Consider the following 115,343-nt stretch of genomic DNA (forward strand, 5'->3'; position numbering starts at 1 on the left):
CAATGACGACCGTCAACATCTCATGGAGTGGAATTGATGTCTCACCGATGCTCGCACACATCCACCATCCGGTCGGTCAAGCCGATGACGCTCGGCTGCGAGGAATGCCTCAAGACCGGCCAGGTTTGGCTTCACCTGCGGCTCTGCCGCGAATGCGGCCATGTCGGCTGCTGCGATCAGTCTCCAGGCAGACACGCCACCGCGCACTATCACTCGACCCGTCATCCCATCATTGAGGGCTATGATCCGCCGGAAGGCTGGGGCTGGTGCTATGTCGATGAGATCATGGTGGAATTGCCGGACCAGACGCCGCAGCGCGGGCCAATCCCGCGTTATTACTGACCGCGGACTCTGCGGCAGGGCATATCCAACAATTCGAGCTCGAGGATAAATGATGGCGGATCTCAGCGCACGACAGCACCAGATGTTTCCGGAGCTCAGCCCCCGGCAGGTCGAGACAGCCAAACGCTTTGCCTTAGGCGAGCCGAAGCATTTCGAACCCGGTACCTTCATTTATAAGATTGGCGATCACGCAGTACCTGCCTGGCTCGTGCTGGAAGGCACGATGGACGTGTTTCGTCACGAGGGCCTTTCCCACGAGGCGCCGATCACGACGCATGGCGTCGGCCATCTGTCGGGTGAGGTCAACCAACTCTCGGGTCGCCCGACACTGGCGGGTGCTCGGGCCGGAGCGGAAGGCTGTACGGCAATTGCCTTCGATGCGGTGCATTTACGGGCGCTGGTGATCGGCTCTGCGGATGTTGGCGAGATCATCATGCGCGCCTTCATCCTACGCCGCGTTGCTCTGATCGACGCCGGCGCTGGCTCCGTACTGATCGGTGTGGCAGGTCACGCCGCGCTCTCGCGCCTGCAGAGCTTTCTTGCCCGCAATGCCTTTCCCTACATCATACTCGATGCAACAGCGGAGGGCGAAGGCCGGGCGCTGATCGAGCGCCTGGGCATTCTGGCTTCCGAACTCCCTCTGATGGTCTGTCCCAACGGCACAGTGCTGAAAAACCCGACGGAGGCGCAGGCGGCAACCTGCATGGGGATGACCCCGGAGCTTACGCCCGGCAAGGTCTATGATGTCGCTGTGGTCGGGGCTGGACCAGCGGGTCTTGCAACCGCGGTCTATGCCGCCTCCGAGGGCCTAGACGTGATCGTCATCGATGAACGCTCCGTCGGAGGACAGGCCGGCGCCTCTTCGCGTATCGAGAACTATCTCGGCTTCCCAACCGGCATTTCCGGCCAGGCTCTGGCGGGTCGCGCCTATAATCAGGCTCTGAAGTTTGGGGCGGAAATGGTGCTACCGGTTGAAGTCGATAGTTTGGTCCCACCCGAACACCCGGGCGGCGCGATCAAGCTTGAACTTTCCGGTGGCAAGGCGGTACAGGCGCGCAGCGTCGTGATCGCATCGGGTGCTCGCTACCGACGGCCTGATGTAGCCGGCATAGAGACGTTCGAGGGAAACGGCGTATCCTACTGGGCTTCGCCCATCGAGGCAAAGCTTTGTGCCGGCGAGGAGGTTGCGCTGGTCGGTGGCGGCAATTCTGCGGGCCAGGCTATCGTGTTTCTCGCACCGCAGGTCGCGAAGCTGCATCTCGTCGTCCGTCGCGCGCTGGAGGAGACGATGTCGCAATACCTGATCGACCGCATCAAATCTCTGCCCAATGTCGAACTTCATATGAACTGCGAAGTGAACGCGGTCGCTGGCGATCCCGCGACTGGCCTCACCTCTGCGACTATTCACAATCGGTTGGATAGCAGCGAACACATGCTGCCGCTCCACCATCTTTTTCTGTTCATTGGCGCCGATCCCAATGCCGGCTGGATCAGCGACCGCGTCCATACAGATGCCAAAGGCTTCATCATCACCGGTCAGGCCTTCGACAAACTCTGCAGCACAACCCGCAATCCCCTGCCCCTCGAAACCAGCCTGCCGAACGTCTTTGCCATTGGCGATGTCCGGGCCGGATCAACCAAGCGGGTTGCCGCAGCCGTCGGCGAGGGGGCCGCTGTCGTCTCGCAGATCCACGCTGCACTGAGCGTTGTGAGCGCGTCGCCGTGACACTTGCCTATCTCCCGGGGCGCTAACGACCTGCCGTCAGACGCCGACGGATTGCTTCTTTCGTTTCATGGCGGGCTCTCGCTAAGCGCTCAGAGTTCCGAGGCACACAGCTGTCGGTAATAGACCTCGATGTCCCGGCCAACGGCGCCCTTCTTTCCTAGGAGCAGATAGCCGAGCACTTGAACAGCCGGGCGGCCATGAAAAACCAAAGCGATTGAGAAGTGGAGTGCCGCCTGTGGGAGGGTCTGTCTCGGGGATCAACCCGCGCTACGCGATATAGCCAAAATAGCGCTTCTGATGATTCGTCGAGTGACCGTACCGCGCACCGCGGAGCCAAGCCACTCTGCGGCAATCACCAGATCGGCGATCTCACGAGTGCCGTGACTGAAGATCAATTCCTGCCCGCTGTCACCGTGCAGCACATGAATGACATCCCGCGAGATCTGCGTCTGCGGCATATCGACGGTCTGATCAATGCTCGCGCGCGCCAACATTTAATCAAGCCTTTTTTCGCGGAACAGGTTGCGAAACTGACGAGGTTGGCAACGAAGATACTGGCCGGGCGCCGGAACCTGATCTCCAAAATGCGCAGCCGCATGCCAGGGCCACCGGGGATCGTACAACGCCGCTCTTGCAATCGCGATCATATCCGCGTCCCCTGTTGTCAGGATCCCTTCAGCCTGTTCGAATTCCGTGATCAGGCCGACCGCAATGACCGGAATCCCAACCTCCTGCTTCACGACCCGGGCGAACGGAACCTGATAGTTGGGCCCGACCGGTATTTCCTGATTGCTGGCCAGCCCGCCCGTCGACACATGAATAGCGTCACAGCCAAGGGCTTTCAGTGCTTTGCCAAAGCTGACGGTTTGGTGGATTTCCCAGCCGCCTTCTACCCAATCGGTTGCCGAGATCCTCATCGTGACCGGCCGCTCGGCGGGAAACACGGCGCGAACGGCCTCAAACACCTCAAGCGGAAAACGCATGCGGTTTTCAAGCGATCCGCCATATTGATCGGTGCGGTGATTGGACAGCGGAGACAGGAATTGATGCAGCAGATAGCCATGAGCCCCATGAAGCTCGATACCGTCGAGCCCCAGGGAACCTGCACGTTTGGCAGCATCGGCAAAGGCTGAGCGCAAACGAGCGAGATCGGAAACGTCAAGGGCGGCCGGAGGATCGTATTCCGCGCGAAATGGAACCGAACTGGGGCCGACCGTCTTCCAGCCGCCACGATCCGCCGGGCCGATCTGATGTCCGCCCTTCCACGGGATCTCCGTTGACGCCTTCCGGCCGGCATGGCCGAGCTGGATGATGAATGGCGTGTCGGACCAACGGCGAATTCCGCTCAAAACGCGGTCCATCGCCGTCTGGCATGCGTCCGAATACAGTCCGACGTCACCATAGGAGATGCGGCCTTCCGGCGAAACCGCCGTTGCTTCTATTGTCACCGCCCCCGCGCCAGACAGGGCAAGATTGCCAAGATGCATAAGATGCCAGTCGGTCATTTCACCATTTTTGGCCGAATACTGGCACATCGGCGCAATGATGATGCGGTTTTCCAGTTGCAGGGAATTGATCGTGATGGGCCTAAAAAGTCTGCTGCCGCTCATGTGTGTCTCCAGTACGATTGTGAATGCCGCTGACACCTTGGAACGGTGTCGGCGGCAGGTTCAGCATGTAACAGCTACCACCAAACCTACAGTTTCCCGGTGGTGCTGCTGAGAACGTTCCTGCGAATTTCGACTTCTCCAGCGGTTGTGTTGACGCCCATTGCATGCAAGCCGTGAGCGCCGCCATTGAACCTGAGATTCAGTGAAGCCGCCGATATGCCGAGATAGTCGTTCATCTCTTCCTCTGTTCCGCCAAGCTCGAGCCAGCTCAGTCCCAAGGGCGTTTTAGTGCCATGCTGTGTGGACACCCGGGACGGGTGCATGGTGATATCGGCTACGTAAAAGAAATTGGGCAAGCCAACCTTCCAGCATGGGATCGTCTCAGGCGTTCTGACAGCAATGCCGAGGGTACCGTCAGCGCGCTGGCGAAGTCCGGTCTCGAACACGTCGGAGCCGAGGCGTTTGGCCAGGTGTTCAAGCTCCTCCCGGCTGTCCACCCGGGCGCACCAGCCAATGAAGACTTCGCCATCGCGGCACTTGTCGCGAAAAAACCGGGCAGCCGGATTGCCGTTCTCGTATTCATGAACGTCCACGACACTTTCCACCTCGATATAGGTATCGCCGCCGGTGGGGAAGATCTTGTTGGCGAGGCCCAGCTTGGGAAACCAGCCCCCCTCGTAAAAACCGAGACCCGTTTCAGCTCTCAGGCGCTCTGTGCCTTCCCAGAGATTGCGTGTGCCGAGGCAGACGTGATCGACGTGTATCATTGTAAAACTCCGTGTATGTAGGGGAACGTCTCCAGCGCATCGACTCCCCGATGCACTGGATATCCTTGGGCATGCCGATCAGAAGCCGGCGCAGGCCCTTGCCTGAGCAACGACGGCCTGATGGTCGAATGTGTTGATTCTTTCAAAGAAGCCCGGCTCCTCCGGAACCAGCTTGGCCGTATCCACCGTCTGCGTGATCAGCTTGTTGTCCAGAAGGAATGCCTGCAGTTTGCCGAGACCATCCTTGGACACATTGGCATAGAGCTTTCCGCCGGCCCGTTCGAAAGCGATTTTCGCCTCTGCGAGATTGGATTTTGCGATCTCGGTATCCTGCTCCAGCGTCAGCGTCCTATTCGCGCCGTAGTTCTTGCGGAAGATCTTTGCCACACATTCGGGGTTTGCCTCCGCAAAGACCTGCGCCTTTGCGATGCCGCGCGCCAGAGCCTCCACCATTTTCGGATTGTCGGCCATCGCCTGCCGGGTCGCAACCAGACCATAATCCGGGAAATCGAGCCAGCTTTCGTCGTAGAAGAACGCCGCTTCATTGCCAAGAGCCTTGAAGTTGGCGATCTCCGACATGAAGGTCAGGCTTGCATCGACACGCCCCATCTTCAGCGCTTCATAGGACTGGGCGCCGAGACCGATCACCGCCTGACGAACATCGCGTTGCGGGTCGATGCCTTCCTTGTTCAGGACGCCATTGAGATACATCATTCCGCCCGAGCCTGCGACGGCGATGCCGATGGTCTTGCCCTTCAACTCGCTGGCCGCCTTGATCGGCTTGTCCGCCATCGTGAGAATACGCCAGGATGTGTTGCGCATGGTCGCAACCATCCTGATGTCGGCGAGCCCCTTGCTGTCGGCTGCCAGCCATGGCGTGCTGTTCATCATGCCGACGACGCCGCTGCCGCCGATCATGCTTTGTACGGCGGCAGCTGAGCCCTGCGAAAAGACAACTTCGACGTTGTAGCCTTCGTCTTTCCACCAGCCCATTGCCAGCGGCACATAAAGTTCGAATACGGCATTGATCATCAGCGGGTTGCCATTGATGATGCGTACATTCTCCTCCGCCTCAACCCGGGTCGAAACGGCAGACACAGCTAAGGTCGTTGCGGCACATACGGCTGCCGCTTTCAGTATCGATTTCATGTCATCAGTTCCCTTATTTTTGCTTGAGACGTTTATCGGTTGGGGTGGTTCATCCAGAAGACGAGGTGGCGTCCCAGTGCCTGCACGCCTGCACTAGCGCCCGCCGCGATCAGCGTGAGAAGTGTGATGGCCGCGAAGACACCGGCGGTATCCAGCGCGAAACCGGCACGCATGATGGCCGCGCCAATGCCTTCTTGTGCGCCGACGAATTCCGCGACGATCGCACCGATCACGCTGAGCGTGACGCCGACATTGAGGCCACCGAAGAGATAGGGCGCGGCATTTGGAACCTTGAGATAGCGGAACCGCCTCCAGGCACTGGCGCCATAAACGTCGAAAAGCTCCAGTTGTTCAGGCGGGGTCGCGCGCAGGCCGATGACGGCATTGACGAAAACCGGAAAGAACGTGATGAGCGCGACAATGATGATCTTGGAGCTCATTCCGAAGCCAAACCAGACGACAAAGAGCGGCGCGATCGCAACTTTTGGAATGGCCTGCAAGGCGACGATATAGGGATAGAATATCCGTTCCGCTGTGCGTGATCCGGCAATCGGTATGGCCAGCAGGAAGCCTATCAATGATCCAACGACATAGCCGGCGGCGACTTCCTGCAGGGTTATCCATGTATCCGACAGCAGGTACCCGGTGGTCAGCCCGCTCCACAACGCCACGATGATAGCACTGGGCTTAGGCAGCAATGCCGGACTGATCTGAAGGGTCGGAATAAGGATCCATTCCCAGGTTGCCAGAAAAGCGATGAGGATGCCAAGAGAGATCAATGAGACATTGTCGAACTGAGGCAATACAATTTTCCTGATGGTGCGGGGGCGCGGCGCGCCAGACACTGTGACAGACCGCGTCATTGAACTATTTCCTCTGCTTCAAAATGCCGGCGAACCGCACCGGCGTATTTCCCGAATTCCGGGGAATTGATCAGGTCGAGCGTGCGCGGTCGCGGCAGGTCGATGGTGATGTCGTCGACAACCCTTCCCGGCCGCGGCGCGAGGACGATGACCCGGTCGGCGAGGAAAACTGCCTCCTGGATACTGTGCGTGACGAAGACGACTGTCTTCTGGCTCGCCATCCACAAGGCCTGCAACTCCACTTGAAGGCGGTCGCGGGTCATCGCGTCGAGGGCGGAGAACGGCTCGTCCATCAAAAGAACCTTGGGATCGTGAACCAGCGCACGGGTAATGCCGACACGCTGCTGCATGCCGCCGGAAAGCTCGGACGGGTATTTGTTTTCGAAACCTGCCAGCCCGACGATGTTCAGATAGCGTGTCGCACGGTCATTGATCGTCTTGCGGTCGAAATTGCCGATGTCGGCCGCGACCGTCACATTCTCCATGACGGTCCGCCAGGGCAGAAGCACGGGGGACTGGAAGACCATTCCGATACCGGAGGTCGGGCCGTTGACCTCTTCACCTGATATGGCAACGCTTCCGCTGGACTTTTTGATGAGACCGCCGATCATACGCAGCAGCGTGCTCTTGCCGCAGCCGCTCGGTCCCACCAGTGTGACAAACTTTCCTTTATCTATCGATAAATCGATTTCGCTCAGTGCCACGATGCTTTCGCCGGAGCGCGTGATGAATGATTTGGACGCCTTGTCAATGCGAATGTATGAGTGTGATGATTGCATTTCATTCCCCTTTCTTTATCTTTAGTTGCAGTTCTTCACTTCGCTTCACTCAAAGTTGGAGCATCAATCTTTGCGAAATAAATGCACTGCACTGTGCAGTGCATTTCGAGACACCAAAAAGGCGAAAAAAGATGAACCGATTTGATAACGCACGCCCAGCCGACAGCCGTGAATTGATACTTGATGCCGCAGTCCGTCTGCTGCTGGCAAAAAGCTCCAACGCGGTAAGCATGGCCATGATCGCCGCCGAAGCCCGGGTATCGCGTAGAACGATCTTCAACCAGTTCGGCAACAAGGAAGCGCTGTTTTCCGCGGCTATGCAAAGGGTATGGACGCGTATTCCCATGATGGAAATCACTAACTCTACCAATGCCTTGCGTGATCCAATCAGGACTTTGGAGCAGGTTGGCCTTGCAGTCATGACTTTCTGGCTTCCGCAGGAACCGATTGACACAGCACGTATGGTCATTAGGGAAAGCGCTCGTTACCCGACACTGTCGGAGACTTACATCAACAGGGGCAAGCGCCCCACATTGGAAGCCCTTGTTGCTTATATGAAACATCTCCAAGCCGCAGACCTTGTCGCTATTGACGACCCTGACCTCGCCGCTAGGCAGTTTGTTGGCCTTATCAACGAGCCTCTGGTCTTCTACCGGGTGCTGGGCCTCGCAGAGATCCCGCATCCCGAGCAAGCCCGCCACGTTGTGGACGAAGCCGTCAAGATGTTCTTTGCCCGCTACCCGCTCAAAAGCCTTACTCATCATCATAAAAGTCCGACACGAACGTAAACCAATGGCAGGATGGTCACTCACACTGGTCCGTTGATTATCAACTGATAAACAATATAACGACATCTTGAGTGACCTTGTCAACGAGCACGGTCTAGAAAAATCGTCGTGGTATACCTGCCTGTCGCAACTCTCACAGGTCTGGCTCGAAGCGACCGAACGCCGAAGTGGTTTTTCGCCCGAGAGTACCCCACAACAGCAAGTGGGGGATCCGTGTGTTACGACGTCGACTTCAGTCCGGTATGGGCGGTGACATACTGATCGTTGAAGGCCTTGCGGGCCAGATCGGCACTCTTGCTGCGGTCGGTGAGCGACACCACGAACGTGACTATGAAGGCCAGCGGAACGGAAAACAGTGCCGGATTGTCATAGGGAAACAGTGCCGGTCCGAGCTTGAGCACCGTAGTCCACACGGCCGGCCCCAGCATGACCAGCAGAAGTGCGCAGACGAGCCCGGCGATCGAGCCGCAGACCGCACCACGCGTGGTCAAATCTCGCCACAGGACGGACAGCAGTATGACCGGGAAATTGGCGCTGGCAGCAATCGCAAAAACAAGGCCCACCATGAAAGCGATGTTCTGATTTTCAAACAGGATGCCAAGCACAATCGCCACTATGCTGATGGCAACGGCGGAGAGCTTCGAAACGAGGATCTCGGCGCGCTCCGTCACCCTTCCGCCATGGATTGCCCTTGCGAACAGATCGTGCCCCGCAGCTGAAGCTCCAGCCATTGTCAGCCCGGAAACAACGGCTAGGATGGTGGCAAAGGCGACTGCCGAGATAAAGCCAAGCAGGACCGAGCCACCGAGCTTATCAGCAAGATGGATCGCCACCATGTTACTGCCACCGACTATGGCGCCCGCGGCGTCTTTGTAGACGGGGTCCGTCGTAAGCAGCGCTATCGCTCCGAACCCAAGCACGAACAGCAGGGTATAAAAGATCGTGATGAAGCCAGTGGCAACCAGGACAGACACTCGGGCCTGGCGGGCGTCACTCACCGTAAAGAAACGCATCAAGATGTGCGGAAGGCCCGCCGTACCGAAAATTAGCGCCACACCAAGGGAAATCGCCGATATCGGGTCTTTGACGAGGCCGCCGGGTCCGATGATCGCTGCACCTTTGGGGTGAACTGCAACTGCACTCTTGAATAAGGCACCGACGCTGAACCCGAATTGGGATAGGATCAAATAGGACATTAGCAGTGTGCCAGACAGCAGGAGAACCGCCTTGGTAATCTGCACCCAGGTTGTCGCAAGCATCCCGCCAAAGGTCACATAGAGCATCATCAAGGTGCCGACGAGTACAACCGCTACCCAGTATGGCAGGCCGAACAAGAGTTCGATGAGCTTTCCCGCCCCAACCATCTGGGCGATTAGATAGAAGAGAACTATAACGAGTGTGTTGACGCCGGCGACGGTCCGCACTGGCCCTTCTGAAAGTCGGTAAGCCGCAAGGTCCGCAAACGTGAAGCGGCCGAGATTGCGCAGCGGTTCGGCAACCAGGAACAGAATCATTGGAAAGCCGACAAGGAAACCAATCGCGTATATCATTCCGTCGTAGCCGGCACCGTAGACCAGTGCCGTCACGCCAAGAAAGGTCGCAGCCGACGTGTAATCGCCGGCAATTGCCAGCCCGTTCTGCAAGCCGCTTAATCCGCCACCGGCTGCGTAATAATCGCTGGCCGTTCGCGTGCCGCGTCGTGCCGCCCAGAAAGTCAAGACAAGGCTTGCGGCCACGAACAACAGAAACATTCCGATCGCGAGTGGATTAACCCGTTGCCGCGTCACCTCTCCGGTGAGCGCATCTGCCCAGGCCAACGACGGGAAAAGTGATGCGGTAACACCCGCCATTCCGATTTGGCGGATGCTCACTGCAGTTTCTCCTTTAAAGCAGCCACCATCGGGTCGATCCGCGATGAGGCATAGACCACGTAGATTGCGGTCAGAATAAAACCGGATCCCATGATCGCGATTCCAGTAAGGATGCCTATGCTCACGGCCGAGCCGGGCAAGATAGGATGCGCCAAGGTTGCTGGCGAAAACGCAACGATACTTATGAACGTGAAATAGATCACAGCCATTGCCAAAGCCAAACTGAAGCCGAGGAAATTTCGCTGCGAACTTAGTGTTCGAAAGTCGCTTCGTTCGGATATCTTGTCGAGGTCAATCTTTCGATGCGTGTTCATCACAAGGGTCCTATTTCTGACAAGCCTCCGTTACCGATCAGACGGCAAGTGGCGCATTGGCACTATCTTTGAATTCCACCGTCGTGAAGACGAGATCAGTCGTGCCTGTGTTTTCAAGGTCATGGGTCATAAATTCGCCGGGACCATAAGTGTGATGCTGGGTATCCCCCGGCTTGTAGCTTCTCTCGGCAACCCGGCCATCTCCGTAGTGCGATCTCGCACTTCCACCCGTTACGGCCGTCCAGAAGTAGTCGAGGACGTGCGTGTGAAATCCGATACGTTCGGAGGGCTTCAAGGTCAGAGACCATACACGAACCCGGTCCGTCTCCGACACGAGTGTGCTCCCGACCCGGCCATTTCCGGCATTCTCGACAAACTCCCGTGCAAGAGCGGGATCAAGACCCTCGGGGACTTCAGGCCAGCGTTCGATTACGACATTTCCCATGTTTCAACTCCTTTTATGGTTACGCTGCGATACCGGTCGCGACGGCGGTCTCGCTCATGATTGCTTCCGGATGGCGGTGGCGTTCGGCCATCGCCCTTTCTTCTTCCGTAAGAATCTGGGCCTGCATGTATGCACCGAGGTGACGGGCACGCCTGATCACCGCAGCGCCGTAGGCAAGGCGCGCCTTTTCGAATCTTGCCAGTGCTTCGGCCACGGTCTTTGCTTTGCCGAGCTCTTGCGCGAGCACGAAGGCATCAGCCGCAGCCTTGGTCACCCCCATTCCAACATGCGGGCGGGCGACAAATGCGGCATCGCCGATCAGAGCAATGTTTTTGCCGATCATCATGCGACGCGTCTCAAGGTCCTGGATCGCTTGAATGAACGGCTGCTGCGTCTTCTCGACAACCTCGGCGAACTGAGGCGACAGCGTGCGTCGCGCTGCGTCGCGCATGTCCTGAATAACTTCGGGCCGGATCTTGTTGGGCGGAATGGACAGGGCATGGGTTGTGCCATCCACATCCGTGAGGATGTTTTGCAATCCGCCATCCTGCGCCGCGGGGCGATACCAGACGAAATTGAAGCGGCGGCTGCCGACTTCGATCGACTCATCCGCGCCAGCAACCGGATAGCCAAGCATCTGCTCTCCCAACGGCAGGGAAAAGGCAAAATGGTTACAGATCGCCTGCTGTGTCTCCTCGGAAAGGTCGGCCTCATCCACCATGCCTCGCCATGCAATATAACCAACGTAATTTGGCATCGCGTCCGGCATGAATTGCAGGCGCACGGCCGAAAATATGCCGTCCGCGCCCACAAGGAGATCACCGGTCGCAGAGCTACCGTCGCCAAATTCAGCGGTCACACGGGCTTCGCCTTCGCTAATCCGCACGAGGTTATGACCGTAGTGGTAGCAGTTGTCCGGCAGGGCTTCCTTGAGGATGCTGTAGAGCTTTCCCCAGGACGTCAGCACCTGAGGAAGAGACAGTTCCCCGGCAATGCTTCCGTTAAGGTCGAACACGCGGCGACCTTCGACACTGACGCCGAGCTTAGCCGCTGAGCTGTCGATGCCGCACGCCTCCAGTACGTCGAACAACTCCTGGTGGGTGACGATCCCCGCCCCTCTTCCGGCGAGTTCCGAAGAGATCCGCTCGTATATGGCTACGGTCCAGCCCTGACGCAGGAGAAGATGGGCTGCGAACAGGCCGCTCATTGAGCCGCCGATAATAATAGCATGCTTGGCGATGGTCATTTGCATTCTCCGTAATAAGCTGGGCACCGCTCAATGCACGCCCAAGAGGCTTTCCAAGAGTTGATCGTTTCCGGCGAGGGTCGCTGCTTTCTCGCGTAGCGCAATCTCGCCGGTCGCGAGGATGACGACCTCATCGGCGAGCTTGAGCGCGAAATTCGTGTGCTGCTCAACGAGCACGATCGTCAGTCCGAGTGATTTAAGCTTGGCGATGATGGAACTGACCTCTGCCACGATCTGCGGGGCGAGGCCTTCAGTCGGCTCGTCCATCAAAAGCACTGCGGGGTTGGTCATCAGGGCCCGGCCGATTGCCAGCATCTGCTGCTCGCCGCCGGACAGAAGGCCGGCGGGATGGTTCTTCCGTTCCTGAAGGCGCGGGAACAGGCCGAAGATGGCGGCGACATCCCAGCGAACGCGTTCGGCGGAGACGGTTTTGTTGCGCGCCACCGTGAGATTCTCGGTAACTGTTAGGCTTCGAAATATCCGCCGTCCCTGCGGCACGAGCGCCACGCCAGCGCGGCAGATCGCTTCCGGCGAAGCGCCTTCGACCTGTCGGCCCTCGACTGAGATCTGTCCGCCACGGGGTTTGAGCAGGCCCGCCACCGTATTCATGCAGGTCGTCTTACCTGCACCGTTACGCCCGAGCAGCGCCAGGATATGCCCCCGCGCCACGCTGAAGGATACGTCCTGCAGGATATGGCTGTCGCCGTAGTAGCTGTTGATGCCCTGGAGAGCGAGGGCTGGTCGTTCATTTAGCAAGATAAGCCTCCTTCGTTCGCCGATCGGCGATAACCTCATCCCGGGTTCCATCTACCAGTAGTTTGCCGTTGTGCAGCAGGGCTATCCGCTGCGCGAAGGCGAGCGCCACATCCATGTCGTGTTCGATCATCAAAATGGTGAGGTCCGCCGGCAGTTCCTCGAGCAGCACTTCGACCGACTTTCTTTCCTCGCGGGAAAGCCCGGCAAGCGGCTCATCGAGAAGAACCAGAATCGGCTTCTGCGCCAGCGCCATCGCAATTTCCAGCCGTCGTCTCTCCCCATAGGAGGTCTCGGAAACCTGTTTCTTTGCCAGATGATCCAGGTGCACCCGTTTGAGGATCTCCATAGAGAACTCCCGCAGCTCGCGGTCAGCGTCCATGGCGCGGAAGGGATTCCACCGCCTCGGCGATCGGCCAAGCGCTGCCAGCATGACGTTGCGGACAAGCGTCTCACCGGCAAAGAGGGTGAGTATCTGGAATGTGCGTCCGATGCCGCAGGCGGCTCTGCTATGGGTGGGCAGCGCGGAGACGTCCTGACCGTTGAGAAAGATGCGGCCGGTGCTCGGCTTCAGATCACCGGCAATCAGGTTGAACAGCGTCGTCTTGCCGGCTCCGTTTGGTCCGAGGATCAACCGGCGCTCGCCCGGCTCAACCGAGAAGGAAATGCCCTGGATGACGTGCAGGCCGCCGAAGCTTTTGGCAAGATCGGTCACTTCAAGCGCGTACATCAGCGTGCCTCCTGGGATTGGGTGACATAGGGAGCGGGTGCTGTTCGACGGCTCGCGAGGCGGCTGAAGAGCTTGGACGCAATCCGCTTCGTTCCCGGCAGCAGACCTTCCGGCACGACGAGAATGATGAAGAGGAATATGATTCCGAGAAGCGTGGGCCAGCGATCAGTATAGGCGCTTGCGACATTCTTGAGCAGCACGACGATGCCAGCCCCAACCACCGGTCCGAGAAGCGTGCCGATACCTCCGGAAATCACCATCAGCACACCTTCGGAAGAGGCTGTGAGCGACAGGGCATGCGGGCTGATGAAGCGGAAAATCTGGATATAGAGAATGCCAGCCAGCGCCGCGGTGGTGCCAGAAAGAATGTAGGCGATGTAGCGGATCGCCCAGATGTTGTAACCCAGCGTGCTCATGCGCCGGGGTTGGTCGCGCACCCCATTCAGCGCAGCGCCACACGGCGAGCGGACGAAAATGGCAAGCGCCAGAAGCACGAGGACGAGCACCGCAAGGCACAGATAGTAGCGGCCATACGGCGATGTCGCGAGCAGTGCTTCGATCGGCAGACTGATGCCGTTGTCGCCATTGGTTAGGCTCGTGTAGCGGAAGGCAACGCCCCAGATGATCTGGCCGAGGGCAAGCGTGATCATCAGAAAGCTGAGGCCCTTGGTCCTGAGCGCGATCAGCCCGAATGCCGCCGCCACGAGCGCACCGATCAGAAGGGTGGCGATGGCGGCCATGATCGGTGGCAGGCCGTGATTGTTCACGAGGATCGCGTAGGAATAGGCAGCCACGCCGAGAAAGCCGGCATGGCCCAGCGACACCATGCCACCGAAGCCAGCCAGGATGTTCACACTGACGGCAAACAGTCCGAAAACCAGTATCTGCGTCGCGATGCTGAGGTAGAATTCCCCGGGAACAAGCAGGGGCAATGCAAGGCCGATCACAAGCGCCAGTACTCCAGCAAGATGTTTCATACCGAAGCCCTCCCGAGCAGTCCTTCGGGGCGCACCGCAAGCACGAGCACCATGGGAAGAAACAGAATGACGTATGAGAGATCGGGCAACAGCATCTGCCCGAAGGTGTAGATGATGCCGATAAGCCCGCTTCCGATCAGCGATCCGGCAAGGCTGCCGATCCCGCCGATGATGACCACCAGAAGTGCCAGCGGCAGCATTTCGATGTCGAGGCCCGGATAGACCGACATGATCGGTGCCGCCAGGGCGCCGCCAGCGCCCGCAAGTGCAGAGCCCAGGCAGAAGACGGCCGTGAACAGCCGCGTGACGGGCACCCCGACAGCGCGAGCCATTTCCCGGTCGTCGACAGCGGCACGGATGCGGGCGCCGAGCGTCGTGCGCTCCACCAGCAGCCACAGGCCGATGGCAATTGCCGCCGCAGCAGCGATCAGGAACAGGCGGTAGATCGGAAAGGCGAAGAAATCGAGCCGCGCGGCTCCCTGAAGATAGGTTGGTGCCGAGACCGAAATCGGGTCTCCACCCCAGATAAGCAGGCATTGGTCCGCAATGATGAAGGAAAGGCCAAGCGTCGCCAGCACCTGGGCCAGTTCCTTGCCAGCCAGCCGTTGCACCAGCAGATGCTGCACGGCGCCACCAAGCAGGGCGCATCCGAGGGCCGCGGCCAGCACCGCTGGGAAGAACCCAAGGCCGATCGCGGACGTCGCGAGATAGCCGCCCAGCATGAAGAACGCTCCATGCGTGAGGTTGGCCACGCGCAACAGTCCAAAGATCAAAGAGAACCCGGCCGCCAGAACGAAAAGTATCGCTGCAAAAGCCAGGCTGTTGAATAGTCCGGTGATCCAATACATCTAGTCCTCCTCCCAGAGTTCGATGCCAGTGTTAATTGAGCCTGACATCTCCGGCGGCCATGTCGTACCAATCGAATGGACGATCCCCGATGTTCACCATCACGGCTTTGACGTCGAAATAGGCATCGAACGCTTCCTTGCCGAATTCCCGACCCGTGCCCGAGAGCTTGAAACCGCCCCAGGGCGATGCCGCATCGACGCGGTGGTGATCGTTGATCCAGACGATGCCTGCCTCGATATTGTCCGCCATTCGATGCGCACGGGCGACGTCACGGGTGCGCACCGCCGCCGCAAGCCCGTAGGGGCTGTCATTGGCGATCCGCACGGCGTCGGCCTCGTCATCGAACGGAATGACCACTGTGAAAGGCCCGAAAACCTCTTCCTGCGCGATCCGCATGTCTGGCCGGACATCGGCAAAGACGGTCGGCTCCACGAAGAAGCCGCTGCTATTGTCGAGGGTGGGCGGAATGCGTCCGCCTGCGACCAGACGCGCGCCTTCCTGCTCGCCGATTGCCACATAGTCGAGGACGCGGGCGCGCTGGCGCTCGGAAATGACCGGTCCCATCTGCGTATCGGGGCTAAATGGGTCGCCGACACGGATGGCCTTGGCCTTTGCCGCAAGCTTTTCGACGAAAGCATCGTAAATGGAGCGCTGGACGATATGGCGGGCAGCGCAGACGCAGGTCTGTCCCGCGCCGACAAAGGCGCCGAAAGCGGCGTAGTTGACGGCCTGTTCGAGATCATAATCCTCGAACACGACGACCGGCGTCTTGCCTCCGAGTTCGAGCGTCTGGCGTGCGAAATTCGAGGCCGCCGCCGCGCCGGCGAGGCGGCCGGCCTCCGTGCCGCCTGTGAGCACCAACTTGCGAATGCCGGGATGGCTGGTCAGGGCCTTGCCGGTCACCGCGCCATTGCCGGTGACGATGTTGAAGACCCCCGGCGGAAGGCCGGCTTCCGAAAAGATCTCCGCCAGCCGCATCGTGGTGAGCGGCGTGTATTCCGACGGCTTGACGACGGTCGTGCAGCCGGATGCAAAGGTCGGGGCAAGGTTGCGGCAGGCGATCAGCAACGGATGATTGAAGGGTGTGATATTGGCAACAACACCGACGGGAAGCCGCTTGGTATAGGTGAGGTAGTCCCCCTCGACCGGAATGACGTCGTCGCGTTTAGCCAGCGCCAGCCCCGCATTGTACCGGAAAAGATCGGGGACGCGGGCAAGCTGCGCCCGCGTCTCGCGGATCGGCCGGCCATTGTTCAGTGTCTCGAGTTGATAGAGTTCCTCGAGATGGTCCTCCATGACATCGGCAAGTTTGTTAATCAGGCGGGCGCGGGTGCGCACCGACATCTTGGCCCAGTCCGGAGAGCGGAAGGCCCTTGCCGCGCTCTGCACCGCTGCATCGACGTCAGCCTCGCTGGCCAGAGCCACTTTTTCGATGATGTCGCCATCGGCCGGCGAACGGATATCCATCAACTGCCTGTCTGACGATGGGCGGAACGCACCGTCGATGTAGATCCCGCGGACGATGGCCGTTGTCGCGCTGGCGCGTCTGGTGTGGGTATCAGCGGACATTTTCAAGGCTCCTCGCGTTGAGGGTCGCGCAAAGATCAAGGGCGTTACCGGCGATGATGCGTGTGCGATCCTCCAGGCTGACGTCGGCAAGCGCCAGCGTCCCCAAGGGGTCTAGATCGGCCATATCGAAGGGAATGTCGGTTCCCAGCAGCACATGGTCGGCGCCCGCAAAGTCGATCAGGTAACGAAGCGCTTGCGGATCATGCGTGATCGTGTCGAAGTAGAAGCGCTTCAACAGATCTTTTGGCGATGTGTTGACGGTCTTGGCTTCTTTTCGGACGTTCCAGCCGTGAATCAGCCGCCCCACCTGATACGGCGCGAAACCGCCGCCGTGGGAGAGGCAGATCTTGAGGTTCGGGATCTCTTCCATCACGCTTCCGAAGATCAGATGCGCTGTCATGACAGTCGTATCCAGCGGATTGCCGATCAGGTTTGTCAGGTAATAGGGTTCGAGGCCGGGCTTCGAGCCGAAGTAATAGGGATGCGTCAGGATGAACACGCCGCGGTCCGCGGCGTGTTTGAGGACCGGCCGCAGCGAGGGATCGGCCAGTTGAACGCCATCGATATGCGTGCCGATCATCACCGAGCGAAAGCCAAGATGATCGACGAGGTAATCGATTTCGGCGATCGTAGCCTCCGGCGACTGCATCGGCAGGGTTCCCATGCCGATGAGCCGGTCAGGAGCGGAGCGCACAAAACGTGCGATTTCCTCGTTCAGCAAGCGCACGAACTCGGCATTCCGCTCGGCCTGTACCCGGTAGAAGAAAAGCGTCGGCGAAGGCGAGATCACCGCCTTGTCGAAACCGCGCTCATCGAGCTTGCGGATCTTCTCCATAGGATCGAGGAACTCACTGAACATCGGATAAGCAAAACCTTCCCGATGGACGAGACGCTGGACACCGTCCAGAGTGTCGGTTTTGACCCCGAAGGTTGCCGCATCCTTTTCGAGGAACGCGATCGTGCTTTCGGGAATAACATGGTTATGCGCGTCGACAATCATGCGACGTCCTTTCTTCTAACTTCGTTGCAGACGATCAGATCCGGGTCGGATCGTTTCGCGAGTAAACCGGTTCCGCGAGGAATTTGTCCGGTGGGTAGGTCCAGAACTGGGTGACCTGGTCATAGGTCTTGATCACCGAATTCACGAGGCGACCGTCCTTGCGTTCGACCTTGCGGATATAGATGTTCTGGACAGGGTTGCCGTAGTCATCGAGCTGCCAGGGACCACGGGGATCGTCGGCAACCACGGCCTTCTTCAGTGCGGCCATTAGCGCATTCTTGTCTTCCGCCTTGCCACCGACAGCGGTCAGCGCTCGTTCGAGCGCAAGCCCGGCTGAATAGGAGCATGCCGAATAAAAGCCCGGATCGACACCGGTGACGCCGCGCAACGCTGCGACGAACTTCTGGTTCTGCGGCGTATCCAGCGCGGCTGAATACCAGCCGGCCGAGATGATGCCGAGCGCCTCGTCACCCATGCTATGCAGAACGCCTTCATCCACGGTCGTCATGGCGGCGATTATCGGAATCTGGTCCTTCATGCCGTATTCATTGTATTGCCGCAGAAAGCGCAGACCATTAGCGCCGGCAAAGGCCGCGAACACCGCATCGACCCCGGAAAGCTGCGAAATATACGAGCCGTAATCGGCAGCGTTCAGCGGAGCCCAAAGTTTGGTAGTGACCTCACCGCCGCTTGCCTCGAACGCGCGCTGGAACCCTGCCGTCTGTTCCTGGCCGAATGCAAAGTCATCGGCAATCGTGGCGATGCGCTTGTATCCAAGCTTCTTGGCCGCATAGTCACCAAGCGGGTGGCAAGGCTGCGCTGAGGTGGATGAAGTGCGAATGAACCAGGGATTGAGCTTGCGCTGCGTCAGGTCCTCGGCCGCCGCTGAGCAGCAGATAAACGGTACCTGGGCCTCCTGGAAATAGTCGTTGATGGCCAGCGCTTCGAAAGCGGCCACCGGACCGACGACCATATGAACGCCGGATCGCTGAACAAGCTCCTGCGCCTTGGTCTTGGCCTGGGCGGGCTGCCCGGCGGTGTCGGCCACGATCAGTTCGACGGAACGACCAGCAATCATATTGCCCCTCTCCTTGAGGAACAGGCTGAAACCGTCTTCCATCTGCCGGCCACCGGCAGCAAGCGCGCCGGACTTGACGCTCAGCATGCCGATCTTGATCGGCGGTACCTGCGCCAGGGCCGAACCTGCCATTTGGGATGCGGCAAGCGCAGCAGCACCCGCCATGAATTCTCGTCTCCTCACGATAGAAATCCTCCAATCTCTATTTATCACTTGATAAACATACAAATTTGAAATGCTCCGTCAACCTATTTTTGACGGAGCGCAATACGCGTTTTGGAAAGCCAATTTGTGGTGCTTGCAAGGCTTTGATATTTGAGTGATAAATTATCGTAGCATCAATAGAGGGAGGAAGACTGCGGATGAATGAAGCACCGCCAAAGCGTCGAATGTCTCCGGACATGCGGGAGCAGGAGATCGTGCGCGGCGCCATTGGCTTCTTCGCCGAATTCGGCTTCGAAGGTCAGACCCGCGAGCTGGCGAAACGACTGGGGATTACACAGCCCTTGCTCTACCGGTATTTCCCGAACAAGGAGGCGCTGGTCGAACGAGTTTATCAGGAGGGGTTCGTCCGGCGCTGGAACCCGTTCTGGGAAGAATTGATCACCAACCGCAACAGGCCGCTGGAGGATCGCCTCAGGGAGTTTTATCGCGACTACGCCGATGCGATCCTGACCTATGAGTGGGTGCGCCTCTTCATGTTTTCGGGTCTCAAGGGCCTGGATTTCAACGCGCGCTATCTCAATCTCTTGCGACAGCGGATTTTCAATCTGATCATCCAGGAACTGAGATTTGAGCATGGCAGACAATCGATCGAGGAAAAACCGGTCACCAACATGGAAATCGAGGCCATCTGGGGCCTGCACGCCGCGATCTTCTATCTCGGAGTTCGAAAGTTCATCTACAATCTTCCCGTAGACGACACCAAAGGCGTTGTAGAGATGGAGCTTCGGATTTTCTTAAAGGGTGTGGTCACCATCCTCGGATAAGTGGTGTGGGTGGTCCGGAAACGCATATGAACGCCTTGAACCATATCGAACCCAAGCATCCCTGCAGACTATTCCAGTTCCAATTGATTTCCTTTATCGAATTGGATGTTGGCGTACTGATCAAGCGTTGTTTTCCCGTAATAGGGATCGGCATTGCTCGACCCAGCTTGAGATCGCGTAATCTTGTACCAGGTCCGCGTCACCTGTCAGGATCGTGGCGATCGGCAGCCGGATACCGAGATAGGCTGCATAACATCGGAACGCGACTGTGCCGACGAGGACACCACGGAGCCGGAATCAACGGGCCGATGCCCCGCCTCAACAACTGTGGCTGTGAAGCGATCCAGAGCAATTGATGTGAAGTGCCGACTTTTGTTGCTCCGCTGGAATCTTTGGAGATGACAAACTTCGGGTGCCGAGTCCAAAGGCGACCCTCGAATGCCTTTCGATAGCCGATGCGATAGACTGTGCGCATATAGGCACCGTCTAGTGGATCGGTAATGGAATAGGGTATTTGCTGATCAATCGACGCGATATCCACGTCAATGTTCGATCTTTGTCCGAAATTATAGAGCGCGATCAACCCCTGCCTGGTTTGTGATTTCAGGAGTATAGCATACGCTCGCGCCATAATGGGCAACGCCTTACTGGGAGTCATCGAAAACTCCGGTATCAGCGCGTTGTTGATAATGACGTAGATGTGCAATTTTCCTTCGCTAGTAGGGCCTGGTGCGACGATCAGGTGTTCAGGCAACGTGAAAAACTGCGCCGAGCTGCCTCCGTCGGAATGCAGCTCCTCAATGAGCCTGCCGTCAACTACCGTGTTGATGGAAACAGGCGGGAAGTGAACTGCCCCCCATTTCGACCGGACAGTCGGCATAAGCAGAAAGGCTCAAGCACAGGCTTGAGGACAGGCTTATGTCTAACGACTATCGACACGTTGAATTACTGACGGGTGATGTTCGCCGCAGGCGGTGGACAACCGAGCAAAAGCTGACAATCATTGAGCAGAGTTTCGAACCCGGCGAGACGGTATCTTCGACCGCTCGCCGTCATGGCGTCGCGCCCAATTTGCTTTATCGGTGGCGCAGACTCTTGAGCGAGGGAGGTGCTGCAGCCGTGGATTCTGACGAGCCGGTTGTCGGGAATTCGGAAGTGAAGAAACTGGAGGATCGCGTCCGGGAGTTGGAGCGCATGCTCGGTCGCAAGACGATGGAGGTCGAAATCCTCCGCGAAGCCCTTTCCAAAGCGGACTCAAAAAAACGGATATCGCGGCCGATCTTGTTGCCGAAGGACGGTTCGCGATGAAGGCCGTCGCAGACACGCTAGGCGTTTCCCGTTCCAACCTCATCGAGCGGCTGAAAGGCAAAACAAAGCCGCGTGGGCCATACCACAAGGTCGAGGATGCAGAGCTTCTGCCCGCCATTCGCAGGCTGGTTGATCAAAGGCCGACTTATGGCTATCGGCGGATCGCCGCGCTCCTCAATCGCGAAAGGCGAGCCGCCGATAAGCCTGTCGTCAACGCCAAACGGGTTCATCGCATCATGGGTAACCACGCAATGCTGCTGGAGAAGCATACCGCCGTTCGCAAGGGCCGCATCCATGACGGCAAGGTCATGGTCATGCGCTCAAACCTGCGCTGGTGCTCGGATGGTCTGGAGTTCACCTGCTGGAATGGAGAGGTCATTCGTCTCGCCTTCATCATCGACGCCTTCGACCGCGAGATCATCGCCTGGACGGCGGTTGCCAATGCAGGCATTTCCGGCTCAGACGTGCGCGACATGATGTTGGAGGCGGTCGAGAAACGCTTCCATGCAACCCGAGCCCCGCATGCTATCGAGCATCTCTCTGACAATGGCTCGGCTTATACCGCGCGGGACACGAGGCTGTTTGCGCAAGCACTCAATCTGACGCCCTGCTTCACGCCGGTCGCCAGCCCGCAGTCGAACGGCATGTCGGAAGCCTTCGTCAAAACCCTGAAGCGAGATTACGTCCGCATCTCGGCACTACCGGACGCCGAAACGGCGCTCCGTCTCATCGACGGATGGATCGAGGACTACAATGAAATCCATCCCCATTCCGCTCTCAAGATGGCTTCCCCTCGGCAGTTCATCAGGGCTAAATCAATCTAGCCGACTTGTCCGGTGAAACGGGGGGCACTCCAGGAAGATACCCGGAACGCTTGCTGAAGCGATCAATAACTGGCGAACCAGCGGAAGAGCGTCCACCCTTTCGCTACTGGCGATAGCTCCTATGTTCCAGACGACCGCGCGTTGGGTATCGAGGTTTGTCGTCATCACGAGAAGGCGACGACCTGCACGATGTTCGCGCGCAATCTGGCCGAGGATTTCCGGTGTGATATTGTCTTCGACCATCTCACGGAGTGCGTTTCCTTGAAGAAGACTTGCGGAAAAAACGCCAAGCCCTTTCCAGTTCAGGTCAACGAGATTGCGGGGTTGATCGGAAAGATAGAGGCTCCTTAGCCGCTTATCATACTGGGTGCCCAGGAACGCGAATGGCGCGATGAGTGCTCCTGTGCTGACGCCGGTGACGACCTGAAAACGTGGCCGGGTACCAAGTTCGCTCCAGGCGGAAAGAACACCGACCGCGAAAGCTCCGCCTGCGCCACCGCCCGATATGGCGAGCATGGCGGATTTATCCTTTCCTGTGATCGGCCGCCATGGATCGTACACGGATTTCGGAGGTCGGGGGTCATCTGCATGGGTCCTGATGTTTTCGAAACCTGGTATCTGCGCTCGGCTAGCTTCCGATGCAGTGTAGGTGGGGCGAGTGGGTGCCGCGCACCCGCTCAACGTCAGTAAGATGACGGCACACAGTCGCCACAGACCCGGGCCTCCGACGAATGCCGGCATGAGGCACATTGTCATGCCTCGACGGTGCCGTGCCGCGGGAGCCGGGCAGCTGCAATGACGGCTCCGACAATCGCCACAGCGACGGCGATGCCGATCCAGACGCTGTAGAGCGCATATCCGAGTAGAAACCCGCCCAGCACCGGCGTAATAATGTCCGTCACCGCGACCAGGGACTGTGCGGCACCCAAGACTACGCCCTGCCGTTCGGAAGGGACATGGATAGACAACGCCGCGAGATAAGTCGGCTTTGCAAGTGCATCGCCGATGCTGACACACACAACGGCGATGACAAGCACGAGTATGCTGCTGGCAAGACCAGCCGTGAGGAAGCCCGCGGAAATCAGGAGGAATATCAGGAGAATCAAATTGCGCTCGGTGAGATATTTGCCAAGCCAGCCCAGCAGGAACAGTTGGGCAAACACGTTGACCGCCCCATCCGTCATAATGAGATAGCTCAATTCCTTCGCGCCAAATGCATGACCGCTCCATGTGAATGTATCACCAAGAAACACAGGCATCTGCGAAATATAGGTGCCGTAGGCGAAAAAGTGGCAAAGCATAATGACGACGAGCGCGCGCAGGACCGGCGACGCAAGGATCGTCCGAAACGAGATGTCTTCGCCAGGAGGCCGTCTTTTTATAGACCCTGTCGGTTGCCCGTCATCCAAGCGGAGAGACGTGACAACGATTGAGGCAACCACAAGACCAAATGCAGCTACGATGGGTATCGTCAAGGATATGTCGGACAAAACGCCCGAAAGCCCCGCCCCGACAATACCGCCAAGACCCGCACCTCCCATTAGAATGCCGATGGCCCGCCTGCGGTTTCCGATGTCGGTATGGTCCGCAATATAGGCTGCAGTGACAGATATGTTTCCCGCCGTCAGCCCAAATAGCGCACGGGCCATAAGGATGAATGCAACGCTGGGTGCAATCGCGAGCAGCAAAAGGCTGCCGGCGGCAATCAGTTGGCTGATCAGCAGGACGCGCTTCCGGCCCAAACGATCCGACAGCTGGCCGAGGGCGGGAGCCGAGGCAAACTGGCCGACAGCCTCTGCCGCAATAACAATGCCGAGAACAAGAGGAGAACCACCCATGCCGCGGATATGGAATGGCAGCACGGGCAAGACCGCGGCGGTGCCCGCAGCGTGGGCGCAGACGATTGCGAAGACCGGAAGGATAATCCGCCAATGGAGCGGTTTTGCCGAAGCGACTTCAGACAGCGCGCTGGTCGTCATGGTCCCGCCTCCCGCATCGAGTTCTACACACTCCCAGGCCCACCCGCTCCAGATAGGTTTCGAGCTGCGGCGTCCCGTCGGCATCCAGTGTCAGGATCGCGCCGACATATCCGTCGGGCCGGATCAGTACGCACTCGTCCGGCGCCAATCCGTACGCATCGCGAACATGCCCGAACGAATCGAGCACGTCGCCGCGCTGGCCGAGACGGTGGATATGCAATCCGGATCGGGGTGCCACGCTGCGTTGCCCGTTCACAAGCAGCGTCCAATGTGTGCCAGCGAACAATCGGAAGAGCCGTGAAGGCTGGCCCGCCGCTCCTTCGATCGGTGCGTCCGGGGCGCGATCGCCCACGCGCAGGCCATGGCTGCGGCTGGCCGGGCCAAGGACGAGTGGCGATTGCCGATAGTCGATATCGAGCTGGTGCACCTCGCGGCCACGACGAATCTCACCCTGCTTTCCGGCATCGAGCAGTCGGCTCGACAGGCCGAGAACCTCCGCAGCTACCGGGCGGCGTTCCGCCTCGTAACTGTCGAGAAGCCCATCCTCGGCTCCGCAAAGTACGGATGCAAGTTTCCAGCCGAGATTGTAAGCATCCTGGACGCTGGTGTTGAAACCCTGGCCGCCCGTCGGCGGGTGGATATGGGCGGCATCTCCCGTCAGGAAGATGCGATCCGCCCGATAGCGGGCGGCGAGCCGGGCGTTCATGGTATAGGCCGATGCCCAGGTGACCGTCTGCACCTTCACGTTGTTGCGACCTGTCCGGTCGGCAATCAGCTTTTCCAATCCCTCGGCAGAGAGGTCAACCTCCCCCTCCGGTGGAATCGGCGCTTGAATCTGGAACAGATCGGTTCCACCAAGCGGGCAAATGGCGACCATCCGCTGCGTGTCGCCGCTGTTGAACTGCCACCATACATCCCGTCCAAGTCCGTTGAGCAAGACATCGGCAACGATCGCGCGCACACCCAGCGTTTTGCCGGGAAATGCGATGCCAAGTGCGTGGCGGACGAAACTGCGACCTCCATCCGCGCCGACCAGATAGCGTACGCGAACGGCCTCTGCCCCGGTTGAACGCGACAGATGGGCAATAACCCCATTACCATCCTGCTCGAACGCGGTCAGTTCGCATCCGAATTCAACCCGGCTCCCCAGTTCGGCCAGCCTATTGCGCATGATCTTTTCCGTCAGGAATTGCGGAATCATCAAGGGAATGTGATATGGCTCCGCTGGTGTCGCATGAGACCGTTCCCCGAAGTTTTTTTCTGTGAAGCTACCGTCGCCGTGATCATCGCGCATCGGCGGATAGACGCCGCCGGCAGAAACGATCTTGTCAAGGATGCCGAGATCCTCAAAAACCTCCTGCGTCCGCGGCTGGATACCCTTGCCTCGCGAACCCGGGAACGGTTCGCTGGTCTTTTCGACCAAGCGGAAAGAAACACCCCGCCGTGCAAATTCGATCGCTAACGTGAGGCCAGCCGCTCCCGCACCGCAGATGAGTACATCTGCGTCAAAATGGTTTGTCATGTCCGTCTCCATGCGTGTATTATGCACATAATAGGAGACACCTCATGCCGTCAACAATAAATGTGCAAAATACACATATGAGCGAAAAAATTCGTGAACTGCACGGTTCGCTGATTGATATCGTTAGCCTCATGAACCAACCACAACGCGACGAGATGCTTGTTCACGAAGCCGGAATTGCGCTCGATCGCGCCCTCTTCCCGCTGCTTGTCGGGATCGAGCGGCGCGGGCCGATCGGCATCGTGGATTTGGCGGCAGGTGTGGGGCGGGATTACACCACGGTTAGCCGTCAGGTCGCTAAGCTGGAGAGTCTTGGGCTTGCCGAACGCCGGCAAAACCCGGTTGACCGACGAGTGAACGAGGCCGTCGTCACACCAAAGGGCAAGGCGATGACCGACAAAATCGATGCCGCACGGCAGAAAATTGCCCTCGCCGTCTTTGCGAGCTGGGAAACGGCTGAAGTCAACGACCTCGTGCGGTTAATGCGAAAGTTCGCAGACGCCCTGGGAGGGGCAACAGCGAGCCCGGAGGCCGGATAGACAGACTTACGGGGTTCAAGTCAGGGAAGGCTTGAACGCTCACACGAATTTGGACCTCGGAGTGTGCTTTGGCTTGGTGGTGTTGAACGAGATCCGGAGCAGAAGGCCCTGGAGATGGTGACAGCCAATACTCGTTAGATGCTTCCACGACGTTGCGTCGTTCAACACGATTTCGCAGCGGTATGCGCTACTGCGCGTCCCGCCCCGGCCGATACCTTCCGGGTCCTGTTACAAAATACAAAAACAGGCCCCCTACGATGGCCAGATTCTTGAAGAACTGCCCCTGTTGGGCAGGACGCGCCTCTTCGGGAAACAACCAGAACGAATGACTGAGCAAGGTCGCGACACAGGTGAAAGCCAGCAATATCATACTTGTTTCTCTGGCCCTTACTCCGAATATCAAGGCGGCGGCGCCGAGGATTTCGACCAAAATCACAAGGTATACGACAAGCCCGGCAAAAGGCACGCCCTTTGCGGCCAAGGACGCCGCAAAGCCGGAAATTTCAAAGAGTTTGCCGATACCGGCCTGCAGGAAGAGGGCGCTCATGGAAAGGCGCGCCAGGAGTATTATCACATCATTTATCTTGGCAGTCATGGGAGGTTCCTGGTGAATATTATTTCATCGTATCAGCGGATTTTAGCATCGCCCCGCACCTTTGAAATTGACGATTGAGAGAGCGGCTGTAACGACCTGAGCAACTTGTTGTGTGCATACCCTCAGAATGATCCATATCGCCCAAGTCTGACCGGCATAGTGCAGCGTCGATCGGGATCGAAACAGGGGCGGCGCAAGCTGCGCCGCCCTTTGCCTCTTGCGATCAGCCGCGCTGTGAATCGAGCTGTTCGTGGTTCTTCTCGACCGCCTGCGCCTTCATGTAGCTTTCGATCAGAAGCTGGTAGGGAGGGAAGATCTTGGTGTAGACTGCCGCCCATTCCTGGGCATCGTCGCGATGCCACGTCTTCTGCAGTTCCGAGGCAACCGCAGCCGTGTCCATCGGCACCACGCCGGCCTGAACCACCCGTGCAAGGGTGATTTCCTGCGCCATCTTGGAATAGGTGCCGGAAGCATCCACCACCGCAAACACCCGGTAGCCATCCTGAACTGCTGCAATCGCCGGGAAGGCCATGCAGACGCTGGTGATGGTGCCGGCAATGATCAGCGTCTTGCGGCCGGTCGCCTTGACGGCGGCGACGAACTCCGGATTGTCCCAGGCATTGATCTCGCCACGACGCGCCACATATTGCGCATGCGGTGCATTTTCATGAATTTCCGGGATCAGCGGACCATTGGGGCCCTGCGGTACCGATGCCGTGGTGATAACGGGCATCTTCGTCAGCGTTGCCATTCTGGCAAGCGCTGTGGCGTGGTTGCGCAGAACAGGCATCGGCATGTCCGCCACCGTCTGGAACAGACCGCTCTGGTGGTCGATCAAAAGCATCACCGCATCATCGGGGTCAATGACAGGCCGCTGGCCGTTAAAATTGGCAGGCGTACTCATTGTAAGTCTCCTTGGTTGGCAGGCATGGACTTGTGGGCAAAAATCACTTCCGCCCGGTGAGGCCCGTGGCCCCTTGCAAAACCACGGGAATGGCTCAGGCAGGAATGCCGCCGAATTTTCCGGCCCGGAAATCCATGAAGGCTTCCTGCAATTCTTCAGGCGTGTTCATGACGAACGGCCCCTGCATGGCAACCGGCTCGCCAAGCGGCGCACCGCTCAGCAGAAGCACCGTTGCGTCGCTGTCGGCGGTGATCTCGAAACTGCCTCCCTCGCGATCAAGCATCACGAACTGGACGTCCCGTGCCGATCGCGTGCCGTTGACCGTGATGGTTCCGCGAAGAACGGCAAGACCGGCGCTATGCCCTTCCGGCAGGTCGAATATCGCGCGCCCTCCCTGCGTCAGACGTAAATCCCACACATTGATCGGCGTGAAGGTGCGCGCCGGCCCCTTTTGTCCCGCATAGTCGCCGGCGATGACACGCACGGTTCCCGCATTGTCCGGCAGCGCCACGGCGGGAATATCCCCGTCGAGCACCGTCTGATAGGCGGGCGGTGCGGATTTGTCCCTGGCCGGCAGGTTAACCCAGAGCTGCACCATTTCCAGCGTACCGCCCTGTTTCGTAAAGGCCTGCGAATGGCGCTCCTCATGCAGGATGCCCGCAGCCGCGGTCATCCATTGAACATCGCCCGGGCCGATCAGCCCACCGCTGCCGGTCGAGTCGCGATGCTCCACTTCGCCCTGATAGACGATGGTCACCGTTTCGAACCCGCGATGCGGATGAGCGCCGACGCCACGCGGCGTCTTGCCCGGCGCAAACCGTTCCGGCCCGGCATAGTCAAGATGCAGGAAGGGATTGATATGTTCGCCCTGGGTCATGTGCGAAAGCATGGAGCGAACTGGAAATCCATCCCCCACCCAATGCGGCGATGTGCTGCTGTAAACGCCAAGAACCTGTCTCATCATAGTCTCCTGGATGCCCTTCTTTCTTGTGAAGGGTCGCTGGTGATCGTGTGAGAGCAAAATAATTCTGGAACAAACTGGCCGGTAGATCGAAGATCAGGATATACCGTCCTGAAAACAGGACAATGAAAGGCCGCCACCATGCCCGATCTGAACGATCTGCGCCTCTTCGTCGACGTTGTGGAACAAGGCGGCTTCTCGGCCGCCGCCAGAAAACTGGACGTACCCCGCTCACGGCTGAGCCGCCGCATCGGCCTGCTGGAGGAGGATCTTGGCGTGAGGCTGGTGCAGCGCACGACCCGGCAGTTTGCCATTACCGAGATCGGCCAGGAATTTTACCGCCATTGTCTGGCGATGGTGGTGGAGGCGGACGCCGCGCTGGAAGTGATCGATCGCATGCGGGCGGAACCGCAGGGCACGGTGCGGGTCAGTTGTCCCGCATCGGTGATCTATTTTCAGGTCGGAGAAATGATCGCCCGCTTCATGGCCAGATATCCCAAGGTGAAAGTCCATCTGGAAAGTACCAACCGCCGGGTGGATGTCATTCGCGAAGGTTTCGACCTTGCCATCCGGGTGCGGTTTCCTCCGCTCGAAGACAGCGATCTCGTCATCCGCAAGCTGGCGGAAAGTGAGCAGTGCTTGGTCGCAAGCCCCAGCATTGTCAAATCTCGCATCACCATTCCAGCCGATCTCGTCAACATGCCCGGCCTCGCCTGGGGTTCATCCCACAGCAGTTTCGAATGGAACCTGCTTGGTCCTAACGGTGCCTCGGCGGCCATTCCCTATCAGCCGCTGCTGATTACCGACGACATGGTAGCCCTGCGGCTTGCCACGCTCCAGGGCATCGGCGTCTGCCAGTTTCCCACCATGGTCGTCGGGGAGGATGTGGCGGCGGGGCGGCTGATCGACCTCCTGCCGGACTGGGCGCCGCGAAGCGGCATCATCCATGCCGCCTTCCCGTCACGCCGTGGTCTGCTGCCATCCGTGCGAGCGCTGCTGGATTTTCTGGCAGATGAATATGCGGTGGTTTAGGGCCAAAAGCTTGCCCTAACAACGCGGCGAAAACGTATTACGGCTAAACATTGGCAGGCTGCCGATGGTTCGTCTTGAACGGATATGAACCGGCGACCCGCCATTCTGGAACATCAACTGCTTTAAACTATTCAAGAGTTTTGTTACGAGCTATCTCGAAAGCGCATTGGAAACATGTCCTCTCCGCGGTGGTGTAGACGGGTATGATGTAATCTGCACAGCCAGCGTACTTTTAGGGGCTGATCATATCTGTCATGATGAGCGTCTACCACGTGACTTCCACAAACCTCACACGTTTGTTTCTCCAAGTCGCCAGCCTTCACCGCCTTCTGTACGGCAAGGTGGGCATCATACTTGGCCGGGTTGGCTCGACGCCAGTTGGCCTGACGGGTATCGGTTTTGAGCATTGACGTATTCCTATAGCGCTAGGTAGCAACAAGTTCGGCGAGTTTGTCTGCCACCACTGCCATCGTATCTTCCCCTGTGCTCAACCCGCTACGCGAAGCCAAAAGCGGGCTGACGTTGCGGAGGGCTTCATAGGTCGTTTTATGGACAATAGGTACGAGCTGTTCGGTCGCCAAAAGCGCTGAAAGCTCTTTGTCAGCAACACCTGCTGCTGGAAGTCGGCGGAGCAATGCCGGCGTTACCAACACGATCCCGACCCGTGACTTCACCAATCCCTTGTCGATCTCGCGAAGTAACGACGTGCCAAGAGCGACGTCCTTCTCGCTGAACCACACTGACACGCCACGTGCTTCCAGTAGATCATGCAAGTCCTTGGCATCTCCCTGACGATCGTCCCAGGCATGACACAAGAAAACATCACGCAGATCAGGTAATAGCGCTCGGTTCTCCGCGGTTTCTCGGATTGGCGTAAGCGCCCGTACCTCTGTAGGTGTATATAAAATTGTCGAGCCAACCTTCGACCATTTTGCTCTTACCCGACCTGATCCTCCGCTACCGCCTCCCAATGAAAAACTAGTTGGAGGAGAATAGGAGGAATTCGATCCGTAACCGCTATTGTAGCTGCTGTAGCTGCGATAGCCACCATAGCGGCTGCTGCCACGGCATGCTGGGCAATTGGCAGCCGCATTCGCTGAGCGGTGCCCTTCACTAGGTGCTGTACATCTAGCCATTGAAAAATCCTCTTAGACGTTGTGATCAGCTATCTTTGATGGTCGTGCGCGGATACAACTTGCCGTATTTTGTGGTCACACACCTGCCAGAAATAGCACTCCTGTAGGTGCCTCCGGTGCTCCCGCCATTTTTCGCTTCTCGCACGGTCGTTCTCGGATTTGAACGTCCCTGCTTGGGTGTGACGAACTTTCCAGTCACTGTGCTGCGGAAATTGCTTCCGCTTCCTTTTCCTTTTGCCATCTGTCGTCTCCTTTACGAAATACCCTTTGAATCGGGCATTTGGATACTAAAGGAGCGTGGGTGTCAAAAGCTGTCACCCAATGAAGTCACGAGATAACATCCGCACCGAAACGGGCGTCCGCAAGGCTTATGGCAATGAATCAAAGTCGGTTCTGCGGTGGTTTTCGATGAAGCTACGCAGCCCTTCGGGCGCCACTACTTCGACTGCATCGCCCCACGAATACAGGTGCCATGCCATTTCAAGCCAGCCTGCCGCATGAAAGCGTACAATTAGGCTTCCATCTTCTTGCGGCTCGACGGTCTGCTTTGGGTGAAAGGAGAACTCGGCCGCCCGCGCTGCGGCATGTGGAGCGAAACGCCAGATGACTTCGTCGTATTGCTTCGGATTCTGGTAAACACCGAACGATCTGGCGGTGTAGTCTTCGAGCGAAAAACCTGGCGCGATATTGAAACTTTCGTCCAAACTCTGAGCACTCAGTATTCTATCCATGCGGAAGTTCCGCATCTCGTCTCCGCGTTTTGGCTGGCGTGCTACGAGATAGCTCCGATGCCCAAGTAAGAAACCATGAGGCTCGACGACACGTTCCGGCGCATCCATGGTTCCGTACCGCATCCGTAGTCTGAATGGTCCCCGCAAGGCTTCAATAACAGCGTCGACAACAGCCGGGACTAAATTGACCCGCGGTCCGGGGCGTGTGACCGATCCCATCCCTAGCAGGACCGCTTCGACATCTGCCTCTGTGCGAAGCGCATCTTTCGGGGTGAGGCGCGCAAGCAGTCCGCCGCGAAGATCATCGAGTGCAGCCGCGTGACACAAACGACCCTCGCCGCGCGCTGTTTTGCTCGCGATTTCCAGCGCCTCAATCGCTGTTTCTTGTTTTAGTTGCAGTTTTTCCAGGACCGGATCAAGAACGCGCCACCGTCGTCGACGGTCCGGGCAGGTAACCGCCTCCACGTTACCGAACACGGCCTCAAGCGCCTCAGTCATACGCTGTGCTGTTCGATGCGAGATGCCGAACTCGTCACGAATTTCATCGAGACTGATTCCGGTTCGTCGAACAGCAGCCAGCCGAGCAAGTCTGATGAGGTCTTGAGACTTGGAGAACGGCAAGACTAATTTCCTTTGAACAAGTATGTCAGATATTGACACCCATACACGTTATGGATGAATTTCGGATCTGTCGATATGCAATTGCTTTCATCGCGGATTATCACTGCGCCTACTGTTTCGAACGATTTCGCTTCATACAAATAGCTATTCATCGGAGGCTCCTATGCATTATCCCTTTCTCGTCGCCGATGCACGCTCTGGCCTCCAATACCGATTGTCCGACACCGCTTTGGCCGAACTGGGTCTAGCGCCAAAGGTGACCGAATGGGCACCCGGTCGCGCCATCGCAAACTCCTCTGATCCAGTTTGGGCGGATAGTCTCTCGAACGCGCCCATTGAAACGATTTCTGCGGTGACTGCAGCCTTGGAGGACCTGATACTTGCTACAACGGATTTGCAGATACCGACGGTCGGTTCCCTGCCCGGCAGCAGGGCGGGACGGCATCTGACGGCGTTGGTCGGACTGTGGCAGGAACTGGGGGATGCGCTGCCCGAAGGTCTGCCGCCAATACGCCATGTCCTGAATTTGTCCCATGGAAGCTTTCTCACTCCGATCTCAGTTGTCGAGGGCTCTCTCGATCCGCTCGCGCCCGCCGCAATGCAGATGCTTTACGCCCGATTAAAGGACGAGTTCGGCTCAGTCCCCGCCTCGCCACGCGATCGCACAGCGGCGATCGGTAGCCGGCTGCACGCCCTCCAGGGCGGGTTGACGGCCCCTCAAATCGAGACGGGGCCCATCGATTTTAGCCTTTCTTTCTACGGCTTAAGAGATCCTGCGGCCTGTGCAGATTTCGCCGCTGCCCGTGCTCGAGCACTGATTGACGAAGGGACGCCGGCTCGCGAGATTGCTGTTCTGACCGCCGGAAGCCCGCAACAGATCGCCCGAGCTTTCTCTGCCCAAGGTATCCCGCTGTCTGGTCTGCCTGCAGACTTACCAAAACGCGATGTCATTGGCGAAACTGCATTGCATCTGGCGCTTGCCAAACGTCCGCCAACTCCAGCGATGGCACTGGCAAGCCTCGTGCTGTCTCCACTTATGCCTTGGTCCCCTGTAACGGGCCGAAATCTCGCTGAGAGCCTGATGAGCGGGGACTTCCGCGGTGAAATCCTAACGGCATTTCCGTCGCACAAGGCGCTTTGGGATGATATTCGCGCCTCTGCAAACAGCTTGGCGCAGTTACGTTTCCTTCTCGACCGCATCTGCGATCAGATTACCGACGGTGACAAAGTTAGAGCCCGCCTATCTGTCCCTCCAGGCGAGGGGTCGCCGGATTGGGAAGGGATTCTGCGCGGCATTCAGGTGATGGCGCCTGGAAGCGCAGATCCAGTGCACAATTTGGAAGGCATTAGCCTTTGGCTCGCGCATGAGAGCCCTTGGCGTCCCTGTCAGCATTTGATCATCTCCGACTTTACTGACGGGCTGTATCCAATACGCCCGCGCGCCAATCCGATGTTCCTGGACAGCGAAGTCACTTCGATCCATGCCGCCACAGGTCTCGCATTGCGGGGGCGCGCCGCGAGCCTGGCACAGGGGCTTGCGCACTTTGATCATCAACTGCAGGCGACCTCCAGAAGTGTCACTTTTCTGATCCCTTGGCGCGATTTGTCGGGCACGAAACTACAGCCGTCTGCAGGGCTGTCACTTATTGCGCGCTCGATCCATAACCTCGACGACGCGAGCGATCTCATCACTGATTTGTCGCGGCTCTCGCCTTCAGACTGGCCAATCATGCATCACCATCTCCCGCCATTACCCATGCAGCCAGACCTCCCCGAGGCTCTGGATTTTCCTGGGCAAGATCTCCTCTCTCTTCGTCGCACGGATGACGGAACGGCAAAGCCGCAATCGCCTTCGCGGCTGGAGACGCTGCTCGTCAGCCCACTTGCCTGGCTCCTTGCTGAGGTCGGAGCCGAGGATATGTCGTGGTCGGCCGACGAGCTTGATGTTATGGCGAAGGGCAACATCGCCCATGATGTCTTCGAACATATCTTCTTGAAGGATCAGCCGGTCCCGGATCCCGAAACACTGACCGCTGCGGTCCCCGAGGCTTATGATCGTGCGTTGATGCGCCATGCTGGCTATCTGCGAAGCCCGTCGTGGGAGATGGAACGCAAGGGACTGGAACGCGAAATCCTGGCTGCCGCGCTACGCTGGCGCGATCATCTGTTGGCGCTGAATGCAAAGATTATTGGCAACGAGATCTGGTTGGCGGGGGAAGCACACGGCATCCAGCTGCATGGCAAAGCAGATGCAATCCTCGAGTTGCCCGATGGTACTTTGTTAGTCGTCGATCACAAGAAGAGCGGAACGTCGGGTCGACGTAAGCGAATGGAGGCGGCTTGGGATCTGCAGGCTGGGCTCTATCGCGACATGATTTCCCGACCAAACCGACGCGAGAACGACGGGATGGATCCGTTGATTGGACGCAAGGTTGCCGTTGCATATCACCTTATGAACGACGGAGGCTTCCTGACCTCTGGGCTGACGCTTTCCGACGGTTCTACGGCGCGCGATATGGGACATACCGTGAGTGATAGCGCCGTGGAAAAGCTAACGGCGCGACTGGAGGAACTGGGCGCAGGTAGGGTGGTCCTCAACACGTCCGATGATGAAAAATTCTTTAGGAAAGAGGCAGGCTTTGCGCCCTATGCGCTGACCGACGGCTCTCCCCTCGTCAAAGCCTTCATTCGTCAGGTCGAGGAGGGATGACCATGGATCAAGGATTGGTAATCGTTCCAGCGGGCGCTGGCGCCGGGAAGACGCACCGAATTAAGACCCAGCTTTCTGACTGGGTCAAACGCGGTGTGGTTAGGCCCGAGCGCATTCTGGCCGTGACTTTCACTGAGACCGCTGCGGCTGAACTTCGTGAACGCATCCGTGCCGGGCTTCTGGCAGATGGTCTCGTTTCGGAGGCTATGGCGGTCGAGCGCGCATATGTATCGACGATCCATGGGCTGGGCCTCAGGCTTTTGACCGAACATGCGCTAGCGGCAGGTGCTTCGCCGCAACCGCGGCATCTGGGTGATGCGGAGCGAGACCTGTTGATCCGTCAGTCACTGGCGCATGCGAAATCGCTTGATACCATCAAGGCCGAGCCAGAACGTTTTGGCTATGAAGCAAACTGGCAGACAGGCAACACGGTCGAAGATTCTCTACGCGGCCGGGTATTGTCGATGATTGATCTCTTGCGCGGTCTTGGTGACAAAGGGCGTGATCGCGGCCTGCTCGCACCGGCGCTGTCGCGTCTTGATACGATCTATGGTAACGTCCTGTCTGATCCGACAGCTGCCCGTGCCGCGTTGGGAGCGGCCATTCAGACAATGGTTGCGAGCTTCCCCGAAGGCGGCAAGGCTCACATCACTGCCAAAGGCAATGTCGAAAAACTTGAGAAGGATCTGGCGCTATTCAAACGGGTTCATCGCTCGCCCGATCTTCTCGACCGGGACTGGAAGCTTTGGAACGACTTACGCGGTTTGTTTGTCTCGAACCGAAGCAGCAAGACGCCGGAAGGATACGACGATCTTGCCACCGCTATTATGGCAGCGGCTGACGTTCTTCCCGCCCACCCCGGCCCTCTTGCTGATGCAAAGTTGCACCTCTCCTGCCTGATCTCGTGTGCCCAAGAGGTTATGGAAGCCTATGAGACTCGTAAAAAGGCATTGGGCCTAATCGACTTTGCCGACATGATTACCGGGGCGGAACGACTTTTGCGCACCGACCCTGCCGTGCTCCAAGCTGTGCTCGGCGAGATAGATTGCGTCATCATCGACGAGTTCCAGGATACCAATCCCGTGCAGTTCGCCCTCCTTTGGCAGCTTGGCGCAAATGCGACGCGCACACTGCTGGTCGGCGACGTTAAACAGTCGATCATGGGGTTTCAGGGCGCCGACCCGCGCTTGTCACAGGCTCTCGCGACGGCGAATCCCGATGCAACACAGCCGCTAGATCGCAACTGGCGATCGACACCGGCTGTGATGAAGTTCGTCAATGCAATGGGTGTGGGCCTGTTCGGCGCGCTCTACAACTCTCTGACACCGACGCGCGATCATATCTCATGCCCGGCGCTCGAGGTTTTGATTGCAACCAAATCGCGTGGCGTCCGCAACGCATCAAAGCCACAGGAACATATTGCTGAACGCATCGCCCGCATCCTGACGGATGGAGACACAATAACAGACCGGATTTCGAAGGCATCGCGCCCTGCACGGCCATCGGATATTGCGCTGCTAGTTTGCCGGCACACGACTGCTGCCCGCTATGCCGAGGAGCTACGCGCCCGCAGTGTCCCAGTCCGCATCAGCGAGGACGGCTGGGCTACGAGCCCTGTTGTCGCCGCTGCTCGTGCCGCACTTGCGTTTGCCGCGAACCCGGCTGATGTCCACTCTGGGCTACTATTGCGCACGCTGGGCCCCGATCCACTACCTCTGCAAACTGCAACTTCCGCCCAGACTGAAGGACGGCTTGGCGATGACCCTGTCCTGATCCGCCTTTCAGCCTTGTCCGATAAAATGGCAAGTCTGCCGATCGGTGCGGCCTTGGATTTGGTGCTGTCGGTCGCAGGCCTACGCCTTTGGGCAGATTGCCAACCTAACGCAGCAGCATCCCGCGCCGATCTCCTTCGACTGGAGGCTGAGGCAAACGAGTTTGAGCGCGCGCACCGCGATCTCAAAGCTGCTTCCGGATTCCATGGCGAAACAGCAAAGGTGTTTCTCGGCTGGCTCGATGCCCGAGCGAATGAACGCGATTTTGATCGCCGGCCCGATCCCGCTGCCAACAACGCCGAGGCGGTCGAGATCGTAACCTGGCATGCCTCGAAGGGCCGCGAATGGCCAATCACTGTCGTGGCCGAGCTCGATAACGGTATTGAGGATTGGCCCGGTTCCACGACAACACGTTTCGATGCATTGGACCGGATCGACGATATGGCGGTGGTGCTTGGCTCGGCCGCGCTTGTTCATACACCTGGGTTTGCGGCGCCAGAGGCTACGCGCCGCTTTATCGAAGATCGACGGGAAGATTTCGAGGCCAATGCGAAGAACTTGCTCTACGTCGCTCTCACACGCGCGCGCGACCGGATTGTGCTGGAATGGCCCGGGTTCCTGAAAGACCGAGAGAAAGATGCACCAGAGGCAACAAACCTGTTCCATGTTTTTACGGACAATTGTGCACCGCAGATCGGGACCAACTGCTTGAAGATCGGCGGCGTTAATTGCGCCGCGGTCATTAAACAATTGCCAGAGATGGCGGGTTTTACCGAGTTTGCAAGTAGCGTCTCCAGCGTGCCGCCCCGGTTCGGGCCCGCGACGCCTTTGGCCGAAATACCACTCTCGCCCTGGCGGCTACAGCCTTCGCAAAGTCGCAGTGCGGGCGAGGTGCCCGGAACCCGTAGCATCATTCTTGGCGCCCCGTGGCCGACAACGCTCAATGACGCGGCCCGTGGTACTGCCCTACATCTCGCGTTGCGCACTTATCTGACCCGACCCGACCTGGCGCACGGGTTGCCGTCTGCGACGGGGCTGGAAGAAGCCACACTCGGTATGATTTCTGAGCGTGCCACCGCACTGAAAGACTGGCTCGCAGCGGAGGGCTATACAGATCTTGCCACTGAGATCCCTGTGCTAGGTTACACTCGAGATGGGGCCGAGATCCCAGGTATTATCGACCTTCTCGCCATGGGATCAAACGGGTGCCTGCTCATCGATCATAAATCTGGGGGTAGTGGTGAGGGCCTCGGTCCCTACTGGCCCCAGCTATCAAGCTATGCTGGGTTGGTCCCAGAGCTGTTCCCGCAGCATCCATTAAAAGGGGTGGCAGTATTGTGGGTCGATCACGGACGGCTGGAATTGACTGACACCATCGTGCAGTCCGCAGATCCTGCGAATATTGGGGTCGGAACAAGATCTGTTCCTGGCGACGCTAAGATCGAACGGACCGTGAACCCTCGTCGCGAACCCGCATAACCGTCTGTCGACTGGTCGTATATTTTCGCGCTATAGCCGAAACGCTCATTCCCTTTGCGAGATCATCGCGTACATCCTTCTTCTGCTCATCATTGAGCGTGGATGGCCGACCAAGGGTCTTGCCTTCAGACTTTGCACGCTTGAGCCCGGATTGGGTTCGTTCGATCAGCAAGTCTCGCTCAAACTGCGCGACAGCATTGAGCACCTGCATGGTCATCGTGCCGGACGAACTGGTCAGGTCCGCGCCACCGAGGGCAAGGCAGTAAACGCGCACGCCCATCTCGGCGAGAGCCCTCACAGTGGTGCTGACATCGATCGCGTCACGGCCGAGGCGGTCGAGTTTGGTCACTATGAGAATATCGCCGGATTCCAGCTTGTCCATTAGTCGTGAAAAGCCGCGGCGCTGTGCGATGGCGGTGCTGCCGGAGATCGTCTCTGTGACGATCCTGCGGGGTTCGACCTGGAAGCCGGCTGCTTCAATTTCGTGAACTTGGTTTTCGGTGGTCTGGCCGGTTGTCGAGACGCGGACATAGGCGAAGGTGCGTGGCATGGGTTCAATTTCGTCCGAATATGCTGTCCGAAATATTCCCTGTGTTCGAAATTATGTCAAGATAATTTGTGGACAGGGCGTTTTACCCCTGTACGCAATCGCTCGTTTTCGGACAGGAGACGTGACTGGTTGTCATGAGTGAGCAAGCGTGCGGGAGTGGGAATATGGGCCGAAGGAAACTGATCAGCGCGGCAGAAGCGCGCAACCTTCTGGGCCTGGTAACAGATGAGGACGGCCTGATCCGCCACTACACACTGGATGCCAGCGACCGTCTCGAATGCGAGTTGCGACGGCGGGTTCACAACAGATTGGGTTTCGCCATCCAGCTTTGCGTCATGCGACAAACTGGAAGACTTCTTCGCGAGGATGAACAACCGCCTTCAACCATAGTCGATCATGTTGCCGCTCAACTCGGCGTAGAGCCACGAGCCTATTCTATCTATGCCCGCCGCACTCAAACGCATTTCGACCATAGCCGATATCTTGCGGATTATCTCGGCCTTCACACAACAAACCGCGATGATCGTCGTGCAGCGTTGCTGGCTGCGACCGAAGTGGCGGCGGCAGGAGACAAAGGGCTGCCGATTGCCACTGCAGTCATAAACGCTTTTCGAGACCGGAAAGCGCTGCTGCCTTCCCAACATTCTATTGAGAAGATCGGCATTGCTGCTCGTGCGCTTGCCCGCCGTCGTGCCGAGAGCAGATTACTATCGGATCTCGATCGGGAAAAACTGGAGAGCCTCGATGCGCTTCTGGCTGCTGATCCTGCGATCGGACAGACGCGCTTTCACTGGCTGCGCTCTGCTCCCGATGCACCGGGCGCGAACAACCTGGTGGGATTGACGGAACGCATCGCGTTCCTGCGTTCGCTGGGCATCGATCCCCGTTTACAGGCGCGCGTTTCCTCCGGACGATGGGACCAGATGATCCGCGAGGGTGATGCCACGCCGGCCTGGCTTGCCGGAGACTTCAGCGCCAGCCGTCGGCGCGCGACGATCGCGGCGCAGGTCATAAAGCTGGGTCAGAAGCTCACCGACGATGCGGTGATGATGTTCATCAAGCTGATGGGTCGACTATTCTCGCAAGCGAATAACCGCAAAAAGCAGCGGCACATAAACGCGCGCATTGAAACATCCAAAGCTCTGCGGCTCTTCCTCGACACCATCGTCGCTTTGCAGGCCGCCAATGATACCGATGAAGATGCGCTTGCCGCGGTCAATCGGCATGTTGGCTGGCATAGACTGCTTCAGATCAAACCGGGCCTTGAAGCGATGGTGGGAAGCGCTGACGCTGCGCCGCTGGTGCTGGCGGCCGAGCAGCATGGGAATATCCGAAAGTTTGCTGGTGCTTTCCTTCAGACATTCACGTTCCATTCACGCCGCCGGCACGATCCGCTGCTTGCTGCGGTCACAACACTGAAAACGCTTTATGTAGAAGGGCGTCGTGTTCTGCCGGATCGTGTCCCGGTCGGACATCTCGGCGCCAACGAGAAGAAGCTGATTTTTGAGGATGGAAAGCCGGATCGGCGGCTTTACGAAATTGCCACGCTCACCCATTTGCGGGACCGGCTGCGTTCGGGGGATATCTGGGTTGAAGGCAGCCGGTCGTTCCGGCCGATCGACGAACATCTGATGTCGAAGCCGGCTTTTGTCGCCCTGAAGGAGCAAGATCAACTCGGGCTCGGTGTTCAGGCTGACTGCGCGGCCTGGCTCTCCGATGTCCGGCAGATGATGGATGCCAACCTCAAACAGTTGGCATGGCGCGCCCGTTTCGGGAAGCTCGATGGCGTGAGGATTGAGAATGGCGCTTTGATCGTGACGCCGCTTGCCAGCGATGTGCCGACTGCTGCGGAAGCCCTCAATGCCGAAATCACGGAAATGTATCCTCTGGTCGAGGTCCCAGATCTCCTGCGGGAAGTGCATGAATGGACTGGATTTGCCGACCAGTTCATCCATGTTCGGACAGGTGATGTGCCGCAGAACATCGCCGCCATGTTGGCTGGCGTGCTCGCCGATGGCACAAATCTCGGCCCGAAACGCATGGCGGGAGCGTCCAAAGGGATCAGTGCCCATCAAATTGGCTGGATGCGCAGCTTCCACGCACGGTCGGAAACCTACCAGGCCGCGCAGGCGGCCGTGACCGATAGCCATACCCGCCATCCGCATTCGCAAATCTGGGGCGACGGAACGAAAGCGTCATCCGACGGGCAGTTCTTCCGTGCCAGCGACCGGGCCGCCAAACGCGGCGACATCAATCTCCACTATGGCAGCGAGCCCGGAACGAAATTCTACAGCGGGCTTTCAGACCAGTACGGGTATTACAGCATCCTGCCGATCAGCCCAACCGAAAGCGAGGCCGTCTATGTGCTCGACGGCCTGTTCGACCACGACACGATTCTGGAGATCGAGGAGCTGTTTACCGATACCGGCGGTGCTAGTGATCATGTTTTTGCGCTGTTCTGCCTGATCGGCAAGCGCTTCGCGCCACGGCTTCGCAACTTCAAAGACAGAAAATTCCACACCTTCGAGAAGGCTGATGCCTATCCGTCCTTGGCAAATCATATCGGCGCGCCGATCAACACCGCGCTCATCATGGAACACTGGGACGAACTGCTGCGCCTTGCCGCCTCGATCTCTACCCGCACAGTCGCGCCGTCGGCAATTCTCAAGCGATTGTCCGCCTCGTCGAAATCCAGCGAGCTGGCTAGAGCACTCCGTGAACTCGGGCGCATCGAGCGAACGCTGTTCATGATCGAATGGTACTCCAGCCCGGCACTGCGCCGACGCTGCCAAGCAGGCCTCAATAAGGGTGAAGCTGCGCACAAGTTGAAGCGCGCCGTCTTTTTCCACGAGCGCGGCGAAATCCGTGATCGGTCCTTTGACAGCCAGGCATTCAGAGCTTCCGGACTCAACCTGGTGGTCAGCGCTATAGTCTATTGGAACACCGTCTATCTCAGCCGGGCCACGACGCATCTTCGGCAGCAAGGGCGGCATATTCCTGACGAGTTGTTGAAGCACGTCTCGCCGCTCGCTTGGGAGCATATTTCTCACTGGCATCTATTCATGGGACGCCGAGCAGCAGATGCCCGAAGGCTTCAGACCATTGCGGCTTCCCAACAGAATTCTTCGCGCTGCGTGATCGGGCGCTTTTATTTGCGTCCCATGGCTGGGGCGAGCAGCTCCAGCTCATTTGTCATGACCCCGCCAGACCAGTCGGCGGGAAGAGACTTGAGGTCGGCAACTGTGTCAACGCCGTTGGAATAGTTTCCGCCGTGATAGGCCCCAATAATGAACACCTCACTGCCAGCTCCTCTAAACCGGTCAAGCAGGCGATAAGGCCACCCCCACATGTCGGATGCCATATTGATCGGAATGTAGACGACACCGTTTCTGCAGGGTGTCGGCACTATGCTGGTCCATCCCCATTGCGTGTAATCCTTCAGGCAAGCCATCGCGGACACTCTGGTCGTTGTCTTCAAATCAGGCATCAGTGCCTTCAGCTTCGCCACTGGCCGTTCGCCGCCATAGACAAAGAGTTTGTCGATCATCTCTTTGGGAAATGCCTTGAGATAGGAAGCGAAAAGCTCCCCTTCCTTCGGATCGTTGCTCTTGATGTTCACGAGAAAGCGTTTGCCTGGGAAGGTCTCCAACACCTCTTTCAGCGTTGGCATCAGGCCTATTCCCTTGCCTCTAAAGGGGAACGTCTTTCCGCCATCCGCAGTGTAGCCATATCCGACATCGAGCTTCCGAAGATCTGTCATCGAATGCTCGCGCGTCACGCCATTGCCGTCTGTTCGGCAATCCAGGGTCCAATCGTGAAATACCGCAAATTCGCCGTCCGTGGTCGGATGTATGTCGAACTCGACGGCGTCCGCGCCGGCCTCGAAGCTGGCTTTCATGGAAGCGATTGTGTTCTCGATGAAAACGTCACCTGAAGGCAGCATCCGTGTCGCTGTGCAGGTGTCAGATTTGACGTCCGTCATATCATACCGAGGCGCGATCCCGCGGTGTGCAAGGAGGATAGGTTCGCCGTCGGGCCGTGCTGCGAGAAGATTGGTGTTGAGAAGGAATATCGTTGATGAAACGACGGCAGCCAGAATTAACAAACTGATTGAAATCTTCTTCAATGCTTTCGACATAACGGTTCGGTCCCCAAAATACCGAAGCTCGTTACCGATCATGACCGATTTACGGCGAAACTACCGCGTGGGGACGATGTAAGTGGAAAGTTGCCGCCAGTCGGCGATACATGTTCATGCTTCGTGCTGCCTTAGCGTGTCTGCGGGAACAAACCTTGTTCCGACCCCTTATTCTCGCCGCCGAGCGTCTTTCGGTCGATCCGGCCCGTTGTCTTGTCTTCGAGGATGCCGAGGTTGGCATTATCGCCGCGACAGCGGCAGGTTGCCAGGTCTGCGTCATTGCCGAAACGCATAAGCGGCGTATGGAGGGAGATCATTGGCAACTGGAGAACTACGAACGCGTCATGCCGAAAATCGCCGATGGCGCCCTTGGCCTGATACAGTTCTAATCGCTGACTTTCTCACGCATCGTCTCCGTTTTCGGACGCCCAAAAACGAGGTTTTCGTCCACGGACAACATCTGTTTGTGCAGCATCGACGCGCCGCCGATGGCGGGACCTTCGAGACCGAGGGATGATAGTTTTATTTCAGGTATTGGATGCCCCTCGAGCAGATTCCGGGTCACTTTGTCCAGCGTCTCTTCCCGGCAGAGATCGAAAAGTGCGGCAACCGGGCCGCCGAGCACAATCCGCGCAGGATTGAATATGCTTGTCAGCGTCGCGACCCCTCGCCCAAGGTAAAATGACCAATCCTTGAGTGTCGAGAGAGCGGCCTTTTCCTGTTGCCGCGCTGCCTCGACGAACGCTTGAATATCGCCTGCGGATCCACCGTGGAAGCGGTAGCGCGCAAGGACCGCTTCCCGACCGATAAAACTCTCGAACGATCCGGAAATCGTGGCCAGTTCAACGAAGCCCTCGTCTCCAAGTATGATGTGGCCGAGCTCGCCGGCGTAACCGTCCTGGCCGCGGAGAAGCTGACCGGAATTCACGATCGCCCCGCCGACGCCCGCGTCGAGATAGATATAGATCTCCGTATCGACGCTTTCCTCTTTGGACTGGTATATCTCAGCAATTGCGAATGCGTTGGCATCGTTCTCCGCGATCAGCAATGGAATGTCGGGCAGTCGCTGCTGCAACTTCTCCAGGATCGGTTCCTGTCGCCATCCCAGAATTGGAGCGCGCAGGATTGTACCCGTCCGATCGATTACCCCGGGCGCGGTCAAGCAGAGGCCCCGGATGCGATAGTCCCTACCAAGCCGTTCCCTGATAACTTCAACCACATCCACCAGCCGCCTTATCACGAGGTCTGGGCTTGCCTCCAGGAGGCTGAAGTCCGACCTGGACTGTGCGATCACCGTCGCTTCCATATCCAGAGCGACGACGTTCATTCGCCCGACGCCGATATCTGCGCCTATGAACATTCCATAGTTTGGATTGATGCGAACAAACGTGCCTGGTCGACCGGTGCCAGCACTTTTATCATCCTGGGATTCATCTTCGACCAGTATTCCTTCTTCAGTCAGGCTGGCAACGATACTGCTCGCGGTGGAGCGAACCATGCTCAGTTCTTTGGCGATATTCGCCCGGCTAATCCTGCCATGGCGAAAAACAACATCCAGCGCGCGGACCTCATTAATGTGCCTCACGGCGCGCGGCATGGACATTGGCAGTCTCCCAGTCGAAACGAGTCACAAAAAAAGGTGCACAATCAAGGAAGTGACGATTGCATTCAAGCCCATGGCGAGACCGGAAAAAAGCCCAGCCACCGGATCGACCGAATAAGCGCGTGCCGTACCAATCCCGTGCGACGCAAGCCCTACAGCAAATCCTCTCGCACTGTAATCGGCGATCTTCATGGCGTTCATCAACGGGGTGACAATGATGGCGCCTGAAATTCCGGTCAAAATGACGACGGCTGCGGTCAGGGCCGGATCACCGTGTAAACCCGACGAGATTGCCATGGCAACGGCGGCGGTGACGGACTTGGGCGCAAGGGAAGCGATGACTGTCTGATCGAAGCCAAAGAGGTGGCCCAGATAAATCGTGGTGGTCACCGCAGTCAGGCTTCCGGCAAATAGGGCTACGACCATCGGAATAAGATTGGCCCTGACCAGGTGAAGCTTTTCGTAGAGGGGTATCCCGAGCGCGACCGTCGCTGGCCCCAAGAGAAAATGGATGAACTGAGCGCCGGCAAAATAGGTCTGGTAGCGAATGTGAAAAACGGACAGCAGGCAGGCGATCGCGGAAACGGAGAGTAGAACGGGGTTGATAAGGGGATTGGCAGGCAGGGCCTTTGCGATCCATAGCGCCGTTATCCAGACAAGCAGCGTCACCGAAAGCCATAAGAGCGGTGACGCCGAGAGGTAGACCCAGAGTCCCTCATCCATTGTCGGCACTCCCCATCAAACGTTTGGTTGCGAGATAGCACCAGACGGTGACGATGAGCGTCGCGACCGTAGAGGCGAGGATCGTTGCAAAAAGCGCCAGACCTCGGTCAGCAATGAGCTCGAAATGCTGCACGATTCCCACCCCGGCCGGGACGAAAAGGATCCCCAAATTGGCCAGAAGTGCATTGGATGTAGCGACTGCCTGTCGGGAGGGTAGGACCAGAAACCGCCCTCGTGTCACGCTCAATGTCAAAAAAATTAGCGCCATTCCAATGACGGGGCCGGGCACGACACCGTGCAGGAAATAGGCGAATGCCTCTCCAACCAACTGAAATACCAATAGAATCGTAATTCCGACGACCATTGTTCGGCTCCACAACAAACTCACTTGACTCATAAATCCAATTATGTTTGTTTGCAATCGAAACAAACGAAGGGAGTGTCGTTTGTTCGAAAGTCGGCATGGGGCCGGCTGCTTGGGAGGATTACATGCGTCTATCTTTCAGAATGATGGCCTTGACGGCCGCCCTCACTGCCTCGGTCAGCGGCCATGCGCTCGCGGCTGAAAGCGTCGAGGTACTGCACTGGTGGACTTCCGGTGGCGAAGCGGCTGCGGTCGGCGTGCTGAAGGACGATCTGCAGAAAAAGGGTGTCAGCTGGCAGGATATGCCGGTCGCCGGCGGCGGCGGCGAGGCCGCAACGACGACCCTGAAAGCCCGCGTGGCCGCAGGCAATCCGCCGACAGCAGCCCAGTTGCTTGGAATGGCGGTCAACGAGTGGTCCGAGCAGGGTCTTCTCGGTGACTTAACCGCTGTTGCAAAAACAGAAGGCTGGGACAAGGTCGTTCCGGAACAGATCAAGCAGTTTGCCGTCCATGATGGCAAGTGGCAGGCTGTTCCGGTCAATATTCATCGTCCGAACTGGCTATGGATCAACGCCAAGATTTTCAAGGACAACGGCCTGGAGCCACCAAAGACCTGGGACGAATTCAATGCCGTTGCGGACAAGCTGAAAGCAAAAGGGATCACGCCGCTGGCGCATGGCGGACAGCCCTGGCAGGACGATACGGTTTTTGACGACGTCGTTCTCGGGCTTGGAGGGCCGGACTTCTACAAGAAGGCCATCATCGAGCTCGACGAGACAGCGCTCGGCTCGGACACGATGATCAAGGTCTTTGACCAAATGCGGAAGATTCGCGGTTATGTCGATCCGAACTTCTCCGGCCGCGACTGGAACCTTGCAACGGGCATGGTGCTCAAGGGTGACGCAGCGATGCAGCTCATGGGTGACTGGGCCAAGGGCGAAATCGTCAAGGCCGGCCTGACGCCCGGTGTCGATATTCTTTGCGTCACCGCGCCGGGGACAGAGGGCTCGTTCCTCTTCAATACCGACTTCTTGGCCATGTTCCCAGTCGGCGCTGACAAGCTCGACGCCCAGACCAAGCTTGCATCGAGCGTCATGTCGCCCGCATTCCAGGAAGCTTTCAATCTCGTAAAGGGATCCATTCCGGCCCGTTCCGACGTGCCAGGCGACAAGTTTGATGCCTGCGCGCAGAAGTCGATGGCCGACCTGAAGGCAGCGGAAAAGACCGGCACCCTCATGGGGTCCCTGGCGCACGGCCACGCGGAGCCCGCCTCCATTCAGCGTGCGATTTTCGACGTCGTGACCCAGCATTTCAACTCGGACATGTCGTCGAAGGATGCCGTGACCGCGCTGATCAACTCGATCAACGCTGCCAAATAACCGTTCCTCCCTGCCCCTGCCGTCGAGAGGCGGCGGGGGTATCCTGCAGCAAGGTTGTGCGTCCGGCCGATGCCGAGCGCGAACCTGTCGATTCCGGGCCAGCAGATGTCCATTTCAAAACGCCTTGGCAAGGTCATGCCCGCAATCGTCCTGTCGCCGTCGCTCGCGGTCGTCACGGTCTGCGTCTACGGTTTCATCGCCTATACGGCACTTTTATCCTTCACCGGCTCCAAGATGTTTGCCAGCTTCAACTTCGTCGGCTGGCGGCAATACGGGCGGCTTTTTGACAATCCGCGTTGGATCACCGCCATCGAGAACATGGCAATCTTTGGCTGCCTCTACATCATCGGCGCCACCTGCCTCGGGCTGTTCATCGCGATCCTGATCGACCAGCGCATTCGCTTCGAGGGCGTTTTTCGCGCCGTCTTTCTTTATCCGATGGCGCTCTCCTTCGTCGTTACGGGCGTCATCTGGCAGTGGCTGCTCAATCCTGGTCTCGGCCTGGAGCACATGATGCGCGGGCTCGGCTGGACGTCCTTCACGTTCCAGTGGCTCATTGAGCCCGACCGCGCCATCTACACGATCGTAATCGCCGGCGTCTGGCAGGTGACGGGTTTCGTCATGGCGCTCTTCCTGGCGGGTCTTCGCGGCGTAGACACCGAAATCCTCCGAGCCGCACGCATAGACGGAGCTCCGATCCACAAGGTCTATACGCGCATTATCATTCCTGCGCTTCGTCCCGCTTTCCTGACGGTCTTCGTCATCGAGGCCCATCTTGCCATCAAGAGCTACGACCTTGTCGTGGCGTTGACGAAGGGTGGGCCGGGCGTATCGACCGAGCTACCATCGACCTTCATGTATTCGATGACCTTTACGCGCAATGAACTCGCAGTCGGTGCGGCCAGCGCAACCGTCATGCTCGTCACCCTGGCAAGCATCATCATTCCATATCTTTACTCGGAGCTGCGCCATGAGCCTACAACTTGACGCCGAAAGCGCCGCAATTCTGGCGCCGGGCGCTGACCTAAGAATTTCGCGCATCCTGGGCCGTGTGTTCATCTACGGATGTCTGATCATCCTGGCCGCCGTTTTTCTGGCGCCGCTCGTATCCATGCTTTTCACCTCCTTGAAAAGCATGGATGAGATTCGCTCCGGCAATATCCTCTCCTTTCCGCAAGCCATCACTTTTGATGCGTGGCAGCACGTGTGGGGAGCAGCATGCATTGGCGTCACCTGCGGTGGCCTGAAGGGCTATTTCGGCAACTCTTTTCTGATTGTCATTCCAGCCACCCTTCTGTCGGTCGGCTTCGGGGCGCTGAATGGCTACATCTTCGCCAATTGGCGCTTCAAGGGCGACAATATCCTCTTCGGTCTCATCCTGTTTGGATGTTTCATACCGCTGCAAATCGTGCTGATTCCGATGGCCGGGCTCCTCGGGCAATTGAAGCTCGCCGGTACGATACCAGGGCTGGTTCTCGTCCACGTCGTTTACGGGATTTGCTTCACGACGATGTTCTTCAGAAACTACTTCGTGACTGTTCCAGCCGAAATCTTTAAGGCGGCGCGCATCGACGGCGCTGGATTCTGGTCAGTGTTCTTCCGGATCCTGCTGCCGATCTCCTGGCCGATCGTGATGGTGTCGATCATTTGGCAGTTTACCGGCGTTTGGAACGACTTCCTGTTCGGGGTCTCGTTTGCAGCTGGGTCCGGTCAACCTGTCACGGTCGCACTGAACAACCTGGTCAACACCTCAACGGGCACCAAGGCCTACAACGAAGACATGGCCGCCGCGATGATCGCCGCGCTACCCACCATAATTATATACGTGGCGGCAGGGCGATATTTCCTTCGTGGTCTGATGGCCGGCGCAGTGAAAGGATAACGACGATGGCCAATCTGGCGATCAACCACATCAACAAACGCTTTGGCAATCTGACGGTTCTCAAAGATATCAATATCGCCATCGAAGACGGGGAATTCCTCGTCCTCGTCGGTCCTTCGGGCTGCGGAAAATCAACGCTGCTGTCCATCATCGCCGGACTGGACGATCATACGTCTGGATCGATCACCATCGATGGCAAATCGGTCCAGGGACTTGAGCCGAAGGAAAGGGATATCGCCATGGTGTTCCAGTCTTACGCGCTCTATCCGGCAATGACCGTGGAGCAGAACATCGGGTTCTCCCTCGAGATGAGCAAGATGCCCAAGCCCGAACGGCTTGAACGCGTCGGAAAGGTCGCAGATCTGCTGCAGATCCGTCATCTGCTCAAGCGGCGCCCCGGTCAACTCTCCGGCGGTCAACGCCAGCGTGTTGCCATGGGACGCGCTCTGGTTCGCGAACCGAAAATCTTTCTTTTCGACGAGCCGCTGTCAAACCTCGACGCCAAACTTCGCGTCGAGATGCGCACCGAAATCAAGAAATTACACCAGCGGCTTGGGGCAACGATCGTCTACGTCACCCACGACCAGATCGAAGCCATGACCATGGCGACTCGGATCGCGGTCATGAAAGACGGAATCCTACAACAGTTCGGAACGCCCGAAGACATCTACGATCGTCCCGCAAATGTCTTTGTAGCGACTTTCATGGGATCGCCGCCAATGAATCTACTTCCCGCCGTGGTGGTCGACGCGTCGCAAAACCTGTCCATTCAAGGCGCGGACGCGATCTTGCCCCTGCCCTCCTCCGCGGCCCCCAGGGTAACGGAAGGAAAAGAGGTTCTGCTGGGGCTGCGCCCAGAGTGGCTGTCGCTCGCATCTACCGAGACGACCAACCCCACCCTCGATGTCTACGTCGAGGTCGTGGAGCCAACCGGTCCCGATATCTTCGTGGCATCGAAAACGGGCGAGCGTGACATCATGGCGCGGCTTCCAACAGGCTCCGAGATCCGCGTCGGGGAAAAGGTTCGCTTTTCTGTCGATCTCTCGAAAGCCGTACTTTTCGACGCTGAAACCGGCGCCGCAATCTAACTGTAAAAAACAAGGAAATTTCCGATGCCAGCAAAACAGGAACGACGCCTTCGCGTGGGCGTACTCGGTGCGGGACAGATCGCGCAGGCCGCCCACTTTGAGAGCTGCACGAAAGCCGTCAACGCCGATCTCTATGCGATCTGCGATGTCGCCGACGATCTGCGTGAGCGCATGGCGATTACGCACGGCGCGCGGAAAACCTACAACGACTATGACAACATGCTCGCCGATCCCGATCTCGACGCGGTCATCATCGCGACGGCCGACGCCTTCCACGTACCCGCATCACTCAAAGCCCTCGAAGCCGGCAAGCATGTCCTTTGCGAAAAGCCGATCGGCGTGACGGTTGAAGAATGCCTCGACCTCAAGGATGCCGTAGAAAAGTCCGGCAAGATATTGCAGGTCGGCCACATGAAACGCTTCGATGCGGGCCTACAGGCGGCTAAGTCCTTCATTACCGATGAGATGGGCGACTTGATCGCACTGAAGGCCTGGTACTGCGACAACACGCATCGCTATCCGATGACGGATGCCGTCCAACCTCTGATCGTCACCAGCGCCAGCGCCAGAAAGCCTTCCCAGAATCCAAAGGCCGATCTCCGGCGTTATTACATGCTGGCCCATGGGTGCCATCTCATCGACACGGCTCGCTATTTAGCTGGCGATATCGTCTCGGTTCATGCTCGCCTTTCGGAACGCGCGGACATCTGGTGCTGGTTCGTCGATGTCGAGTTTGCCGCCGGCACGCTTGGCCATCTCGATCTCACCGTTCAGGTCCGGATGGACTGGCACGAAGGTTTCCAGATCTATGGTAAGAACGGCAGCATCCTCGGGAAGACCTATAACCCATGGTATTATAAGTCGAGCGAAGTGGACATCTTCCGCGAGGCCGATGGAGCGACCCACCGGGTGCTCGGGGCCGACGGTCACTTCTATCGCCGGCAGGTCGAGAGTTTTGCCCGTACGATCCTCGAAAATACGCCGATGGAAGGCGCAGATATCAACGATGGGATCGCATCGGTTCAAGCCATGGTCGCTATCGCCCGCTCGGTAGAAACCGGCAAACCCGTCGCGCTGGCCGATGTGACGGGTGGCGTATGACGATGAAGCTCGGGATTTTCGCCAAAACCTTCGAAGGTACCGATCCGGCAACTGTCTTCAGCGCCGTCGCCAATGCCGGCTTCTCGTCCACCCAGTACAATATGGCATGCTCGGGCCTGCTACCCATGCCGGACGAAATCACCGAGCAGCAGGCGCGTGCTGTGGCGGAGGCGGCCGTAGCATCCGGTGTCGAGATTGTCGCTGTCTCGGGCACCTACAATATGATCCACCCAGAGCTTGCCGTACGTCAGGCCGGTCACCGCAGACTGGCTGTGCTGGCGGAGCGTTGCGCTACCATGTCGACAGGTCTCATCACGCTTTGCACGGGTACACGCGATCCGGTCGACCAGTGGAAAGAGCACCCCGACAACAACACGCCTGAGGCTTGGCGCGATCTGCTCGAAGCTATGGGGGCTGCTATCGAAATTGCCGATCTTTACGATGTCGACCTTGGCATCGAGCCTGAACTCGCCAATGTCATCAATTCCGCCGGTAAGGCCCGTCAGTTGATCGACGAACTCAAGAGCCCACGTCTCAAGATCGTACTGGATCCGGCCAACCTGTTCGAAGTGGAAACGCCGGAAGAACAGCGTTGGATCGTCTCCTCAGCTATCGATTTGCTCGCCGACCGTATCGTGATGGCTCACGCCAAGGACCGATCCATGGACGGGAGTTTTGCGACCGCCGGAAAGGGCGTTCTCGACTACGGTCACTATCTCCGCGGGCTCTCCGCGGTCGGTTTCGAGGGTAGCCTGATCACGCATGGCCTATCCGCCGCCGAGGCCAAAGGCGTCGCGGCGTTCCTGACTTCAAAACTAAAGAGCAGTGCCGGGGAAACCAAATGAGCCTCGCTAGGCACTTCGTGACAAAAGATGGAACGCGGCTTAACGTCGACATTGGCGACGATGGGCCGCCGGTCGTTTTCCTGCACGGGCTGTGCGGCGACGCAGCCCAGACCCGCGAAGCCTTTCCATCCGCTTGTGGATTTCGGCGCGTGACGGTCGAGGCGCGCGGACACGGGGCATCGGAACCTGGCGATCTGGGCAAATTGTCTATCTCCACCTTCACGAGCGATATTGCCGACTTTATCGAACAAGAGATTAAGGCGCCTGTGATCGTCGGCGGCATTTCGATGGGGGCAGCGATATCGTTACGCCTAGCGATCAAGCGACCGGATCTGGTTCGGGCACTGATCCTTGCAAGGCCAGCCTGGGTGACTGTTTCTGCACCTGCAAACATGGCGCCAAACGCAGAGGTCGGTCATCTGCTCGGTATTCTTGCTCCGGAAGCTGCCAAGCAGGCCTTCATTGCAGGTGAAATTGGACAACGTCTTGATGCGGAGGCTCCGGACAATCTGGCCTCGCTGCTCGGCTTCTTTTCCCGCCAGCCGATCGGAGTCACCGCTGCTCTTCTCACAGCAATCTCCAACGATGGTCCTGGGATTGCCGAGGACGAAGTCGCCGCTCTGTTGATTCCGACGCTGGTGATCGGCCACGACAAAGATCTAATCCACCCACTGTCCTATGCGCGGTCTTTTGCCGAACGCATCAGGGATGCACGCTTTGTAGAAATCACACCCAAGACGAGCGGCCGAATCCAGTACGTCGCCGATTTTCATGCGGCCATCCGCAATTTTCTTAAGGAGCACTAGCCGATGTCAGTCACGTCACCCAAGTGGATTGATGACCTGCCTCGCGATAACTTGATCGCAGAATTCTCGGTGTGGTCAGCCGATCTCGTTCGGCTTGCCGACGATCTTGGCCGTGTCGATCGCCATGTCGACATCCTTCATATCGATGTGGCCGACGGCCATTTTTCCCCCGCGATGCTGTTTTTCCCGGATCTCGTCGCGGCGGTCCGTAAGGTCTCTTCACGCCCCATCCACGTCCATCTGATGGTGGATGACAGCATTATTCTTTCACAGATCGAACAGTTTGCCGACGCCGGAGCCGATCTCATCAGCATCCATGTCGAGAACGCGACTGTCGCGGAGGCAGCCCTGGATCTTCTCGATCGCCTTGGGATTGCTGCCGGTATGGTATTGAAGGTTGATACACCGGTAGAACAGGTCAAGCCCTACATCCAGAGGCTCCGGTTCGTGACGCTGCTTGGTACGGAGATCGGCGTGAAGGGTCAGGGCCTCAATGACAAAGCCGGCGACCGGCTGCTCGAAGCGAGACAGTTGATCGACGAGGCCAGGGTAGAGCGGCGAATCATTCTGGCCGCCGATGGTGGCATCCGCGAACACACGGTTCCGCTGCTGCGGCAGTCCCGTGCCGAAACCGTCGTGCTTGGATCGCTCGCTTTCAATGCCCCGTCGCTGGAAGAGCGGATGACGTGGCTTCGTGAACTCTAAATTTGGTCCGCACATGCAACAGATTGCCATCGGGATAGACTTGGGCGGAACGCAAGCCAGGGGCGCTCTTGTCGACGAGCGGGGTAACGTCATCGCAAGACTTGAGGAACGAACGGATGCGCATGGCGGTCCGGATCGCATTCTTTCCCAAATCCACGGCCTCGTGGACGCATTGCTGGCGACGTCCCAACCGTCAAATGTCGTCGGTATCGGCGTATCCGCACCCGGCCCAATCGACACCGTTGCCGGGGTTGCGAGGAACATTCCGACCCTTTCCGGTTTCTCTAACTTCCCGTTGCAAGCGGAGCTTCAAAAGCGCTTTCCCTTTCCGGTTAGCCTTGAAAATGACGGTATCGCCGCAGCAATCGGCGAGTGGCAATTTGGCGCCGGCAAGGGCGTGGATAACCTCATCTACGTGACTGTCAGCACTGGAATTGGCGGCGGCGCGATCACCGATGGGCGGGTGCTTCGCGGCCGACGGGGGATGGCGGCTCATATCGGCCACATGTCCGTGATGCCGAACGGTGAACTATGCCTATGCGGCAACAGAGGTTGCTTTGAGGCCTACGGCTCTGGCACGGCGTTCACGCGGAGAGCTCGAGCACGTGCATGGGAATGCAGCGAGACGACACTCGGCGCGGACGGCAACGAAATACATAGCCGCGACGTGTTTGCCGCTGCGCGCAAGGGGGACGACCTTTCCAACAAACTAATCGACGAGGAGGCCGAGATCCTTGGTCGCGGATTCACCAGCCTAATCCACATTTTCTCACCTGAGGTTGTGGTCATGGGCGGCGGGCTGTCTAACGAGTTTGACCGTCTCCAATCGGGCATTCAACGTTACATCAACGAATGGGCAATGCCGGGGTTCAAGGACATCGAAGTCGTGCGCGCCGATTTGGGGCACAATTCCGGTCTGATCGGTTCGGCTGCTCTTGCCTTTCTCGCGCAGGAGAAAGGCAAGTCGGATATGCCCTCCAAACTCATACGCCGCGGACATAAAGGAATAATGGGATGCTGACGATTAAGAGACTGGGCTTGGACGATGCCCGAGCGCTGATTGCCGGTGCGAAGGTAAAAGCCGAGGAAATTGGTGTTCCCATGTGCATCGCCGTTACAGACGAGTCGGGTCAGTTGATCGCATTCGAGCGTATGGACGGTGGAAAAATCACAAGCAGCCTGATCGCGCAGGACAAAGCCTTTACCGCAGCGGGTGCAAAGAGAACGACCGAGTCTTACGGAGAGGCCAGCCAGCCTGGAAAGCCGGCCTATGGTATCAACACTGCAATCGGCGGCCGTTTGTCGATTGTCGCGGGAGGGATTCCAGTTCTCGTCGACGGCCATGTCGTCGGAGCCGTCGGTGTTAGTTCCGGAACACCAGCCCAAGACAGCGAATGCGCTGCTGCAGCGATTGATAGCTTCCTCAAACCGTCGGTCTGATCGCGCACTCTCGGGCGGGTGTTGTTTGCCCACGCGTGAGGCACGTCTTGATGGAATTCGAGCATTGACGCTTTCTCAAGCACCGGCATTACGCTGGGTGGCGACGGGAAGATCTATCTGGGAGATAGCGTGCCTTGTTTGAGGGGCCACTTTCTGACGGGTATCATTGTCTCGGGCTTTTACCGAGCGTTCAATGCTGGCGTCCGGTACCACACTGCCGCCGATCGCGGCGCAATTGAGTGCGATCTTGTCATGAAGGCATGAAGAGTTTCGCCAAATGAAAAGACCTGTCTTCGCTGGATTTCTCGTGGCTGGACAGTCGCGGAAATCCCTTTGCTGGAGGGCAAAAGCGTCTCCGATATCGAGAGTTCCCTGAAAGGGGTCAGAACAACGTGCGCCGGTAGAAACCGGCAAGGAGCAGATGGTGAAAGTCCATTGCAATGAAGGAGTAGCGATCCACATTGACCCCGAGTCATGCGCGGGCAGCAATGAGGCTGTGCGTGACGCGTTGGCAGGGGAGCATGTCGGCCAGCCATTGAACCGCGAAATTGACGCTTCTCGGGTGCCGGCGTTCGTCTTGTGTGCGGAAGGCAATATGAATCGGTGCGACAGCGCGAGTGTCGATTCAACCCGGCGTGCTCTGAGCACCCTGGCATGCATGGACGGTCCTTGCGCGGAAACCGGGAGCGGCGCCCTCTCTCTCATTGGCGCGGCTTCAATCGTGCCGATCTGCTTCAGCGTCTACAACTGCTTGTCGGTGACCGTGGCAAGGGGTGCAGCGTCACGCTCTAGCGCCAGGCACGCTCGGGGCCAAGCGCCCTCGTCCACACCGAGCGCGGTCTGAAGCCAGGCGAGAGTGAGACGCCGTGTCGCTTCCAGCGCATCCGGTGCTTCTGTTTCCGTTTCTTTTGCGTCAAGCGCCGCGATCCCGCCAAGGCCATGCCCCACGCCGTGCATCATCAGCATTGCTTTAGCGCCCGGCGCATCATGGAAAGCATCGGCATGCCACTCAGGACCGCGCGTCGTAAAATGCGGATTGTCCATATCACCGCAAACGACGAGGCTGGATGTCATTAACGTTGAGAAATCGACGTCGAAGAACGGAAACCGTACGGAGTTCTCCTCGGTCATATCTTTGCCGCCGCGTCCCGGCGTCGTCAGGAGAACGCCTGCTGAGATACGAGGCTCAGAGAGATCCTCGCCGTCCAGCTGCGCGCCGAGCAGAAGTCCAACCGTGTGGCCGCCAAGTGAATGCCCGACTGCGCCGATGCGTGCATGATCCATCCGGCCGGCGACGGCCGGCGCCTGCCGTTCGATCTCCGACAACTGGTCAAGGATCACCTTCATCTCCTCGACACGCTCGCGCCAGAAGAACGGCGCGCCGGGTGAATCTGACGGCAGGCCACCGACCCGCGAGCTCGCATGTGTCGGCTGGATCACGACGAACCCTCGCTCCGCCCAGAACTGGATAAGTGGAGCGTATCCGTCCTTTGACGGGATATAGTTGGAAGGGCCATAGCCATGCGACAGCAACACGATCGGCAGCTTGTCGCCCTTTGCGGGCGCAGTCACACGTAGTTCCAGTGACTGGCGGCCCGGCATGGGAAGGCGGATCGGCGTGTATGCCACGGTGAGAGTGGCTTCAGGTGTGGCAATATTCTTTGCGAGATTGATCAGATTGTTCATGGGTCTGGACCTTCAAAGTTGGATTTCGGATGGTAATGTTCAGGCGAGCGATTGACCTGCTTCGCGGAACGAGGTTTCCGCGTCGGCGCCGGCGGGGATCTTCATCGGCGCGTCGATCTCTGTCACAGACCGCCAGACGGCCGCTGCAACCGCATCCGCCGTCGTGACCTCAATGCCCGAACGCAGCTTCGTCATGTAGTCGTGGACGAAGGCGGTATATGGCTCGGGAAATTCCATGCCCATCCGCGAGACAGCATTCTTGCCGAAGCCGGTGGTTGGCGCCGAGCCAGGTAGGACGAGTTTAGCTCGGATGCCAAACAGCGCCGCTTCGAGCGCGAGGCTTTCCGTGAAGGCGTTGAGGGCGGCCTTGCTGGCGCTATAGACCGAGAGCGCGGGCAGAGGCCTTATCGTGACGGCGGAGCTGACGTTGACGATGACGCCTGAGCGGCGGGCCCGCATCTGCGGAAGCACAGCTTTAGCCATCGCCATCGCACCAAACACGTTCGTTTCGAACAGTTCGCGGATCTTCGACATCTCCGTGCCTTCAAGCACATTGAGAATGCCGACGCCGGCATTGTTGACCAGAGCATCGATCGTGCCGGCGGCTTCGACCGCTTTCGCGATGCTGTCGGCGCTCGTGACATCCAGTGGTAGGATTTCGAGCCTGTCAGTCGATGGGAGAAGGTCGTAGCGCGGTGTGCGCATGGTTGCGACCACGTCCCACCCCGCGTTCAAGAATTTCTGTGCGATGGCGAGGCCGAAACCGGACGAGCAACCGGTGATGAGGATCTTTGGCATGTTTTGTCTCCGGACTTTCAACATGCCTGAAGATGGACCTGATCACCCGGACATGCTATATGCGTATGTCCAAGAGTGTTTAGCGGAAGTCCGAATTGATGACCGATCCGGTTGCCGAAGTTGTTTCCTTGTTGAAGCCGAGCCCGTCGATCTCAAAGCTGGTGACGGGCGGCGGTCGGTGGCTGGTTGAGCGCACGGAGCTCGGAAGCCCCTTCTACTGCGCCGTCGTTGAAGGCCGTTGCTTAATAACGATTGTTGGACGTGAGCCGATGGTTCTGGCCGCTGGCGACTTCGTCCTGGTCCCAAAGATATTCTCGTTCACGATGAGCAGCATGGAGCCGCCACCACGCGGCGCACTTCCCCAACGTCTGGAAACCAGCCCCGGTGTCTTTCGCCTGGGCGACCCGGAAGCGCCGGCGGAGATCAAGGCACTGGTCGGGCATTGTGCGTTCGGCTCGGATGACAAAGCTCTTCTCGTATCGCTGCTGCCGGAAGTCATCCATGTTCACGGCGAAGAGCGGCTGATGGCTCTCGTCCGCATGATCAACGAGGAGACGCGAGCTGACCGCGTCGCGCGTGAGATGGTGCTTCACCGGTTGCTCGAGGTGTTGTTCATCGATACACTACGATCGGCCGCAAGTGCCAAAGCGCCGCCGGGTCTCCTGCGTGGCATGGCGGATCCGCTGCTGGCACCGACCTTGCGCCGGATCCATGCGGATCCGGGCCGCAGCATGACGGTGGAGACGCTTGCTCGGGAAGCCGCCATGTCTCGTTCGACCTTCTTTGATCGTTTCCGTAAGGAAGTTGGTGTCGCACCGATGGAGTACGCAACGGGGTGGCGGATGGCGCTGGCGAAAGAGTTCCTACGCGAAGATATGGCCATGGCCGACATCGCCCAGCGCGTCGGTTATGGATCGACAAGCGCCTTCAGCGTCGCCTTCAATCGGCATGTGGGAATGCCGCCGGGAGCCTTTTCGCGAGCGAGGGCTGCAGCATGAAGTTTGCACCTTTCGCCCACTGATAAAAGGGGCCGATGCGCCCAGTATAGTCTATCAGATTTTGACGGATCTACCGCTGCGAAAGGCACCGCTCGTCACCGGATTCCCCGGCAACACATGTGAAAGAAGCAGCCAATGCATAGCTGCACTGCACAAAAATGAGATGCGGCGTGATGAAAATTCGGGCATAAAGACTTCAGCTGATGCACATGGCGGCTTCCTCCCAGTTCCGCCGCAGCAGCTGTTCCCCTCTGGAGGTCCATGACCTTCACACTTTATGGGCCGCGGTTTTCCGTCGGCCCTTTTTTCTTTTTCCGAACCAGGTCGCAACGACGTTGCGGACGCTGGAGGAAGGCGGGGCCGAAGCCCCGCGATCGTCCTATTCGAATGCTGCCATCTGGGCCGTTGCGGCCTTTTGATCGACGGAGTTGGCGGGCTGCTCGACCGTGCGCTCGTAAGGCTTCCAGATTTCGCCGGTGATATCCTCGTAGGCCGAGACGGCGCCTTCGGCTGCCATGCGAAGCACGTGGGCCTGCAGGCCCATGTCGGCTGCGAACTCGCGCTTGCGCTGGGCGCGGCTGTCGAAGCCTATCGGGCCGTCGAGGTCCTCGTCTCTGGTATCATTGGAGAGTTTCGTGGTGAGGTCGCGGGCCTCGGTGACCGCGCGGCTGTAGAATTGCCCGGCGCCGTAGGCTGAGCCGACAAAGGATCCGACGATGCGCTGCATGTGGATCTGCATAGCCTTTTCGGCAAGGCCGTCCTTCAGCGCTTCGGCGCTTTCGATCAGTTGGCCGCGATGGAGGTTGCGGATCCCGTCGCTGTCGATGAGGGCGAGGCCGAAGCTTTCGGAGATGCGCAGTGCCTGGGCTGTGTCCGGGCAGGCGAGCTTGACCATTTCGAGGGTGGTGGGGCGCTGGGCTTTGACGGAACGGTTCTTCGGAGTGGAGCGGTTGAGCGGTGCCATGATCGGATCCTTTATGAGCGATGTTTCAGCGAAGCCCGGGGTGCCTGATGTCGTCCGGCTCAGCCCCTCGGGTGCGGGCAAAAGGACATGGGCACCAGCGGCCCGGCCCAAGGTCAGGGCATTGCCAAAGGAGCGAGGATGGTTTGCGGATGGTGCTGCCCGCCTCAAACGGGCTGCGACAGACGCGGGCCTGCCTTGCGACGCGGCGATGATCCTGCCGCAACGCGGCGCGAAAGCGGCCTTTGACCGGGACGCGCCCATGTCAGACCGCAGCAAAACCGAGGTGCTGTGCCGGCCGACGATATGGTTCTCGGTAGGATGTGCAATCGCCATCCCCGATCCGATCGTGGCAACGCTGCGTCACCCACACAGGGCACTGACAAATTTCGGATGCCAGCACACTTCAGTGCAAGCCGATTGCCCCCGTGCCCCGGATTCCGCCTTCGATCAAAGCGTCACCGCACCCTCGACTTGGACAGACTTTCCGCTCTCACCCGGCGCAGTTGACCGACGTGCCGTGATCGGTCGGCGACCATGCTGTGATTTGCATTTCCACCGCGCCTTCGTTTGTCGTGTCAGCTCTGCCCGCCGGGAGCGACAATCTCGTTGCCGTGCCCAGATGCCTTGATAGAACCCGAAGACATCGATCACTTGATTTCGGGGAGCGTCGGTGTCAGCGGATCCGACAGTCATTGCCGAGCCGCCCATGTCACGAAGCTGGACGGACCATCATATGGCTCATGTTTGACTGGATCGATGACGAAGCCATGCCGACCGATCGTGTAGTCGGAGCGTGGAACCAGAAACCGCCGTTCGCCGACCTCGCCCCGGATCCCGCCCAGCGTCGCGATGCACTCGACGAGATCAGGATGGTGATCCGAATTAAGGGCCGAAATGACGACCCAATCGTTGCGATGTCGCTTCTCGAACTGCTGCCTGTCCCGCATATGAGACTGATCGCCAGTCAGAATGACACCCATGACGCGCTCGTAGGCATCGGGGTAAGTGTCGCGAAGTGTCCGATCAGCCAAGCGCCGCTCATAGACAGTGAACAGCTGCGGGAAAGCATGGGCGACCTTCGCCCATTCGCAGTGTTCCTCGTAGAATCCGTTGTCATTACGGTAGAGGGCATGGATGGTGGTATTGGCATTCTCGTTGACATGGAAACTGCCGTGGCCAGCCGTCGAATGCAGAACGATGCCTTCGGCGAATTGCCGTGAGACCTGCGCCGTGCCCCACGGCGTCGATGCTCCGGCTGGTATCGTCGACCGGTTCAATGTCCGTAGTTCACCCTCATGCGCCGTTTTTTCGGCAGCCATGTCATCATGAATCTCTGCCATGACAAACTCCTTCTGAATGGTGGAAACAGAAACGCCGCCGGCATCAGCCAGCGGCGTCGTTTCAGATCTCTGTGCCTTGCGCTATTCTGCGGCCTCTCGGAAATCTTCGTCAGCCTCCTGCTCGGCGGCTGCATTGCCTACGGCGTCTTCACCGGAAGGCTGATCCTCGAACGTATCGGGATCGTCGTGGGCATCCTCCGGTTCGCTCTCGGCGCTGATATGGCGCCCAACCCACGACCGCACGTCCTCAGCGGATGGGGCCAGCAACGCTGCCGGATGCACCAGGCGTCCGTCGGCAAAATGCTCGACCAGAGCCTCACGGGTATCCTTCACCTTGATCCGACCGGGCACGCCCGCCGTTTCCGCGGTCGCCTCCAGCGCAGTGCGTGACAGACATGAAAGGAAATCTTCCGTCGCCATATTGGGCAGGAATTGATCAGCGCCGATCGCATCGCCGGCAATGCGGGCGATCAGGCCGCTATCGGAGCGATTGCGCCGCAGAGACAGCACCTCGATGAGCACCGAGCGCGCAGCCTGCATCAGTGTCTCTCGATCGAAGGACAGGTTGCCGTCCTCGCCGATCAGCCTGGCAGCATGCGGTCCGCATTTGGCATGACCATAGGGATTGTCCGATGCGCCGCTGGCGATGGTGACATTCTGCCCGGTGAAGGCCAGAATGAGCAGAGCCATCAGTGTGTCGTCCTCGATCGGTGCACGGGCAAGCGCCTCATGCAGGGCATCGGTGCGAAGGTCGCCAATCATGTCGAGACCCTTCTGGGTCACATCGGGCCGGGTTTTTGGCTCATCGACCTCTTCGACGATGGTTTCGACGCCATCGGCATCCTTGACCAGCTTGGGCTTTTTCACTTCGGGCATGCGATAGGCAACGGATTGAACCGAGCCATCGCGCGCGTTGATGTACCAGCCGGTCAGGTCGCCCTTGCCCGGCTTGCCGTAGACCTGTTGCGCCTTGGGCGGCAGCTTGGCCTGGCCGTATTCATTGGCCTCGATGACCGAGCCGCGTTTGGGCAGGTTGTTGGCCAGCCACTCCTGCTGAGCGCCAAGGAATGCCTCGACGTCGGTGGTGTAGCGGCTGTCCTCGTCGGCGGGTGCAAACAGGTCCTCGACCCAGGTGATGCCGTAGGCCTGTGCCAGATCGTCGCCGAAGCTCGCATGCTTGGCCAGCATCCGGGTCGTGGTCAGCGCCCGGGCAACCTCCCACCAGGACACCTGCGGGTCCTGCTTCTTCGGCTTGTACTTCTTCCAGACCTCGGCCTGCTCGTCCTGACCTGCGGCTGCGATCGTGCGCAGCTGCTGCTCGTTCGGCATATCACCGCGCGCCATCTGGTCGAGCATCGCGGGCAGGATGTTGGCGAGCAGCCGCAGCTTTCTGATCTGCCGGCTGGGGAGAGCCAGCGCCATGGCAATCGACTCCTCGGTCCATCCCAGGGCCACCAGCCGTTCGATCGCGCGCCATTGATCGACCGGGTTGAGCGGCTCGCGGGCGATGTTTTCCGCAAAGGACTGCATGGCGCCGAGATCGTCTGACGGATCGGCCAGCAGCAGCGGAATTTCCGTGAGATCTGCGGCAATCGCTTGTGCTGCGCGGCGGTGACCGAAGACGATGATGTAGCTATTGCCGCCTTCCGGATCGAGTTTGACGATCGGCGGCTGCACCACGCCAATGGCCCGGATCGATGCGCAAAGCAGCGCGTCGGATTGGGGTGAGGATCTCGACTGACGGGACCGGTCGGGGTTGTCCTTCAGGCTGCGCGGATCGGCTGTAATCAACTGCATGGGAATGACCTCTTGAGCTTCGGGCGGACGGACTGTCCTTGCCTCCTCATCTTCTTTTCGAAGACATCTCCCGAGCCGCAGGACGGGCCGGCGGCTGCAATTGCGCCGGAGCAGACCTGGCTTGCGGGAGAGCGAGGCACACCTGCCTTGCGAGGCAAGCTGGCCCGGTCTCGGCGACCGGCGCGATTGAGGGAACCGTCAGCCGTTGGAGCGTCCTTGCGAACCGGTTTCCGTCTCCTTTTCCTCCCCCTTCTCCATTCCCCGGTGATGTCACACGATTTTAAGCAATTGCTGCTGAACTCGGGCCATGACAAAGCCGCCGCGCAAAAAATCCCAGCCGCTTTTGCGGGAGACAGACGCTCCAATCCGCTCTCGACCGCGCAAACCACGCGATCCCGCGCAGCCGCAGCTTCCTTTCGACCCGATGCCTGATCGCATCGAACCGTGCCTGGCGCTGTTAAAAGCAAAGCCGCCTTCCGGACCGGACTGGATTTACGAAATCAAATGGGACGGCTATCGTATTGCAGTTCACATCGAACCAAACGCGGTGCGGATCATCACCCGTGGCGGTCATGACTGGACCGACAGGTTTCCGGCAATCACCGCCGCTGCGCGCAAGCTCGGCGTCGGAACGGCCATTCTCGACGGAGAAGCCGTCGTGCTCGATGCAGAGGGGCGTTCGGATTTCGGCGCGCTGCAGCGCTCGCTCGGCGGGCGCGGGGGAAAGAAGGCGTCAAGCGAAGCAATCCTCTACGCGTTCGACATGTTGTATTTCGACGGGCATGACCTGACGAAGATGGAGCTTCCCGGACGCCGTCACCTGCTGGAAGACCTGATCGGCGAAAGCGATGGAACCATTCGCGTCTCGCAGGAGGTCGAAGCGGACGGCCCGACACTTCTGGCGGCCGCGCGCGAACATGGCCTGGAAGGCATCATCGCCAAGCACCGTGACAGCACCTACCGCTCAGGTCGGCTCGGCGACTGGCTGAAGATCAAATGCATCCAGAGCGAAAGCTTTGTGATCGTCGGATACGAGCCATCCGCGGTGGCGCGCGGCGGGATCGGCAGCCTGCTGCTCGCGGCCTACCAGGGCGACGCGTTCGTCTACGTCGGCTCGGTTGGGACGGGCTTCAAGCAAAAGGATGCAATAGAGCTGCGCCGAATGCTGGACACGCTGAAGACCAAGCGCGCTGCGGTGGCCGTCGACAAGAAGGGGGTCGTCTTCGTTCAACCGACACTGATTGCCGAGATCGAATACCGGGCCTGGACCGACGATGGCAAGCTGCGTCACGCCTCGTATAAGGGTCTGCGAGAACAGCAGGATAACGCAGCGATCTATAAACTTAGCGAGTAGCGCCTGTAGGGAAAAAAAGAAAGGACGCTCGACCCTTTCGGGGAGCGCCGTTCCAACCCGCACAGTTTCCAATGCGCGGCAATCGCCACTGCATGAAACCATCGAAACGGGTGATGACCGGTAGATGTGTATGACCCGACCCCGTTTCAAGTGACCGCAGATATGCCGCTGTTTACGCGGCTTCCTGCCGATCCTCCTCTGGTTCGTCGGCGGTTGCCGCGAGATCCCTTTCGATCTCGTCCAGTTGGCTAAGCTTGAGTTCGAGCTCGGCTTCTAGTGAGAAGCTTTCCCCCAGACGCGGCATGTACGAGGCGAGCCGACGTTTCGCATCGGCGAGTCGAATGCGATGGCTCTCTGGTTCCTGTTCAAACCCGCCAAGCGCATGTTCGAGCCGGGAGATCGCGCCGATCGGCGTCGTGGTGACGGCCAGGTCGATCTCGTAATCGCCACCCGTCCGTTGAAGAAACGTGTCGTAGCGATAACCGTCCTTGCCGAAACGCTCGCCATGATAGGCGAGATCGAAACCGCCGATCGTGGCGATGATCACCTCTTTCTCCTGCTGAAGCTGAACCAACGTCAGGATCTCCTTCATCAGTGCGCGGCCCGCGAGCTTTCGCTCGTCAAATTCGGCACTTCCGACCTGCATCGTGAATGCGTCGCCAATGGTTGGGACCAGACGGTCGATGTCCTTGCCCACATCCTCGATCCGGCGGGTCGAAAGCTCCATATCCCGTTCGGCATCGCGGATCTGCCGGCGGATCGCGTGTTGATCGTCGATATGGGCGGCACGCAGCCGAACGAGACGGGCAATCTCGGCCTCGAGCCCGGCCTTCTGCATCAGCCGCTCGTCGCCCGACGCGATGGCCTTGGCCATTGCAAACTGGTTTGCCTGCCCCTCGCCCATATCCTCGAGCCGCCGGACGCTGGTGTCGCCGGAAAGAGCCGCTGCGATGAACCGCGCCTTGCGCTCATTGTTCTGCCACATGGTGGCATCGAGACTGCCGAGCGTCGCATAGGCAAACACATCGACCTCGTTATGCTGGTTGCCCTGGCGGATGATCCGGCCCTCCCGCTGCTCGATCTGCGATGGCAACCACGGTACATCGAGGTGATGAAGGGCCTTCAGCCTCGCCTGGACATTGACGCCGGTGCCCATGGTCTCGGACGAGCCGATCAGCACGCGGACCTTGCCGGCATTGAAGTCATTGAACAGCCGCTGCTTGGCGTCGGACTTCTTGTAATCCTGCATGAAGGCGATTTCCGGCGCCGGCACGCCTAAGCGAACCAGTTCGTCTCGGATCCAGCGATAGGCGGAGAAGCCACGGGTGGCTTCGACGGAGATGGTGCCGAGATCAGAGAAGATCAGCTGGCCAGCGCCCGGCCGGTCGAACGGCCTGCCGTCCTTGCGGCGAAACTCAACCGCGCCCGTTTCCTGCCAAATCCGGTGGGCATTGGCAACGAGCGCGTTCAGCTTATTCGCAGCCTCGTTTCCCATCCCCTGATCGACGAGCCGCAGATCGATCGCGGCGTGGCGGCCGTCCGTGATGACCGAAAGTAGGATGTCGTCGCCGGGCTTGGCCGGGCCATCGCGCATTTCGATTGCCTTGATCCGCGCGTCCAATTGTTTTTGGTAGGCTTTGAACGCGGCCGTCGGCTCTGCGGTGACGATCTGGCGTTTGCCGCCGGATATCTCCGGCACCTTTACATAGGTCCTGAGATCAGCCGGCAACACGACATCGGCGAATGACCGGAACATGGTGATCAGTTCTGGTACGTTGACGAACTGGCTGAAGCGCGTCACCGGCTTGTATTTGCCTGACGGCTGCAGTTCGAGTTCCGTCGAGGTGTCGCCGAAGGTCGAGGCCCAGGCGTCGAACTCGTGCAGGCCGCGCTCAGAAAGCGCTGTCGGATCCATCATCCGCTGTACCGAGAACATCTCGCCGAGCGTGTTGGTGATCGGCGTGCCGGACGCCAGCACCAGCGCCCTGCCCGGATTTTTCGTCTCGATGAAGCGGGATTTGACGAACAGGTCCCAGGCGCGCTGCGAGCCGTTCGGATCGACACCGCGCAGCGTCGACATATTGGTGGCAAAGGACAGCTTGCGGAATTCCTGCGCCTCGTCGACGATGATCTGGTCGATCCCGAGTTCGGAGATCGTCAGCAGATCGTCTTTCCGTGTTGCCAACGCCTCCAACCGCTCTTTATGGCCCTCCTTCATGCGCTCGATGCGCTTGCGCGACAGCCGGTCGTCGCGTTCCACCTTGGTGAGCAGTTCCTCGTAAAGCTCCAGTTCATCCTGGATCATCTGCGCCTCAAAGGAGGAGGGAACGGAGATGAAGCGGAAGGCTGAATGGGTGATAATGATGGCATCCCAGTTAGCGGTCGCTGCCCGCGACAGGAAGCGATGGCGCTTTTCCCTGACGAAGTTGGTCTCGTCGGCAACCAGGATCCGTGCGTTGGGATAGATCGCCAGAAACTCGCGGGCCGCCTGCGCCAGGCAATGGCCGGGCACGACCAGCATCGCCTTGTTGATCAGCCCGAGCCGGCGCTGTTCCATGATGGCGGCCGCCATGGTCAGCGTCTTGCCGGCGCCGACGGCGTGGGCGAGATAGGTGGCGCCGGTCGAAATGATCCGCCAGAGGCCGCGTTTCTGATGGCCATACAAAGAAAAGGCGCCAGAGGCGCCGGGAAGCTGAAGATGATCGCCGTTGAAGGATCGTGACGCGATATTGTTGAACGTGTCGTTATAGACCCGCGCCAACCGGTCGGTGCGATCTGGATCCGACCAGATCCACGACTGGAAAGCGGTCTTGATCTTGGCGAGCTTTTCCTTGGCGGCTTCGGTCTCAACGGTGTTGAGCACCCGCCGCTCGGTCTCGCCGTCGCGGACCGTGTCGAAGATCTGCGGTACCGACGAGTTGAGAGCGTCGGACAGCAGCTGGCCAGCATGGCGGCGGTGAGTGCCCCAGTCGGTGGTGCCGGCGGCCGACCATTCGAGCTGCCGGGCATTGACCGTCCATGTCGCCAGTTCGGGCAGATGATTGATGGAGATCTCGGCGTCCATTGTCTGCTTGACGAAGGCGACGACATCATCGGCGGGAATCCACGGGGCGCCAAGGCGTGCGGTGATATCGGACGGACGGAGGTCGGCGGGTTGGACATGTTCGAGCGCCGAGACGTTCCGTTGAAAGGCAGGATCCAAGTCAGCCGCCGCCCGCGCGGTTACCAGCTTCGAGCGGACTGCGCCGGACAGATAGGCATCGGACATCTGCCAGGAGCCATTGGACGGATCGCGGAAGATTACCTCCCCGAGTTCGGCGATAACATCGTCGACGTCGCGGTGCAGCAGCTCGGCAATATGATCGGGATCGACATGGCCTCGTTCATTCAAAACGACGGCGAGCGCATCTGATGCTGAGGCGATCACTGGCGCGGGCGGCGGCGCGATCACCCGCTCGGTAAAGATGGGTCCAGGCTTGGCGGTGTTGGTCTCCAGATCATAGTCCTCGATTGAGGCCACCAGCCAGCAATCGGGATCGTCGAGGAACGGCGCGAGATTCGGCCGACGATGGACCTCCCTGACTTCACCGGCTTCCGGATCCTCCAATGTCGAGACGGAGGTGAAGTTGATCGGACCGAATTCGCGCACGAAGCTCGACCAGGCGATGCGAAGCGACACCTGCGCCTTTTGCCACGGCTGATCGCGTTCCTGCAGCTTGAGAATGAGCCGGACCGCGTCGCGGATCGGGATCAGCTTTCGGATGATCAGGGCGTGCTTGACGAAGATGCCGTCGGTGCTGCGGCCCTTCCTGACCTCGACCGGGGCAGCAACCCCATCGACCACCTGCATGAGGGCAGTGCCTTTGCCGATGAAATAGCTGCCTTCCCGGACCTTGGGATCGTCAGGCCGCTCGGCCATCGCATCCACCACTTCATCCTCAAGCTCGAAGTCGATTGTGGGTGCCTCACCGTCGTAGATGTTGGCAGGAAGCTGTTCGATGGCAGCGTTTAAAATCGTTTCAAGATCGTCATCTGTCGGCTGGCAGGTATAGGTTTCGCCGAATGGACCTGACGTAATCGCATGGCGTCCCAGCACCATCTCGGGATGATCGACGAACCACCTGTTGATACGGACGCTGTCGCCCTCGCCTTCCAACTCCACATCCGCGAGATCGAGCCAGCTATCGTCTCCAGCCGGCTCGTCAGCATGACGCTTCCGGAAGAAGAGGAGATCGACAACGACATCCGTGCCGGCGTCAGCGCGGAAACTGCCTTCGGGCAGGCGGATTGATCCAACAAGATCGGCCATGCCTGCAATGTGGTCGCGGGCTCGGGCATCGGCCTTGTCCATGGTGCCGGACGACGTGGCAAAGGCGGCAAGCCCGCCGGGCTTCAGCCGGTCGATGGACTTGGCGATGAAATAGTCATGCAGCCGGAAACTGAGCGACCGGAAAGCCGGATCACTCTTTACCGTCCTGTCAGAAAACGGCGGGTTGCCGATCGCCAGATCGAAATGGTCGGGCAGGTCGGTGCGGGGAAAATCGCCGCAGACGATTCTGGCCCGTGGCTGCAGCAGCCGGACGATACGGGCGGTGACCGGATCAAGCTCGACGCCGGTGACATGGCTCACTTTGGAGAGAACATCCGGCATCAGCGCCGGAAACATGCCCGTACCGATCCCCGGTTCCAAGATCCGGCCACCCTTGAAGTCCATGCGGAGCAGGCCGGCCCAGATGGCACGAACGATAAACTCCGGCGTGAAGTGTGCATATTGGGTGCATCGCGCCAGAGATGCGTAGTCCCCTGCCCCGACAGCGCTTTCCAGATTGCCACCGAGCTCTTCCCAACCTTTGCAAAATGCCTCGTCGCCGGGACGCCGGAATATGCCGTTGGCCAGGTCCGACGCGCCGAAGCCGGTGAACTTGATCAATCTGGCCTGCTGGTCAGGACGAGCCGGCAGGCCCTGGCGCTCGATCTCGTTCGCCAGCAGGATGGCGGCGATATTGTCTCGTGCCCGATCGCGCCAGGATTTTGCGAGACCGCGAGAACCCTCCAGCCGAAAATCAACCTTCGTCCGCATCTGCGCTTTGGGCTTCGGTTCCTTGTGGACAGGAGCGGCTGGCGCCGGCGTCGATGGCGGCGGGTCGATATCGGCCCCGAACTTTGCTGCGAAACCCGGCACACCGAGATCGAAGCCGGATGAGAAAGCTGTATTGCCGAAGAGGTCGATGGTGAAAGGATCGTCATGCGCCATTGGAAAACTCCTGTGAGTGGGCGCGCCGAGGCACACTCGCCGTAGGGTGCGGCTGTGCCAGGATGCGGATGGTGGAGGTTTGGAAGTGAAGGATGCCGTCAGGCAGCGATGGTTTCGGGCAGGAGGCGGAACTGCACCGGCAGCTTGGCGGCGATCTCCTCGTCGGTCAGATCGTCGAGGAGCTTCCAGATCTTCCCCTGAGCCGAGGGATAGACGAGCACGATCTGGCGATTGCGCAAGTCGGCCGGAAAGCGGGCGTCGGCATAACCACGAAAATCCGGACCGGTCGCGCTCCAGATATGATCGAGCTTTTCCTGTCGGTTCATCGCACGCACCGGACGGGATCCGCGGGCGATGATCTCGGACCGCATCCGGTCGGGCGACTGGCGATCGCCCAGGTCGCAATAGCCATGAAACCATCGGGACCGATCATCGATCGTCAGCGCAAAGAACACGCTGGTTACGCTGGCGGCCAGAAACTCCCGCATGGCGAACATGTCGCCGCGGTAAAACAGCGGCGGCAGAATTTCGAACATGTGGTCGTGATCGGCTTCGGATATCTCAAACCACTCGCCGACATATCGCGTGCCGTTCATCCTTTCATCGTTGAACGGCGACTGGCTATGGCGATTGAACAGGGCGTACATTTCGTGGCGGCTGGCGACGCCTTCAAATACCTTACGGATTGCTGGGGAAACGAACATCTGCGGCTCCTTTAAGGGTTGCGACTGAAGCGAAGCCTGATCGACCTCTCCTTTCAGTCCTTTGATTACCCCTCCTCAGCCGGCGCCTCGCGGGCAGCGGGTCAAGGGCCGCCGTCAGGCGGGCGGCAGCTTCACCATTGATGCGCTGTCCGCGTATGCGGCAGCTCTCCTCTCTTCCTCCTCTCCTTCAAATCCTCATTCCAGTCTTCACATCGCGGCTTCAGCCGCCAGAAATCGCAACCGGCACTATCCGCCATCTGACGCAGACGATCGGCAAAAACTTCTCCCTGCACATTGTTGTCGGTTGCCGCCACAAGCCACGTACCCTCCCCGAAGGCCAAGGTCTCCAATGCCTGAGCGGTCAGTGGCGACCAGCCGCCGCCGGTGCTGACATAGAGCGTGTCCGGTCTTGTCTGCTCGATCGCGGCCAGGCTGAGCGCATCGATGGCAGCCTCCGTCACACAAATTCGACGAGCATTGTCCTTACCGAACCGGAACAGCGATTTGGCGCCACCGGTGGAAAACCCGCGCCAGTCCGGACCGCGTTCCTCCCAGCCGATGACGGCACCAGCCGTATCGACATGGCTGGCCCACATCGAGCCATATGGGCCTTCCCGAAGAACGTCTGCCTCGATCGCCGCAGAGATGACCTGCCATGGCAGCGCCCGGCATTGCTGGAGATAGGTCCAGGTCGCGGACGCGCGCCAAGGGCGTTTTCGGTGGTGCCATCGGTCAGCAACCGAAGCCATTGGTTGCGTTTGATGAAGAGGCTTCTCCCAGGTCGGCATGGTGGGCTGAAACGCGATGAGATCGCCGACCACCGCCAAGGCCTTGGTAAAGCCGATCCCATGGAGATAACTTGCGAGCGCGAAAACGTCGCCCTTGGCTTCGGATCGGGCGTCGAACCATCCCCTGTCATCGTGGATCACAATGACGATGTCGTCGTCGCGCCGGAATTTGACCGCTCGGCGCGTGCTCTCTTTTCGGTCTATCGCGAAGCCTTCATACTCAAGGACGGCTGCGCAGCCCACCCGGGTACGCAGCTCTTCGATGTCCTTCTTTTCCATATCACTTCCTCTAGCTTTCCTGACTTTTCGGACTGGCAGCGCCCAGGCCGCGAAGATGGAAGCGCGCAAGGGCGCGGTTCGCAACGTGCAGATCTGCCGGACAAGGTCGCGGCGAAGCCTCCCTTGCGCGCGCATCAGCGCAAGCGGCACGCCTCCCTCCGAAGGGGAGATCGGCTCAATGAGCCGATCCATAGGCAAAGGGATCGTATTCGTTGATGATGGCGTCTTCATCGCCGTCATACTCGGCGGAAGGCATGACGCCGATCTCGCCATCGATTTCGAAGAGGGTGACCGGGACCATCAGGGTCCGGGCAAGATCGAGTGCGTGGTTTTGTGCGAGGCTGAGATCCGACATGTGAGGCTCCATCCGTTGGCGGGGCCGATCCCCGCTCGATGGCGCCCGTTCGATCCGGGCCGGGCCGCGGTCACCGCGCAGGCGTAGCCGGAGAGGTCGCAGGAACTGCGAACCCCGTGCGGGTTGACCGTCCAAGGTCGGGACTGGATTAGGGATGCCAGACAAAAGAGCGGGGATCGGAAACGCTGATGGGTGGAGCATCATTGCGCGCGGCCTGATTTGCACCGCCACCTGCCGATCAGGCGATACGTCAGTCCTATGCCAGGAAGATAGTGGAGAGTTTGGCGGCCTCCAGCTTGTAGATGAGACTGCTTGGGCAGCGTTGGATGACGATGCACCACGCTAGATGGATGAATGCGTCAGGGATCCCGCCCGAAGGGATAAGGCTCGTGTGCCCAGCGTTCGTGGAGCCAACAGCCCGGAAGCGCGACGTACTCGGACCATTCCAAATTGTCGTGCCGAATACGGACGGCAAGACGGATCGACCGTACGAAGCTGGATCTGCGATAGCACGATCAATCAGGATTCTATTCGATCAGAAGGATCGGCCGGGATGGGAGAATAGGCCAACGGTTTGTCACATCTGGATGTCGCATCACGCTTCGACGAAAGCTGCGCGGTGGTGAGAAGACGTGTGTCTGTACAGATGTCATTGCAGGAGGTCTGCAATCCTCCTATATACTGTCGTAGGAACTACAGATAGCGGCCTACCCTGTTGCATACAGGCACCGAGAACAGACTTGGTCCTTGACTTTTCGGTACAGAGTTGGCATATTGCGTGTGTTGCAGAGACGGACTTCAGCAGCAGCTCGCCAGGAAACTGGTTCACACCCAAGTGTGGAATAACCAAGAAGCGTCCGATTTAAAGGCTCCTACGGGAGCCTTTTCCATTATGGTGCCGGCTTCACGCCTTTTCCCGTCCAGATATTGTGAACGATGACGTTGAATCGAACCGGCTTTACATTTTTGGCGTAGGGCTGCTCCGGTCGCATATGCGCCGTCGTGATGAAGAGGTTTAATCCGGCCTTCTTTCCAGCCTTCGAGAGCGTAAAAAACACCGAGTAATATTGTTTGGTACCAGTGCTGTCGATGATCTCAAACACATAGAAATTACCATGGGCGTCGTGATGGCATTTTCGCTCTGCAAGCGATCTGACGATCTCGGGTAAGAATTTTGATTGGGCGTAACGGTCGAACTCAAATATCCGGGTTTCGCGGCTATCTCTGTAAGCGAGCTCCGCTGGCATGCTTTCCCCTTTCCGCGCACCGCGCGTAAAGCAATGCATGGAATAGGACACATTCAACCTATAGCTCCGCTCCGGCTTGCCATCCTTTGGCGGCACGACAAGATCGTATTCGAACGGATCGAGATGACCCAGATCGTAATTCGTCTCCTGATATCTGAATGCTCTCCACTTCATAAAATCTGCATAGCGCAGCAGACCGATAGGTAAAGGAAAATCTGGCAGATGTTTAAGACGACTGGCTTTTCGCTCGATGGTCAGGGGCTTTCGGGCGACAGCGTAGTTGGCTCCCTATTCGCACCTCATCATTTCCTCCGCTTGACCTTGTTATCGGACAGCTCGATCCACACCGGCGCATGATCGCTGGTGTGTTCCCAGCCGCGAACATGCTTGTCGACGTCAGCTTTTTTCAGTCGCTCGGCAAGGTCGGGACTGAGCAGGAAATGGTCGAGCCTCAAACCCGCGTCGCGTCCATAGGCATTTCGAAAATAGTCCCAGAACGTGTAAATGCGCTCTCCCGGATGCATTTCGCGCAGCGCATCAGTCCATCCTTGAGCGACGAGGTTTCGGTAGGCTTCCCGGACTTCGATGCGGAACAGCGCGTCGTCAGTCCAACGCTCCGGCTTATAGACATCCAACTCCGTCGGCATGACGTTATAGTCACCCACGAGGACGACAGGCACCTCTAGCTCCAGCAACTCGGCGGCATAGTTGTGCAGACGCTGAAACCATCGGAGCTTGTAGTCGAACTTCGGGCCAGGATCGCGACGCCATTCCAAGATTTCTGGCCATACCAGACCGCACCATAGCCGGCGGCTTCGATGGCCTTCGCTGGAAACTTGGCATTCGGCGCCTTCAGCTCCTGGAGAACGGCAACATCCGGCTTCGCCTCGTCCAGCCAACGAAGCAGGACCTCGAGTCGACCGTTTACGCCATTGACATTGTAGGTGGCGATTTTCACTTGGACTTGTGGTCGCCCTTGTCGCCCTCCCCGGGCTTGGCATCGCTCTTCGCCTGGTGGCGCTTGTCAGCCGAGAGGGATCGTCCAACGTCGACGGATTCCTTGAACTTACCGTCTTCGTCGCGACGGACGTAGCGTTTGTCGGTTCCGGTATCGATGAGTTCGCGCTTCGACATGATGATCTCCCAAAGTTTGCGTAGCGGAAACCCACAAGATGTCGAAAAGTTTCCGATTGGTGCCAACGGGCCTTGAACCGGTTTCAACCGACTCTATTACATTAGGAATGGAGTACATTCCCGGTCCGAGAACCCTTTGCGAGCATCCCGATCACTTTCTGAACTGTCAGGAAGCAATTGCCGACGCATTCAGACAGTTGGCCGAGCAAGCGGTGATGGCCGGTTGGGGAGAGACCGAAGTCGCCGGCGCACTGGTGGATATTGCCGACTGCCACATGCTTTCGCTGGCATCCAATCTGGAAACAGAGCGAATGTTAGACCAGGCGATCAAAGGCGGGCTTAGAAGAATGTCGGATCGATATCCCGATACGCCTGACGGGCGATATTTCGTTGTTCGCGGACGGTTGTGGCGCAAGAGCAATCCTGCGCTTGACGAAGCCACACGGAACAGACTGGTCAAGGATTTGATGTCCGCAAGAAGGGCTGTTCGCGACGCCCAGGGCGCCGATGCGATGGCAAAGGCCCGACAACTGGGCGATGATGCCAAGATTGCTCTCGGCGAGCGCGGTGCGCCCTGGTGGGAAGACGGCGCGCCGGATTATAACCGGCACATGGCAAAGAATACTCCCTATGCCGACTGGTTCGCCGGCCTTGAGAAATAGGCAAGCGTCAGAGCAGGAACGGCGCCTCGGGGGCCGCCTTCTTTTTTGCCCATAGCTCAGCTGTCCGCTCCATCGTCACCAACTCGGGCGGGAACGTCCTCTTCTGGAACGACAGGGCGTCATCGAAGCTGCCGTGCAGCCATTGTTCGTACTCATCGGGATGCAACAAGACGGGCATACGATTGTGCACCGGTTGGATCGCTTCGTTGGCGTCGGTCATGACGCCAGAATAGACCGGACCCCACTCGTCGCCGATACGCCACAGCCCTGCCCACGCGAAGACCGGCTGGTCCTTCAGGGCAAACCAGGTGCGGGTCATTCTGCCCTTCTCCCCCTCGGCTTCAGCAAAACCCGTCACGGGGATCAGGCAACGCCACCGCGGTTTTCTGGCGAGGCCGATCCACATGCCTTTCGCAAGGTCAGCGATGTTGTTGACCGGCTTTGGCTTGGCTTCCGGCGTCATGCCTTTCAGTCGCAGTGGAAAGCCCCAAACCATCGAGCGAAGCTCGCGAACACCGTCATTCTCCGTTACCACCATCCCGGGCGTCCCCGGATAAACTTCCTCGGGAGCGTTCGATTGCATCGGGTTCGGCACGCGAAAGTGCGCAGCCACTTCCGCGGCGGAAAGACGGACGGTGTACAAGTTGCACATGTGACAGACCTTTCGGCGCTAAAGGCCTAACTAAGCATGTTGTTCCGACGCGGTGAAGCCTTGGAGGGCGAAACGCCGCTTTGCCAGCGGTCCCTACTATGCAGGATTTCGAAATCGTCGGATGACGGTGGCTCGCGAAACTGGAAGGCGATGACATCTTCGATCGAACCGTGAAGCCAGCGGTCGTATTCTTGCCGTTTGAGCAAAACGGGCATGCGATCGTTGAACGGCCTGATCTTTTCGTTGGCGGTCATGGTCATGCCGGCGAAGACCGGGCCGAAGTCCGGAGTGTTTTTGCAGAACCCCGCCCAGGCCATCAGTGGCTGCCGGGTCTTGGAAAACCACGATCTGGTTTTTTCGCCTTTTACACCGTCCGGGTTTGCAAAATGCGTGAGCGGGATGAGACAGCGGTATTTGGGGTCGACGACGATGCGGTCCCAGAGCGGATTGGTGAGATCGGCAACCAGGCCGATGCGGCTCGGTGGCTCGCCTTCACGCCTCATGTCGCGTGTCTGTCGCGGAAAACCCCAGGGGATCGACTTCAGCAGCCGCAACCCGTCCTTCTCCAACACGATCAGTCCGGGAGTGCCTTCGACGGTTTCGCTCGGCACCTCAAGCACCGGCGCGATATCGACCGCGAAGTGGGCGGCAATCTCCTCCAGGCTTTTGGTGACTGCAAACAGGCGCGACACACCGGTCTCCTCAGTGGAAGTTTCTGGATTTGATTTTTAGATTATCGATATGAAGGTCGGGAATATAGATCTCGCGCGCTTGCACGACGGGTTTGGGATTGTCCCGTGGGTCGGGGCCCCCTCCGTGCTTGACCTGGTCGCCGCGACCGTGCGGAAGTGGGAAGTCGCCGTCCCGACTACCAACGCTCGACAGGTCGGCGGAGAAGTCGAACAGGCGCTGGGCGACGAGGTGAACGACCTCGCCTTCCCGCTGGATGCGGCCATTGATGGCCATCATGCTCGCGGTCATCAAGATCCGCCGCTGACGCTCGAACAGCGATGGCCAGACCACGGCATTGACGATGCCGGACTCGTCTTCCAACGTGAGGAACATGACGCCCTTTGCCGATCCCGGTCGCTGTCGCACCAGAACGAGACCGGCTGTCCAAAGCCATTTTCCGTCGCGTTGACCCATCGCCTCGGCGCAGGTGACGATGCCTTTCCGGTCGAGGTCTTTTCGGAGAAACGAGACCGGGTGCGCCCGCAGGGTAAGACCGGTATGCGAGTAGTCCTCGACCACCTCCCTGCCCTCGGTCATCGACTTCAGCGTCACCTCAGGCTCCTGCATCTCAGCGATGACCTTGGCCTCACGCTCAGCGGCGGCCGCCCAAAGCTCCAGGGGTTCGTCCCGAAGCGCCTTGATATCCCAGAGTGCCTGCCGCCGTTCTAGTTGCAGCGATGGCAGGAACGCATCTGCCTCTGCAAGTTTGACCAGCGACGATGGCGACACGCCGGAGCGTCGCCACATGTCATCGGCCGAGACAAACGGCTGTTCGGCACGTGCCAGGATGATCCGGGCGGCGTCGTTGGTGGACAATCCCCTGACAACGCGCATTCCAAGGCGGACAGCGAAGCGGTCGGAATTGCCGATCCGTTCCATGGTGCAGTCCCAGCGCGAGCGGTTGACGCAAACTGGCCGGACTTCGACGCCGTGGTTTCTGGCGTCCTGGACGATCTGGGCGACGCTGTAAAAGCCCATCGGCTGGCTGTTGAGCAGGCTTGCGCAAAAGACATCCGGGTGGTGGCATTTCATCCAGCTGGAGGCATAGGCGATCAGCGCGAAGCTGGCGGCGTGACTTTCTGGGAAACCGTAGCTTCCGAAGCCTTCGAGCTGCGTAAATGTCTTCTCGGCAAATTCGCGGGTGTAGCCGTTCTTGACCATGCCCTCGACGAGCTTGTCCTTAAACTTCGAGACCCCGCCTGTGAACTTGAACGTCGCCATGGCACGCCGCAACTGGTCGGCCTCGCCCGCCGTAAATCCCGCGCAGGTCATCGCCACCTTCATCGCGCTCTCCTGAAAAAGCGGGACGCCAAGCGTCTTGCCAAGCACGGCTTCGAGCTCGGGCGTCGGGTATTCGACCTTCTCCTTGCCTTCGCGCCGCCTCAGATACGGATGCACCATGTCGCCCTGGATCGGCCCCGGCCGGACAATGGCCACCTGTACTACGAGATCATAAAATGTCCGAGGTTTCAGGCGCGGCAGCATCGCCATCTGGGCGCGGCTTTCGATCTGGAACGTGCCGAGCGTATCGGCCTTGCGGATCATCGCGTAGGTCGCAGGGTCTTCCTGCTCGACGTCGGCGAGGCTCATCGGAATATTCTTGTGGTCGCGCAGCAGCTCGAAGGATTTCGCCATGCAGGTCAGCATCCCAAGTGCTAGCACGTCGACCTTCATGAATTTGAGTGCCTCGATATCATCCTTGTCCCATTCCACCACCTGACGGTCCTTCATCGATGCCGGCTCGATCGGCACCAGGTCGTCCAGCCTGTCCTGCGTCAGAACGAAGCCGCCCGGATGCTGGCCAAGATGGCGGGGCGCGCCCATTAGCTGGGACGAAAGATCCAGCGCCAACTTCAGGCAGTAGTCGGCGGTGTTCATATTATTCTCGACGAGCTGCTTTTCGCCAACGCCTTCCGACCAGCCCCAGACGCCTGACGAAAGCTGGGTGATCAGATCTTCAGGCAGCCCCAGCGCCTTTCCGACATCCCGCAGCGCTCCCTTGGCACGGTAGCGGGTGACGGTCGAACAGAGCGCCGAGCGCGAGCGGCCGTAGGTTTCGTAAATCCACTGGATGACCTCCTCGCGGCGGGCGTGCTCGAAATCGACGTCGATATCCGGCGGCTCGTCGCGTTCCATCGAGACAAAGCGCTCGAACAGCAGGTCACCTGTCTCTGGATTGATGCTGGTGATGCCGAGGCAGTAGCAGACGGCCGAGTTGGCCGCCGACCCCCGCCCCTGGCACAGAATTCCTTGCGATCGGGCAAACCGGACGATGCTGTAGACGGTCAGGAAGTAAGGAGCATATTTCATCACCCGGATAAGCTCGAGCTCGTGCAGGATCGCCTTGCGGACCTTGTCCGGGATCCCCTCCGGGTACCGGCTTGCGGCGCCCTCCCAGGCGAACTTGGTCAGCGACTGCTGCGCGTCGAGACCTGGAACCAGAGCTTCCTCGGGATACTGATATTGGAGTTCGCTCATGTCGAAACGACAGCGATCGACGATTTCTCGGGTGCGCGCCAGCGCCTCCGGATACTCGGAAAACAGCCGGTGCATTTCCTCCGGCGCTTTCAAAAACCGATCGGCATGCCGCTCGCGATCGAAGCCGACGCTGTCGATCGTCGTCCGATTGCGGATGCAGGTGACGATGTCCTGCAACTGCCGGCGACTGGGATCGTGAAACAGCACATCATTGGTGACGACCGTTTTGACCTTGTGTCTCACCGCCATGTTGGAAAGATTGTGAAGCCGCAGGCGATCGTTCGGACGACGGCGCAGGCACAGCGAAACGTAGGCCCTGTCGCCGAATATCGCGGCGATCTTCCTGAGCTGGCCCGCAGTGGTCTCGTCCGCCTCATCCGGGACAAGGATGGCAATCAGGCCAGCGCTGTAGGCTTCGACATCAGACAAATCGAGGATGCACTTGCCCTTGCCTCCCCGGCTCTTGCCGAGCGAAAGCAGGCGGGTCAGCCTCGAATAGGCTGGCCGATCGGTCGGGTAGACCAGGATCGACAAGCCATCGGAAAGATCGAGCCGACAGCCGACGACCAGTCTCACGCCGGTGGTCTTGGCCGCCTCCCAGGCGCGTACAATTCCGGCCAGCGAGTTGCGGTCGACCACGCCCAGGGCATCGATGCCGAGCGCAGCCGCGGTGGCAAACAATTCCTCTGCGGAACTGGCGCCACGCAGGAAGGAGAAATGTGTGGTGACCTGGAGCTCGGCATATCTCATCCGAACACCCCATGCAGAAACCAGAGGTGCGAGCCCGTGTCGGCGTCCACCCCGTCACCGGCGCGATAGACCCAGTAGCGTTCGCCCGCCTCATCCTCGACGACGAAATAGTCGCGAACGGCCGCGTGTTCTCTCGGACGAAGCCACCATTCCCCGAAGATGCGCTCCGGGCCGTCCGCCCGTTTCACCCGCCGACGCTTGCCGCGCCAGGTGAAGACGGCGGGAGGCTGGTCAGGGAGAAGAGCGGTGACGTCGATCCGTTCCGGGTTCGCCAGTAGCCGTGACGGCCTCGGCCATTTGGCGGCCCATGTCGCTCCAGTCTCGTCGGCCGTCGGACCGACGCGCATTACCGATCGCTCTGGAACGTCGGAGGCGACGGGCGTAACCCGGTAAAGCCGCTGGCCGCGGTTGCCGAGAATGTCAACAAGCGGTGTCACGTCAACCACGGGCTCTTCGATCAGAGAGGACGCAGCCTGTCGCTCCTCGAGCGGCTCTGCCATGATGGCGACAAGCACCAGACGTTCGATCCCGAAGCCTGGGTCGATTTTCTCGATGCGGTCACAGAGCAGCTTTGATAGCCGGGCTGGGTCACGCACCGGTTTTGCCAATCCGGCTCGAATGCATTGGCGGGTGTTATCGACACGATGGATGACGAGATCGGAACGCCTGACGCCGAGGCCGCGCGTCTCCAGCTTGGCGGTGAGTTCCCCGACCAGCCGGCGCACATATTTGGCGATCGTCTCCGCCGCGCCGATCGGCTCCTGAAAGTTCTTCGCGGCCTCGACAAGCTCCGGAGTGCGCAAGGGTTCGATGGGTTCTGCCATTCGCCCGAACAGTTGGTCCAGCCGCCGCCCGACCTCCGGCCCGTACCTTAGTGTCAACGGTGCGCGCGGCATGGCGGAGAGTTCACCGACTGTCTCGACACCCATGACACGCAGTCCATGGATTGTGTCTGGTGGGAGACGCAGACAGTGGATCGGCAGGGAAGTCACCGCTTTCGCCACACCGCCCATCGGAACGACGGTCGTTTCCGCTGATGTCAGGCGGGTGATGGCATGCGCAGCGCCCCAGGTATCGGCGACGGCAGCGCGAGCAGTAAGGCCTCGTCCTCTTAACCCGCTGACCAAGCCGGAGATCAGGAGATCTTCGCCGCCCTGTAGATGATCGGCGCCTTCGGTGTCCATGACGATGCCGTCCACGCCGTCGACGGCGACGACCGGGCTATACTGTCGGAGCGCCCATAGAGCGAGGCGCTCAAGGGCAGCGGCGTCTGCGCTAGGATCAGCATCGATCATCGTCAGGTTGGCGACAACGGCTTGGGCTTTGCTCGCGGGCATGCCGACCTTGAGGCCAACTCTGCGCGCCGCGGTATCGACCGCGGAGACCCAGCGTTTCGACCCCGATTTGGAGATGACGACGAGCGGCTGATCAGCTGGCACGGCTCCCTCTCCATGTCGACGTATCCGGTCTGTTGGCAGAGTGGGGAAGTAGACACAAACGACCCTTGGCATCACAGGCTCCTATTTCAAACTCAGCACACTCGCCTGCTTTCACGCGCATCAATTCCAACAGCCATCGGGCCCGGCCAACCCCCGCCACTGGCAGTTCCTCCGACGGAAGCACGCTCACCCTCCACCGTGTCGTCGAGGCCGTCGGATTGCCGAAGTCCGACGCTTCCGTCTGTCGCCGCCATCTGCGGACAACGAGACCCATGGTCCCTGTTTTTTCGGCAGCCAGCTGGAGCCGCCGGGATGCCACCATCGGCAACCGCACCAGCTCTCCAACCACTGCCGCCAAGCCACCGAACGACAGCCCCTCTTCCATGGACGCTAGGACATCCTCCTCCTTGTCGCCTTCGCAAAAGATGACGCGGTCGGGATGCAAGCCGGCCTGGGCGATAGCCGGGAAAAACAGGTCAGGTCTCGTCAGACACCAAAGAACCTTGCCCTTGGAGCGCGCGGCAATGCCTGCGGCGAACAACGCGGCTGCCGCGCCGTCGACCGTACCGGCTCCGCCGCCTGCGATTTCGTGAAGAGCGCCATAAGACAGCCCACCGCCCGGCAATCGCTCGTCCATCTCGCGGACGCCGAATGGCAGTACGACCGCCTTCTTCGCTGTACTACCTTCCAGGTGGGCAATACGGTCTCTGAGTTCCTCGATGACCCGAGGGTTGTGGGCGCGCGACATCGTTCACCGACCTCCTCAGGTTCGCGTTGCATGGACTTCATGTCCCCGAAAGCTGGTGACGTTCCTCTTTTGTTCTGTCATACGCAAAGAGTCAAGCGCTTCGAAAAAGGCAATTTAGCTCCCGCTTAAACACTGGAAAAAAATGCCGAAACGAATCAAGACTCTAACTGTTTTGACTTTCGCGATTGATTTTCCAGTGTGATGATCTGCCCAATTGCCCCTTTGAACGAATGTCGGATCATAATGCTCTCTCGACCCTTTGCCGCATTGGCCATCGCCGCGGTCAGCCTCGTGATCGTCGCAAGCGGCTCTTTTTCGCAGCCAGTGTCTCCATTTGCGACGATGTCCACGCCGGAGCTTCGGCGGCTTTGCCGTGCGGGAAGTGCAGAAGCGTCCGTGCTGCCCGAAGCCGACGCAAATTCGATCCTTCAAGATTATGAGCAGTCACGGGCAGCTTGCGACCGGCTGGTGGAGGCCTCGGGCCTTCAGGGCGACGCGCTCGCAGACGCGCTCCTCGACCGTGGGAACCTCGAGGCACCAGGTCAAGACGATAAATACAAGCGGGCTTTGGCGGACTATGCCCGGGCAATCGAGATTTCACCCGGCTCCGCTGATGCCTACTGGCGGCGTGGCAAGGCAAACCTTCTTTGTTCGCGTAATCTCCCGGCTGCCTTAAAAGATCTCAATGAGGCCATTCGCATCGACCCCTCCCAAGCGGAGTTCTTTGTTACCCGTGCCTCGATCCTGGGCTGGCTCGGGGAGCCGGCACGGGCCCTGGCTGACCTCAACCAAGCACTCGCGCACGATCCTCGTTCGGTACATGCGTTGACCAACCGCGGCCTTGCTTACTTCAACAATGGCGACACCTCTCGGGCCCTTGCCGACTTCGACGCTGCCATAAGACTGTCTCCGAATGATTCCGGGCTCTATGGCTTTCGCGCCGCAGCCCGTCGCCAGGCCGGCGACGACACGGGGGCGAAGGCTGACGAAGCGAAGATGACCGAGCTGATGTTTGAAAAAGTGCAGTAAGCACAAGTGCGGGCTGCGCTTGCCGACCGCCTTTTCTATCGGACTGTGATCTCGGAAGAGCGTTAGCGACTGCCAGATCGATGACAGTTGCGCCTAACGGTGCGCTTGCGCGACCGTCCTTATCAACCCTTCGAAACCCTCATCGCCCCGACATCTCCGAAAATGCGTTGAACGGCCGCGATTTGATCCGCAGCGATATCGACCGAAACCTCAATGTCGCCGTCGAGGGCGCCGTCATGGCGAGTACCATCGGCGTGCGAGGCGTCTGCGCCGGATGCGCGCGAACCGGATGTGTTTCCGTCGGTGGCCGACTGTATAAAAATGTCGGGCCGCGACACGCCCTGCTGTTGAACCAGATGCTCGACCGCGAGGTCGGCGGCCTCACGCGTTGAGAAACTCGCGCGGATGGTAACGGTGCTGTCGTCCGCCATGATGATCTCCTTTGGCTTCAATGAAAGGGAAACTCTCAGGGTGCGCCGCTGTTGCGAAGTTTTCTGTCTTCTTCCCGGCAAGCGGTCCGCCGCACAGGTCGAAGCTCTTCTATGGTCGGCTGCCACCACTCAGCACCTTCCGCGTGTGGTACCTTCGCCGGCCATGTGCCTACGAGTTCGTCCAACCTCGGCTTCCGCCACAGACCCCAGACGTGATCTTCCGTGACGCTCGGATAGAATTCCGCCATCGCCTCTGGGTCGACGAGTTCCCCGGTGATCTCAGTGAAGATCACCAGGCCATATTGAATGCCGACGGCACGGTCCAAAGGAGGAAGGTCGTCGCTCGCCAAAGGGTATCGCCGCCTTTTCCGCTCGGCCGAGCGTAGTTTCGACTTCGCCTCCTCTTCCGAGCCTTTCCGGGCTTCAGCTCGACGCCGCCGTTCCTCAGGCTCGTTCCTTCTCGCCGCCTCCTCGATTGCCGGAGCAGAGCTGGACGTGGTGGCGGCTGCACCCGATTTCATGTCGATATTGGCAACAGCACGCTCATCTGCGGTGATTGCCACCGTATCGTCACGCATTGCGCTTCGTTACGGCCCGCTGTTGGGACTTGATGTCAGCCCCGTGCCACTCGCGCTGTCTTTTCCACCTGTGGCAATGGTGTGGCCGCTTCAGATGGATAGCGATCTCGGTTGCGCCTGGTTGCGGCAGCAGATCCGTGAGGCGATGATGAGGACGAACGGGAGCGACTTGGCGGATATCGCAGCGTGACGGCAGCAGGGGATTAGTGTCAGTTGGTAGGTATTTCGCCTTGAGATCCCATCAGGGGTGAGTAGCGGCCTGCACCGTGGCAGAGTGAGGTCGCTAGAAAACTCTCTGGAGGCCAACCATGCCGATGACAGCAGATCAATCTCAAGCGCCGACCGCCACTCTCGTCGATCTTGGCGCAATTTTCATCTCCTTGGAATTAAGCAAGTCGACCTGGCTGGTGACAGCTCTGTCGCCTTGTAGCGAGAAGATGTCTCGCCACACCGTGGCGGGAGGTGATTTAATTGGCCTGTTCGAATGCTTCACTGCGCTTCGCCAGAAAGCAAAACGGCGGAAGGACAGACTGTACCCGTTGGTCGTAATTCAGGAAGCCGGACTGGATGGCTTCTGGCTAGGCCGGGTACTCGACAAGGAAGCCTGGATAGAAAGCCACATTGTCGAGGCCGGATCGATCGCCATGCCGCGTCGACATCGTCGAGCGAAGACTGATCGTCTTGATGGAGAAACTCTAATCCGCGCGTTGATTGCATGGAAACGTGGCGAGCCGCGGGCCTGCTCAATGGTGAAGCTTCTCTTGCCCGAGGAAGAAGACAACCGACGGATTGGACGGGAGCGGAAAACGCTGATTGCGGAGCGTGTCTTCCACGTCAATCGGATAAAGGGTCTGCTGTTCACACAAGGAATACGGGAGTATGAGCCCGTCAATCGGGATCGACGGCAGCGTCTGGAAGAGCTTCGGACAGGCGATGGACGTCCGCTATCAAAACACCTGAAGGCCGAAGTCTGTAGAGAGCTTGACCGCCTCGAACTGATACTCACACAGATCAAAGCTGTCGAAGCCGAGCGAGATGCCTTGATCGTTCAGGAGACGCCGGAAACGCCGAAAGAAGCGGCCGCTCTCTTGGGCATCCGAGGAATTGGGCCTGAATTCGCTACAATACTGTACACGGAAGGCCTGTTCCGCCACTTCGACAACCGGCGCCAAATCGCATCGTATGCAGGCCTTGCCCCCTCCCCCTGGCAAAGCGGTAACGTCAATCGCGAGCAGGGCGTGTCAAAAGCCGGAAATCCACGTCTAAGAGCAACCATGGTCGAGCTCGCATGGCTGTGGTTACGGCACCAACCGACCTCAACGCTATCTTGCTGGTTTAAGAAGCGTATCGCACAAAACGGCGGCCGTTTGAAAAAGCCGATGATTGTGGCACTGGCTCGCAAGCTGCTCGTTGCACTGTGGAAATACGTGAGCTCCGGCGTCGTGATCGAAGGTGCAATCATGAAAACTACCTGAGGCGGGAAGTGCCTGTGATACCAGAATTCAAATCCTCAGGGTGTGATCAGCCCTGACGGATCCAGGTGAACGGACCGGGATTCCGTTTGGCTAAGAGCCGGTCTTGAGATTGGTCCCGTTCTCCTGAGCCCGCGCCCGCGAAAGCGGGAAATTGGTGCTGCCGTTTGGAGCGGCGACCGTATGTGAGGTTGTACAGGCTCGATAGCGAGCCGGTAAAGCGATGGGCTCAGACCATGGATCCGCTAAAAAAGGACGCTTTGTGATGACAACAAAATGAACCGTTGACAAAAAACCTGATGTGAGCGGAATCGAACCTTAGGACCCGCAGAGCGACAGCAATGCCGGCATTGATTTTCTTCTCATTCAAGCACAAGAACAGCTCTCGAAAGAGATGTGTTTTTGGCCCAAATCGGTCATTAACCCATTCTGGAAATGCCGTTGGCCTTCATCCAGCCGATCACTGCATCTGCATTCTTTTCTGGCGGATGTACGGGATAGAAGACGTGTTTAAGAACACCTGCTTCGATGATCATCGTCAGCCTTTTTAACAAGGTCATGCCACCGGCTTGGAACATTGGTAAGCTGAGAGCCGACGCGAGGAGGAGCGAGTGATCGGAGAGAAGCGGGAACGGGAGGTGAAGCCGTTCCGCAGCCTCTCGTTGGTATTCCGTTGTCTGTGTCGAGAGGCCAAATAAATGGCTCGCGCCTAGCTCCATTAATTCTGCGAAATGATCCCGGAACGCGCAGGATTGCGGTGTACATCCTCTCGCGCCAGGAATTGCATCCCACCCGTCAATAGCTTTGCCTCCGGGCGGGCTTGTCCTAGGATAAGCGTAGACTACAGAGAGGCCGGGACTGCACAGGTCCACGGTGGTCCCATCCGTAGCCTGCAAAGCAATGCTTGGCACTTCCATCCCAAGCAGATGCGTAGCCGCTCCATCGTCTTGGGAGACCAATTCGGCCTCGTCGTTCCCGAATTCGCTCATTGGTGTCTCGTTTTTTCGTTACACACGCCCTCAGCAGCCGCTGACGCTAGACAATTATCAGGCCACTGCAATGCTGACCCGAAGCGGACTATCTTCATCTACCATGATATTGCAATTCTCTGGAAAGTATCCCCATCATCAGGTCGTCATGCCAGACGCCGTCGACGAATGCAGTTTCTCGCTCCCGTCCCTCAACGATGAAGCCGCACTTTTGGTAGGCCCTAATAGCTCGCTCATTATAGGCTAGGACCCGTATGCCAATCCGGTGGAGGTCCAGTTCCGTGAAGGCGTGATGCAAAAGCAGTCGGATTGCTTCGCTTCCAAATCCCTTTCCTAGCTGCTGGGAATCGTAGATCGCAATTGCCATCGACACTCGTCGATCCTGAGCATTCACGCTATGAAGTTTGATTTCACCAATCAACTGCCCAGCAACTTCAATGATCCAGACGTATGGGTTGGCCGCGTGAGCACGAGCCCACGCTTCTGCTGCATCCATTGTCATAGCTTTGGTATCAGCATGGCTGACACCAAACATCCGCACAATTTCCTGGTTGTGTCCCAACGAAAAGCGGGCTGCGGCATCATCAGCTGTCGCGGGCCGTAGGCGCAAGCTTGGCCCTTCCATGCAGGTCATTATTGCCTCGATCGGAGTGTCTGGGGAAGGTAATCTATGCGAAACTAGGCTTCGCACAATCACTGCAGTTGGCGCAAGCTCCCAAAGCCACCGCCTTGAACCGAATCGCACCTACGGACGCGCTGTTTTTTCGCGTCGATCTCATTCGGACTCTTCAAAACGTCAGAGACTTCGAAATCCCAGTCCTGAATCGCGTTCACCAACAACTCGTCAATCATTAGAGGACCGTCTCGATTTTGTTAAAAGCGGTCGTCCTCACACATCTTCTCTTGTCTCGCTGCAAAAGTCTGGGTCCGGTCGAGGTGAAGACTGATCAGGATGGTGGCTCACGATCAACCGTCAGATCTGACAAGCTCTGCTTTGAGAATTGGATGGAAATGGATGAATAAATGGTGCTTAATAGCGTTTCAGGAATTGGATGGGAATAGATGGAAAAATGGAATTACTAAAAACGGCGACCGTCCGGATCACGCCCGAAATCCTGTCGCTGATCGCCGAAATCGACGAATTCAAAGGTGCCTGGCGTGCGATCGGCCGGATCGCGCCTGAGCGGTTGTCCAGCCTGAGACGTGTCGCCACGATCGAAAGCGTTGGCTCCTCCACACGTATTGAAGGGGCACGCCTAACCGACCGAGAGGTCGAAAAGCTGCTGGCAAACATTCGGCTGGGGTCGTTTACGACACGTGACGAGCAAGAGGTTGCCGGCTATGCGGAAGTGATGGAAACCATCTTCAGTGCTTACGAAGCTATTTCGTTTACCGAAAATCATATCCGTCAGCTACACCGCGACCTTCTTGCGCATTCGACGAAAGACGAGCGGCATCGCGGTGCCTACAAAACCGTTTCCAACAACGTAGAAGCATTTGACGAACAGGGCGAGAGCCTCGGTATAGTTTTCGAAACGGCGTCGCCGTTCGATACGCCGCGTCGAATGGAAGACCTGATCGCCTGGCTGGACGAGCAAGGGCGCGAAAAGCTGCTCCATCCACTTTTGGTCATCGCCATCTTCGTCGTCGTCTTCCTTGAAATCCACCCCTTTCAGGATGGCAATGGCCGCCTGTCGCGCATTCTAACCACCTTGTTGCTTCTGCGGGCCGGCTACGCTTACGTCCCCTACAGCTCGCTTGAAAGCATCATCGAGCAAAGCAAGGAGAGCTATTACATCTCGCTTCGCCGCACGCAGGGAACTATCCGCAGCGCCGAGCCCGACTGGAATCCCTGGATCGAGTTCTTTTTAAGAGCCTTGCATCGACAGAAGATCAGGCTTGAGAAGAAAATGGAGCGTGAGCGTATTATCCTCGCCGACATGCCGGAATTATCCGTCGCATTGCTCGAGTTGGCGCGCGAGCACGGGCGGATCACGGTTGCGGAGGCTGCCCGGATCACCCATGCAAGTCGTCACACCATCAAGGATCATCTTAAGGCACTTGTCGATCAAGGGCACCTCGTCCTTCGCGGTGGCGGCCGCGGTGCATGGTACGGTCTCGCCTAATTAAGGAGGCGTCAAGCTCATCTAAATGGGAACGCCTTGAGCCGATTCGAACCAGACATCCCCTGCTTCAGCCCCCTTGGCGGAGGCTTCAGAACCGGAATAGGCTGCGCTTGCCATCGGGCGCTCAGCCCACCAATGGTAAATGCCTGTACCCCCTCCGCGGGAACAATTTGGCGCACGAAGCGTTCTTTTAGGTTGCGACGTAAGGGGAAGTTTTGCAGGCACGTTCCGACAATATCGCCGAAGAGCGTTCTACGTTCCAGAGCAAGCATCAGCTTCTGGTCGAGGCCATTACCGATTACGCAATATATATGCTTGACCGCAATGGGATCATCACCAGTTGGAATGCAGGCGCCGAGCGATTCAAGGGTTACACCGAAGACGAGATCATTGGCGAACATTTCTCCCGGTTCTACACTCCGGAAGATATCGAGTCTGGGCTTCCCACGCGGGCGCTGGCAATAGCTGCCGAAGCCGGACGGTTCGAGAATGAGGGATGGCGGGTACGCAAGGATGGCAAACGTTTTTGGGCGCACGTCATTATTGATCCGGTTCGCAGTCGTGAGGGCGAACTGATCGGTTTTGCCAAAATCACGCGCGATCTAACCGAGCGGAAGGCTGCCGAGGTAGAACTCAAGAGAAGCGAACACCAGTTCAGGCTTCTCGTTCAGGGCGTGACGGACTATGCGATCTATCTCCTTGACCCCGAGGGGAATGTGACCAACTGGAATGTGGGCGCCCAGCGTATCAAAGGATACGAACCGCAAGAGATCATCGGCTCCCATTTTTCAAAGTTCTACACACCGGAGGACCTTGCAGACGATCTTCCCCGAAAGGCCCTCGCGGCGGCTGAAAGAGACGGGCGGTTCGAAAAGGAAGGCTGGAGGGTTCGCAAGGATGGTACCCGATTTTGGGCAAGTGTCGTTATAGACGCCATCCACAATGATGACGGCAGCTTGTTTGGCTTTGCGAAAGTTACGCGTGACATCACGGAGAAGCGCGAGGCGCAAAACTCACTGGATAGGACGCGCGAGGAACTCTTCCAGGCGCAGAAAATGGAAGTTGTGGGCCAGCTGGCCGGCGGCATGGCTCACGACTTCAATAACCTGTTAATGGCGATCCTGGGGAGCTTGGAGATCCTGCGCAAGCGAATTCCCGAAACGCCGGAAACCTCCCGTTTGCTCGATAATGCGGTCGAGGGTGCTCAACGAGGCGCGGCCTTAACCCAAAGAATGCTCGCTTTTTCCCGAAGGCAAGAACTCAAATTCGAACCCGTTGACGTTCTGGATCTCGTTCGCAGCATGACCGACCTTCTGCAGCGAACGCTTGGCCCCTCGATCCTGATTGAAACGCGCTTTCCGCTATCGCTTCCCAAGGTGTGGTCCGGCCCCAATCAGCTTGCAACCGCGATCCTCAACCTTGCCGTCAACGCTCGCGACGCCATGCCGAGTGGCGGGGCACTGATTTTCGGTGCCAAGCAGAAAAAGATCTCCGATGGAGAGCTGCCCGATCTCAAGGCGGGGAGCTATCTTTGCTTTTCCGTTCAGGACGAAGGGGCCGGCATGGATGCCGATACTCTTGCCAAAGCAGCGACACCGTTCTTCACGACCAAAGGCGTTGGAAAAGGCACTGGCCTCGGCCTGTCGATGGTCCAGGGGTTACTGGCACAGTCCGCAGGCCGACTGACTCTTAAGTCGAAAGTTGGAATAGGTACAACAGTGGAGCTCTGGCTTCGGATTGCCGACGCTTCAGATATCAAGGCGATCGCACCAGACCAGACCTCGACGCCGATTTCCGAACAGGCTATGGGACGCTCGCTGACGGTGCTGGCGGTGGACGACGACCCTCTGGTCCTGATGAACACAGTGCTGATGCTGGAAGATCTGGGTCACACCGTGCTCGAGGCTGCGTCTGCGGAGGAGGCCCTCGCCCAACTTCGCACGGCTGGCCATGTCGATTTGGTCGTCACCGATCACGCGATGCCCCGCATGACGGGCGCCGAGTTGGCGCAGAGCCTTCAGAAAACACACCCCGATCTTCCGGTTGTGATCGCCACCGGTTATTCAGCATTGCCAAACGGGCAAATCGCCGGGCACGCCCGCCTTTCCAAGCCATTTTCGCAAGTGCAATTGGACGATGTCATACGGCGGCTGATCTGACGGCGTCAGTGCCATTGGGCATTGCCAGGAGGTAGACGAAAATTGCAAGATGTTTCCGATGTTGACGGGTACTGTGCCTTTCGTTCATCTGGTCGATACAGACGCTGAGGTTTGCGCAACTCGGCCAACAATCGTTGTGCCAGTTCGCAGCGGCAATTGATTATTCTAGGTATGCCTCAAAGAGATGGCATTCGAAGCGCCTCGGCGGCCTCAGCCCTGTCTGAGCCGACTGAGTGGACCAGCGCTATGGCATCGAAACCCGTCCCGATCAAAAACAATCCCAGGCGTCGAACCAAACAGGGATCCAAGAGCCGAACGAACGTATCGGGTGCCGTAACCCTGCCGCGTAGGTTCAACGACGTCTGGACCATCGCGTTCACGCCAATTGAGTGAGAATACAGGCGCGACGTCGTCCGAGATGGTCCAGCCAACATCGACGGTGCCATCTTTTTCAGAAAGCGCGCCATACTTTATTGCGTTGGTAATCAGTTCGTGGAGACACAGTGCAATCGTTGTCGCCGCGTTTCGACTGATGGCCACATCCGGTCCGTTTACGTGGATACGGCTCAGCCCGTCGCTATTATAGGGCGACACGGTCAAGTCGATCACAGACGACAGCGAAACCTCTTCTCCACCGGCTTCGAATACTGCCGTGTGCACATTGGATAAGGCCTGCAGGCGGCCCGTGAAGTCAGCGGCCAGATCCTCCACCGTGGAAGCACCGCGCCGCGTCATCTGAAAAATCGAGGTCACACTGGCCAGAATATTCTTGATGCGATGGTTGAGCTCCAGCCGCAGCTCGACCTCACGCTCGATGGAATCTCGCACCTGTTTCTGTCGCAACCGCACAAGCAGGTTCGTCTGGATACTGTTGACCAGCTCCAACTGCGCTATCGGTCGCGTATGGAACACGAGCCGGGCGCCCGGCCAGTCTCGCTCCAGCTGAACGCGAATGCGAGCGATCGGTGCGGCCCGTTCCAGCAGTAGAAGAATGGGCACTTCCGACCAGTCTGGCTGCGCTGCGAGATGTTCGCCGATCGTAGCGACGACAGACGGATTCAGCGCTTCGTGGGTAATGACGATGACGCCGGGCGATGAAGACAGCAATGGGGCCAAATCGTCATTTGCCTTGACATGGTTGACCACCACATTTTGCTCACGCAAGAACGCGCCGATGTAGTCTGCGTCCTTCCGAAACGGAGCAAGGACGAGAACCCAGTCCAGCGTACTTTCGCTCTCGGCTTCATTCATTTCGGATCGGGCAGCGGGTTGTAGGAGACGACACTGACCTTTCCACTTTCGATCAGCAGTTCTTGGATGTTGAGGTCATGCGGCCCATGACGCTTTTTGACAACGGTGATGTTGCGACGCAGGCGCCCTTCATGCTCCATGATCCGCAGCAGGAGAACGGTGTCACCGAGAAAACTGACATCGACGTCGATGCCGACGTTCTGGCCAATCAGACCGTGCTGAGCAACGATCAGCATCGTCAGCACGCCGGATCGGGCCAGGAACTTGAGCAGTGACTGGATGTCGCGAACCGCCTTCTCCCGGTGCGGCAGCGAGTTCAGATAGCCCGTCAAGCTGTCGATAACGACAACGCGGGCCTTATTGTCAGTGACGGCGTCCTGAACGATCTGGCCAAATTCGCCAGGCGAAATCTCGTTCGGGTTAAAATCGCGAAGGATGAGCTTGCCATCCTTGTGGAACTGCCGAAGCTGCATCCCCAGACCTTCCGACCTCCGGAAGAATGTCTCCAGCCGCTCTTCGAAAAGGAACAGCGCAACGCTCTCGCCACGTTCGAGTGCTGCGGTCGCGTAGAGCGATGACATCGTCGACTTGCCGGTGCCCGATTGTCCGATGACAAGCGTCGTCGTACCGGCTTCCTGGCCGCCACCAAACATATCGTCGAGGGCTGCCACACCGGACTTGATAAGCTCTGGCTTGGTTGTTTCCGGCGCTGCGCTGGGCATGATGCGGGGGAAGACGACGACCCCCTCGCCTTCCCGGATCGCCATGTCGTGATAGCCATCGGCAACCGGCACGCCGCGCATCTTGGAAATCTCGATGCGACGGCGCACACCGCCATACTCTTCCAATGCCTTGTCGAGGCGGATGACCCCATGGGCCAGCCCTTCGACTTCCTCCCCGCTTCGGTCCTGACCGGGCGTTTGCGTATCCAGGAGAAGTGCCACGACGTTGCGCTTGGCAAGGAAGGACTTGAAGCCGATCAGCTCGCGGCGAAACCGGGGAGAGTCGCCGGTGATCAAGCGAATTTCCAGAAGGGAGTCGTAGACCAGACGGCGCGGCTTGTGTTCTTCGATCGCAGCCTCGATCGCTTTCCGGGTTTCATCAAGGCGAAGGTCGGCCGTCAGGAAGATGCTTTGATCATCGGCCTCGTTGACTGTTCCTGATGTCGCCAGCTCTTCGACACGAATGCCATCAAGCGTCCAACCATGCGAAACAGCGATCGCTTCGAGCTCGGCTTTCGTCTGCGACAGCGTCACATAGATGCAGCTTTCGCCTGCCTCCACGCCGGCGCGCAGAAACTGCAGCGCAGCAGTGGTTTTTCCGGACCCCGGCGCTCCCTGCAGCATGTAGAGATTGGATGCCGGCAAGCCGCCGCGCAGGATCTCATTCAGTCCCGTGATACCGGTGCTGACCACAGCGGGTGTTTTCTGTTTAGGCATGTCTCATCTTCCACAAAAATTGTTGGCGCATCCCTCTGCTGGAATTGGCGCACTATCACTGAACAATGCCTTGCTGTTATATGGGGTTTTGTCAAATCATCAATGATGGCGGGCGGTTGGGTGGCACCCGGCTCCTCAGAGCCGACGTGGACCAGGGCAGTGTTGAGTAAGGGATAAGATCATACGTTGGCACGCTCACCGTGCTGACGAAAGAATTATATCTGCCAATCTGGATATATCGAAAACAAAGACGCCATTGCGGCTCTCGCCGCCCTGACCCAGACCACTCGCCTCGAGATGTTTCGTCCGCTGGTGAAACATGAACCGCACGGTGTGGCAGCTGGCGAAATCGCACCGATGATGAATGTTCCCCCAGAACACGGTGTCCGCGCGCCTGGCAACTTTGTCCCGCGTCGGCTTAGTCAAAAGCGAGCGTCGCAGCCGAACCGTGCTCTACTGGGCCGACCTGGATGGCTCGAGTGACATGACCCTTTTCCTCAAGGACTGCTGCGGCAGTAATCCGCGTCCTAGTTTGTGGACGTAAACGCCTTGAAGGGATATGAACCAGCGACCTTTTCATCTTTGGCCTTTGTCTCCGATTTCAGCAAAATTCTGACGCAGTCTAAGCCTCCCCGCCGCTGGTTACCGTATTTATGCCGGCTGCGAGGTACGCGGCGTGCGCCTCCGATGCCACGGCCGACCCAAGCGCCAGGACGGCGACCCCGCGCCTAACCTTGGATATCCGCAGCGCACGCGTCATACTTGGAGCTTTCCTCCCACGTCGCGGGAGCACTTTGGACGAGCGCCTTGAGGTCGGATGGGCAGGAACGCTTAACAACCGATAATTGTCCAACCACTGCCGCTTTCGCGAATTCCAACATTCTTCGCCGGACGTGGACAATGTTCTCTGCACCCCATTCGTTCTCGCCATGCGGACCCCGAACGACAACGATTTCCTTGAGGCCCTTGGCGCGATTGTAGATGTCGAACGACCCCTCCAAGGATTCAGCAAAGTCCCATAGACCCCGAGCGATAAACAGGCCTGGCCACCGATCTACGTTCGAGAGGATTTCCGAACTCGGGAGGAACACCACATTGTCTTCGGTACGGAGCCGACCCTCATGAATCGCGCTCGCTTCCGATCGGTAGCCCACGCCGCTTAAAAACGGCGCGAGCGCGATAGCCCCTTTGACATTGTAGTGTAGCGGTGGGCCGGGCGGCACCTCGGGCCGATCATAGAAAACGTTCTCGACGAAATTTATGTGCATTGCCCATCCCACGATCATTGAACCCTGTGATGCGCCGCCAAGAACGATGGGTATGTCCCTCGCCTTTCGTCCGCCAAGCAACATCCCCGCCGACTGATCTCCAGCCATCAAAACGCCATCGGGCATGAGCGCCCGCAACCCACGCCCCGTCTCCAAGGCGTCCAGGCCTCGATAGATGTCCCGGGCTTGTTCAAGCGTGTTACTGTCGTTGTAGCCGCCTGATACTCCATGACCGCGCTTGTCGTATGCGAGGATGTCAAAGCCCGCTTCGTTCAAGGCAAGCAGGTAGTTTCGCCAGTTGTCCATGCCGAAGCGTTCGGACCGTTGGGTTGGAAATTTGGCGGCTACGAAGTCGCCAGTACGCGGATCACGGGTGTAGCATGCATCTGCTGGGTCGCTTAGCAGTGTCAGTTCCATACTCCGCCCGGAGTTGACGACTGCTAGAGCCCGGGTCTTCGCACCAGAGCCATCAACAACGCCATCTCCAAGCATATACCAGCCCCTGAGTTTAAGCGACGATGACAGGCCCAAATGCTTTTCTTCGTATGCTTCGCGGGGCACTTCGAATTCGATCGTGTACGTGCGGTCTTCGACTCGCGCGATTGGCTCTCGGTATCCGTTGCGAGCGAAAAACGCCGGACGCCTGATTTCAGTCAGGTCTACCTCACCGTGGGGATCGACCCTCCCGAAAGGGTCGACGGCCCCTGTTTCACGATACTCATGGGGAACTGTGACCAAGAGACGGCCTGAGGACTCAAGTGCTCGGTCAGGGTTGTCGCGGGCGGCTTTCCAGCGCGTCCGCAAACATTCGTCGGTGAAAGCCTCGACGTAGAAATCGCCGTTTACGCCGTCTGCTGGAAACTGCGCGGTGGGTGTGAATGGCACGCAGGCCAGACCCTCCGGGTCATTCATCATATAGCCAGGCAGGGTCTCGTTTCCATCCCAGCCGACTTTGCGCGTTCCCTCCGGACGAGGCGTGTTCGGGCCTACCTTAAACCGTTCCACCGAGTTCCACCCTTTCAACTATCCGTCCATACCAGACATAGTAATTGCTCAAATAGAAAAGAGGGGCGCGCGAGCGCCCCTCTCTATCTGGTCCGAGTGGAGGGTCGGACCATTGGGAGCTGTGAGGCAGCTACCGATCGAGGCGCATCGAATACGACCCGGAAACCAACATGAGCAATAGAGGTGTCGGCGGCCGCAGAACTGCGAGCGGCAATACGATATCGCCAGCAGTAGGATTTGTGGCAAAGAAAGGACCCGCCCTTCATTAGCTTATCCTTTTCGCGCGACGCCGCGGCATTGCGGATCTTCGCCTCCCGGCGCAGTGAATGGACTTTGAATGGCTCCGCAGTCCATTCCCAGACATTTCCAACCATGTTGTGCAGACCAAAGGCATTAGCGGCGAACTGATCGACCGGTGCAGTGCTGGCGAAACCGTCTACGGCCGTGTTGGAATTGGGAAACTCGCCTTGCCAGATGTTGCAGGGATTGAAATCGAGGTCGTCTGGTTCCTCATTACCCCAGGGATATTGCGCGTCAGCGTCGCCACCTCTCGCCGCCGTCTCCCATTCGATCTCGGAGGGGAGACGTCCGCCCGCCCATGTAGCAAATGCCTGCGCGTCGTTCCACGAGACATGGGTGACCGGGTGTCGCCCTCGCCCCGAGAGGCCAGAACCTGGACCTTCGGGAACATCCCATCGCGCGCCGTCGATGCGACCCCACCAGGGGGCTACTGCGGCCCGAATGTGCGCTTTGCCAACACCGAGAAACACGAAACTCCACCCATAGCGCTCGGCATCCGTGACGTGTCCCGTCTCTTCAACGAAGTCCCTGAACCAGTCGTTGGTGACCGCAAACGGGTCGATATAGTAGGCCTGAATTTGGGCCTGCCGGACGATGGCCTCCCCGTCTTGGGCAAAAACCGGCCTATTGGTTCCCGAGAATGTCCGCTGGGCCTCGATGCGCACAAACCGTTCCGGCATCATCCGATCCCGCGTCCAGTGCGGCACTGGAAGCGCGACACTCCGTGCGTCGCTGCGCGACGCCCCACAACCGCATCCACTCATCCGATTATTCTCCGCGTGGCGTTGGCCTTGCCGTCCCCAAAGTCTGCAGCAGCTATAGCCGGCCCGTAGTGCCCATGCGCGATGAGGATGTAGTCGTTGAGATTTTCGTCATGATGTGCGAGGCCGAACGCCCATAGACGGCGATAGAGCTCTTCCACCGTCGGCCGGACGCGATCCGGGATATCATCAAGCGGTCCTCGCCCAAGTTGGCGTTCGCCTTGCCCCATAGCGAGCAGGTTCACGAGTTCGCCGGGGTCCTCCTGCAGATCATAGAGCTCATCGTAATCGAACATGTTGTGCACAAGCTTCCAGCGTCCGCTGACCACGATCCGCTGCATTCCATAGACTTCGTTTCCGTTCGATTGGAAGAAGTGGTCTCGGGGAATTTCCTCGAGTGTCGCATCGCCAATAAGCCAAGGTGCCAAAGATAGCCCCGAGGAACGGCCGCTAGGGGTAACGCCGCAGAGATCGAGCAGTGTCGGGCCGATGTCCATGAGGGTCACTGGATAAGTACATTCTCGCGTGAACCGAGACGCTGCAATTCCAGGCCCGCCGATGACAAATGGCACATTATATGCCGAGCCGAAGGACGGCAGCCCTTTTCCCCAAAGACCATGCTCGCCAAGATAGTCGCCATGATCCGAGAGATATAGGACCACGGTCTCGTCCGCTTGACCAGACGCATCGAGCGCGTCGAGAAGCTTGCCGAAGAGGTGGTCTTCATAAGAGCAAAACGCCAGGTAGTGCCGTATTGCCTCACGATGTTCATCGGCCGTCAGTTGGTCGAACCGATCACGAGTGCGGCGATAAAGACCCGGTTTGTCAAACATCGGGTCCTCGAAATTTTCAGGCAGCACAATGTCGACCGGGTCATAAAGATCGAGGAAGCGTTTTGGCGGCGTATATGGATCGTGCGGACCGAGAGTGCCGACGAAGAGCATCCATGGTGCGTCGGTCGAAGCGGCGGATTGTATGAATTCAACGCCTCGCTCGGTGGCAAAGCGGTCGTCGAACGGGTCCTCGTCGGTCCCATAGTGCACGTATTCGGTCCAGCCCGGACGTAAAATTTCGCCACGGCCCCTTGGGCGGTCGACACGCCCAATTCCTCTGTACCTGCTCGCTTCCCTCGAAATGGACTCGTCATGCTGCCCAAAAACGTCCAGGCCATGTCCGTGGCCAGCCTGCGTCAGGAAAAGCTCCCGCCATCCGAGATCGCTCGGTTTTTGATGGTTGCTCACATGCCATTTTCCGGAGAAAGCAAGGTCATACCCCGCATCCAGGAAGTCTTGCGACCACCACGTCACATCTGGCCTCGGGCCGCGCGATAAGGCGTTGGCATTGTTGACGTTGTTCCAGACACCATGCTCGGACGGATAGAGGCTCGTGAAGAAACTGGTGCGGGAGGGACAGCAGTGAGGCGAAGGTGTCACCGCGTTCGTGAAAGAAGCGGCCCGTCGACGGAAGCGGTCAATATTGGGCGTGATGGCGCGCGCCCAGGCACCGTTGTGGATCGTCCGGCCATTTTGCTGATCCGTCATGAAGATCAGGATATTTGGCCGCTTGGTCTTCGCTTGCGGTTCCACGGCACACCTCAATAGTCGTATGGTGGCGGCTCGCGCCAGACCGGTGTTGCGGTCATCCAATCGGCAAGACTAAGCCGCATCGCTGCCCTGGCCTCGTCGAACGACCCGTTGACTAATGCTTTGCTCTTCTGCGGATCGTCGTCGAGATTGGCTAGAGCCGAAAGCTTCTGGTTCGAATGGGCGATCAGCTTGCAGCTCCCGTCCGTGACACCGTAGGCGAGCGTGTCGGCGCGCTGTTCTTCTGTCGAGATCACAAGCGTATTTTTCGTGCGATGTTTCATGGCTACGCTATTCCTCCCACACGACCAGTTGCCGACGACGTCAGGCCGGATCGTTGGGGTAGAATTTGCTTTCAAGTCGCTGCCGGAACAAATGAGAAATCGTCTGTAACCCATGACAGGAAGTCATAGCACAGCCTTGTCCGTTACGAACGATCGGCCTGGTAGAGGCGGCGAAAAGCATTAAGAAAAATATTTGCGATCGGAATATTGCGAGCGGCGCGCCGGAAAATCAGGCCTGCTGGCAACTGCCAAAGCGGCTCGATCGGCAGCGGCCTCACCCCGAATGTGAGTGCGACATTTTGGAGAAGCTCGGAACTGCAGAAAAGGAATTCACTATTGCTCGCGAGGCTCATTTTCACCACGATCGAACTCGTCTCCGCCTCAATCCTGGGCGGAGCAAGGTTATGTTTGCGGGAGAGGTTCGTGAGGCGGGCGACGTCGGCGGGATCGTTTTGGAAAACGACCCACGGGTAGGACAACAAGTCCTCAACCTCAATATCCGGCTTTTCCGCGAGCGGATGGCCGACCCTCGCGTAAACTACCTGAACTATGGTCCCGAGCGACTCCAATATCAGGTCTGGATCGGCTTGATATTCCTCGATCCCCATTGCGGCGACGTCGAGCTCGTCGTTTCGTAATTGCCTTATCAGAACAGGCGGCATATCGACGCTGAACGTCATGTGCGCGTTCGGCTTGATCTTGCGCGCTTCGACGGCCGCCTTAGGGAGCAGTGTCGTGGTCCAAACCGGCGTCCCGCCTATCCGCAGTGTTCCGGCGTCTCCATGCCCAAGAGCCTCAATTTCGGCGAGGCCGCGTTGCAGTTCAAGATCGGCCAGCCTCCCTTGGCGTGCAAGTATCTCACCGTACCGGGTTAGCGCAATACCGCGCGGAAGTCGCTCAAACAACTCGACGCCGAGAGTGGCCTCCAGCCGCTTTATGCTCTTCGTGAGCGCGGATTGGCTGAGACCTAACGCGTTCGCTGCCCCGGTCAGGCTGCGGTGGTCGACGACGGCAAGAAAGTGGCTGAGTGCAAGCGGTGACATGACCATTCTTCATGGGACAGAGAAGGAATCTCATTTGCGCTCCCTGAATCTCTCAGCCATTTTGTCGCACGGGATGAAAAAATGCAATGCATCCGTCGAGGAGGCGGATGTGGAGGAATGCCGTCCCGCCAGCGCAGAGGTTGCATTTGCGGGGCAAGTCCGTTGAGCCCCAGTCTTGCATTATAAAGCGCAGGCGCGATGATGCTCGTGCTCAATGGGAGGAATGAATGGACAAGATCGTCATCGAGGACCTTTGCCTCGAATACCGGAACGAGGAGACTGGCCAGCGGCACGTCGCCGTGAAGGACTTCTCGCTCAAGGTCCGGGAGAACGAATTCCTGTGCATCGTCGGGTCGAGCGGCTGCGGCAAGTCGACCGTGATCTCCGCCGTCGCCGGCTTCATCAAGCCGATCGGCGGCAAGCTTGAAATGGATGGCAAGGTTATCAAGGGCCCGAGCGCGGAACGCGGAATGGTATTCCAGGAATATGCGCTCATGCCGTGGCTCAATGTCATCGACAACGTTTCCTTCGGGCTCAAGATGCGCGGTATCCGCAAGAAGGAGCGCTATGAGACCGCCCGCCACTTCCTGATGATCGCGAATCTCGAAGAGGCTGCCTCAAAATATCCGCATGAACTATCAGGCGGAATGCGCCAGCGCGTGGCGGTGATCCGGACGCTCGCCAACCAGCCTCGCGTCATGATGATGGACGAACCCTTCGCAGCAGTCGATGCACAGACGCGGATGACATTGCAGGAGGAGCTCCTGAGGGTCTGGGAACAGTCCAAGATCACGGTCCTTTTCGTCACTCACTCCGTCGAGGAGGCCGTATTCCTTGGCGACCGCGTCGCCGTCCTCACCCCCGGACCTGGACGTGTTCGCGAGATCGTCCCGATCGACATCCCCCGAGCCGAGCGGAGCTGGGACACAATTGAGTCGGACCCGAAATATGTTCAATGTCGAGATCAAATTTTGCGTCTCGTCAGAACGAAGGCGGCCGCATGATGAACCGGAACCCACTCCACAAGACATTCATCGCGGCAATTGTCGTCGGAATCATCGTCGGAGGCTATGAAGCCTACTGCTACGGCACGGGCTACCGCAAGATCGCGGAGTTTCCGGATGGGCACGCTGGCGACACAGTCGCCATAGCGGTCGACTTCGACTTCGCACCAGAGACGTTCAACATGAACGTGCTCCAACAGTTCGGTCAGCTTGCGCGGGCGGACAAGAACACCGTGCTTCTCGATAACGTCAAGCGTGATGCGTTGATCCGCCTCGCTAGCAACTACTGGGTCGCCGACATCAGGCCCTGGGACAAGGGGGCTTGAGCGTGGCTAACGCAATCATCTCATCGGGAACAATGAACGACATGCTGAAACGCCGAATGATCAACCCTCGCTTCCTCCGCGGCCTCACCGGCTGCGCGGCGGTGGTGGTCCTATGGCAGCTCTCGGTGCCACTTGTCGGTCTCGAGCCGTATTTTTACCCCGCCCCGGTGGACGTGGTGCATGCGTTCGCTGAATTGATGCAGAAGGGCATCCTTCCGGCATATGTTTCGGACAGCCTCTACCGCTTCATCATCGGAGCGGTGATCGGTTGCAGCCTTGGGATTTTCTTCGGTTTGCTCATCGGCTTGAGCCGCGTTGCGTCGCAACTTCTGACGCCTTTGATAAGCTTCCTGTTCGCGATCGTGGAGATGGCGTGGATTCCGATCTTCGTGCTTTGGTGGGGCTACGGCCTCCTCACCATCACGGTGGCGCTTTCCTACGTTGTTTTCTTCCCGGTGCTCTACAACACACTGCTCGGTGTTAGGGCGGTGCCGTCATACCTCATCAACGCCACGCGTTCGCTTGGCGGCAGTCAGTTTAATGTGGTCTTCCAGACGATCATTCCGGCAGTCACCCCCAACATCATAACAGGTGTTCGGATGGGGGCGGGTTTCGCCTTCCGGGGTCTGATTTTTGCAGAGATCGTTGCCGCGAAAACCGGATTGGGATACCTCATCTTCGAGAGCGCCTCGTCTCAACAGACGGCCAGAACCATCGTTGGCATGATCGTCGTCGGCCTGCTGTGGCTGGCCATTGAAAAATTCTTCATCAAGCCTTTTGAACAGGCGACCGTCGAACGGTGGGGCCTCGTGACCCAGGAGGGAGGCCAGCAATGACCACACTAGCGCCTCGCAGGCCTCGCCTGAACACCTACTCGACCCAGAAATATGTCCTTGGCGCGGTCCCCTTTGTTGTCATCCTGGTGCTCTGGTGGCAGGCTCCCTCACTGTTCACCTATCCAGCATACGCGCTTCCGACACCTGCCAAAGTCTTTGGGAAATTCCAGACGCTGCTGATGAACGGCCAGCTGTGGCATCACATGGGCGCGAGCCTTTATCGTCTGGCGATCGGCTTCGTTCTCGGCAACGTGTTGGCTATCACGCTCGGCATTGCGATCAGCATGAGCAAGACTGTCGCCGACTACGTCCGGCCGATCCTCGTCTTCTTTCAGGCTGTAGCGGGCATCGCCTGGGTGCCGCTCGCAATCATCTGGTTTGGAATCGGCTTCGGACCCGTGCTGTTCGTCGTTACCAACACAATGTTCTTCGGCGCGCTTGGTAATACGATCTCTGGTGTACAGCAGATTCCTCGTGTCCTCTACCGAGCGGCGAGAAGCCACGGCGCGTCCAGGACTGCCGTTCTCCTACATGTTGTCATTCCCGGTGCCCTGGTGCAGATCATTCTCGGCTTCCGAACATCGATGGCCTATGGTTGGCGAGCGTTGGTCGCCGGGGAAATGCTCGCTGGAACGTCCGGACTTGGCTACCTGACGCTTGAAGCGGTGCAATGGTACGAGACGGAGTCAGTGGTTCTCGGCATGATCCTGATCGGGGTCATTTGGCTTTGCCTGGATCGGCTGCTCTTCAAGCCAATCGAGAATATGACCGTCCGAAAGTGGGGTCTAATTCAACGTTGACCCAGCATCTCCAAGAGCAGCCCCCGAAAACGGCCGGATCGCATCCGGCCGTTTCTCATGATGAAACGAAGAAACGACGGTGCCATGAATTTCTGTCATGTCGGATGGCATCTTTATCAGTAGACTGCGGGCCCTGCGTCGGCCATTTTCGCTCCACCGGCTGCCTTCAGATTTCGCACCGGAGGAGAATTCCACACAGTGCTTCGGGAGGAAACACATGTTCAAACAAATCATCGTCGCCGCATTCGCGATGGCTCTGCTTGCCTCGGCCGCCAGCGCCCAGAAGCTAACGGAAATCAAGGTCGGAGCAGGTCCTTCGACGGGGAGCTCGCCCGTCTTCGTCGGGATTGCGCAAGGCATTTTCGCCAAACATGGTCTCGACGTGAAGCTCGACATCCAGCAGATCGGCACTGAAATCATCAATGGCGTAGTCTCTCAAAATAATGACATAGGCCTCCTTGGCTCCACGCCGTTCATTACGGGCGTCAGCAAAGGCATGCCGCTGGTCCTGATTGGACATCTTCATGGCGATGCGTCACAGGACAGCTATTCGAGCGCCCAGTCCGTGATCGCCTCGAAACAGTCGGCTGTTGCGGACGTGAAGTCTTTCTCCGGCAAGCGCATCGGGCTTCCACGGGGCACCAGCGCCGAGACCTATGTCGCTGGCCTGATGGCGGAGCAGGGTCTCAAGATCGAAGATGCCATACTGATCAACCTGAAACCTGGCGACGTTGCCTCTGCGCTACGCAATGGGGACGTTGACATCGTTGCGGTCTGGGAACCCGTGGCCACCACCGCAGCAATCAAGATCCCCGGCGCGAAACGAATCCAGCAAGGCAACTGCCAGGCATGCTACGATCCCGGCGTGATCATCACGCATCGCGCCACGATCAAGGCCAAGAAGGACGTGCTTCAGAAGTTCATGCTGGCGATGGACGAGTCGATGGCCTGGCTCCGGACGTATCCCAAGGAAAGCGCTGAAATTGTGATGAAGTGGGTGCCGGGCGTCGATGCCGACGTCATGCTGGAGGCCATCAAGTACGAGGGCCGTGACGCCCGAATTTCGAAGAACACGATCGACGGGTACAACAGCAAGACAATTCCCTCGCTTGTCTCTGGCCAGAAGATTGACGCAGCATTCGATGTTACGCCAGCCGTAGACCCCAGTTTTTCTGTGAACGACCAGAAAGAGCATCCCGAGCTCTTCTCCGATCTGCCAGTTATCAAAGACGATAAGATGTTTTGATCTGCTTTGCCGACGTCGCGCGGTTTGCCATGAGCGCCGCGCGGTTTGGTTCCCTCCGCCTATTCGCGCTTAACGTAGATTACCGAAGACCGGAGCCGGGAGTGCATAATCGTCCTACCATTGATCTGGTTGGCCTTTGCGTTGGGTGCTTCCCTCTTTCTCTGACACACTCCTCCGTGCCAAGCACCGCCGGGTCGTTCGAAACGCTCCGGCGGACGTATGACTTGCCCACAATTGGCCCACAGCGGCCGAGGGAGGCCAAGATTGGACTTCAAACCGTCATTTCCTTGTCGAACGCCATTGATGTTGGAGTGGACGGCCCCTGAACGGCATCAAAATGTGCCAGAATGAGCTGTTAAGATCTCAATCGAGGGGGCCGCCCATGGACAAGATTATTCGTATTGGCATGGATACGTCAAAACATGTTTTTCAGTTGCATGGCGTGAATGCTGCGGAAAAGCCGGTAGTGCGTAAGAAAATGCGACGCAAGGAGATGATCGACTTCTTCACGACCTGCCCGCCAACTTTGATCGCGATCGAGGCCTGTGGTGGTTCGCATCATTGGGCACGGCTGCTCGCCTCATTCGGACATGAGGTGAAGATGATCGCACCACAACTTGCTAAGCCCTACGTAAAGCGGAACAAGAACGACGCAGCCGACGCAGAAGGCCTGTGCGAGGCAATGAGCCGCCCAACGATGCGGTTTGTTCCGGTGAAGACAGCTGATGAACAAGCGGCACTCATGCTGATCAGCGTCCGTACCCGTCTCATAGCTAACCGCACCCAACTCGCCAACGCAATCCGGGGCTACGCCAATGAGTTTGGTGTCTCCGCAGCCAAGGGGCTGGCACATATCCCTCTGCTGCTTGAAAGGATACAAGCCGACGGGACTGTGCCAGAGCTCGCACAGGAATTGTTCATGAGCCAGGCCGAGGAATACGCTCAACTGGAGAAGAAGATTGCGGATGTGGAGGCCAAGGTAAAGGCTTGGCAGCGTAACGACGAACGCAGCATACGTCTCAACACCATTCCCGGCATTGGCCCAATCGGTTCGGCTCTTTTGATAATGAAGACACCTGCTCCGGAGCTCTTCAAATCTGCTCGCCAGTTCGCAGCCTGGATAGGGTTAACGCCAAAAGATCACTCGACCGGCGGCAAGCTGCGGCTCGGTGGTATCACGCGAGCCGGCGATGAAGCTCTGCGGGCCGTCTTGGTGAATGGAGCAACCGCTGTCATTCATCACGCCCGGCGATCTGGCAAGGCTTCTCGATGGTTGGCGGAATTACTCAAGCGCAAGCCGCCTAAACTGGCAGCTGTCGCACTCGCTAACAAGATGGCGCGCATGGCTTGGAAACTCATGATTTCGGGGCAAACATACAGCGCACAATTAGGAGGAGCTTTGACGGGATGCGCCGCATGAAGATCGGCGAGCAAAAATCTCGGACATCCTGATCTTCACCACGTGTTGGTGATACTACAACTTGCAAGATAATAGCAGATGGTGTGATCGATCGATCCGGGACACAGCATACCCCGGGATTCCCATTGGCCCGTCAAGGCCGCCTTGATGTTTGGGACCTGTGTTGCGGAAACCATCTTGGCCAGCGTTCATGTGCGAACGCAACAACAGGCCGGACATATGGACGCAAGCGATCAGATCAAATTATCTCGAAATATCTTGCGAGTCGGGGGCCGTCCACATATGGGAATCGAACTCCCGACCTTCTGGATCGGTTGAGACCAATTCACTGATTATTTGTGATAATCTCCTCTTCGATAGATAAAGAGAAAGAACTTTCTGGCGCGGCGTGGCCTAGTTGTCACCGTCACGGGTTCGCCTTTGGTCGAGCGTTAGATAAAGGAAGGTTGCCGAAAGGGTTTGGCAAATCGCTAAACGTGGGGTAGAACATTGTTCTTGTTGTCAGCCCCAAGAAAAAATGTCACCAACGACTATTCAATATACCAGCGAGCAAGCCAGAACCTTCGCTGATGTCAGTCCAGAGGCTTGGCGCCATTGGCGCAAGGTCATTCCGTGGCTTGCCGCAAAATCTGGCAAGGGCGCGCGGTTTACGGCTGGCGAGTTGATCGCGCTGGCGGCGCTATCGTCGGCGGTCCACACTTTGGATATCGGGATCGCAAAGTTTGCCTCGCGATGGGATGAGCTTTTCGGGCTTTGTGCGCAGCAAAGCGCTGGTGCGCTACGATCGGCGGTCGTTGTCGTGACGGCAGACAGTCTCGAACTTGCAGTTGCCGGATTGAGCTCAGCTGAGCAGCCTGCGATCGTCATCCCCTGCGCGCCGATCGTCGATCGGCTTTCTGATGCAGCCCTATCGCCGGGCCTTGCGCAAGGGCAGATCCCGCTTCCATTCGCACCGCAAGCGGTCGGCGGGAAGCGTCGATGAGCGAACTGCTTGACAGGGTCGTCGACCTTCTGGGGTACCGGGGCGATGCCGGCTTTGTGCCAGCGAATTTGTTCGCCAGCCAGCCAAGCCATCGACATGCCCTCCGCCTTGCCGCAGAGCTGATGAATGTTCGTGCTGCTTTCGGCCTTTGGACCGGCGCTCAGGGAACGCTGCTTGGGCCCAAGCACGCAAGATTTACGCCACTGGTTTATTTGTCCGAGGTCAGTGATGCCGAAGATGCGATGCGCGTGCATCGCAGCGTTTGGAGCCAGGGGCTTGCGCCCTATCTCGTGGCCGTCGCACCCGACCGCCTCTGGGTTTGCCAGGGCTTTGCTTTTTCTTCTTCACGGTGGGAGCGGCATGCAACGGAGGTAGCGCTCGCGCCAGCCGACGCGCTTTTGGGTCTTCGCGATCAGTCGGCGTTGGCGCCCTTGTCCGCGAAGGTGATGCGGAGCTCGCTTGCCTGGCGCGACGAAGCGCGGACGGCAGATGAGTTTGTTGACGAACGTCTGCTTCGCTCTCTGGCGGAGCTGTCGATTGCTTTTTCCACGCAGACGCAATCGCGGCGAGCGTTGGCACCGACCGTCATCAATGCGCTGATTGCCAGACTGCTATACTTTTATTTCCTTGTCGATCGTGGCTTCATCACTGTCGAGCGGCTTGCCGAATGGGATTTGAAGGGGATAAGTTTGGCCGCCGACGGAGAATGGTCGCATGAGGAAATCAGGACCCTTTTTGAGCGTCTCGATGACGTCTTCAACGGCAGCATCTTTCCGATGCCTAAGGACTACGTAAGCGCCTATGATGCCGAGCATTTGAACCTGTTGAGACGCGTGCTCCGCCATGCAGCATTGTTCCCCTCCCCGCCACGCAATTGGAACGGGCGCATGCCACCTCGCGGCCGTTCCTCATGGGAAATGTGGTCCTTCTACCGCGCAATTGTGAGACAGCGGTTTTCGTCGAGCCGCCCATTGCCACGAGTTTCTTTATCGTCGCATGTTTTGCAAAGTTCGCCGGCAAACAGCTTCCGCGGCGACATCGCGACTTTCTCAAGGCCTTGGCAGCATACATGGCGTCAGACAGCTTTCGTTACCTGTGCTTTGTCAGCGGCCGCCGGATGATAATTGATAGGGCCAACATCGAATTGAGCGCCGTTCTCGATCTTCCGTGGCCCTTCGGCGGCTTGGATAGCAATGACTGGATCGAACTTCTGGCAAAGGCTCCTGCGGAACGCGAGCAAATGATTTGCAAGATGCTGGGCTTGCCGCCGCTCTATCAACATATGATCGCAGAGTTCGCATCGTTCCGAGAAGGGTTCACGGATGGTGGGACACCGACGGAGGCATTGTGTGAATGCCGGGAAAGCGAGCTCGAAACTTACACGGCTGGCCTTCTTCACGAGATAGACGGCGGACGAAACCGCTACAATGCAAGCGTATTGAAACTCGACGGCGACTTGCTCGCTGTTGTGGTCGAGTATAAGGCGGCCGGCGTTGTGCCTGACGGCAGGGCCAAAGACTTCGCCGTTCGGGCGTTGAACACCTATACCAACGATAGCGCGAGTGCCGTGACGCAAAGCCGCTTCCTGTGGCAATCGCGGGAGGCGATGGCGAGCGTACTCGTCAAGCCACGCGAGCGGATGCACTGGACTCTGGAACGGGCGTTCGCCGATGCAGATCTGATTACTGCGGCTGCAATGGCTGGGTATGACAGCAAAGAGGCTGTATGACGGCGTCGATATCGTTACAGCAATGGCTTGTCGAGCGTGGTTTGACCTACCAGGAGGCGGACCTGTGGAGCGAGTTCATCGCAGATGCGCTTCTTCTCCTGGAAGACGGGCACAGCCTGTTGCGGACACCACAGGAATGGCTTTCGTTTCTTGGTGGATGCAAAACCACCCGCCCCACGGAGCCAGAGATTACCTCCGGCCTTGGCGACCGGATGCGACGCCTGAGAAACGATGCCGAAATCGACAGCAATCGCGACCGCATCCACTTAAGCTATGAAAGTCCGACACCCGGTGACGAACGGCATGGCAATCGCAAATCCAAGGCCGATTTCCGTTTTGAGCGGAAGTTCGAGGCTGGACGCGCCGTTGCCTTCGTTATGGAGGCAAAACCCTTGCGAACACCGGGTGACATCGCAGGACGATATCTGGCTGCCGATGGTCTTGGTTGTTTCATCGAACGACAGCCGCCTTACTCGAAGGAACTTGCGGCCGGAATGGTTGGCTATGCCTTCGCCAATTCATCGACTTGGCTGACTGCGCTGATGGCGGCACTCTCGAGTGGCATTGCAGCCAGCAGAATGGCGCCCGTCGAGCTTGGACTACAGCGGACGTCCCTCGCGTCCGACCATGGCCGGCCCGGGCTAGGATTGGACGCGCTAACGGTCCTGCATGCCGTGCTTGATTTTGCGGATGAGAGCGTGGCTGGCTGAAGCGAGTTGCAAGTTGGCGAGGCGCGTCAATTAGTCAGGCATACAGGCTAATCTGTCTCCGGAAGATTCAAAGGTCAGCGGTGAGGGGAACCGCTGTGTCGCGCCGATGTGATCCGGATCCTCGGGATCGACGAGAAGATGGCCATTAACCCAGTTGCCCTTCACGTTCCGAAAGCCTGACGCAGCTCGACATTAGAAAAAACTAGATCGACGCCCGGAAGACGTCCATCGCGGTGCTTCGCGTCACGAACGCGCTCATAGGTGCCGAGCAGATAGTAGTCGGTTACACCCAACGCACTGATCGCACGCGTTATCTCCTCGATCTTCGAAAGATATTGTCCCCAGGTACCGGTGAGCCCCATGTTCATAAGCCGGGGACGGTGCTGAATGACCATTTCAGAGGCTCAGACAACATTGAAGAGCTCAGGGCGTTGCTTTCAAAACCCGGACGACGAGTTACTTATCTTCTGTCAGCGAATCCATGGAACGAGCGCCCCTCTGAAGGCCACAAAGACCTTTGCGTGTACAGCTGAAGTTTGCAATAGATTTCATTGCACTCTTGGCTATGAGATCAGTGTAACCCTTTGAGGCGGGTATTTGGAGAGTAGCATGGGTGAAGCAAAAATTGGGCGGGAAAAGCTTCGAGCGACAATGATAGCCGAGCTAGAGCGGCTGATGGTGCCTGCCTCAGCCGAAGAAGACGCTCTTAACGACGAAATACGTGCATTATCATTCTACAAGTTCGACCGAGTGCCAGACGAGCAGCTGGCTTATATGAAAATGGAAGCCCAGCGCTGCCACCAGAACGCGGCGGCATATGCTAAGCTCGATCCGTCGGGTGAAAGTCGCCCCGTATCTGGCTGGTGGAAACGGAATCGCATATTTTATTTTCACTCTGTCATCCTATCCAAGACTAAATTGTACTGCATAACCCCACACCAGGATCGTGCACCGCTACAATTCGCACCCGACTTCGAAATTGCTTGGCACGAGAGTGGCGGCGTGATGAATGCTTATCGGCGTGGATCAAATCTACCATATCTCGTCCGCGACTTTCCCGAGAAGGTGATTGAAGAAGCGACAGAAGCTCATGAGGCTTTGATGAAGGGGGCTGACCCTCGGTCGATCAAGATCGCTCTGTAGTCGCTGCCATCGAACCCGCGGCATAAGTCGAACGCCGCTCGGCTGGACGTGCAGCGCCACATGCTTCGCCGTGCTACCTGGCGGCGCTTCGCCGTAGGCCTCAAATCAAGACTACTTGCGCCCGCAGTGGAAAAACCACGCGCCGGTGACCTTAAATAATCGCAGGAAAGTACTTAAATCATCCAAATATCCGGCGACATTAACCCATCTCCCGTATAATGATCGTCCTGGTAGTAGAGAGGGTGCTTCACGATGGATTTCATTACGGCTCATTTCTCGGAGATCGTATCGCTAATCGTTGGGTTGATTGGCGGCGGCACGATTGGTTCTCTCGTGACTTTTAAATTCGTAGGCGGCCAGCGGCGGCAGCAATGTGAACCAATCTGGGTCGAAGGCAGGCGGTGATATCGTCGGCGGTAACAAGTCCAGCAGGTAAACCGGTAAGGCGCAACGTGGTACCAGCACTTGTAACGCAGTCAAACGCGTCTGCCGGCGGTGATATCGTCGCTGGAAATAAGACTATTCATCACAACTACCCAGTCGTGGCGTCGAGAATTGAGGCCCTGATGCTCGGGCTCGCCAAAGAAATTGAGACGAAGCAAGAGGTGAAGGGCATCATCGACAGTTTGCAATTCTATTTCAAGCAGATAGCTCCTGATGGGATTGCAGGCCTAGAAGCCAAGCTTAACCACGCCGGTCGTGGCGGGGAAATCTATATTGCGTACGAGAAAAAGGAGTTATTCGTGAAGCTCCTCGACAAATATTCGCTCTATGAATCTGCTCAAAAGATCTTCGCTTACCTATTGGCCAAAGTCGAACACGAATTCAATTTTGCCGTTCACCCTCAGGTCACCTATTGCGACGTCCTTCAGATTAACCAGCTAATAAGCGCTAAAATCGTGGAGCCCATTGTTGCCGAATGCGGCGTTGGTCCTTTGGATGTCAACCATAACGTAGCTATGGGCATGGTCTACTGGCTCGCCGAGCAATGCTTTGTAAGGTGGCACTGATGGTTCAGCTTTCATTCGAACCAGCGCTCGACCCGTACCACACCATGTTTCGCGCGCTTCGTCTCATGCCCATTGTCGTTTTGCATTTAACCGCAAGACTCTCACGAAAATAATTTCAATAAGATAGGCTGGCGCTTAATTTGAGACTTGGCAGTTAATTTGAGATTTTTCCTTTGATTTTGGCGCGTAATGTGAGATTCAACCGTCGACGAAATAGACGGTGTTCCTGCATGAACGATCCATTGCCCGACGAGATTGACGAAGCGCTTTGGGATGAGGCGTGTCGACGAGCCGAGGCGATCCGAGGATTTCTGATGCGTCGCTCCGGCAAGGTAGCGGCTGGGGACATGGCGCTGCTGGCTGCCGACCTCGAAGTCAGTCGGGCAACCGCATTCCGTCTTATCAAGCTATTTCGAAATGGGGGAACGGTAATGTCGCTGGTGGAGCGTAAACCCGGCCGGCCAGACGGCAGCCGAGTGCTCGACGACAAGCGAGAAGAAATCATTCGCACCACTATCAACCGGTATTACCTGAAGAAGAACCGCCCCAGCATTTCTCAACTGGTTCGGGATGTACAAACGGGCTGCATCTCGGCCGGGCTCAAGCCGCCACATCGTCGGACGATTGAAACTCGTCTCGAAGACATCGACCTGCAGAAACGCGCCAAACGACGGGGCGAAGCCGAAGTCGTGAAGCGAACAACTGCTGTTCCAGGAATGCTCGCTGCCTCGCGTCCACTCCAGATCGTCCAAGTCGATCATACCAAAGCAGATATCTTTGTCGTCGACGAGGAAACGCGTCTGCCAATCGGGAGGCCTTGGCTAACTCTTGCGATGGACGTTTGTAGCCGAATGGTGACCGGGTTTTACCTCACGATGGAAGCCCCTTCCCGGCTGTCGACCAGCTTATGCTTGCTACACTCCGTCTTTGACAAATCACCTTGGTTGCGGGAGCGCGAGATCATCGAACCGTGGCCCGTCGCTGGGCTCCCAGAGACATTGGATGTCGATAACGGCAGCGACTTCAGGAGCCGTGCTTTCAAGAGGGGGTGTGAGGATGCCGGAATCGCGATCGACTGGCGACCGCCGGGTGAACCGCGCTTCGGCGGCCATATCGAACGGTTGATCGGCACCCAGATGGGAAAACTCCACTTGCTGCCGGGCACGACTTTCAGCAATCCGCAGGAGCTCGGCGAATACGACTCGAAGCGGCATTCAGCTTTGACTTTGCGGGAACTCGAGCGATACATCGCCCTCGACATAGTCGGCACCTACCATCAGTCGATTCACAGCAGTCTGGGCCGCCCGCCAATCGCAGTCTGGCGCGAGCACGAAGGTGAAATTCCACTCCGATTGCCGCAGGACCGCATGCGTTTTTGGCTGACATTTCTGCCCGAGCAGGAGCGCACACTGCAGCCAACAGGGATTCATCTCTTCGGACTGCGCTATTGGTCGGCAGCCCTAAGTGCTGACGTCGGGAGGACGGATCGCCGCCTGCTCGTCAAATACGACCCAAGGGACATGTCTCGCGTTTTCGTGCGCCGACCTTCGGGCAGCTTCGTCGAAGCTCGCTACGCCGATCTTACCTTAGCCTCGGTAACGCTGCATGAAGCATTGGCTGCAAGGCGTACGCTGCTGGCGAAAGGGCGACGAGAGGTCAACACCCGCACGATCGTTAGTACGGCCCTTGAGCGGCGAAAACTGGTGGATGCGGCGCTGAAAGCGACGGCGTCCGCACGACGAGGCCGCACTGCCAGCACAAAAACGAAGGTGGATGACAGCGGGTGGGGCTCGCTTCGGGGTATCGACTCCAGCAAACCTGTGGCTTTTGATGAGGACACGGAGTGAGCGGGAATGAACACAGGAACCTCCCACCTGACTGCAAACGCCGCGGCACTGCTCGGTGAAGCGGACAAGCAGCGCGTCCGCGCGATAAGATCACGTCGCTGGCTCGTCTATCCGCGTGCCAAGCAGGTACTCGATCGCCTCAACTTCTTGGTAGACCATCCGCGCGGGACGCGAATGCCTTCCATCGCCATATACGGCGACAGCGGAATGGGCAAAACAATGATCATGAAGCGTTTCCGTGACCAGCATCCGCCAAGCTTCAATTCGCTCACCGGCAGGCTGAAGACGCCTGTTCTCGCGATGGAGATGACCAGTCGGCCCGGCGAAAGACGATTCTATGCCGAACTTCTGACCCTCCTCGGCGCACCGCAGCGGCCGCGCGCTGATATCGCACAGATGGAACAAGCAGCGTTGCGCATCATGGAAGCGATAGGCGTGCAAGTCCTAGTGATCGACGAGGTGCATAACATCCTCGCTGGAACATATCGCGAGCAACGCATCGTGCTCAATACGCTGCGTTTTCTTAGCAACCGCCTTCAGATCTCGCTCGTTTGCTTCGGGGTCAACGACGCCCGTGAGGCCATTGGTGGCGATGTACAACTGGCGCGCCGCTTCGAACAGTTCACGCTGAGCCGCTGGGCTGCAAACGAGCAGTTCGAAATCTTGGTCGCCTTGATGCTGCGCAACACGCCATTGCGTTACCCGTCTGTGTTAACCGCAAAATCACTGCGACGGATACTGCAGATCACCGAGGGCATCACGGCTAACATCTTCCACATGATCAACTCCCTGGCTATCGAGGCAATCGAAAGCGGAGGCGAGCGCATTACCGATGAAGCCATTGAAAAGTGGGAACCGGAATTTGACGCCGAAGCAGCGTTCGCATGACGGGGATATACGCACGGCAATTGCCAGTAACGTTCCCTCCCTGCACCGATGAACTTCTGTCGTCGTGGATCATCCGGCACGCCGCATTTTACGCCATCTCTCCCTTGGCCATGCTTCGGCATTGCCTTCCCGAGGCGCTGTCATTGCGCACGGCCGATTTAGATCTCACCGAAGATCAGGTCGATCGCGTAGCTTCTATATTCTCGGTCGATCCGGTCACGGTCCGCCGCATGACTTTCACGAATGTGCCGCAATCGTCACGGCGGCTGATTGCAGGCGAGCCTCGGCAATCCTGCAGCAGGTGTCTCCGAATTGTCGACGGATCGCACATCATTCTTCGGAGCCAACTTCTTGGCTGGCGGATCACCTGCCCGCTTTGCGGCGGTCGCCTTCAAACCATTGGCGAGCGTGACCGTCCCTCTCCTTTCAGCGGCTACCACCATGCTGCGCTGATAGGAGAAGGGATGCTTCACGACGAGGCCGAGCGTGGTATCCAAAACTGGGTATCGCCAAGTGAAATTGCCCGCCTCCTGCTGATGCGACGCGTTCCAAAGTCGTTTCCCGATCGCTACGAACCGTCAAGCTACAGAGTGCTCGGCGTCATCATTCCGGATCTCGACGACGTTCTAAAGATGGAAACTGGGGAACTACCGACCCCAGCAAGCCCGATTTTGCAGCTGCACTTGCGGCCAGCTCTTTTAGCGGGTGTGGCCATCGTCCAGCGAGCTGGGCCGGAGATGCTTTTTATGCTGCATGGCCATATGATGGGTGAGAATAAAGCCCGCTTCGGCAATGCTATAGAAGAGATGGTGGACTGCGGGCGCCAGTCGCGGAGGTCTTCGCAGTTGCACTTAATTTGAGATTCTCAGCCCACGGAATCTCAAATTAAATGCAAACCAAGAAAGAAATGGCCGCATTCTTACGCTTAAGTGCCAAACGACAGGCCTCGCCACATGACGATGTTGCCTGGCGGCGGGTCTTTTGTCCGGGCAAGATAACCGCCCAATCTGGCAATCTTGATCAGGTAGGATGACAAGGGTTTCAGCTCGCCGAATTGGGCGGGTTTGTCGGCGATAAGACGATCGAGCAGCTTCATCTCGACGACGGTGATCGCCAGTTCCGGTCTTGCGCCGGGCATAGTACGATTGAGCATGGTCATCCAGAATACCCGCCAAGCCAGGATACAGAAGACGGCAATCAGGCGGACGAGCCGCTCAGCCGTCCGCAATTTGGCTTCTTCTGCCCTGCAACCGGATTTCAGAATCTTATGGAAAACCTCGATTTTCCAGCGCATTGCATACCAATGCAGCTTTTCGACCGCGTCGGCAGCCGACTGGACCGGCAGGTCTGTGATCAGCTTCCAGTCGATGCGCGGCCGGTTCTGCGGTTCGTCCCGTTCCTGGGCGTAAATGACGGTGAGATCGAGAGCCGGATAGCGCTTCTGCTTGCCGATCGGCGGCAGAACACGGATGCGGCGATATCGAATTTCGACGGCAGCCGTTTCCCGATTTCCCTTGTCGTCGCGAACCTCGATCTCATGAACGTCCCCGACCGGCACGTCCTTCATTTCGGCGGCAATCGTATGATCACCATCGCCCGCCAGCCGATCGACGCATGTGCGGACCAGGAAATGGGTACCGAGATCATGGGCCATGCAGAAGAGCTCGTAGATATCGCTTTCACGGTCGCCGATATGCACGCATCGACCAGGATCCCCGAGCAAGGCGACGGATTGCCGAATGTTTTCCAGCCAGCGGAAACTCTCCTTCTGCTCGATGGGAACCCGCGTCGGATTGATCTTCTTCTTCAACGCCGCCGTGCCCTTGAACTTCGACCGCGTCCAGAACTTGATAGCTGAAAGCCCCAGCGGCAGCCCATCGAGCGTGACCGCCAGGCTGGAATGCATCAGCAGACCGCAGACCGTGTGCATCCTGAAACGCCCGGCTTTGTCCTTGCCACTGTTGATGCGATACGTCATGCCGATCGCATCGGTGCTTTCCCGTTGATAGGTAAATTCCGTCGTGTCCTGCAAGACCAGGATGGGACCGGACGCGGCAACAAAACGGCGTCGGGTGGACTGGAAATGACCGGCGAGAATGTCCGCTTCCCCGACGCGGTCGTTCGAGAAGAAGCGGTAGGCCGCCTTCGTGTTAGCCCAGTCCTGACATGCCAGAGGGATGCTCGCGCCGATAGAGCCGCCCATCCTCTCCACCAATTGCCGCAGTCGCCGGTCAAGGCGCTTGTCTGCAAGACTGCAACCGGCAAGCTCTTCATCAAACCATGATGTCGTTGTTCCGTCCATGCACCGCCGCTCCTCGATTCGGTGCCAGACAAGGAATCACAACGGATTCCACCAACGCAAGAGATGTGGGTAATTGAAAGCTTCGCCGGATGCTTACGGCAGGACGCCTGCCATGTTCGTCAAAAGCGCAACGGCAGACACGACCATGAGTGTGACAGCCGCCGCTCCCAGAGTTCCCGCGCGTAAACCGCGGTTGGTAGAAGTTGTTTCTTGAGTCATTCAAGTTCCCCTAGCAAGAAATCCGCAGCATAAGGGGGTTCACTATTATCACCGGCGGTTACTTATTATTTAGGCGCTAGAAATTTTATCAAGGGGCGCCCAAGCGATCGTCATTCTCAGCGCGGAGAAACAAGGTCGATGGTGAATAGGTGGGGCGCGGAGAGAGCGTGGACCGGCAGCCAAATTTACGACATACTTAATCCCCACAACGTTCCATGTATTGAGATATCGCGCCGGAGCGCTTTAATTACAACCATGTCGCTCAGGTATCATAGACTGTCGACGATGCCGCCTTCAACCCGTAACGCAGCGCCTGTAGTAGCCGAAGCTTCGCGAGAGCAAACATACACGACCATGTTGGCGACCTCGTCAACAGTAGCCGCCCGTCTGATAATCGACGAAGGTCTTGTTGATAAGACGAA

The 115,343-nt window shown here is 58.4% G+C and carries 104 protein-coding genes and 6 pseudogenes (2 of these 110 cut by a window edge); 46 read left to right on the forward strand and 64 right to left on the reverse strand.

The features are described 5' to 3' along the window. The 3 genes in view from GSF67_RS24140 to GSF67_RS24150 are tightly spaced (at most 52 nt apart) and all read left to right on the forward strand, a layout consistent with a single transcriptional unit that may run on beyond the window. Positions 1-6 carry the 3' portion of a response regulator transcription factor gene (locus GSF67_RS24140; RefSeq protein WP_035216639.1) on the forward strand. It extends 366 nt beyond the left edge of the window, so the window shows 6 of its 372 coding nt (coding positions 367-372); its start codon lies off the left edge, out of view; the stop codon is at positions 4-6. Between the two features lie 30 nt (positions 7-36). Then, a complete protein-coding gene (locus tag GSF67_RS24145) occupies positions 37-342 on the forward strand; it encodes a UBP-type zinc finger domain-containing protein (protein ID WP_035216640.1) in 306 nt (101 codons plus the stop codon). A gap of 52 nt (positions 343-394) precedes the next feature. Then, positions 395-2,068 carry an FAD-dependent oxidoreductase gene (locus GSF67_RS24150; protein ID WP_006316130.1) on the forward strand — a complete coding sequence of 558 codons (1,674 nt, stop codon included), beginning with the start codon at positions 395-397 and terminating at the stop codon, positions 2,066-2,068. A 257-nt stretch (positions 2,069-2,325) separates the two neighbouring features. Here GSF67_RS24150 and GSF67_RS24155 read toward each other — a convergent pair whose 3' ends face one another. From GSF67_RS24155 to GSF67_RS24180, 6 genes are all read right to left on the reverse strand, one after another. Then, positions 2,326-2,562 carry a hypothetical protein gene (locus GSF67_RS24155; protein ID WP_006316131.1) on the reverse strand — a complete coding sequence of 79 codons (237 nt, stop codon included), beginning with the start codon at positions 2,560-2,562 and terminating at the stop codon, positions 2,326-2,328. After that, entirely contained in the window at positions 2,563-3,678 is a 1,116-nt protein-coding gene (locus GSF67_RS24160; protein WP_006316132.1) for an NADH:flavin oxidoreductase/NADH oxidase, read from the reverse strand. It lies immediately after the preceding gene. An 86-nt stretch (positions 3,679-3,764) separates the two neighbouring features. Next, complete coding sequence (locus tag GSF67_RS24165) at positions 3,765-4,445, reverse strand: VOC family protein (RefSeq protein WP_006316133.1); 681 nt, start codon at positions 4,443-4,445, stop codon at positions 3,765-3,767. Positions 4,446-4,523: 78 nt separating this feature from the next. Continuing rightward, positions 4,524-5,594, reverse strand: a complete 1,071-nt coding sequence (locus GSF67_RS24170) for an ABC transporter substrate-binding protein (protein ID WP_006316134.1) — start codon at positions 5,592-5,594, stop codon at positions 4,524-4,526. Positions 5,595-5,626: 32 nt separating this feature from the next. Continuing rightward, entirely contained in the window at positions 5,627-6,439 is an 813-nt protein-coding gene (locus tag GSF67_RS24175; RefSeq protein ID WP_246706532.1) for an ABC transporter permease, read from the reverse strand. A gap of 14 nt (positions 6,440-6,453) precedes the next feature. Then, positions 6,454-7,236, reverse strand: a complete 783-nt coding sequence (locus GSF67_RS24180) for an ABC transporter ATP-binding protein (RefSeq protein WP_006316137.1) — start codon at positions 7,234-7,236, stop codon at positions 6,454-6,456. Here GSF67_RS24180 and GSF67_RS24185 point away from each other — a divergent pair. Next, positions 7,218-8,024, forward strand: coding sequence for a TetR/AcrR family transcriptional regulator (locus tag GSF67_RS24185; protein ID WP_244399915.1), 807 nt, complete (start codon positions 7,218-7,220; stop codon positions 8,022-8,024). The two genes, GSF67_RS24180 and GSF67_RS24185, sit on opposite strands and share 19 nt — an antisense overlap. Positions 8,025-8,242: 218 nt before the next feature. Here GSF67_RS24185 and actP read toward each other — a convergent pair whose 3' ends face one another. From actP to GSF67_RS24240, 11 genes are read right to left on the reverse strand one after another with little or no spacing between them, the layout of a single operon-like run. After that, positions 8,243-9,874, reverse strand: a complete 1,632-nt coding sequence (gene actP / locus GSF67_RS24190) for a cation/acetate symporter ActP (RefSeq protein ID WP_050813506.1) — start codon at positions 9,872-9,874, stop codon at positions 8,243-8,245. 17 nt (positions 9,875-9,891) lie between these two features. Beyond that, positions 9,892-10,209: a DUF485 domain-containing protein gene (locus tag GSF67_RS24195; protein ID WP_006316140.1), complete on the reverse strand. Its 318-nt coding sequence runs from the start codon at positions 10,207-10,209 to the stop codon at positions 9,892-9,894. Between the two features lie 37 nt (positions 10,210-10,246). After that, positions 10,247-10,654, reverse strand: a complete 408-nt coding sequence (locus GSF67_RS24200; protein WP_006316141.1) for a hypothetical protein — start codon at positions 10,652-10,654, stop codon at positions 10,247-10,249. A 19-nt stretch (positions 10,655-10,673) separates the two neighbouring features. Further along, positions 10,674-11,900 (reverse strand): FAD binding domain-containing protein, encoded by a 1,227-nt coding sequence (locus tag GSF67_RS24205; RefSeq protein WP_006316142.1) that lies wholly within the window; start codon positions 11,898-11,900, stop codon positions 10,674-10,676. A 30-nt stretch (positions 11,901-11,930) separates the two neighbouring features. Next, positions 11,931-12,656, reverse strand: coding sequence for an ABC transporter ATP-binding protein (locus tag GSF67_RS24210; protein WP_006316143.1), 726 nt, complete (start codon positions 12,654-12,656; stop codon positions 11,931-11,933). Further along, complete coding sequence (locus GSF67_RS24215; protein ID WP_006316144.1) at positions 12,646-13,383, reverse strand: ABC transporter ATP-binding protein; 738 nt, start codon at positions 13,381-13,383, stop codon at positions 12,646-12,648. Before GSF67_RS24215 ends, GSF67_RS24210 begins: the two co-directional genes overlap by 11 nt. Next, positions 13,383-14,360: a branched-chain amino acid ABC transporter permease gene (locus tag GSF67_RS24220; RefSeq protein ID WP_006316145.1), complete on the reverse strand. Its 978-nt coding sequence runs from the start codon at positions 14,358-14,360 to the stop codon at positions 13,383-13,385. The genes GSF67_RS24215 and GSF67_RS24220 overlap by 1 nt, the downstream gene beginning before the upstream one ends. Continuing rightward, the gene (locus tag GSF67_RS24225) at positions 14,357-15,208 is read right to left on the reverse strand and encodes a branched-chain amino acid ABC transporter permease (RefSeq protein ID WP_006316146.1); all 852 of its coding nucleotides are present in this window, start codon (positions 15,206-15,208) and stop codon (positions 14,357-14,359) included. Before GSF67_RS24225 ends, GSF67_RS24220 begins: the two co-directional genes overlap by 4 nt. A 31-nt stretch (positions 15,209-15,239) precedes the next feature. After that, entirely contained in the window at positions 15,240-16,778 is a 1,539-nt protein-coding gene (locus GSF67_RS24230) for an aldehyde dehydrogenase (RefSeq protein ID WP_006316147.1), read from the reverse strand. Continuing rightward, the gene (locus tag GSF67_RS24235) at positions 16,768-17,778 is read right to left on the reverse strand and encodes an amidohydrolase family protein (protein ID WP_006316148.1); all 1,011 of its coding nucleotides are present in this window, start codon (positions 17,776-17,778) and stop codon (positions 16,768-16,770) included. The genes GSF67_RS24230 and GSF67_RS24235 overlap by 11 nt, the downstream gene beginning before the upstream one ends. A 34-nt stretch (positions 17,779-17,812) precedes the next feature. Next, positions 17,813-19,021, reverse strand: a complete 1,209-nt coding sequence (locus GSF67_RS24240; RefSeq protein WP_006316149.1) for an ABC transporter substrate-binding protein — start codon at positions 19,019-19,021, stop codon at positions 17,813-17,815. A gap of 197 nt (positions 19,022-19,218) precedes the next feature. Here GSF67_RS24240 and GSF67_RS24245 point away from each other — a divergent pair, with 197 nt between their 5' ends. Next, positions 19,219-19,845, forward strand: coding sequence for a TetR/AcrR family transcriptional regulator (locus GSF67_RS24245; protein ID WP_006316150.1), 627 nt, complete (start codon positions 19,219-19,221; stop codon positions 19,843-19,845). A gap of 156 nt (positions 19,846-20,001) precedes the next feature. Here GSF67_RS24245 and GSF67_RS26135 read toward each other — a convergent pair. Further along, positions 20,002-20,142: pseudogene (locus GSF67_RS26135) on the reverse strand (GSU2403 family nucleotidyltransferase fold protein); the annotation flags it as partial. Positions 20,143-20,763: 621 nt separating this feature from the next. On the opposite strand from GSF67_RS26135, the gene GSF67_RS24255 reads away from it, so the two are divergent. Further along, positions 20,764-21,977 (forward strand): IS3 family transposase gene (locus GSF67_RS24255; RefSeq protein WP_128822099.1). Its coding sequence is split into 2 segments (ribosomal slippage): positions 20,764-21,100 and positions 21,100-21,977, totalling 1,215 coding nucleotides; the frame shifts between segments, so codons are not numbered across the junction. Here the strand turns inward: GSF67_RS24255 and GSF67_RS24260 are convergent. The 3 genes from GSF67_RS24260 to GSF67_RS24270 form a co-directional block, all read right to left on the reverse strand. Next, positions 21,969-22,493 (reverse strand): patatin-like phospholipase family protein, encoded by a 525-nt coding sequence (locus GSF67_RS24260; RefSeq protein ID WP_176072101.1) that lies wholly within the window; start codon positions 22,491-22,493, stop codon positions 21,969-21,971. The two genes, GSF67_RS24255 and GSF67_RS24260, sit on opposite strands and share 9 nt — an antisense overlap. Positions 22,494-22,729: 236 nt before the next feature. Continuing rightward, positions 22,730-23,956: an MFS transporter gene (locus GSF67_RS24265; RefSeq protein WP_006311670.1), complete on the reverse strand. Its 1,227-nt coding sequence runs from the start codon at positions 23,954-23,956 to the stop codon at positions 22,730-22,732. Further along, positions 23,934-25,478 carry an FAD-dependent oxidoreductase gene (locus GSF67_RS24270; protein WP_050813475.1) on the reverse strand — a complete coding sequence of 515 codons (1,545 nt, stop codon included), beginning with the start codon at positions 25,476-25,478 and terminating at the stop codon, positions 23,934-23,936. Before GSF67_RS24270 ends, GSF67_RS24265 begins: the two co-directional genes overlap by 23 nt. Positions 25,479-25,522: 44 nt before the next feature. On the opposite strand from GSF67_RS24270, the gene GSF67_RS24275 reads away from it, so the two are divergent. Then, the gene (locus GSF67_RS24275) at positions 25,523-26,017 is read left to right on the forward strand and encodes a MarR family winged helix-turn-helix transcriptional regulator (RefSeq protein WP_006311667.1); all 495 of its coding nucleotides are present in this window, start codon (positions 25,523-25,525) and stop codon (positions 26,015-26,017) included. Positions 26,018-26,204: 187 nt separating this feature from the next. Here the strand turns inward: GSF67_RS24275 and GSF67_RS24280 are convergent, their stop codons facing one another. The 3 genes from GSF67_RS24280 to GSF67_RS24290 form a co-directional block, all read right to left on the reverse strand. After that, positions 26,205-26,612, reverse strand: coding sequence for a DoxX family protein (locus tag GSF67_RS24280; protein WP_006311665.1), 408 nt, complete (start codon positions 26,610-26,612; stop codon positions 26,205-26,207). Positions 26,613-26,835: 223 nt separating this feature from the next. Continuing rightward, on the reverse strand, positions 26,836-27,516 hold the full coding sequence (locus GSF67_RS24285; RefSeq protein WP_006311664.1) for a hydrolase: 681 nt from the start codon (positions 27,514-27,516) through the stop codon (positions 26,836-26,838). A 94-nt stretch (positions 27,517-27,610) separates the two neighbouring features. After that, entirely contained in the window at positions 27,611-28,477 is an 867-nt protein-coding gene (locus tag GSF67_RS24290) for a pirin family protein (RefSeq protein ID WP_006311663.1), read from the reverse strand. A 141-nt stretch (positions 28,478-28,618) separates the two neighbouring features. Between GSF67_RS24290 and GSF67_RS24295 the strand changes: the two genes are divergently transcribed. After that, positions 28,619-29,509 carry a LysR family transcriptional regulator gene (locus tag GSF67_RS24295; RefSeq protein WP_006311662.1) on the forward strand — a complete coding sequence of 297 codons (891 nt, stop codon included), beginning with the start codon at positions 28,619-28,621 and terminating at the stop codon, positions 29,507-29,509. A 143-nt stretch (positions 29,510-29,652) separates the two neighbouring features. Here GSF67_RS24295 and GSF67_RS26140 read toward each other — a convergent pair whose 3' ends face one another. From GSF67_RS26140 to GSF67_RS24305, 3 genes are all read right to left on the reverse strand, one after another. Beyond that, a complete protein-coding gene (locus tag GSF67_RS26140; protein ID WP_035214869.1) occupies positions 29,653-29,916 on the reverse strand; it encodes a hypothetical protein in 264 nt (87 codons plus the stop codon). A gap of 18 nt (positions 29,917-29,934) precedes the next feature. Then, positions 29,935-30,645: a toll/interleukin-1 receptor domain-containing protein gene (locus GSF67_RS24300; protein WP_035214867.1), complete on the reverse strand. Its 711-nt coding sequence runs from the start codon at positions 30,643-30,645 to the stop codon at positions 29,935-29,937. A gap of 368 nt (positions 30,646-31,013) precedes the next feature. After that, positions 31,014-31,997, reverse strand: coding sequence for a YafY family protein (locus GSF67_RS24305; RefSeq protein WP_006311660.1), 984 nt, complete (start codon positions 31,995-31,997; stop codon positions 31,014-31,016). 163 nt (positions 31,998-32,160) lie between these two features. Here GSF67_RS24305 and GSF67_RS24310 point away from each other — a divergent pair, with 163 nt between their 5' ends. Together GSF67_RS24310 and GSF67_RS24315 are read left to right on the forward strand one after the other, a co-directional pair. Next, positions 32,161-34,707 (forward strand): PD-(D/E)XK nuclease family protein, encoded by a 2,547-nt coding sequence (locus GSF67_RS24310; protein WP_006311659.1) that lies wholly within the window; start codon positions 32,161-32,163, stop codon positions 34,705-34,707. A 2-nt stretch (positions 34,708-34,709) separates the two neighbouring features. Further along, entirely contained in the window at positions 34,710-37,958 is a 3,249-nt protein-coding gene (locus GSF67_RS24315; RefSeq protein WP_244399789.1) for an exodeoxyribonuclease V subunit beta, read from the forward strand. Here the strand turns inward: GSF67_RS24315 and GSF67_RS24320 are convergent. Continuing rightward, positions 37,915-38,508: a recombinase family protein gene (locus GSF67_RS24320; RefSeq protein WP_006311657.1), complete on the reverse strand. Its 594-nt coding sequence runs from the start codon at positions 38,506-38,508 to the stop codon at positions 37,915-37,917. The two genes, GSF67_RS24315 and GSF67_RS24320, sit on opposite strands and share 44 nt — an antisense overlap. A 164-nt stretch (positions 38,509-38,672) precedes the next feature. Between GSF67_RS24320 and GSF67_RS24325 the strand changes: the two are divergent. After that, positions 38,673-41,646 (forward strand): annotated as a pseudogene (locus GSF67_RS24325) (Tn3 family transposase). 10 nt (positions 41,647-41,656) lie between these two features. Here the strand turns inward: GSF67_RS24325 and GSF67_RS24330 are convergent. After that, positions 41,657-42,646: a glycerophosphodiester phosphodiesterase family protein gene (locus tag GSF67_RS24330; protein ID WP_083815800.1), complete on the reverse strand. Its 990-nt coding sequence runs from the start codon at positions 42,644-42,646 to the stop codon at positions 41,657-41,659. 155 nt (positions 42,647-42,801) lie between these two features. Between GSF67_RS24330 and GSF67_RS24335 the strand changes: the two genes are divergently transcribed. Further along, positions 42,802-43,035, forward strand: a complete 234-nt coding sequence (locus GSF67_RS24335) for an HAD-IA family hydrolase (protein ID WP_244399787.1) — start codon at positions 42,802-42,804, stop codon at positions 43,033-43,035. On the opposite strand, the gene GSF67_RS24340 is transcribed toward GSF67_RS24335, so the two are convergent. The 3 genes from GSF67_RS24340 to GSF67_RS24350 are packed head-to-tail and all read right to left on the reverse strand — an operon-like array spanning position 43,032 to position 45,336. Continuing rightward, complete coding sequence (locus GSF67_RS24340; RefSeq protein ID WP_006311653.1) at positions 43,032-44,249, reverse strand: ROK family protein; 1,218 nt, start codon at positions 44,247-44,249, stop codon at positions 43,032-43,034. The genes GSF67_RS24335 and GSF67_RS24340 overlap by 4 nt on opposite strands. A 24-nt stretch (positions 44,250-44,273) precedes the next feature. Next, positions 44,274-44,972, reverse strand: a complete 699-nt coding sequence (locus tag GSF67_RS24345; RefSeq protein WP_006311652.1) for an LrgB family protein — start codon at positions 44,970-44,972, stop codon at positions 44,274-44,276. Continuing rightward, entirely contained in the window at positions 44,965-45,336 is a 372-nt protein-coding gene (locus tag GSF67_RS24350) for a CidA/LrgA family protein (protein ID WP_006311651.1), read from the reverse strand. Before GSF67_RS24350 ends, GSF67_RS24345 begins: the two co-directional genes overlap by 8 nt. Positions 45,337-45,461: 125 nt before the next feature. Between GSF67_RS24350 and GSF67_RS24355 the strand changes: the two genes are divergently transcribed. The 10 genes from GSF67_RS24355 to GSF67_RS24400 all read left to right on the forward strand — a co-directional run bounded on the left by GSF67_RS24355 (position 45,462) and on the right by GSF67_RS24400 (position 54,582). Continuing rightward, positions 45,462-46,715 (forward strand): ABC transporter substrate-binding protein, encoded by a 1,254-nt coding sequence (locus tag GSF67_RS24355; protein WP_006311650.1) that lies wholly within the window; start codon positions 45,462-45,464, stop codon positions 46,713-46,715. Positions 46,716-46,820: 105 nt separating this feature from the next. Beyond that, entirely contained in the window at positions 46,821-47,702 is an 882-nt protein-coding gene (locus GSF67_RS24360; RefSeq protein WP_202797953.1) for a carbohydrate ABC transporter permease, read from the forward strand. After that, the gene (locus GSF67_RS24365) at positions 47,686-48,597 is read left to right on the forward strand and encodes a carbohydrate ABC transporter permease (protein ID WP_006311648.1); all 912 of its coding nucleotides are present in this window, start codon (positions 47,686-47,688) and stop codon (positions 48,595-48,597) included. Before GSF67_RS24360 ends, GSF67_RS24365 begins: the two co-directional genes overlap by 17 nt. A gap of 5 nt (positions 48,598-48,602) precedes the next feature. Then, positions 48,603-49,685: an ABC transporter ATP-binding protein gene (locus GSF67_RS24370; protein WP_006311647.1), complete on the forward strand. Its 1,083-nt coding sequence runs from the start codon at positions 48,603-48,605 to the stop codon at positions 49,683-49,685. 24 nt (positions 49,686-49,709) lie between these two features. Next, a complete protein-coding gene (locus tag GSF67_RS24375) occupies positions 49,710-50,786 on the forward strand; it encodes a Gfo/Idh/MocA family protein (protein ID WP_006311646.1) in 1,077 nt (358 codons plus the stop codon). 2 nt (positions 50,787-50,788) lie between these two features. After that, positions 50,789-51,631 (forward strand): sugar phosphate isomerase/epimerase, encoded by an 843-nt coding sequence (locus GSF67_RS24380; RefSeq protein ID WP_035214873.1) that lies wholly within the window; start codon positions 50,789-50,791, stop codon positions 51,629-51,631. Beyond that, entirely contained in the window at positions 51,628-52,437 is an 810-nt protein-coding gene (locus GSF67_RS24385) for an alpha/beta fold hydrolase (protein WP_006311644.1), read from the forward strand. The genes GSF67_RS24380 and GSF67_RS24385 overlap by 4 nt, the downstream gene beginning before the upstream one ends. Positions 52,438-52,440: 3 nt before the next feature. Further along, entirely contained in the window at positions 52,441-53,142 is a 702-nt protein-coding gene (locus GSF67_RS24390) for a ribulose-phosphate 3-epimerase (RefSeq protein ID WP_006311643.1), read from the forward strand. A 13-nt stretch (positions 53,143-53,155) separates the two neighbouring features. Next, positions 53,156-54,163, forward strand: a complete 1,008-nt coding sequence (locus GSF67_RS24395) for an ROK family protein (RefSeq protein WP_035214863.1) — start codon at positions 53,156-53,158, stop codon at positions 54,161-54,163. After that, complete coding sequence (locus GSF67_RS24400) at positions 54,157-54,582, forward strand: heme-binding protein (RefSeq protein ID WP_006311641.1); 426 nt, start codon at positions 54,157-54,159, stop codon at positions 54,580-54,582. Before GSF67_RS24395 ends, GSF67_RS24400 begins: the two co-directional genes overlap by 7 nt. Positions 54,583-55,323: 741 nt before the next feature. Here GSF67_RS24400 and GSF67_RS24405 read toward each other — a convergent pair. After that, positions 55,324-56,268 carry a hypothetical protein gene (locus GSF67_RS24405; RefSeq protein WP_006311640.1) on the reverse strand — a complete coding sequence of 315 codons (945 nt, stop codon included), beginning with the start codon at positions 56,266-56,268 and terminating at the stop codon, positions 55,324-55,326. 39 nt (positions 56,269-56,307) lie between these two features. Continuing rightward, complete coding sequence (locus GSF67_RS24410; protein ID WP_006311639.1) at positions 56,308-57,066, reverse strand: SDR family oxidoreductase; 759 nt, start codon at positions 57,064-57,066, stop codon at positions 56,308-56,310. 98 nt (positions 57,067-57,164) lie between these two features. On the opposite strand from GSF67_RS24410, the gene GSF67_RS24415 reads away from it, so the two are divergent. Then, entirely contained in the window at positions 57,165-58,064 is a 900-nt protein-coding gene (locus tag GSF67_RS24415; protein WP_006311638.1) for an AraC family transcriptional regulator, read from the forward strand. Between the two features lie 379 nt (positions 58,065-58,443). Here the strand turns inward: GSF67_RS24415 and GSF67_RS24420 are convergent, their stop codons facing one another. The 3 genes from GSF67_RS24420 to GSF67_RS24430 form a co-directional block, all read right to left on the reverse strand. Beyond that, positions 58,444-59,028, reverse strand: a complete 585-nt coding sequence (locus GSF67_RS24420; protein WP_035214871.1) for a hypothetical protein — start codon at positions 59,026-59,028, stop codon at positions 58,444-58,446. Between the two features lie 689 nt (positions 59,029-59,717). Next, a complete protein-coding gene (locus tag GSF67_RS24425; RefSeq protein ID WP_006311635.1) occupies positions 59,718-60,368 on the reverse strand; it encodes a hypothetical protein in 651 nt (216 codons plus the stop codon). Between the two features lie 81 nt (positions 60,369-60,449). Then, positions 60,450-62,165 carry a ParB/RepB/Spo0J family partition protein gene (locus GSF67_RS24430; RefSeq protein WP_006311634.1) on the reverse strand — a complete coding sequence of 572 codons (1,716 nt, stop codon included), beginning with the start codon at positions 62,163-62,165 and terminating at the stop codon, positions 60,450-60,452. Positions 62,166-62,472: 307 nt separating this feature from the next. On the opposite strand from GSF67_RS24430, the gene ligD reads away from it, so the two are divergent. Continuing rightward, complete coding sequence (gene ligD / locus GSF67_RS24435) at positions 62,473-63,519, forward strand: non-homologous end-joining DNA ligase (protein ID WP_006311633.1); 1,047 nt, start codon at positions 62,473-62,475, stop codon at positions 63,517-63,519. Positions 63,520-63,691: 172 nt separating this feature from the next. Here ligD and GSF67_RS24440 read toward each other — a convergent pair whose 3' ends face one another. The 7 genes and pseudogenes from GSF67_RS24440 to GSF67_RS24470 all read right to left on the reverse strand — a co-directional run bounded on the left by GSF67_RS24440 (position 63,692) and on the right by GSF67_RS24470 (position 73,280). Then, the gene (locus tag GSF67_RS24440) at positions 63,692-68,773 is read right to left on the reverse strand and encodes a helicase-related protein (protein WP_128822109.1); all 5,082 of its coding nucleotides are present in this window, start codon (positions 68,771-68,773) and stop codon (positions 63,692-63,694) included. Positions 68,774-68,871: 98 nt separating this feature from the next. Continuing rightward, entirely contained in the window at positions 68,872-69,477 is a 606-nt protein-coding gene (locus GSF67_RS24445) for a DUF1419 domain-containing protein (protein WP_006316600.1), read from the reverse strand. A 131-nt stretch (positions 69,478-69,608) separates the two neighbouring features. Further along, positions 69,609-70,544 carry a DUF3991 and toprim domain-containing protein gene (locus GSF67_RS24450; RefSeq protein WP_035216896.1) on the reverse strand — a complete coding sequence of 312 codons (936 nt, stop codon included), beginning with the start codon at positions 70,542-70,544 and terminating at the stop codon, positions 69,609-69,611. A gap of 175 nt (positions 70,545-70,719) precedes the next feature. Then, positions 70,720-70,899, reverse strand: a complete 180-nt coding sequence (locus GSF67_RS24455; RefSeq protein WP_020046815.1) for a hypothetical protein — start codon at positions 70,897-70,899, stop codon at positions 70,720-70,722. A gap of 890 nt (positions 70,900-71,789) precedes the next feature. Then, positions 71,790-72,146, reverse strand: coding sequence for a hypothetical protein (locus GSF67_RS24460; protein WP_244399746.1), 357 nt, complete (start codon positions 72,144-72,146; stop codon positions 71,790-71,792). 302 nt (positions 72,147-72,448) lie between these two features. After that, positions 72,449-73,104 (reverse strand): annotated as a pseudogene (locus GSF67_RS24465) (exodeoxyribonuclease III). After that, positions 73,101-73,280, reverse strand: a complete 180-nt coding sequence (locus tag GSF67_RS24470) for a hypothetical protein (protein ID WP_006310245.1) — start codon at positions 73,278-73,280, stop codon at positions 73,101-73,103. Before GSF67_RS24470 ends, GSF67_RS24465 begins: the two are co-directional and overlap by 4 nt. A gap of 347 nt (positions 73,281-73,627) precedes the next feature. Between GSF67_RS24470 and GSF67_RS24475 the strand changes: the two genes are divergently transcribed. Continuing rightward, on the forward strand, positions 73,628-73,942 hold the full coding sequence (locus tag GSF67_RS24475) for a hypothetical protein (protein WP_035214592.1): 315 nt from the start codon (positions 73,628-73,630) through the stop codon (positions 73,940-73,942). 7 nt (positions 73,943-73,949) lie between these two features. On the opposite strand, the gene GSF67_RS24480 is transcribed toward GSF67_RS24475, so the two are convergent. The 6 genes from GSF67_RS24480 to GSF67_RS25970 all read right to left on the reverse strand — a co-directional run bounded on the left by GSF67_RS24480 (position 73,950) and on the right by GSF67_RS25970 (position 81,091). Then, positions 73,950-74,594 carry an SOS response-associated peptidase gene (locus GSF67_RS24480; RefSeq protein ID WP_006310243.1) on the reverse strand — a complete coding sequence of 215 codons (645 nt, stop codon included), beginning with the start codon at positions 74,592-74,594 and terminating at the stop codon, positions 73,950-73,952. 26 nt (positions 74,595-74,620) lie between these two features. Then, positions 74,621-75,286, reverse strand: coding sequence for an SOS response-associated peptidase family protein (locus tag GSF67_RS24485; RefSeq protein WP_006310242.1), 666 nt, complete (start codon positions 75,284-75,286; stop codon positions 74,621-74,623). 10 nt (positions 75,287-75,296) lie between these two features. After that, the gene (locus tag GSF67_RS24490; protein WP_006310241.1) at positions 75,297-78,554 is read right to left on the reverse strand and encodes an error-prone DNA polymerase; all 3,258 of its coding nucleotides are present in this window, start codon (positions 78,552-78,554) and stop codon (positions 75,297-75,299) included. Beyond that, positions 78,551-80,065 (reverse strand): DNA polymerase Y family protein, encoded by a 1,515-nt coding sequence (locus GSF67_RS24495; protein WP_176072102.1) that lies wholly within the window; start codon positions 80,063-80,065, stop codon positions 78,551-78,553. The genes GSF67_RS24490 and GSF67_RS24495 overlap by 4 nt, the downstream gene beginning before the upstream one ends. Continuing rightward, positions 79,983-80,741: an ImuA family protein gene (locus tag GSF67_RS24500; RefSeq protein ID WP_006310239.1), complete on the reverse strand. Its 759-nt coding sequence runs from the start codon at positions 80,739-80,741 to the stop codon at positions 79,983-79,985. The genes GSF67_RS24495 and GSF67_RS24500 overlap by 83 nt, the downstream gene beginning before the upstream one ends. Before the next feature lie 155 nt (positions 80,742-80,896). After that, positions 80,897-81,091 (reverse strand): hypothetical protein, encoded by a 195-nt coding sequence (locus tag GSF67_RS25970; RefSeq protein ID WP_035214586.1) that lies wholly within the window; start codon positions 81,089-81,091, stop codon positions 80,897-80,899. 46 nt (positions 81,092-81,137) lie between these two features. Here GSF67_RS25970 and GSF67_RS24505 point away from each other — a divergent pair, with 46 nt between their 5' ends. After that, the gene (locus tag GSF67_RS24505; protein ID WP_050813463.1) at positions 81,138-81,770 is read left to right on the forward strand and encodes a tetratricopeptide repeat protein; all 633 of its coding nucleotides are present in this window, start codon (positions 81,138-81,140) and stop codon (positions 81,768-81,770) included. Between the two features lie 122 nt (positions 81,771-81,892). Here GSF67_RS24505 and GSF67_RS24510 read toward each other — a convergent pair whose 3' ends face one another. Together GSF67_RS24510 and GSF67_RS24515 are read right to left on the reverse strand one after the other, a co-directional pair. Further along, positions 81,893-82,201 carry a hypothetical protein gene (locus tag GSF67_RS24510; RefSeq protein ID WP_006310237.1) on the reverse strand — a complete coding sequence of 103 codons (309 nt, stop codon included), beginning with the start codon at positions 82,199-82,201 and terminating at the stop codon, positions 81,893-81,895. A 35-nt stretch (positions 82,202-82,236) separates the two neighbouring features. Then, positions 82,237-82,683 (reverse strand): annotated as a pseudogene (locus tag GSF67_RS24515) (hypothetical protein); the annotation flags it as partial. Here GSF67_RS24515 and GSF67_RS26145 point away from each other — a divergent pair. Together GSF67_RS26145 and GSF67_RS24520 are read left to right on the forward strand one after the other, a co-directional pair. Then, positions 82,679-82,969, forward strand: a pseudogene (locus GSF67_RS26145) (LysR family transcriptional regulator); the annotation flags it as partial. The pseudogenes GSF67_RS24515 and GSF67_RS26145 sit on opposite strands and share 5 nt — an antisense overlap. A gap of 124 nt (positions 82,970-83,093) precedes the next feature. Next, positions 83,094-84,254, forward strand: a complete 1,161-nt coding sequence (locus tag GSF67_RS24520; RefSeq protein WP_128822113.1) for an IS110 family transposase — start codon at positions 83,094-83,096, stop codon at positions 84,252-84,254. Positions 84,255-84,670: 416 nt separating this feature from the next. On the opposite strand, the gene GSF67_RS24525 is transcribed toward GSF67_RS24520, so the two are convergent. Together GSF67_RS24525 and GSF67_RS24530 are read right to left on the reverse strand one after the other, a co-directional pair. After that, the gene (locus tag GSF67_RS24525) at positions 84,671-85,240 is read right to left on the reverse strand and encodes a peroxiredoxin (protein ID WP_006316206.1); all 570 of its coding nucleotides are present in this window, start codon (positions 85,238-85,240) and stop codon (positions 84,671-84,673) included. Between the two features lie 94 nt (positions 85,241-85,334). Then, complete coding sequence (locus tag GSF67_RS24530; protein ID WP_035216677.1) at positions 85,335-85,874, reverse strand: GNAT family N-acetyltransferase; 540 nt, start codon at positions 85,872-85,874, stop codon at positions 85,335-85,337. Positions 85,875-86,292: 418 nt separating this feature from the next. On the opposite strand from GSF67_RS24530, the gene GSF67_RS24535 reads away from it, so the two are divergent. After that, positions 86,293-87,366 carry a Fic family protein gene (locus GSF67_RS24535; protein ID WP_006316203.1) on the forward strand — a complete coding sequence of 358 codons (1,074 nt, stop codon included), beginning with the start codon at positions 86,293-86,295 and terminating at the stop codon, positions 87,364-87,366. A 215-nt stretch (positions 87,367-87,581) separates the two neighbouring features. Continuing rightward, complete coding sequence (locus tag GSF67_RS24540; RefSeq protein WP_006316202.1) at positions 87,582-89,525, forward strand: PAS domain-containing sensor histidine kinase; 1,944 nt, start codon at positions 87,582-87,584, stop codon at positions 89,523-89,525. Between the two features lie 210 nt (positions 89,526-89,735). On the opposite strand, the gene GSF67_RS24545 is transcribed toward GSF67_RS24540, so the two are convergent. Continuing rightward, the gene (locus GSF67_RS24545) at positions 89,736-90,776 is read right to left on the reverse strand and encodes a sensor histidine kinase (protein ID WP_006316201.1); all 1,041 of its coding nucleotides are present in this window, start codon (positions 90,774-90,776) and stop codon (positions 89,736-89,738) included. Then, positions 90,773-92,215: an ATPase domain-containing protein gene (locus GSF67_RS24550; protein ID WP_006316200.1), complete on the reverse strand. Its 1,443-nt coding sequence runs from the start codon at positions 92,213-92,215 to the stop codon at positions 90,773-90,775. The genes GSF67_RS24545 and GSF67_RS24550 overlap by 4 nt, the downstream gene beginning before the upstream one ends. 237 nt (positions 92,216-92,452) lie before the next feature. Here GSF67_RS24550 and GSF67_RS26150 point away from each other — a divergent pair. Then, a pseudogene (locus GSF67_RS26150) lies at positions 92,453-92,759 on the forward strand (ArsR/SmtB family transcription factor). Between the two features lie 184 nt (positions 92,760-92,943). Here the strand turns inward: GSF67_RS26150 and GSF67_RS24555 are convergent. The 5 genes from GSF67_RS24555 to GSF67_RS24575 all read right to left on the reverse strand — a co-directional run bounded on the left by GSF67_RS24555 (position 92,944) and on the right by GSF67_RS24575 (position 98,459). Further along, positions 92,944-94,506 carry an alpha/beta hydrolase gene (locus GSF67_RS24555; protein ID WP_138921680.1) on the reverse strand — a complete coding sequence of 521 codons (1,563 nt, stop codon included), beginning with the start codon at positions 94,504-94,506 and terminating at the stop codon, positions 92,944-92,946. 65 nt (positions 94,507-94,571) lie between these two features. Then, entirely contained in the window at positions 94,572-95,471 is a 900-nt protein-coding gene (locus tag GSF67_RS24560; protein WP_244399927.1) for a formylglycine-generating enzyme family protein, read from the reverse strand. A 77-nt stretch (positions 95,472-95,548) separates the two neighbouring features. Then, positions 95,549-97,135, reverse strand: a complete 1,587-nt coding sequence (locus GSF67_RS24565; protein ID WP_006316196.1) for a sulfatase-like hydrolase/transferase — start codon at positions 97,133-97,135, stop codon at positions 95,549-95,551. A gap of 8 nt (positions 97,136-97,143) precedes the next feature. After that, positions 97,144-97,416: a hypothetical protein gene (locus tag GSF67_RS24570; RefSeq protein WP_006316194.1), complete on the reverse strand. Its 273-nt coding sequence runs from the start codon at positions 97,414-97,416 to the stop codon at positions 97,144-97,146. A 143-nt stretch (positions 97,417-97,559) separates the two neighbouring features. After that, positions 97,560-98,459 (reverse strand): LysR family transcriptional regulator, encoded by a 900-nt coding sequence (locus tag GSF67_RS24575; protein WP_006316193.1) that lies wholly within the window; start codon positions 98,457-98,459, stop codon positions 97,560-97,562. Positions 98,460-98,686: 227 nt separating this feature from the next. Here GSF67_RS24575 and GSF67_RS24580 point away from each other — a divergent pair, with 227 nt between their 5' ends. The 10 genes from GSF67_RS24580 (at position 98,687) to GSF67_RS24625 (ending at position 107,512) form a co-directional block, all read left to right on the forward strand. Continuing rightward, positions 98,687-99,463, forward strand: coding sequence for an ABC transporter ATP-binding protein (locus tag GSF67_RS24580; protein ID WP_006316191.1), 777 nt, complete (start codon positions 98,687-98,689; stop codon positions 99,461-99,463). Next, the gene (locus GSF67_RS24585; protein ID WP_006316190.1) at positions 99,460-99,789 is read left to right on the forward strand and encodes a hypothetical protein; all 330 of its coding nucleotides are present in this window, start codon (positions 99,460-99,462) and stop codon (positions 99,787-99,789) included. Before GSF67_RS24580 ends, GSF67_RS24585 begins: the two co-directional genes overlap by 4 nt. A 2-nt stretch (positions 99,790-99,791) precedes the next feature. After that, on the forward strand, positions 99,792-100,625 hold the full coding sequence (locus tag GSF67_RS24590) for an ABC transporter permease (RefSeq protein ID WP_128822107.1): 834 nt from the start codon (positions 99,792-99,794) through the stop codon (positions 100,623-100,625). Continuing rightward, positions 100,622-101,425, forward strand: coding sequence for an ABC transporter permease (locus tag GSF67_RS24595; protein ID WP_006316188.1), 804 nt, complete (start codon positions 100,622-100,624; stop codon positions 101,423-101,425). The genes GSF67_RS24590 and GSF67_RS24595 overlap by 4 nt, the downstream gene beginning before the upstream one ends. A gap of 217 nt (positions 101,426-101,642) precedes the next feature. Beyond that, on the forward strand, positions 101,643-102,671 hold the full coding sequence (locus tag GSF67_RS24600; protein ID WP_006316186.1) for an ABC transporter substrate-binding protein: 1,029 nt from the start codon (positions 101,643-101,645) through the stop codon (positions 102,669-102,671). 382 nt (positions 102,672-103,053) lie between these two features. Further along, positions 103,054-104,091: an IS110 family transposase gene (locus GSF67_RS24605; RefSeq protein WP_035216673.1), complete on the forward strand. Its 1,038-nt coding sequence runs from the start codon at positions 103,054-103,056 to the stop codon at positions 104,089-104,091. Positions 104,092-104,608: 517 nt separating this feature from the next. Then, a complete protein-coding gene (locus tag GSF67_RS24610) occupies positions 104,609-105,073 on the forward strand; it encodes a hypothetical protein (protein ID WP_006316184.1) in 465 nt (154 codons plus the stop codon). Then, entirely contained in the window at positions 105,070-106,194 is a 1,125-nt protein-coding gene (locus tag GSF67_RS24615; protein ID WP_006316183.1) for a hypothetical protein, read from the forward strand. The genes GSF67_RS24610 and GSF67_RS24615 overlap by 4 nt, the downstream gene beginning before the upstream one ends. Then, a complete protein-coding gene (locus tag GSF67_RS24620; protein WP_128822106.1) occupies positions 106,143-106,802 on the forward strand; it encodes a hypothetical protein in 660 nt (219 codons plus the stop codon). Before GSF67_RS24615 ends, GSF67_RS24620 begins: the two co-directional genes overlap by 52 nt. Continuing rightward, the gene (locus GSF67_RS24625) at positions 106,799-107,512 is read left to right on the forward strand and encodes a hypothetical protein (protein WP_006316181.1); all 714 of its coding nucleotides are present in this window, start codon (positions 106,799-106,801) and stop codon (positions 107,510-107,512) included. Before GSF67_RS24620 ends, GSF67_RS24625 begins: the two co-directional genes overlap by 4 nt. A gap of 161 nt (positions 107,513-107,673) precedes the next feature. Here GSF67_RS24625 and GSF67_RS26155 read toward each other — a convergent pair whose 3' ends face one another. After that, positions 107,674-107,907: a hypothetical protein gene (locus GSF67_RS26155; RefSeq protein WP_006316179.1), complete on the reverse strand. Its 234-nt coding sequence runs from the start codon at positions 107,905-107,907 to the stop codon at positions 107,674-107,676. 214 nt (positions 107,908-108,121) lie between these two features. Between GSF67_RS26155 and GSF67_RS24635 the strand changes: the two genes are divergently transcribed. The 5 genes from GSF67_RS24635 (at position 108,122) to GSF67_RS24655 (ending at position 113,260) form a co-directional block, all read left to right on the forward strand. After that, positions 108,122-108,655: a hypothetical protein gene (locus GSF67_RS24635; protein WP_006316178.1), complete on the forward strand. Its 534-nt coding sequence runs from the start codon at positions 108,122-108,124 to the stop codon at positions 108,653-108,655. 452 nt (positions 108,656-109,107) lie between these two features. Continuing rightward, positions 109,108-109,665, forward strand: coding sequence for an ABC-three component system protein (locus GSF67_RS24640; protein ID WP_035216670.1), 558 nt, complete (start codon positions 109,108-109,110; stop codon positions 109,663-109,665). Positions 109,666-109,895: 230 nt separating this feature from the next. Next, positions 109,896-111,512, forward strand: coding sequence for a Mu transposase C-terminal domain-containing protein (locus GSF67_RS24645; RefSeq protein ID WP_035216668.1), 1,617 nt, complete (start codon positions 109,896-109,898; stop codon positions 111,510-111,512). Positions 111,513-111,518: 6 nt separating this feature from the next. Then, positions 111,519-112,400, forward strand: coding sequence for a TniB family NTP-binding protein (locus tag GSF67_RS24650; protein WP_006316175.1), 882 nt, complete (start codon positions 111,519-111,521; stop codon positions 112,398-112,400). Beyond that, positions 112,397-113,260: a TniQ family protein gene (locus GSF67_RS24655; RefSeq protein ID WP_006316174.1), complete on the forward strand. Its 864-nt coding sequence runs from the start codon at positions 112,397-112,399 to the stop codon at positions 113,258-113,260. The genes GSF67_RS24650 and GSF67_RS24655 overlap by 4 nt, the downstream gene beginning before the upstream one ends. A gap of 65 nt (positions 113,261-113,325) precedes the next feature. Here the strand turns inward: GSF67_RS24655 and GSF67_RS24660 are convergent, their stop codons facing one another. After that, complete coding sequence (locus tag GSF67_RS24660) at positions 113,326-114,702, reverse strand: IS4 family transposase (RefSeq protein WP_006316173.1); 1,377 nt, start codon at positions 114,700-114,702, stop codon at positions 113,326-113,328. A gap of 488 nt (positions 114,703-115,190) precedes the next feature. Next, positions 115,191-115,343: the end of an SDR family NAD(P)-dependent oxidoreductase gene (locus GSF67_RS24665; protein WP_006316172.1), read on the reverse strand. The gene runs 639 nt beyond the window's last position; only the last 153 of its 792 coding nucleotides appear in the window; its start codon lies beyond the right edge, outside the window; its stop codon occupies positions 115,191-115,193.

The sequence above is a fragment of the Agrobacterium sp. CGMCC 11546 genome (assembly GCF_013365515.1).
Classification (GTDB): Bacteria; Pseudomonadota; Alphaproteobacteria; order Rhizobiales; family Rhizobiaceae; genus Agrobacterium; species Agrobacterium fabrum.

Coding starts and splice junctions, on each gene's coding strand:
- GSF67_RS24145 (WP_035216640.1), top strand. CDS start 37: ATGTCTCACCGATGCTCGCACACATCCACCATCCGGTCGGTCAAGCCG.
- GSF67_RS24150 (WP_006316130.1), top strand. CDS start 395: ATGGCGGATCTCAGCGCACGACAGCACCAGATGTTTCCGGAGCTCAGC.
- GSF67_RS24155 (WP_006316131.1), bottom strand. CDS start 2,562: ATGTTGGCGCGCGCGAGCATTGATCAGACCGTCGATATGCCGCAGACG.
- GSF67_RS24160 (WP_006316132.1), bottom strand. CDS start 3,678: ATGAGCGGCAGCAGACTTTTTAGGCCCATCACGATCAATTCCCTGCAA.
- GSF67_RS24165 (WP_006316133.1), bottom strand. CDS start 4,445: ATGATACACGTCGATCACGTCTGCCTCGGCACACGCAATCTCTGGGAA.
- GSF67_RS24170 (WP_006316134.1), bottom strand. CDS start 5,594: ATGAAATCGATACTGAAAGCGGCAGCCGTATGTGCCGCAACGACCTTA.
- GSF67_RS24185 (WP_244399915.1), top strand. CDS start 7,218: ATGAGTGTGATGATTGCATTTCATTCCCCTTTCTTTATCTTTAGTTGC.
- GSF67_RS24180 (WP_006316137.1), bottom strand. CDS start 7,236: ATGCAATCATCACACTCATACATTCGCATTGACAAGGCGTCCAAATCA.
- actP (WP_050813506.1), bottom strand. CDS start 9,874: ATGGCGGGTGTTACCGCATCACTTTTCCCGTCGTTGGCCTGGGCAGAT.
- GSF67_RS24195 (WP_006316140.1), bottom strand. CDS start 10,209: ATGAACACGCATCGAAAGATTGACCTCGACAAGATATCCGAACGAAGC.
- GSF67_RS24200 (WP_006316141.1), bottom strand. CDS start 10,654: ATGGGAAATGTCGTAATCGAACGCTGGCCTGAAGTCCCCGAGGGTCTT.
- GSF67_RS24205 (WP_006316142.1), bottom strand. CDS start 11,900: ATGACCATCGCCAAGCATGCTATTATTATCGGCGGCTCAATGAGCGGC.
- GSF67_RS24215 (WP_006316144.1), bottom strand. CDS start 13,383: ATGTACGCGCTTGAAGTGACCGATCTTGCCAAAAGCTTCGGCGGCCTG.
- GSF67_RS24220 (WP_006316145.1), bottom strand. CDS start 14,360: ATGAAACATCTTGCTGGAGTACTGGCGCTTGTGATCGGCCTTGCATTG.
- GSF67_RS24225 (WP_006316146.1), bottom strand. CDS start 15,208: ATGTATTGGATCACCGGACTATTCAACAGCCTGGCTTTTGCAGCGATA.
- GSF67_RS24230 (WP_006316147.1), bottom strand. CDS start 16,778: ATGTCCGCTGATACCCACACCAGACGCGCCAGCGCGACAACGGCCATC.
- GSF67_RS24235 (WP_006316148.1), bottom strand. CDS start 17,778: ATGATTGTCGACGCGCATAACCATGTTATTCCCGAAAGCACGATCGCG.
- GSF67_RS24240 (WP_006316149.1), bottom strand. CDS start 19,021: ATGGCGGGTGCTGCTGCGCTTGCCGCATCCCAAATGGCAGGTTCGGCC.
- GSF67_RS24245 (WP_006316150.1), top strand. CDS start 19,219: ATGAATGAAGCACCGCCAAAGCGTCGAATGTCTCCGGACATGCGGGAG.
- GSF67_RS24260 (WP_176072101.1), bottom strand. CDS start 22,493: ATGCTCGCCATATCGGGCGGTGGCGCAGGCGGAGCTTTCGCGGTCGGT.
- GSF67_RS24265 (WP_006311670.1), bottom strand. CDS start 23,956: ATGACGACCAGCGCGCTGTCTGAAGTCGCTTCGGCAAAACCGCTCCAT.
- GSF67_RS24270 (WP_050813475.1), bottom strand. CDS start 25,478: ATGACAAACCATTTTGACGCAGATGTACTCATCTGCGGTGCGGGAGCG.
- GSF67_RS24275 (WP_006311667.1), top strand. CDS start 25,523: ATGCCGTCAACAATAAATGTGCAAAATACACATATGAGCGAAAAAATT.
- GSF67_RS24280 (WP_006311665.1), bottom strand. CDS start 26,612: ATGACTGCCAAGATAAATGATGTGATAATACTCCTGGCGCGCCTTTCC.
- GSF67_RS24285 (WP_006311664.1), bottom strand. CDS start 27,516: ATGAGTACGCCTGCCAATTTTAACGGCCAGCGGCCTGTCATTGACCCC.
- GSF67_RS24290 (WP_006311663.1), bottom strand. CDS start 28,477: ATGAGACAGGTTCTTGGCGTTTACAGCAGCACATCGCCGCATTGGGTG.
- GSF67_RS24295 (WP_006311662.1), top strand. CDS start 28,619: ATGCCCGATCTGAACGATCTGCGCCTCTTCGTCGACGTTGTGGAACAA.
- GSF67_RS26140 (WP_035214869.1), bottom strand. CDS start 29,916: ATGCTCAAAACCGATACCCGTCAGGCCAACTGGCGTCGAGCCAACCCG.
- GSF67_RS24300 (WP_035214867.1), bottom strand. CDS start 30,645: ATGGCTAGATGTACAGCACCTAGTGAAGGGCACCGCTCAGCGAATGCG.
- GSF67_RS24310 (WP_006311659.1), top strand. CDS start 32,161: ATGCATTATCCCTTTCTCGTCGCCGATGCACGCTCTGGCCTCCAATAC.
- GSF67_RS24315 (WP_244399789.1), top strand. CDS start 34,710: ATGGATCAAGGATTGGTAATCGTTCCAGCGGGCGCTGGCGCCGGGAAG.
- GSF67_RS24320 (WP_006311657.1), bottom strand. CDS start 38,508: ATGCCACGCACCTTCGCCTATGTCCGCGTCTCGACAACCGGCCAGACC.
- GSF67_RS24330 (WP_083815800.1), bottom strand. CDS start 42,646: ATGTCGAAAGCATTGAAGAAGATTTCAATCAGTTTGTTAATTCTGGCT.
- GSF67_RS24340 (WP_006311653.1), bottom strand. CDS start 44,249: ATGTCCATGCCGCGCGCCGTGAGGCACATTAATGAGGTCCGCGCGCTG.
- GSF67_RS24345 (WP_006311652.1), bottom strand. CDS start 44,972: ATGGATGAGGGACTCTGGGTCTACCTCTCGGCGTCACCGCTCTTATGG.
- GSF67_RS24350 (WP_006311651.1), bottom strand. CDS start 45,336: ATGGTCGTCGGAATTACGATTCTATTGGTATTTCAGTTGGTTGGAGAG.
- GSF67_RS24355 (WP_006311650.1), top strand. CDS start 45,462: ATGCGTCTATCTTTCAGAATGATGGCCTTGACGGCCGCCCTCACTGCC.
- GSF67_RS24360 (WP_202797953.1), top strand. CDS start 46,821: ATGTCCATTTCAAAACGCCTTGGCAAGGTCATGCCCGCAATCGTCCTG.
- GSF67_RS24365 (WP_006311648.1), top strand. CDS start 47,686: ATGAGCCTACAACTTGACGCCGAAAGCGCCGCAATTCTGGCGCCGGGC.
- GSF67_RS24370 (WP_006311647.1), top strand. CDS start 48,603: ATGGCCAATCTGGCGATCAACCACATCAACAAACGCTTTGGCAATCTG.
- GSF67_RS24375 (WP_006311646.1), top strand. CDS start 49,710: ATGCCAGCAAAACAGGAACGACGCCTTCGCGTGGGCGTACTCGGTGCG.
- GSF67_RS24380 (WP_035214873.1), top strand. CDS start 50,789: ATGAAGCTCGGGATTTTCGCCAAAACCTTCGAAGGTACCGATCCGGCA.
- GSF67_RS24385 (WP_006311644.1), top strand. CDS start 51,628: ATGAGCCTCGCTAGGCACTTCGTGACAAAAGATGGAACGCGGCTTAAC.
- GSF67_RS24390 (WP_006311643.1), top strand. CDS start 52,441: ATGTCAGTCACGTCACCCAAGTGGATTGATGACCTGCCTCGCGATAAC.
- GSF67_RS24395 (WP_035214863.1), top strand. CDS start 53,156: ATGCAACAGATTGCCATCGGGATAGACTTGGGCGGAACGCAAGCCAGG.
- GSF67_RS24400 (WP_006311641.1), top strand. CDS start 54,157: ATGCTGACGATTAAGAGACTGGGCTTGGACGATGCCCGAGCGCTGATT.
- GSF67_RS24405 (WP_006311640.1), bottom strand. CDS start 56,268: ATGAACAATCTGATCAATCTCGCAAAGAATATTGCCACACCTGAAGCC.
- GSF67_RS24410 (WP_006311639.1), bottom strand. CDS start 57,066: ATGCCAAAGATCCTCATCACCGGTTGCTCGTCCGGTTTCGGCCTCGCC.
- GSF67_RS24415 (WP_006311638.1), top strand. CDS start 57,165: ATGACCGATCCGGTTGCCGAAGTTGTTTCCTTGTTGAAGCCGAGCCCG.
- GSF67_RS24420 (WP_035214871.1), bottom strand. CDS start 59,028: ATGGCACCGCTCAACCGCTCCACTCCGAAGAACCGTTCCGTCAAAGCC.
- GSF67_RS24425 (WP_006311635.1), bottom strand. CDS start 60,368: ATGGCAGAGATTCATGATGACATGGCTGCCGAAAAAACGGCGCATGAG.
- GSF67_RS24430 (WP_006311634.1), bottom strand. CDS start 62,165: ATGCAGTTGATTACAGCCGATCCGCGCAGCCTGAAGGACAACCCCGAC.
- ligD (WP_006311633.1), top strand. CDS start 62,473: ATGACAAAGCCGCCGCGCAAAAAATCCCAGCCGCTTTTGCGGGAGACA.
- GSF67_RS24440 (WP_128822109.1), bottom strand. CDS start 68,773: ATGGCGCATGACGATCCTTTCACCATCGACCTCTTCGGCAATACAGCT.
- GSF67_RS24445 (WP_006316600.1), bottom strand. CDS start 69,477: ATGTTCGTTTCCCCAGCAATCCGTAAGGTATTTGAAGGCGTCGCCAGC.
- GSF67_RS24450 (WP_035216896.1), bottom strand. CDS start 70,544: ATGGAAAAGAAGGACATCGAAGAGCTGCGTACCCGGGTGGGCTGCGCA.
- GSF67_RS24455 (WP_020046815.1), bottom strand. CDS start 70,899: ATGTCGGATCTCAGCCTCGCACAAAACCACGCACTCGATCTTGCCCGG.
- GSF67_RS24460 (WP_244399746.1), bottom strand. CDS start 72,146: ATGCCAGCGGAGCTCGCTTACAGAGATAGCCGCGAAACCCGGATATTT.
- GSF67_RS24470 (WP_006310245.1), bottom strand. CDS start 73,280: ATGTCGAAGCGCGAACTCATCGATACCGGAACCGACAAACGCTACGTC.
- GSF67_RS24475 (WP_035214592.1), top strand. CDS start 73,628: ATGTCGGATCGATATCCCGATACGCCTGACGGGCGATATTTCGTTGTT.
- GSF67_RS24480 (WP_006310243.1), bottom strand. CDS start 74,594: ATGTGCAACTTGTACACCGTCCGTCTTTCCGCCGCGGAAGTGGCTGCG.
- GSF67_RS24490 (WP_006310241.1), bottom strand. CDS start 78,554: ATGAGATATGCCGAGCTCCAGGTCACCACACATTTCTCCTTCCTGCGT.
- GSF67_RS24495 (WP_176072102.1), bottom strand. CDS start 80,065: ATGCCAAGGGTCGTTTGTGTCTACTTCCCCACTCTGCCAACAGACCGG.
- GSF67_RS24500 (WP_006310239.1), bottom strand. CDS start 80,741: ATGTCGCGCGCCCACAACCCTCGGGTCATCGAGGAACTCAGAGACCGT.
- GSF67_RS24510 (WP_006310237.1), bottom strand. CDS start 82,201: ATGGCGGACGACAGCACCGTTACCATCCGCGCGAGTTTCTCAACGCGT.
- GSF67_RS24520 (WP_128822113.1), top strand. CDS start 83,094: ATGACAGCAGATCAATCTCAAGCGCCGACCGCCACTCTCGTCGATCTT.
- GSF67_RS24525 (WP_006316206.1), bottom strand. CDS start 85,240: ATGAGCGAATTCGGGAACGACGAGGCCGAATTGGTCTCCCAAGACGAT.
- GSF67_RS24530 (WP_035216677.1), bottom strand. CDS start 85,874: ATGACCTGCATGGAAGGGCCAAGCTTGCGCCTACGGCCCGCGACAGCT.
- GSF67_RS24535 (WP_006316203.1), top strand. CDS start 86,293: ATGGGAATAGATGGAAAAATGGAATTACTAAAAACGGCGACCGTCCGG.
- GSF67_RS24545 (WP_006316201.1), bottom strand. CDS start 90,776: ATGAATGAAGCCGAGAGCGAAAGTACGCTGGACTGGGTTCTCGTCCTT.
- GSF67_RS24550 (WP_006316200.1), bottom strand. CDS start 92,215: ATGCCTAAACAGAAAACACCCGCTGTGGTCAGCACCGGTATCACGGGA.
- GSF67_RS24560 (WP_244399927.1), bottom strand. CDS start 95,471: ATGATGCCGGAACGGTTTGTGCGCATCGAGGCCCAGCGGACATTCTCG.
- GSF67_RS24570 (WP_006316194.1), bottom strand. CDS start 97,416: ATGAAACATCGCACGAAAAATACGCTTGTGATCTCGACAGAAGAACAG.
- GSF67_RS24575 (WP_006316193.1), bottom strand. CDS start 98,459: ATGTCACCGCTTGCACTCAGCCACTTTCTTGCCGTCGTCGACCACCGC.
- GSF67_RS24580 (WP_006316191.1), top strand. CDS start 98,687: ATGGACAAGATCGTCATCGAGGACCTTTGCCTCGAATACCGGAACGAG.
- GSF67_RS24585 (WP_006316190.1), top strand. CDS start 99,460: ATGATGAACCGGAACCCACTCCACAAGACATTCATCGCGGCAATTGTC.
- GSF67_RS24595 (WP_006316188.1), top strand. CDS start 100,622: ATGACCACACTAGCGCCTCGCAGGCCTCGCCTGAACACCTACTCGACC.
- GSF67_RS24600 (WP_006316186.1), top strand. CDS start 101,643: ATGTTCAAACAAATCATCGTCGCCGCATTCGCGATGGCTCTGCTTGCC.
- GSF67_RS24605 (WP_035216673.1), top strand. CDS start 103,054: ATGGACAAGATTATTCGTATTGGCATGGATACGTCAAAACATGTTTTT.
- GSF67_RS24610 (WP_006316184.1), top strand. CDS start 104,609: ATGTCACCAACGACTATTCAATATACCAGCGAGCAAGCCAGAACCTTC.
- GSF67_RS24615 (WP_006316183.1), top strand. CDS start 105,070: ATGAGCGAACTGCTTGACAGGGTCGTCGACCTTCTGGGGTACCGGGGC.
- GSF67_RS24620 (WP_128822106.1), top strand. CDS start 106,143: ATGGCGTCAGACAGCTTTCGTTACCTGTGCTTTGTCAGCGGCCGCCGG.
- GSF67_RS24625 (WP_006316181.1), top strand. CDS start 106,799: ATGACGGCGTCGATATCGTTACAGCAATGGCTTGTCGAGCGTGGTTTG.
- GSF67_RS26155 (WP_006316179.1), bottom strand. CDS start 107,907: ATGGTCATTCAGCACCGTCCCCGGCTTATGAACATGGGGCTCACCGGT.
- GSF67_RS24635 (WP_006316178.1), top strand. CDS start 108,122: ATGGGTGAAGCAAAAATTGGGCGGGAAAAGCTTCGAGCGACAATGATA.
- GSF67_RS24645 (WP_035216668.1), top strand. CDS start 109,896: ATGAACGATCCATTGCCCGACGAGATTGACGAAGCGCTTTGGGATGAG.
- GSF67_RS24650 (WP_006316175.1), top strand. CDS start 111,519: ATGAACACAGGAACCTCCCACCTGACTGCAAACGCCGCGGCACTGCTC.
- GSF67_RS24655 (WP_006316174.1), top strand. CDS start 112,397: ATGACGGGGATATACGCACGGCAATTGCCAGTAACGTTCCCTCCCTGC.
- GSF67_RS24660 (WP_006316173.1), bottom strand. CDS start 114,702: ATGGACGGAACAACGACATCATGGTTTGATGAAGAGCTTGCCGGTTGC.